The organism is Pseudomonas sp. KU43P (genome assembly GCF_033095865.1).
Classification (GTDB): domain Bacteria; phylum Pseudomonadota; class Gammaproteobacteria; order Pseudomonadales; family Pseudomonadaceae; genus Aquipseudomonas.
The window spans coordinates 3,833,486-3,948,444 of the sequence record NZ_AP019365.1; the positions used below are offsets into that span (position 1 = coordinate 3,833,486).

Genomic DNA, 114,959 nt, shown 5'->3' on the forward strand with positions numbered 1-114,959 from the left:
CGACATCAGTACCAAGGTCGCGCCACGGTAGATCGTCAGCAGCAGGCAGCCGATCAGGCCCATGTCGTGGTAGAGCGGCAGCCAACTGACAAAGGTGTCACCAGGGTGCAGATCGAAGCCGCGCACCATCATGCCTTCGTTGGCCACCAGATTGGCGTGGCTGACCTCCACGCCTTTTGGGGTGGCGGTGGAGCCGGAGGTGTACTGCAGGAAGGCAATGGCTTCCCCCGCCGGCAGGGCTGGCGGGGGAAGCTCAGCCTCGGTCAGCGCCAGCGCATCGACGGCCAGCACCGTGGGCAACGCCTCGGCGAATGCTTGTTGCAGCGAGTCGCACAGGTGCGCTTCGGTCAGCACCAGGCGTGGCTGGGCATCATCGAGGATGGCGCGCACCCGGCTCAGTTCGTACTGGCGCAGCGATTCAGGCGGCAGCGCCGGTACCGCGATGATGCCGGCGTACAGGCAGGCGTAGAACGACACCACATAGCCCGGCCCGCTTTGCATCAGCAACAGCGCGCGCTCGCCAGCGCCTGCGTGGCGTGCCAACTCCGCGGCCAAGGTTCGGGCACGGCGGTCCAGTTCGGCGTAGCTCAGCGTCAGGCGCTGGTTCTGGCCATCGAGAAGAAAATGCACCGCCGGCTTGTCGCCTTGCTGGCCGGCATGGGCGACCAGCGCCTCGACCAAGGAACCATGGAGAGCAGTCATTTCACACCTTTGCAAAGAAGTGGGAGTCAGGGCGTGCGGCCGGCGCATGGGGCGCCAGGCAGGCAGCCAGATGCGCGAGCACGGCGCGCTCCTGGGTCTGGATGAAAAAGTGGCCGGCGTCGAACAGCTTGAGGCTGAAGTCGGTCGCCGCCAGCTCACGCCAGGCCAGCAGTTGCGCTTCGCTGGCCGTGTCCTGGCTGCCGGCCAATACGTGCAGTGGACACTGCAGCGGCGCGGTGGGCTGGTAGCGGTAACGCCCGCACAACAGGAAGTCGGCACGCAGCACCGGCAGGGCCAGGCGCATCAGTTCCGGGTCCTGCAGGGCTTCGTCGGGAGTCCCTTGCAAACGCGCCAGCTCGCCCAGCAGCTGTTCGTCGCTCATCGGCGTGCGAAACCGCAGGTAGTCGCGCTGGGCCGGCGCCGCACCACCCGACACCAGCAACGCCTGCGGCGGCGACAGGCCCAGGGCGCGCAGTGCGCAGGCAAGTTCGAAGGCCAACAATGAACCCATGCTGTGGCCGAACAGCGCATAGGGGCGCCGGGTCTCGCCGCGCATCTCGAGCGCCAGCTGCGCGGCCAGGTCGACCAGATCGGTGGCCAGCGGCTCGCTGAGGCGGCTGCCGCGCCCTGGCAGCTCCAGCGGACGGATATCCAGCCAGGCCGGGACGCTGCGCCGCCAACGCGCATAACCCATGGCGCTGGCGCCGGCGTGGGGCAGGCAGAACAGAGTCAGCAAGGTACTCACCGGCCGGCCTGTCCGTCCATGTGCTGGCGCAGGCTCAGGGGGCGCATGTCGGTCCATACCGTTTCGATGTAGTCCAGGCAGTCCTGCTTTGGGCCGCGCTTCCCGGCTTCGCGCCAGCCGGCCGGCACCGCCTTGTACTCAGGCCACAGGGAGTACTGCTCCTCGGCGTTGACCAGTACCTTGAACGTTGCGTCTTCGCGGTCGAAAGCCATCTGAAATTTCTCCGTTTCTGTCGGTTGAAAGCGGCTGGCACGGATGCCTGCGGCGCGATTTCCTAGAACGACGAATGACCGCGGAATAACTTCAGAAGACAATTTCCTACGTGATGATCAGATTTGAGCTGCAATTGAATCGGAGACTTGTTGCAAATAATTCTTAGTAATACTAGATTCTCCAACCTCGCTTGCTGACCTCGGAATGGATCAGGTGCCTCATGCAGAAACACGGTGCAGCCCACGGTGGGTCCCCTTTGCTTGACGTGTTCTTTGCCCAGCGTTCGCGCCTGATCGGGCTGGCGGCGAAGATCATCGGGTGCCGTAGCCACGCCGAAGACATCGTTCACGAAGCGTTCATGAAAGTGGACGATGCTGCCGAATCGGAGCAGATCCACTCCCAGGCGTCATACCTGACGCGGGTAGTGCGCAATCTGTCGATCGACCATTACCGCCGGCGCCAGTTCGAGGAACGACTGATGTGCCACGACGCAGACAGCAGCGAGTCGCCGGCCATCTGTGGTGAAACCCCGGAGGCACTGGTATCGGACCAGCAGGTGCTGGAGCGCGTTTCCGGGGCTTTGGCCGACCTGCCCGAGCGCACCCGCTACGCCTTCGAGATGTGCCGGATCCATGGCATGAAACAGCGCGAGATCGCCAAGATCCTGGGTGTCTCCCCCCCGCTGGTGAACGCCATGATTCGCGACGCGCTGCAGCATTGCCGGGAAAAGGCGTTGTAATCCTCAGCGCGGCAGGCCAACGAGCGCGATAGCGCCCTTTTTTCAGTGATGTATGCCGGCGGATGCTACAAGGGGACGCGATCGACGTCGGGCGCTCGGCGGCCAGCGTGTTTTCGACGCCACAGCCACACGCCGCCGACGATCATCAGCGGCAACCCCAAGGCTAGCCACGACACCACGTCGTACACACCATCGCCCAGCAGCGCCGACAGCAGCCCCAGCGCCGCCAGCAGGCCGATCAGCAGCGGCCAGCGAAAGATCCGCCACAGCCCGCGCCTCATGCCCCTGCCCTCTGCTCTGTCGCCATTGGCACATCGGGCACCTGGCGACGGCGCCCCCACCACAGGTACACGCCGCTGCCCAGGACCACGATGGCGATCACATCGAGCACCGCCCACACGATCTTCAAGGGCAAGCGTCCGTAGTCGCCGAAATGCAGCGGCTGCGAGATGAGCAGCGCACGGACGTACAGCGGCATGTCACGCATGTCGGTCAATTGCCCGGTCTGGGCATCGATCAGCGCCGGTTTGAGCAGTTTCGAGGTCACCGGGGTCTTGCCCCGCATGAACACCGCATAGTGGTGCTGGCTGCTGAACAGGGTGCCAGGGAAAGCGACGAATACCGGCTCCAGTTCGGGTGCCGCTGCCCGCGCCGTCTCCAGCGCCGCGTGCAGCGAGCCGAGGGACTCCAGCGGCGGCGCATTCTTGTACGGTGCAGTCATTTCGGCCAACTGGCCGTTCTGCCATATCCCGACGATGGGCAGCGCCAGGGTGTTGATTACCCCGGTGACGCCTACCACCATCACCCACACCAGGGTCACCATGCCCAGCACATTGTGCAGATCGAGCCATTGCAACCGACGGCTGCGGCCGGTGCGCACGGTGGCGAACTCCAGCTTGCGCATGAACGGGGTATAGACCACCACCCCAGACACCAGCGAGGCCACCAGCAGCAGCCCCATCGCACCCAGCAGCAAGTAGCCGGGCAGGCCGAGGAACAGATCGGTGTGCAGACGCAGTACCACATCCATGAAGCCGGTGTCGGGTGGCTCGGGGGCAAACAGCTCACCGCTGCGCTTGTCGAACAGGTGCACGTGGCCGTCCAGTGGCGGCGGTACCAAGGTCTTGCCAGTGAACACCGCGCCATAGGGGTCTTCCGGTTCCAGACCGACAAAGCGCACCACTTCGTCCGGACGTGCGGCGAGTGCCCCGGCGATGACATTGTCGTAATCGATTGCCGGGGCATCGGCAGGCAGTGCCTTGGGCACCGGATGCGGATCGAAGACCGCTTCGATTTCCTCGTGGAAGATCAGCGGCAGGCCGGTCAGGCATAACAGCAGCAGGAACACGGTACAGACCAGGCTGGTCCACTTGTGCACCAGATACCAGTATTTGAGGGCTTGACGGGTCATGCGCTGTGATTCCTTCGGCAGTCCATGTGCGACAACGGCGTGCACAGGGTACCTGCCGGCCCGCGCAGTGCGCCAGATGGAGTGCGGGGAACGAATGCCGCGATTCAGGTTGAACGACTTCCTCAGGGCGTGAAGTCGGTGTGGGGGTGCTTCACGGCCCATCGCCGGCAAGCGCGGCTGCCACAGGTACAGGGCAGGTCGGGAGGCTTATGGAATGGCTGTGTGAGCTGGCTTGCCAGCGATGAGGCCTGCTCGCGCGGTTGGTTTTTCTGTGCCCCAGAAACGCAAAAAGCCCTGAATAATCAGGGCTTTGAAGATGGCGGAAGCGTAGAGATTCGAACTCTAGGATAGTTGCCCATCGACGGTTTTCAAGACCGTTGCCTTAAACCACTCGGCCACGCTTCCAGCTCGTTTTGCGGCGGCCATAATACCGTAATGAAACACGCTGTCAAACTCTCTATGACGCCGGTTGCGGAACCTCTGGTAGACTCCTTTGCATCTGAACGTTTCAAAACCACAGGTTCATCAAGGAGTGTCGCCATGCGCGAACAGGATTATGCCGTACACAACGGCCAGCAGGTCGAGCAGCGCGAGGTCAGCAAGGTCCTGCGCAACACGTACAGCCTGCTGGCACTCACCCTCGCCTTCAGCGGTGTCATGGCCTACATCTCGCAACAGATGGGCGTGCGCTACCCGAACGTGTTCGTGGTGCTGATCGGCTTCTATGGCTTGTTCTTCCTCACTGCCAAACTGCGTGATTCGGTCTGGGGCCTGGTGTCGACCTTCGCCCTCACCGGTTTCATGGGCTTCATTCTCGGCCCGATCCTCAACCGTTACCTGGGCATGAGTGGCGGCGCCGAAGTGGTCAGCTCGGCCTTTGCCATGACTGCGTTGGTGTTCGGTGGCCTGTCGGCCTATGTGCTGATCACCCGCAAGGACATGAGCTTCCTCAGCGGCTTCATCACCGCAGGCTTCTTCGTGCTGCTGGGTGCCGTGGTGGCGAGCTTCTTCTTCCAGATCAGCGGGCTGCAACTGGCAATCAGCGCGGGCTTCGTGCTGTTCTCGTCGGTCTGCATCCTGTTCCAGACCAGCGCGATCATCCATGGGGGTGAGCGCAACTACATCATGGCGACCATCAGCCTGTATGTGTCGATCTACAACCTGTTCATCAGCTTGTTGCAGCTGTTCGGCATCATGGGCCGTGACGACTGATTGGTTGAGTTTTGAGAGAAAGCCCGCTTCGGCGGGCTTTTTTGTGGGCGGGATTTGGAAATGTGTTTGGGTTGAGGAGTGTTCGTTGTGAGGAGTGCGGCGCTCGATTTTTGCACCACCTCAAATCCAAAGGCGGCCCCAAAAAATCCACCGCATAAATTGACCTAAAAGTCAGCTTAAAAGGCAAATGGTCGCCGATCTTGCCGCCAACGTGCTTTCCCCTACCCCAATCCCTCTTCATTCCGTAGAATGCGCTCCTTTTTCCTCCGGGGCAGCAACCTGCAATGAGCTCACACGAAAACAGCCCAGGCGCGGCGGCGCCTGCCAATGAACTGGTGCTTGGCCTCGAGGACAAGCCACGGCTGTTGATCGGCCTGCTGGCGGCGCTGCAACACCTGCTGGCAATCATCGTCCCCATCGTCACCCCGGGCTTGCTGATCTGCCAGGCGCTGGGCGTTTCGGCGCGTGACACCAACCTGATCGTGTCGATGTCCCTGGTAATTTCCGGTATCGCCACCTTCGTCCAGTGCAAGCGCTTCGGCCCATTCGGTGCAGGATTGCTAATCGTCCAGGGCACCAGCTTCAACTTCGTCGGCCCGCTGATTGCCGGCGGCGCGTTGATGGTCAAGCAGGGTACGCCGGTGGAAAGCGTGATGGCAGCGATCTTCGGCGTGGTCATCGCTGGCTCGTTCGTCGAGATGGGTGTGTCGCGCGTCCTGCCGTTCGTCAAACGCCTGATCACCCCGCTGGTCACCGGCATCGTGGTACTGATGATCGGCCTGACCTTGATCAAGGTCGGCCTGATCAGCATGGGCGGCGGCTTTGGCGCGATGGCCGATGGCACCTTCGCCAACGGCGAGAACCTGCTGCTGTCGGGTGTGGTGCTGGCAATCATCGTGATCCTCAACCGTATCCCGGTGGTGTGGATGCGCAGCTGCGCCATCGTCATCGCCCTGGCCGTGGGCTATGCCCTGGCGGGCTACCTGGGCCGCCTGGACTTCACCGGCATGCACCAGGCTGCACTGTTCCAGGTGCCGACGCCGCTGCACTTCGGCCTGGGCTTTTCCTGGGCGCTGTTCATCCCGATGCTGGTGATCTACCTGGTGACCTCGCTGGAAGCCATTGGTGATGTGACAGCCACCAGCAAGGTCTCGCGCCAGCCGGTCGAAGGCCCGGTGTGGATGCAGCGAATCAAGGGTGGCGTGCTGGTCAACGGTGCCAACTCGCTGCTGGCCGGCCTGTTCAACACCTTCCCCAGCTCGATCTTCGCGCAGAACAACGGTGTGATTCAGCTGACCGGCATCGCCAGCCGCCATATCGGTATCTGGATTGCCGTGATGCTGGTGCTGCTGGGCCTGTTCCCGAGCGTTGCCGGTGTGATCCAGGCGGTGCCGGAGCCGGTGCTGGGGGGTGCGGCCATGGTCATGTTCGGTGCGGTAGCGGCGTCGGGCATCAACATCCTGGCCAGCACCCGCCTTGACCGCCGCGCCCTGCTGATCATTTCGGTATCGCTGGCGCTGGGCCTGGGCGTGGCCCAGGTGCCGGAGTTCCTTGCGCACATGCCTGCGGCGATCCGCCATGTGCTGGAATCGGGTGTGGCCACCGGCGGCATCTGCGCCCTGCTGCTGAACTGGTTCCTGCCGGAGAGCAAGGCTCACGCCTGACCTGGCGAGCTTCAGCCGACAAAGCCCGCGCCCACCCGCGCGGGCTTTTTGCTTTATCATGGCCGCATTCCTTTATTCGAGTTTTCCATGAAATTCGCCATCGCGGTTTTTTCCCCGGCCCATGCGCCCTCCTCGCGTCGCGCCCTGCGTTTCGCCGAGGCGGCGCTGGCCGACGGGCATGAGATTGCCCGGCTGTTCTTCTATCAGGACGGGGTGCACAGCGCCTCGGCCAACATCGTCGCGCCCCAGGACGAGCTGGATGTCGCTGCCCAGTGGCGGGCCTTCATCGAAGCCTGGAAACTGGACGCCGTGGTGTGTATTGCCGCCGCTTTGCGCCGGGGCGTGCTCGATCAGGCCGAAGCCACGCGTTACCAGCGCCCGGCAGTGAACCTGCCCCAGCCCTGGGAGCTTTCAGGCCTCGGCCAACTGCATGAAGCGGCGCAGTTGGCGGACCGTCTGGTCTGTTTCGGAGGCGATTGATATGGCCAAATCCTTGTTGATCATCAGCCGCCAGGCGCCGTGGCACGGCCCTAGCGCACGCGAGGCGCTGGACATCGCCCTGGCAGGCGGCGCGTTCGACCTGCCGTTGGGCATGCTGTTTCTAGATGACGGCGTATTCCAGCTGGCCCCCGGCCAGCAACCCTCTGCCGTGCAGCAGAAGAACCTCGGCGCCAATCTGCAAGCGCTGCCGATGTTCGGCGTCGAAGACCTGTATGCCTGCCAGCGCAGCCTAGCCCGCCGAGGGCTGGCCGGCGACACCCTGGAACTGCCCGTGGAAGTGCTGGACGACGCAGCACTGAAGGCCCTGATTGCCCGATACGACCAAGTGGTGACGCTCTGATGGCGACCTTGCACGTGATCTCCCATTCCCCCTTCGGCGATGACCGCCTGGACAGTTGCCTGCGCCTGCTCGGCAGCGACGATGCCTTGCTGCTGTGCGGCGATGCGGTATACGCCCTGCGCGACGGCAGCGACACCCAGCGCCTTTTGCAGGTTGCCGGCCTGGACCAGCGCCTGTTCGCCCTCGACGAGGACCTGCAAGCGCGCGCCATCAGCAGCGAGCTGGCCAAGGCAGTGGATTACCAAGCCTTCGTCGGCCTGTCGCTGCACTACGACAAGGTCAACAGCTGGCTATGAACACACTGACCATTGGCGATCAGGCGATTGCCCTGGACAAGGACGGCTTCCTGGTCGACCTGCAAGATTGGTCCCACGACGTTGCCCAGGCACTGGCTGAGCGCGAAAACATTGCGCTGACCACCGATCACTGGGAGATTCTCGAACTGCTGCGCCAGTTCTACGACCAATACCAGCTCTCGCCGGCCACCCGCCCGCTGATCAAGTACACCGCGCTCAAGCTGGGCGCGGAAAAGGGCAACAGCCCGCACCTCAACCGCCTGTTCAATGGCACCCCCGCCAAACTCGCTGCCAAGCTGGCGGGCCTGCCCAAGCCGACCAATTGCATATGACCGACGCTCGCCCGCTGATCCTGGAAACCCCGGCCGAACACCCTTTCGCTGCCTTCGTGCGCATCCTTGGCAAGGGCAAGCGCGGTGCGCGCGGCCTTACCCGCGAAGAAGCCCACGCCGCCATGACCCTGCTGCTCGAAGGCAAGGTCGAAGACACCCAGCTCGGTGCCTTTCTCATGCTGCTGCGGCACAAGGAAGAGAGCGCCGAGGAACTGGCCGGCTTCACCGAAGCCGTACGCGCGCACCTGCGAGCACCTCGCATCGCGGTTGATCTCGACTGGCCCACCTATGCCGGCAAGAAGCGCCACCTGCCTTGGTACCTGCTGGCGGCCAAGTGCCTGGCCAGCAACGGCGTGCGCATCCTCCTGCACGGAGGCGGCGCTCATACCGCCGGGCGCCTGTACACCGAGCAGTTGCTGGCCCTGTTGGAGATTCCGCTGTGCCGCGACTGGCCGGCGGTCGGCCAGGCCCTGGACCAGCAGCGCCTGGCCTTCGCGCCCCTACAGGACTGGTCGCCGCAGTTGCAGCGCATGATCGACCTGCGCAACACCCTCGGCCTGCGCTCGCCCATTCACTCCCTGGCGCGCGTACTGAACCCGCTTGGCGCACGTTGCGGCCTGCAGAGCATCTTCCACCCCGGCTACCAGGCCGTGCACCGCGAAGCCAGCCGCCTGCTCGGCGACCATGCCGTGGTGATCAAGGGCGACGGCGGGGAGATCGAGGTCAACCCCGATGTGATCAGCCACCTGTATGGCACCACGGCGGGCGAAAACTGGGATGAAGAATGGCCAGCGCTGAGCGAGCGCCGCCATGTGAAGCCAGCAAGCCTGCAGCCGGAACAGCTGCTGGCGGTCTGGCGCGGCGAGGCCGAGGACAGCTACGGTGAAATGGCCGTGGTCGCCACCATGGCCTTGGGCTTGCGCGGCCTGGGTCAGGGTCGAGAGCAGGCATTCGCGACCGCTCGCGGCTACTGGAACACACGCAACCAATCGAATAACTAGATATAAACCCCGCAGTCTTTGCGCTAGTTGTTCGAACGATATCCCCTAGACTGGGCTCCAACGACAAACGACTTTGTTCCGAGGAGCTCACCATGGGCCTTTTGATCGACGGCCGCTGGCATGACCAGTGGTATGAAAACGGCAAGGACGGCGCCTTCAAGCGCGAAAATGCCCAGCGCCGCAATCAATTGCCTGCCCCCGAGGCCGGCCGCTATCACTTGTATGTGTCGCTGGCGTGCCCGTGGGCTCACCGCACCCTGATCGTGCGTGCGCTCAAAGGCCTGGAGCCCTTGATCGATGTGTCAGTGGTGAGCTGGCTGATGCAGGAGAACGGTTGGACCTTCGACCAGCAGCAAGGCTCCAGCGGCGACCACCTCGACGGCCTTACCTACCTGCACCAGCGCTACACCCAGGATGACCCGCACTATACCGGCCGGGTTACCGTGCCCGTGCTCTGGGACAAGCAGGAAAAGCGCATCGTGAACAACGAGTCGTCGGAGATCATCCGCATCTTCAACAGCGCCTTCAACGAGCTGACCGGCAACCATCTGGACCTGTATCCCGAGCCGCTGCGGCCGGCCATCGAAGCGCTCAATGCACGCATCTATCCGGCGGTGAACAACGGCGTGTATCGCGCAGGCTTTGCCACTACGCAGGAGGCCTATGAGGCGGCGTTCGATGAGGTGTTCAATGAGCTGGATTACCTGGAAGGGGTGCTGGACAAGCAGCGTTACCTGTCAGGCGAGTACCTGACCGAGGCTGATGTGCGGCTGTTCACCACGCTGGTGCGCTTCGATGCGGTGTACCACGGGCACTTCAAGTGCAATTTGCGCCGCTTGAGTGATTATCCGAATTTGTCGAACTGGCTGCGGGAGCTGTATCAGTGGCCGGGGGTGGCGCAGACGGTGGATATGGAGCACATCCAGAAGCACTATTACATGAGCCACAAGACCATCAATCCGAATGGGATCGTGCCCAAAGGGCCGTTGCAGGATTTCAACGTGTCGCATGATCGGGAGCGGTTGGTGGGTAAGGGGATCTGGCAGGCTTGAGGTAGCTGGGGCCGCCTTGCGGCCCATCGCCGGCAAGCCGGCTCCCACAGGGTTGATGCATAGCTCATGGGCTGTGCAATACCTGTGGGAGCCGGCTTGCCGGCGATGGGCTGCAAAGCAGCCCCAAATACCTCAGTCCTGCTGCGAGCCTTCAAACCAGGCCAGCTTCTCACGCAACTGCACCACTTCCCCCACTATCACCAGGGTCGGCGCATGCACCTCATGCTCGGCCACCAGCGCCGGCAAGTCCGCCAAGGTGCCCGTGAACACTCGCTGATTGCGCGTAGTCCCCTGCTGCACCAACGCCGCCGGGGTACTGGCCGCACGGCCATGACGAATCAGCTCGGCACAGATGGTCGGCAACCCCACCAGCCCCATGTAGAACACCAGTGTCTGCGCCGGCGCCACCAGGTCATCCCAAGGCAAGTTACTGGTTCCGTCCTTGAGGTGCCCGGTCACGAACCGCACCGACTGGGCATAGTCACGGTGAGTCAGCGGAATTCCGCCATAGGCGGAACAGCCACTGGCCGCGGTAATGCCCGGCACCACCTGGAACGGGATGCCCTGCTCGGCCAGTTCTTCGATCTCCTCGCCACCGCGGCCGAAAATGAACGGGTCACCCCCTTTCAGCCGCAATACGCGCTTGCCCTGCTTGGCCAGGTCGACCAGCAGGCGGTTGATCTGGTCCTGCGGCACGGCATGGTCGGCGCGGCGCTTGCCCACGTAGATGCGCTCGGCATCACGCCGGCACATCTCGATGATCGCAGGCGCCACCAGGCGGTCGTACAGCACTACGTCGGCTTGCTGCATCAGGCGCAAGGCACGGAAGGTCAGCAAGTCCGGATCACCCGGCCCTGCGCCCACCAGGTAGACCTCGCCACCCTGCTGCACCGGCGCACCGTCGACCATGGCCTGCAACAGCTTTTCGGCCTCGGCTCCCTGCCCAGCCAACTGGCGCTCGGCAATCGGGCCCTGGAACACGGTTTCCCAGAAGCCGCGCCGCTGGTTGACGTCGGGATACAACGCCTTGACCTTGACGCGAAAACGCGCCGCCAGCCCGGCCAGCTCGCCATAGGCAGACGGAATCCAGGCCTCCAGCTTGGCGCGGATCAAGCGCGCCAGCACCGGGGCGTCACCGCCACTGGATACCGCCACCACCAGGGGTGAACGGTCGACGATCGCCGGGAAGATCACCGTGCACAAGGCCGGCGCATCCACCACGTTGACCGGCAGGCTCAGCGCCTGCGCATCGGCCGACACCTGGGCATTGAGCCCTGGGTCGTCGGTGGCCGCGATCACCAGCCGGCAACCGACCAGGTCGGCCGCCTGGTAGCCACGCACCAGGACTTCGCCGCCACCCTCACGGGCCAGCGCGGCCAGCTGGCCATCGACGTCGGGCGCCACCACACGCAACGCGGCGCCGGCATCGGCCAGCAGGCGCGCCTTGCGCAAGGCGATTTCACCGCCGCCGACGACCAGCACGCGGCCGCCTTGCAGCTTGTGGAACAGCGGCAGGTAATCCATTTAGCGGATGACCTCGACACCACCCATGTACGGCTTGAGCACTTCCGGCACGCGGATCGAACCGTCGGCCTGCTGGTAGTTCTCCAGCACCGCCACCAGGGTACGGCCCACTGCCAGGCCGGAGCCGTTCAGGGTGTGCACCAGCTCAGGCTTGCCGGTTTCCGGGTTGCGCCAGCGGGCCTGCATGCGGCGGGCCTGGAAGTCGCCGCAGTTGGAGCAGGAGCTGATCTCGCGGTACTTGTCCTGGCTTGGCACCCACACTTCCAGGTCGTAGGTCTTCACGGCGCCGAAGCCCATGTCGCCGGTGCACAGGGCCAGTACGCGGTATGGCAGCTCCAGCAACTGCAGCACACGCTCGGCGTTGGCGGTCAGGCCTTCCAGTGCTTCCATCGACTTGGACGGCTCGACTACCTGGACCATCTCGACCTTGTCGAACTGATGCTGACGGATCATGCCACGGGTATCGCGACCCGACGCACCCGCTTCACTGCGGAAGCACGGGGTGTGGGCAACCAGCTTGAGCGGCAGCTGCTTGGCGTCGAGAATCTCGCCCGCCACCAGGTTGGTCAGCGACACTTCGGCGGTCGGGATCAGGTAAAAGTCGGCTTCGCCTTCGCGGCTGATCTTGAACAGGTCTTCCTCGAACTTCGGCAGCTGGCCAGTGCCCTGCAGGGCCGGGGCCTGTACCAGGTACGGGGTGTAGTGCTCTTCGTAGCCGTGCTCGCCGGTGTGCAGGTTGATCATGAACTGTGCCAGGGCACGGTGCAGGCGGGCGACCGGCCCACGCAGCACGGCGAAACGGGCGCCGGACAGCTTGGCGGCGGCTTCGAAGTCCAGGCCACCGCTGATCTCGCCCAGGGCGACGTGGTCCTTGATTTCGAAATCGAAGGCTTTCGGCGTGCCCCAGCGGCGCACTTCGACGTTGTCGTCTTCACTCGCACCGACCGGTACGCTGGCGTCCGGCAGGTTGGGGATGGTCAGCAGGATGCCGTCCAGGTCGGCCTGGATGCCGTCCAGCTCGGCCTTGCCTGCAGCCAGTTCGTTAGCCATGCGCTCGACGTCGGCCATCAGCGGCGCGATGTCTTCGCCTTTGGCCTTGGCCTGGCCGATCGACTTGGAACGGGCGTTACGCTCGGCCTGCAACTGCTCGGTGCGGGTCTGCACCGCCTTGCGGCGTTCTTCCAGTGATTCGATGCGCGCGACATCCAGGCTGAAGCCACGGGAGGCGAGGCGGTCAGCCACTTCCTGGAGTTGGCCGCGTAACAGTTTGGAATCGAGCATGTCGTTCTCTCGTTATGTGTAGAGGTTGGTTCAGAGTCGGGTCAGGGACAGGCCGGCCCAGGTGGCCAGAAGCCCGCCCATCACGCTAATACCGGTATAGCCCACGGCCAGAGGCACCTGCCCACTTTCCATGAGGCGCACGGTATCGAGCGAAAAGGAGGAAAAGGTCGTCAGGCCACCGAGGAAACCGACGATCAGGCCTGCGCGCAGCTCCACGGGTGCCAGCGGCTTATGCAGGAACAGGCCATAAAGCAGGCCGATCAGCAGGCAACCTACCAGGTTGACCGCCAGGGTACCGAGGTAGAAGTGGCGTGGCCAGTTGGCCGCCACCCAGTTGGCGGTGGCGAAACGTAGCAAGGTACCGGCGATGCCGCCCGCGCTGACGGCGGCTATGAGTGCGATCACGGTTTTCTCCGCTGTCGGGGGCTATTGCGGTCGAGCTCGGCCAGGTGGCGCAGCTTCTCGCCGATCTTCAGTTCCAGGCCACGGGGTACCGGCTGGTAATACGGGCGCGGCTCAAGCTGGTCGGGGAAGTAGTCTTCGCCGGCGGCATAGGCATCGGGCTCGTCGTGGGCGTAGCGGTATTCATCACCGTAGCCCAGTTGCTTCATCAGCTTGGTCGGCGCATTGCGCAGGTGCAGTGGCACCTCCAGCGAGCCGTGCTCGGCGGCCTCGCGCAGGGCTGTCTTGAAGCCCACATACACGGCATTGCTCTTGGGGGCGCAAGCGATGTAAGTGATGGCCTGGGCCACTGCCAGCTCGCCTTCAGGGCTGCCCAGGCGCTCCTGCACGTCCCAGGCGGCTAGGCACAGGCTCAGCGCGCGCGGGTCGGCGTTGCCGATGTCTTCGCTGGCCATGCGCACCACGCGGCGGGCGATGTACAGTGGGTCGCAGCCGCCGTCGAGCATGCGTGCGAACCAGTACAGTGCGGCATCCGGGTTGGAACCGCGCACGGATTTGTGCAGCGCGGAAATCTGGTCGTAGAACGCCTCGCCACCCTTGTCGAAGCGCCGGCGGCTGTCGCCGAGCAGGCTTTGCAGCAGCTCCACGGCAATCTCACCACCGTCTTCGGCCAGGTCCGAGGCGTTTTCGAGGAAGTTGAGCATGCGCCGGCCATCGCCATCGGCTGCGGCCATGAGCATCTTGAAGGCGTCGTCACCGACACGCAGGTTGCGCTTGCCCAAGCCGCGCTCCTCGCTGAGGGCTCGGTCGACCAGCTTGCGCAAGGCGGGCTCGTCGAGGCTCTTGAGCACGTACACCCGCGCCCGCGAGAGCAAGGCGTTGTTCAGCTCGAAGGATGGATTTTCGGTGGTGGCGCCGATGAAAATCAGCGTGCCGTCTTCCACGTAGGGCAGAAAGGCATCCTGCTGCGACTTGTTGAAGCGGTGCACCTCATCGACGAACAGGATGGTGCGCCGGCCATACTGTGCAGCCTGCTGCTTGGCCACCTCGACGGCCTGGCGGATCTCCTTGACCCCGGCCAGCACCGCCGACACGGTTTCGAAGTGCGCATCGCAGAACTGCGCCAGCAGCCGTGCCAGGGTGGTCTTGCCCACCCCTGGCGGCCCCCAGAAGATCATCGAGTGCAGCGCACCCTGCTCCAGCGCCTCGCGCAGCGGTTTGCCGCGCGCCAGCAGGTGCTCCTGGCCGACGTACTCGTCCAGGTTGGACGGGCGCAGGCGAGCAGCGAGGGGCTGGGCAACGGGTTCGCTTCGAAACAGGTCCATGGTGCGCTCTGCTTACTCCTTGATGACGTCCGCGCCTTTGGGGATGTCGAACTTGAACTGGCTGTCCGGCACCGCCTGGTTGGCCTTCACGCCATTGAACAGGATGTTGGTGCGCTGGCCAACGCTGTCGACCAACTGCATGTCGTTGATCAAGCCCTTGCGGAACGACACGCGCAGCGAGTCGAAAAAGGTGTCCTTGGTCTTCGGCTTGAGGGTGAAGTCCATCACTTCGCCCTGCTCCTTGGAGGTGATGTCGAAGCTCTGGCTGATCTTCGACACATCACCGGAGAGCAGCAGCGCCGGGGTCTGGTTCAGGCGCACGTCGAGCTTCTTGATGGTGGCCTGTTCCAGGTCCGGGTCCCAAAGGGTGACGTTCTTGCCGTCGGACACCACTACCTGCTCCTGCGGGGCATTGGTGTGCCAGTAGAACAAGCCCGGGCGCTTGACGGTCATCTTGCCGGAGGTCTCCTGCAGGCTGGTGCCACCGGCATCCAGGGTCAGCTGGGAGAAATTGGCTTCGATGGTCTGGGACTTTTCCAGCAACTGGGTCAGGCGCTGCACGTCCTGCTCAGCGGCATAGGCCGAGACAGACGCCAGGGTCAGGGCAGAAACCAACAGCATGCGAATCGCGCGCATGTTAATCCTCATTGAGCATTGAAGAAGCCGGGCGCCACCGTTGGCGCCCAGCAAGGTGTTCATCAGTCGCGTGGGCCGCCCGGGGCGATCACTTCCCGCGAGCCGTTGCTGTTCATTGGGGTGACCACGCCGGCCATTTCCATCGCCTCGATCATGCGAGCGGCGCGGTTGTAGCCGATCTTCAGCTTGCGCTGCACGGCCGAAATCGATGCGCGGCGGCTTTCGAGCACGAATTGAACCGCCTCATCATACAGCGCGTCGCTCTCCGAATCTTCGCCATCACCCCCACCGCCGCCGCCTTCGAAGCCGCTGCCGGCCTCTTCCACGCCATTGAGAATGTCGTCGTTGTAGTCCGGGGCGCCACGCAGCTTCCAGGCTTCCACCACCCGGTGCACTTCGTCATCGGAGACGAACGCGCCGTGAACGCGGATCGGCAGGCTTGTGCCTGGCGGCATGTAGAGCATGTCACCGTGGCCCAGCAACTGCTCGGCGCCACCCTGGTCGATGATGGTCCGCGAGTCGATCTTGCTCGACACCTGGAACGCCATGCGGGTCGGGATGTTGGCCTTGATCAGGCCAGTGATCACGTCCACCGACGGGCGCTGGGTGGCGAGGATCAGGTGGATACCCGCCGCCCGCGCCTTCTGAGCGATACGGGCGATCAGCTCTTCGACCTTCTTGCCGACGATCATCATCATGTCGGCAAATTCGTCGACCACCACCACGATGGTCGGCAGGGTCTTCAGGGCTGGCGGCTCGTCGTCCATGCTTTCGCGGCGGTACAGCGGGTCGTGGATGATCTCGCCCGCTTCCTGGGCGTCCTTGATCTTGCGGTTGAAGCCGGCCAGGTTGCGCACGCCCATGGCCGCCATCAGCTTGTAACGGCGCTCCATCTCGGCCACGCTCCAGCGCAGGGCGTTGGCGGCGTCCTTCATGTCGGTGACCACCGGGCACAGCAGGTGCGGGATGCCTTCGTAGATCGACAGCTCGAGCATCTTCGGGTCGATCATGATCAGCCGCGCATCTTCCGGGCTGGATTTGAACAGGATCGACAAGATCATCGCGTTCACACCCACCGATTTACCGGAACCCGTGGTACCGGCCACCAGCAGGTGTGGCATCTTGGCCAGGTCGGTGATCACCGGCTTGCCGCCGATGTCGTGGCCCAGGGCCAGGGTGACCGGCGACTTCTGCTCGTCGTACTGCGGCGTTGCCAGCACTTCCGAGAAGCGCACCATCTGGCGGTTCTCGTTGGGGATCTCGATACCCACGGTGGTCTTGCCGGGGATGACCTCAACCACCCGCACGCTGGTCACCGCTAGGGACCGCGCAAGGTCCTTGGCCAGGTTGGCGATACGGCTGACCTTGACCCCTGCCGCCGGCTGGATTTCGTAACGGGTAATGACCGGGCCCGGGTGGATCGAATCCACCGTAACTTCGACGCCGAATTCCTTGAGCTTGATTTCCAGCAGCTGGCCGACACCGGCCAGGGATTCGGGCGAGTACTCGATCTTCTTCTCTTCGGCAGGGTCGAGGATCGAAATCGATGGCAAAGTGCCTTCAACGGCGCTGTCGATGAACAGCGGCGCCTGCTTCTCTTTCATCACCCGCTTGCTCGGCTCCGGCGCCTTCACCGCAGGCGGCATGATCACCGGGGCAGCCACGGGCTGCTCACGCGGGATCACGGTCTCGCGGGGCACCACGGGCTCACGCTGCACGACCGGGCGGGCCGGCGGTTCTTCGCGCTCGACAATGCGCTCACGCGGTTGCGGCTTGATCGGTTCACGCTTCTCGGCCGCCATCGGCGCGGTGTCGAAGGCCGGCTCGTCGACCTCACGCAACTGCGCCACCAGGCGCTTGCGCTCGTTGCGTGCTTCCCACCAGCGGTTGGCTGCGCCCTGCACCAGCTCGAACAGGTCGAGGGTGATCTTGCCGGTCATGTCCATCACCTTGAACCACGACAAGTCGGTGAACACGGTGAGGCCGAACAGGAACAGGGCAATGAACATCAGCGTGCTGCCCTGCACATTGAGCAGGTTGCGCGCCAGGTCGCCCAGGCTCTCGCCCAGGGCGCCGCCGGCCGAGAATGGCAAGCTGGCCGCCGGGTGGAAATGGATGTGCGCCAACGCCGCGCCCGACAGCACCAGGAACACCAGGCCGATCAGCCGCCAGGAGAACAGCCAGCCGCTCCATTGCCAGGGCTGGTGACGCTCACGGAAGATCTGCCAGGTCTTGATCGCCAGCAGCAACGGGAAGATATAGGCGAAATAGCCGAGCACCATGAACAGGATGTCGGCGAAGTACGCACCGGCACGCCCGGCGGCATTCTGCACTTGGTCGACATTGCTGGTGTGGCTGAAGCCCGGGTCGGAAGTGTCGTAGGTCAGCAGCGCCATCCACAAGTACAGGCACAGGGCGCCGACAGCGATCAACGCACCTTCCTTGAGGCGGTAATGCAGCTGCTGCCGCCACTGGGGCACAGGCAAAGGAGCTGGAGTTGCGGTGGATTTCTTCAAAACGCGTCTATTCCTGCGCGGTGCTGCGCGTCCAGTAGTGATCGGCCGGTGTCTGGCCAATGAACCCCTACTTTTAACATTACTGCCCGCCGGCCGCCATGGCGGCACGCCGTATGGAGCTTGGCTGGGGGCGACTTTCGTATAGGTGCAATTTGAGCATGCATTTTCTTTCGTGACAAAGGCTTATGCTGTGTTTTTGCACAGGTGTGACAGCAATTGTGCCAGATGGTGCCTGCGTCTTCATGAATGTGCAGGAAATTGCCTGTTCACGGCCCGCCGTGGGGCCAAAGAGATTGACCCTGCCTGGCGCCCGCGCCATGCTGCCTTCTCCCCTCCCCCACCGCACGATAGACCATGCTCACCTGGCTGACCCGCGACTCGCTGACCTTCCCGCCCCTGGAAAAGGCCCTGCATGACCCCAACGGCCTGCTCGCCGCCGGTGGCGACCTGAGCCCCGATCGCCTGGTGCGCGCCTATCGTCACGGTTGCTTCCCGTGGTATCAGGACGGCCAACCGATTCTCTGGTGGTCGCCCGACCCGCGTACGGTGCTGTTCCCAGGCGAGCTGCACATTTCGCGCTCACTGGCCAAGCTGATGCGCCAGGGCCGCTACCAGGTCAGCTTCGACAGCGACTTCGCCGCCGTGATCGCTGCCTGCGCCGCGCCCCGTGACTATGCCGACGGCACTTGGATCACCGATACCATGCGCGATGCTTACTGCGAGCTGCACCGGCGCGGGGTCGCCCATTCGGTGGAAGTGCGCCAGGACGGCGAACTGGTTGGCGGCCTGTACGGCCTGGCCATGGGCCAGCTGTTCTTCGGCGAGTCGATGTTCAGCCGCGCCGACAACGCCTCCAAGGTGGGTTTCGTGACGCTCGTCGAACACTTGCGTCAGGCCGGTTTCGTGCTGATCGACTGCCAGATGCCGACCAACCACCTGCACAGCCTTGGCGCCCGCGCCATCAGCCGCGAACACTTCGCCGAGTACCTCGCACGGCACCTCGACCAGCCCAACAGCGCCACCTGGCGAACCTAGGCGAGTTTTGCTGGCTGGCTTACACTTAAAGCAAAGTCTCACCGAAGGGGTCGATCATGACAGAGTTGGCGCGGTTGAAGTTCTATGCCACTCAGCCCCACTCCTGCAGCTACCTGCCGGACGAGCAGGCTACCACCCTGTTCCTCGACCCCAGCCAGCCGATGGACGTGCACGTGTATGCCGACCTCTCCGAAATGGGGTTTCGGCGCAGTGGCGACCACCTGTATCGCCCCCATTGCCAGAACTGCAATGCCTGCGTGCCGGCGCGCATCCCTGCGGCGCGCTTCATCCCTAACCGCCAGCAGCGGCGCATCCTCAAGCGCAATGCCGACCTCACCGTGACCGCCGCGCGGCCGGCCTTCAAGGAAGAATACTTCGACCTGTACCGGCGCTACATCGAGACGCGCCATGCCGATGGCGACATGTACCCGCCCAGCCGCGATCAGTTCTCCACTTTTCTGGTGCGCGACCTGCCGTTCTGCTGGTTCTACGAATTCCGCCTGGCTGGGCGCCTGCTGGCGGTGGCGGTCTGTGACCTGCTGCCCAACGGCCTGTCGGCGGTGTACACCTTCTACGAGCCCGACGAAGAGCGGCGCAGCCTAGGGCGTTTTGCCATCCTCTGGCAGATAACCGAAGCGCTGCGTCAGGATCTGGAGGCGGTGTACCTCGGCTACTGGATCAAGAACTGCAAGAAGATGAACTACAAGACCCAGTACCGCCCCATCGAATTGCTGATCAACCAGCGCTGGGTCACCCTCAACTGAAAGCATTGGCTTGACACACCTTTTTCCGGCATAATCCACGCCACTTTTTTGCCCGGTGCGGTTATGCGTCGGGCCAACACTGGATACCGAGGGCTCTACTGCATGTCGAAAGAAGACAGCTTCGAAATGGAAGGTACTGTCGTCGACACCCTGCCCAACACCATGTTCCGCGTGGAGTTGGAAAACGGGCACGTCGTAACCGCGCACATCTCCGGAAAGATGCGCAAGAACTACATCCGCATTCTCACTGGCGACAAGGTCCGCGTCGAGCTGACGCCTTATGACCTGAGCAAGGGCCGCATCACCTACCGTGCGCGCTAAGCTCCAGCCATGAAAAAGCCCGGCCAAGTGCCGGGCTTTTTCATGGCTGCTGCATTATCAGGGGCTGCCTTGCAGCCCAATCGCCGGCAAGCCGGCTCCCACAGGGTTCACAACACGCCTGTGGGAGCCGGCTTGCCGGCGATTGGGCCGCAAAGCGGCCCCTCGTATCACGCCACCTCAGCCGTGGTCTCGAAGTCGAACACCAGTTCGCCATCGCGCAGGTCGATGTGCACCACACCGCCATGCTCGGCCAGCTCGCCAAACAGGATCTCCTCGGCCAACGGCCGCTTGATCTTGTCCTGGATAAGCCGCGCCATCGGCCGCGCACCCATCTGCACGTCGTAGCCCGAAGCTGCCAGCCAGCCGCGAGCGGCATCGCTGACTTCCAGCAGTACCCGCTTGTCTTCCAACTGGGCCTGCAGTTCGATGAGGAACTTGTCGACGATGCTCTTGATCGTCTCGTGGCTCAGGCGGCCGAACTGGATGATGGTATCCAGGCGGTTGCGGAACTCCGGCGTGAAGCTCTTGCGGATGACTTCCATGGCATCGGACGCGTGGTCCTGATGGGTGAAGCCGATCGACGCCCGTGCCGCGGTTTCTGCCCCGGCGTTGGTGGTCATGATCAGGATCACGTTACGGAAGTCGGCCTTGCGCCCGTTGTTGTCGGTCAGGGTACCGTGGTCCATCACCTGCAGCAGCAGGTTGAAGACTTCCGGGTGGGCCTTCTCGATTTCATCGAGCAGCAACACGCAATGCGGCTGTTTGGTGATGGCTTCGGTCAGCAGGCCGCCCTGGTCGAACCCGACATAGCCTGGAGGCGCACCGATCAGGCGCGACACAGTGTGCCGCTCCATGTACTCGGACATGTCGAAGCGTACCAGTTCGACCCCCAGGGCCTTGGCCAGCTGCCGCGCCGCTTCGGTCTTACCCACGCCGGTAGGGCCGGCGAAGAGGAACGAACCAACCGGCTTGTCAGGCGATTTGAGACCGGCACGGGACAGCTTGATGGCGGTGGCCAGCGAGTCGATGGCTGCATCTTGGCCGAACACCGTGAGCTTCAGGTCGCGCTCCAGGTTACGCAGCAGCTCCTTGTCGGAACTGGTAACGTGCTTTGGCGGAATCCGCGCAATCTTGGCGACGATGTCTTCAACCTGCGGCACTTCGATCCGCTTGACCCGGTTCGCCTCAGGCTGCAGGCGCTGGTAGGCACCCGCCTCGTCGATCACGTCGATGGCCTTGTCCGGCATGTGGCGATCGTTGATGTAGCGCGAGGCCAGCTCGGCAGCTGCACGCAACGCCTCATCGCTGTACTCGATGTTGTGGTGGCTTTCGAACCGCCCCTTCAGGCCACGCAGGATGCCGACAGTGTCTTCCACCGAAGGCTCGCTGACATCGACCTTCTGGAAACGCCGCGCCAGGGCCCGGTCTTTCTCGAAGATGCCGCGAAACTCCTGGAAGGTCGTCGAGCCGATGCAACGGATTTCACCGGACGACAGCAGTGGCTTGAGCAGGTTGGACGCATCCATCACCCCGCCAGACGCTGCACCGGCACCGATGATGGTGTGGATCTCGTCGATGAACAGGATCGCCTGCGGACGCTTGCGCAGCTCACCGAGCAGCGCCTTGAAGCGCTTTTCGAAGTCGCCGCGGTATTTGGTACCGGCCAGCAGCGCGCCCAGGTCAAGGGAGTACACCACGCTTTGCGACAGCAGGTCGGGCACCTGGCCGTCGACGATGCGCTTGGCCAGGCCTTCGGCGATGGCGGTCTTGCCCACACCGGCCTCACCGACCAGCAGTGGGTTGTTCTTGCGCCGACGGGCGAGGATCTGGGCAACGCGCTCCACTTCCTGCTCGCGGCCAACCAGCGGGTCGATGCGGCCGGCACGGGCCAGCTCGTTGAGGTTGCTGGCATAGGCGTCCAGGGGGTTGCTGGACGACGAGGTTTCACCACCGTCCTCATCCTGCATTTCCTGGTCACTTTCACTGTGCGAACCATGGCCCGGCACCTTGGAGATGCCGTGGGCGATGTAGTTGACCACGTCGATACGGGCCACGCTCTGCTGCTTGAGCAGGAACACGGCCTGGCTTTCCTGTTCGCTGAAGATCGCCACCAGCACATTGGCGCCGGTCACTTCGCGCTTGCCGGAGCTCTGCACGTGGAACACGGCACGCTGCAGCACACGCTGGAACCCCAGGGTCGGCTGGGTTTCACGGTCTTCGTCGTTGACGGGAATAAGGGGTGTGGTGGAATCGATGAACTCTTGCAGGTCGTGCTTGAGTTTGTCGAGATTGGCGCCACAGGCGCGCAGAACGGTCGCGGCAGCCTCATTGTCAAGGAGTGCCAGCAGCAGATGTTCGACGGTCATGAACTCATGACGCTTCGAACGAGCCTCCTTGAAGGCAAGATTGAGGGTGACTTCGAGCTCGCGGTTTAACATAGCTTCACCTCATACCCAAGTGGTCGGCGATTAACCGTCCTTCTCGATTTCACAGAGTAGCGGATGCTGGCTTTCCCTGGCGTATTGGTTGACCTGCATGGCCTTCGTTTCGGCGATGTCACGGGTAAACAATCCGCACACTGCCCGCCCTTCGGTATGGACGGTCAGCATGATCTTGGTCGCCAGCTCGCGGTTCAGACTGAAGAACGTCTCGAGCACTTCGACGACGAAATCCATCGGCGTGTAGTCATCGTTGAACAAAACCACCTTGTACATCGGTGGCGCCTGCAGGATCGGCTTGGCTTCCTGTACCGCAAGACCTGAGCCGTCGTCCTCATTCGTTTGCGGGCGATCCTGATTGAATGTTAGTCGAATCTCGCTTGGTGCATGCATGGAAAGAATTTCATCATGATCGACAGGTTAAGGTTGTGGGTTGACCGCACAGGCCACGGCCAGCGCAGGCGCTGGGCGACCTTGACTATCGGCAAAACGGTGTTACAACCAATAAGAACCCACCGTGGTCGATAAAGATCCGCGCAGTCAACCAGATTTTTCGCATGGTTCGTATGCGGATGAAGTGGATGATACTCCAGTGATGGAGTCCTTTGCAGAGGGACATAGGGATGGCAAGCGGTAAAGTCAAGTGGTTCAACAATGCCAAGGGCTACGGATTCATCAACGAGGAAGGTAAATCCGATGACCTGTTCGCTCATTATTCGGCCATCAAGATGGATGGGTACAAGACCCTGAAGGCCGGCCAGGCGGTGGTGTTCGACATCGTACAGGGCCCCAAAGGCCTGCACGCTGTCGAGATCAAGGATGCAGCATTGGCCGCGACAGACGCAGCCAGAGCCCCCGGCCAGCCCCAGAGCGAAACCGTCAAAGCCTGACCCCTGCTCTGTGACGGTATACGAATGAACCGGCCGCCTCTTCAAGAGGCGGCCGGTTTTCTGTTGCCTTACATGTGCTTGATCATCTCGTCCCCGAAGCCTGAACTGCTCACCAGCTTCGCCCCGTCCATCAGCCGCTCGAAGTCATAGGTCACGGTCTTGGCCGCAATGGCGCCATTCGTGCCCTTGATGATCAGGTCGGCCGCCTCGGTCCAGCCCATGTGGCGCAGCATCATTTCCGCAGACAGGATCACCGAGCCCGGGTTCACCTTGTCCTGGCCGGCGTACTTGGGCGCCGTGCCGTGGGTCGCCTCGAACATGGCCACGGTATCCGAAAGGTTGGCGCCCGGCGCGATGCCGATACCGCCCACTTCCGCTGCCAGGGCGTCCGACAGGTAGTCACCGTTGAGGTTGAGCGTGGCGATCACGTCGTACTCGGCTGGGCGCAGCAGAATCTGCTGGAGCATGGCGTCGGCGATGGCGTCCTTGACGATGACGTCGCGCCCGGTCTTGGGGTTCTTGAACTTCATCCACGGGCCGCCATCGAGCAGCTCGGCACCGAACTCGTCACGGGCGACCTCGTAGCCCCAGTCCTTGAAAGCACCTTCGGTGAACTTCATGATGTTGCCCTTGTGCACCAGGGTCAGCGATTCACGGTCGTTATCCACCACATACTGCAGGGCCTTGCGCACCAGGCGTTTGGTGCCCTCGCGAGAGACCGGCTTGACGCCGATGCCGCAGTCCTGGTCGAAGCGGATCTTGGTGACGCCCATTTCCTCCTTGAGGAACTTGATCACCTTGTTCGCCTCGGGCGAACCGGCCTTCCATTCGATGCCGGCATAGATGTCCTCGGAGTTCTCGCGGAAGATCACCATGTCCACATCGCCAGGCTTCTTGACCGGGCTCGGCACACCCTCGAACCACAGCACCGGCCGCAGGCACACGTACAGGTCGAGCTGCTGGCGCAGCGCCACGTTGAGCGAACGGATGCCGCCACCAACCGGCGTGGTCAGCGGCCCCTTGATCGACACCACGTAGTCTTTCACCGCATCCAGGGTTTCCTGGGGCAGCCAGGTGTCCTGGTCATACACCTGGGTGGCCTTCTCCCCGGCATAGACCTCCATCCAGGCGATCTTGCGCTTGCCGCCGTAGGCTTTTTGCACCGCCGCATCGACCACCTTGATCATCACCGGCGACACATCGACGCCAATCCCATCGCCTTCGATATAAGGAATGATGGGTTTGTCGGGCACATTGAGCGAATGGTCTGCATTGACGGTGATCTTTTCGCCGTCGGTCGGAACCTTGATTTTCTGGTATCCCATGCTTGCACTACTCCGCTTTCGGGTGTGATTGGACATCATGCGATCCCACTGAGCCTAAACCACATCCGCCGACCTGCAAGGCCAGAACGCCCAGGCACCCGCAAACCCTGTGGGAGCCGGCTTGCCGGCGATGGCTCTACCACCGCCACACCTGCGGCAACACACCGCATTGCCCCTACGTCTTTGGTCTTATAATGGCGCCAATGTCACTTCGCCTTGCTGAATAGCCTGATTGGTTTGATATACTGCGCCGCGACCGAAGGGTCATCGGGGCGAATCCCAGGAAAATGCGGCTCGCCCTCGGCCAGCAATGGCCACGAAGCCTGGGTTGTTACCGCAGCTCAGCACTTGACGCTCGACTGATGCATCCACCATCACCGCTCGCAGCCTCTCGACTATCCGCCTATGGCATCGCCTGGGCGAAGCGCCTACCCTGCGCACCACGAGACTCGAGTACGCTCAGCACATAGAGAGTTAACCCGCATGCCCACCCGTTCCAAGATCATCTATACCTTCACCGACGAAGCCCCCGCCCTCGCCACCTACTCGCTGCTGCCGATCATCGAAGCTTTCACCGCTTCGGCTGACATCGCCGTAGAAACCCGCGACATCTCCCTGGCTGGCCGCATCCTCGCGGCATTCCCGGAGCAACTGGGCGCCGAGAAGCAGGTAGGCGATCACCTGGCGGAACTGGGCCAACTGGCTACCACCCCTGAAGCCAACATCATCAAGCTGCCGAACATCTCGGCCTCGGTCCCGCAACTGAAGGCGGCGATCAAGGAGCTGCAGGGCAAGGGCTACAACATCCCTGACTACGCCGACGAGCCGGCCACCGCCGAAGAAAAAGAATCCCGCGCGCGCTACGACCGCATCAAGGGCAGCGCCGTGAACCCGGTACTGCGCGAAGGCAACTCCGACCGCCGCGCACCGCTGTCGGTCAAGAACTACGCACGCAAGCACCCGCACAAGATGGGCGCCTGGGCCGCCGACTCCAAGTCGCACGTCGCCCACATGAACAACGGCGACTTCTACGGCAGCGAAAAGGCCGCCCTGATCGAGGCTGACGACAGCCTGCGCATCGAGCTGGTCGCCAAAGACGGCTCCACCACCGTCCTGAAAGAAAAGACCGCCGTCAAGGCCGCCGAAATCATCGACTGCGCCACCATGAGCCGCAAGGCCCTGAAAGCCTTCATCGCCGAGCAGATCGCCGATGCCAAGGCCTCCGGCGTACTGCTGTCGGTGCACCTGAAAGCCACCATGATGAAGGTTTCCGACCCGATCATGTTCGGCGTCATCGTCGAAGCCTTCTACGGCGAAGTACTGGCCAAGCACGCCGCAGCACTGACCGAAGTCGGCTTCAACGCCAACAACGGCATCGGCGACCTGTACGCCCGCATCAAGGACCTGCCAGCCGACAAGCAGGCCGAGATCGAAGCCGACATCCAGGCCCTGTACGCCGAGCGTCCGGCCCTGGCCATGGTCAACTCCGACAAGGGCATCACCAACCTGCACGTGCCGAGCGACGTCATCGTCGACGCCTCGATGCCTGCGATGATCCGTGACTCGGGCAAGATGTGGAACACCGCCGGTGAACTGCAGGACGCCAAGGCGATCATCCCGGACCGCTGCTACGCCGGCATCTACCAGGCCACCATCGAAGACTGCAAGGTCAACGGCGCCTTCGACCCGACCACCATGGGCAGCGTGCCGAACGTTGGCCTGATGGCGCAGAAAGCCGAAGAGTACGGTTCCCACGACAAGACCTTCCAGGTCAAGGCCGATGGCGTCGTGCGCGTGGTCGATGGCAAGGGCAAGGTCGTTCTGGAGCAGAACGTCGAAGCCGGTGACATCTTCCGCATGTGCCAGACCAAAGACGCGCCGATCCAGGACTGGGTCAAGCTGGCCGTCAACCGCGCCCGCCTGAGCAACACCCCGGCGGTGTTCTGGCTGGACCCGGCCCGCGCCCACGACGGCGTGATGATCGAGAAGGTACAGAAATACCTGAAGGATCACGACACCGCCGGCCTGGACATCCGTGTCCTGGCTCCGGTCGATGCCATCAAGTTCTCCCTGGCCCGCATCCGCGAAGGCAAGGACACCATCTCGGTGACCGGCAACGTGCTGCGCGACTACCTGACCGACCTGTTCCCGATCATGGAGCTGGGCACCAGCGCCAAGATGCTGTCGATCGTGCCGCTGATGAACGGCGGTGGCCTGTTCGAAACCGGCGCCGGTGGTTCGGCTCCGAAGCACGTGCAGCAGCTGGTCGAAGAGAACTTCCTGCGTTGGGATTCGCTGGGTGAATTCCTGGCCCTGGCCGCTTCTCTGGAGCACCTGGGCAACACCTACGACAACCCGCGCGCCAAAGTTTTGGCCAACACCCTGGACCAGGCTACCGGCAAGTTCCTCGACACCAACAAGTCGCCTTCGCGTAAAGTCGGTGGTATCGACAACCGCGGCAGCCACTTCTACCTGACCCTGTACTGGGCCGAAGCCCTGGCCGCCCAGAGCGACGACGCCGCCCTGCAGGCGCGCTTTGCACCGCTGGCCAAGACCCTGGCCGAGAACGAGGCGACCATCGTCGCCGAGCTCAACGCCGTTCAGGGCAAGCCGGCCGACATCGGTGGCTACTACGCCCCGGATGCCGAGCTGACCGCCAAGGTGATGCGCCCAAGCCAGACCCTGAACAGCGCGATTGCCGCCCTGTAAGGTTCGCTTGAAGTAACAGCACAAACCCCGGCCACGCACCGGGGTTTGTGCTTTCTGGGAACTGGGGGCTGCTTTGCAGCCCATCGCTGGCAAGCCAGCTTCCACAGGTACAGCACATGCCTCGAACCTGTGAGGGCTGGCTTGCCAGCGATTGGGCCGCAAAGCGGCCCCAACGATCCAAGGACACACAAATGACCTGGCAACCCCACATCACCGTCGCCACCATCGTCGAGCACGAAGGCAAATTCCTCTTCGTCGAAGAATTCAAAGCCGGCCAGCACGTGTTCAACCAACCCGCCGGCCACCTCGAACCCTTCGAAACCCTGCCCCAGGCCGCCCTGCGCGAAACCCTCGAGGAAACCGCCTGGGAAGTCGAGCTCACCGGCGTGGTCGGCATCTACCTCTACACCGCCCCGAGCAACGGCGTGACCTACCAGCGCATCTGCTTCGCCGCCCGCCCGGTGCGCCACCACACCGACCTGGCCCTGGACAGCGACATCGTCCGCGCTGTCTGGCTGACCCGCGAAGAACTGCTGGCCGACCCCAGCCGCTGGCGCAGCGAGCTGGTGCCACGCTGCCTGGACGACTACCTCAAAGGCCCCTTGCACAGCCTCGACCTGCTGCGCGACTGACGCGCCGCCCCGGGTTTGATAGAATCGGCGTTTTTCCCCCTTGATACACATCGGTAACCATGACCAGCCCAGCACTCAAAGACCCCGCCAAGACCCGCGTCATCGTCGGCATGTCCGGCGGCGTGGACTCTTCCGTCTCCGCCCTTCTGCTCATGGAGCAGGGCTACCAGGTGGAAGGGCTGTTCATGAAGAACTGGGAAGAGGACGACGGCACCGAATACTGCACCGCCCGTGAAGACCTGGCCGACGCCCAGGCCGTGTGCGATCGCATTGGCATCAAACTGCACACCGCCAACTTCGCCGCCGAGTACTGGGACAACGTGTTCGAGCACTTCCTCGAGGAGTACAAGGCCGGCCGCACGCCGAACCCGGACATCCTCTGCAACCGCGAAATCAAGTTCAAGGCGTTCCTCGACTACGCCCTGTCGCTGGGTGCCGACCTGATCGCCACCGGCCACTACGTGCGCCGCCGCGACACGGGCGACCTCACCGAGCTGCTCAAGGGCCTGGACCCGAACAAGGATCAGAGCTACTTCCTGCATGCCGTCGGCGGCAAGGAAATCGCCCGCACGCTGTTCCCGGTCGGCGAGCTGGAAAAGCCCGAAGTACGTGCCATTGCCGAGAAACACGGCCTGGCCACCGCCAAGAAGAAAGATTCCACCGGCATCTGCTTCATCGGCGAGCGCCGCTTCAGCGACTTCCTCAAGCAGTACCTGCCGGCCCAGCCGGGCAACATCGAAACCACCGAAGGTGAAGTGATCGGCCGCCACCACGGCCTGATGTACCACACCATCGGCCAGCGCCAGGGCCTTGGCATCGGCGGCTTGAAGGACGCCGGCGACGAGCCGTGGTACGTGCTGCACAAGGACCTGACGCGCAATGTGCTGGTGGTCGGCCAGGGTAACGAACACCCGTGGCTGTTCTCCCGCGCCCTGCTCGCCTCGGATATCTTCTGGGTCAACCCGATCGACCTGAGCAGCCCGCGCCAGCTCACCGCCAAGGTGCGCTACCGCCAGAGCGACCAGCAGTGCACCCTGGAGCGCACCGCAAGCGGCTATCGCGCCGTGTTCGACGAGCCGCAGCGCGCCGTGACGCCAGGCCAGTCGGTGGTGTTCTACGACGGCGAGGTGTGCCTGGGCGGCGGCGTGATCGAAACCGCCGAGCCGTGGAGCCCGCGCGCATGAGCAACCTGCAGGAGCAATTGATTGCCCTGGGCGGTGTGTTCCAGGCCGCCGTGCTGGTCGACCGCATCGCCCGCACCGGCCAGGCCAGCGAGGCCAATATCGGCTGCATGCTGGGCAGCCTGCTGGTGCGCGACCCCAAGGACACCCTGGAAGTGTTCGGTGGCGACGACCTCAACCTGCGCGACGGCTACCGTGCGCTGGTCGGCGCCCTGGAGCGCGACCCCAGCAGCCTGCAGCGCGAACCCCTGCGTTATGCCCTGTCGATGCTCGGCCTGGAGCGCCAGCTGAACAAGCGCGGCGACCTGCTCGACACCATCGGCAACCGCCTACCGCAGATCCAGTCGCAGGCCGAACATTTCGGCCTGGTTCATGAAAACGTCATCGCTTCCAGTGGAGCCTTGTACCAGGACACCCTGAGCACCCTGCGCCAGCGCATCCAGGTGCATGGCGACATGCGCTTCCTGCAGCAGGCCAGCAACGCCTCGAAGATCCGCGCCCTGCTGCTCTCCGGCATCCGCGCTGCGCGCCTGTGGCGCCAACTCGGCGGCCATCGCTGGCAGCTGGTATTCAGCCGGCGCAAGTTGCTCAACGAGCTGTACGACATGATGCGCAACGCCTCCTGAGGAGGGGTTGACCGTTCCGGCCTCATCGCCGGCAAGCCGGCTCCCACAGGTACTGCACAAGCCTTGAGTGCAGTGCGGTCCCTGTGGGAGCCGGCTTGCCGGCGATAGGGCCGGAACAGGCGAAGCACCTATTTGAATGGCCCGACCTTTGGTCAGCCACCCGACTCTGGCGCATTTTTCATGTATGATATGCGCCCTTCCAAAAGCCTGACTGTCCGAGAACACCCCATGCAGCTTTCTTCGCTCACTGCGGTTTCCCCTGTAGACGGCCGTTACGCCGGCAAAACCCAGGCCTTGCGCCCCATCTTCAGCGAATTCGGCCTGATCCGTTTCCGCGCCCTGGTCGAAGTGCGCTGGCTGCAGCGCCTGGCCGCTCACCCGCAGATCGGCGAAGTGCCGGCGTTCTCCGCCGAAGCCAACGCCCTGCTGGACAGCCTGGCCACTGACTTCAAGCTCGAGCACGCCGAACGCGTGAAAGAAATCGAGCGCACCACCAACCACGACGTCAAGGCGATCGAATACCTCCTCAAGGAGCAGGCCGCCCAACTGCCCGAGCTGGCCAAGGTCAGCGAATTCATCCACTTCGCCTGCACCAGCGAGGACATCAACAACCTGTCCCACGCCCTGATGCTGCGCGCTGGCCGTGACGACGTGCTGCTGCCGCTGATGCGCCAGATCGCCGAGGCCATTCGCGCCCTGGCCCACGCTCACGCCGACGTGCCGATGCTGTCGCGCACCCACGGTCAACCGGCTTCGCCGACCACCCTGGGCAAGGAACTGGCCAACGTCGTGTACCGCCTGGAGCGCCAGATCGCCCAGGTCGCTGCCGTGCCGCTGCTGGGCAAGATCAATGGCGCCGTGGGCAACTACAACGCCCACCTGTCGGCCTACTCGCAGATCGACTGGGAAGCCAACGCCCGCGCCTTCATCGAAGACGAGCTGGGCCTGGTGTTCAACCCCTACACCACCCAGATCGAGCCGCACGACTACATCGCCGAGCTGTTCGACGCGATCGCCCGCTTCAACACCATCCTCATCGACTTCGACCGCGACGTCTGGGGCTACATCTCGCTGGGCTACTTCAAGCAGAAGACCGTCGCTGGCGAAATCGGCTCCTCGACCATGCCGCACAAGGTCAACCCGATCGACTTCGAAAACTCCGAAGGCAACCTGGGTATCGCCAACGCGCTGTTCCAGCACCTGGCCAGCAAGCTGCCGATCTCGCGCTGGCAGCGTGACCTGACCGACTCCACCGTGCTGCGCAACCTGGGCGTGGGCTTCGCTCACAGCGTCATCGCCTACGAAGCCAGCCTCAAAGGCATCGGCAAGCTGGAAGTCAACGCCGCACGCATCGCCGCCGACCTGGACGCCTGCTGGGAAGTCCTCGCCGAGCCGATCCAGACCGTGATGCGCCGCTTCAACATCGAGAACCCCTACGAGAAGCTCAAGGAGCTGACCCGTGGCAAGGGCATCACCCCTGAAGCGCTGCTGACCTTCATCGACGGCCTGGACATGCCAGCCGAAGCCAAGGCTGAGCTCAAGCAACTGACCCCGGCCAGCTACATCGGTAACGCGGCCGCACAGGCCAAACGCATCTAAGCTGACCGTCGCGTTCAACGCCCGGCCTGGCCGGGCGTTTTTATTCCCGGACGAAAATTACGTTTTTTCAATAGGTTGAACATGAATCCTGATACTCCACTGCAGCTGCTCGGCGGCATCTCGGCCCGCGAATTCATGCGCGACTACTGGCAGAAGAAGCCGCTGCTGGTGCGCCAGGCCTTCCCGGACTTCGAAAGCCCGATCGACCCCGACGAGCTGGCCGGCCTGGCCCTGGAAGAGGAAGTCGAGTCGCGCATCGTGCTCGAGCACGGCGCCCACCCGTGGGAACTGCGCCGCGGCCCGTTCAACGAAGACACCTTCGCCGAGCTGCCGGAAAAAGACTGGACCCTGCTGGTTCAGGCCGTCGACCAGTTCGTGCCGGAAGTGGCCGAACTGCTCGAGCAGTTCCGCTTCCTGCCGAGCTGGCGTATCGACGACGTGATGATCAGCTTCGCCACCCCCGGTGGCAGCGTCGGGCCGCACTTCGACAACTACGACGTGTTCCTGCTGCAAGGCCACGGCAAGCGCAACTGGAAGGTCGGCCAGATGTGCAACAGCGACAGCCCGCTGCTGCCCCACGCCGACCTGCGCATCCTCGCCGAATTCGAACAGAGCGGCGAATGGACCCTTGAGCCCGGCGACATGCTCTACCTGCCGCCGCGCCTGGCCCATTACGGCGTAGCCGTCGACGACTGCCTGACCTACTCGGTCGGCTTCCGTGCGCCGAGCGCTGCCGAAGTGCTGACCCACTTCACCGACTTCCTCAGCCAGTTCCTGCCGGACGAAGAGCGCTACAGCGACGCCGACGCCCAGCCGGTCAGCGACCCGCACCAGATCCAACACGACGCCCTCGACCGCCTCAAGGCGCTGCTCGACAAGCACATGGGCGACAAGGACCTGCTGCTGACCTGGTTCGGCCAGTTCATGACCGAGCCGCGTTACCCGGAGCAGGTGGTCGGCGAAGAGCTGAGCGAGGACGAGCTGGTCGAAGCCCTGGAAGATGGCGCGATCCTGATCCGCAACCCGAGCGCACGCATGGCCTGGTCCGAGCTCAACGACGACCTGATGCTGTTCGCCAGCGGCCGCAGCTGCCCGCTGCCCGCCAAGCTGCGCGAGCTATTGAAGCTGGTATGCGCCGCCGACGCCCTGCACATCGACAACTTGGGCGAATGGTTGCAGGATGAAGATGGCCTTATGCTGGTACAGCAGCTGATCAAACAAGGAAGCCTGGGATTCGCCAATGAATAAGATTCGTGTGCGCCTCGCCGACTGGCAGAAAGACAACGCCGACATCCGCCGCATTCGCGAAGCCGTGTTCGTGGCCGAACAGCACATTCCGCCGGAGCTCGAATTCGACTCGGAAGACCAGGACGCCCTGCACTTCCTGGCCCTGGAAGGTGACTACCCGATTGGCACCGCCCGCCTGCTCTCGGACGGCACCATCGGTCGCATCTCGGTGCTCAAGGACTGGCGCGGGCTGAAAGTCGGCGATGCCCTGGTCAACGCCGTGATCGTCGAAGCGCAGAACCGCGACCTCAAGCAGCAGATGCTCAGCGCTCAGGTGCACGCCACGCCATTCTATGAGCGCCTCGGGTTTCGCGTAGTCAGCGAAGAGTTCCTCGAAGCCGGCATCCCGCATGTGGACATGGTGCGCGATTCCCGCGAGATCGCCTGATCCATCCGCGTTGACCCCATCGCCAGCAAGCCGGCTCCCACAGGGCCCCTGTAGGAGCCGGCTTGCCGGCGATGAGGCCAGTGCAGACAAAACATCCAGAACAGCAAAAACCTGTACATCCATCCAGATAAAACTTGCCTCCGCGCCCCCGCTTGCGCATCCTAGTGCCCGTCATTCCCGATGAAGCATTTGCGGCCATGCGCCTGTTCCTCTGCGAAAAACCCTCCCAGGCCAAAGATATCGCCAAGGTCCTCGGCGCTCAGCGCAAGGGCGACGGCTGCTGGCAAGGCACCGACGTCTGCGTGACCTGGTGCATCGGCCACCTGCTCGAAACCGCTCCACCCGACAGCTACGACGCACGCTACAAGCGCTGGAACCTGGCCGACCTGCCGATCATCCCGGAACAATGGAAGATGCTGGTCAAACCCAAGACCGCCAGCCAATTCAAGGCCGTCAAGCGCTTGCTCGGCGAGGCCCGCGAGCTGGTGATCGCCACCGACGCCGATCGTGAGGGCGAGATGATCGCCCGCGAGCTGGTCGAGCACTGCCGCTACCGCGGGCCAATCCAGCGCCTGTGGCTGTCGGCACTGGACGACGCGTCCATCCGCAAGGCCTTGGCGCGCCTGCTGCCCGGCCAGGAAACCTTCAACCTCTATCACTCGGCATTGGGCCGCTCGCGTGCTGACTGGCTGATCGGCATGAACATGAGCCGGCTGTTCACCTTGCTGGGCCGCCAGTCGGGCTACCAGGGCGTGCTGCCGGTAGGCCGTGTGCAAACCCCTACCCTGCGCCTGGTGGTGGACCGTGACCGCAGCATCGCCGACTTCGTGCCCGTACCGTTCTGGGCCATCGAGGTGCAGCTCGAGCACGCCGGCCAAGGTTTCAACGCCCAATGGCGTGCACCGGAAGATGCCTGCGACGACCAGGGCCGCTGCCTCAACCAGGCGCTGGCACAACAGGCCGCCCGCGACATCGGCAATGCCGGCGCGGCGCGGGTGCTCAAGGTCGCCACCGAACGCGTGCGCGAGGCCGCGCCGCTGCCCTTCGACCTCGGTACCCTGCAGGAGCTGTGTTCGAAGAAGTTCGGCCTCGGCGCCCAGGAAACCCTCGACATCGCCCAGGCCCTGTACGAAACCCACAAGCTGATCACCTACCCGCGCAGCGACTGTGGCTACCTGCCACTCAGCCAGCATAGCGAAGCGCCGGCGATCCTCGCGGCGCTGCAGCGTGCCGACGCCAGCCTCGCGCCGCTGCAGGCACACCTCGAACCTCAGCGCCGCTCGCGGGCCTGGAACGACGCCAAGGTCAGCGCCCACCACGGCATCATCCCCACGGCGGCGGCCAGCGACCCCTCGCGCCTGCCGGCCAAACACAAGGCCGTGTACACGCTGATCCGCGCCCGCTACCTGGCGCAGTTCCTGCCCAATCACGAATACGACCGCACCCAGGCCGAATTCGATTGCGCCGGCCACGCCCTGCGCGCCGTGGGCAAGCAGATCGTCGAACCAGGCTGGCGCCGCGCCCTGCCCGAGGCACTGACGCCGGCCAAAGGCCGCGAGGCTACGCCGGCCCAGGTGCTGCCGGCCTTGCGCGAGGGCCAGGATTGCACCGTGCAGGGCCTGCAACTGAAAGACCTGTGGACCCAACCGCCCAAGCCGTTCACCGAAGGTGACCTGATCAAGGCCATGAAGAACGTCGCCAAGCTGGTGGACGACCCGCGTCTCAAGCAAAAGCTCAAGGAAACCACCGGCATCGGCACCGAGGCGACCCGCGCCAGCATCATCCAGGGCCTGCTTGACCGGGGCTACCTGGTCAAGAACGGCAAAGCCCTGGCCGCCACCCCCGCCGCGTTCAGCCTGATCGACGCGGTGCCGCGGGCCATCGCCGACCCCGGCACCACCGCTATCTGGGAGCAGGCACTGGACATGGTGCAAAGCGGTGAAATGAGCCTGGAAGAATTCGTTGCCCGGCAGTCGGCTTGGATGGGCAAGCTGGTGGAGCGCTGCCGGGGGATGCGCATGAGCATCAGTGGGCCGGCGGTGGGCAAGGCGGCGCCGTGGAAGAAGAAGCGCCGCGCCGCTGGCAAGGCTGCAGGTACCGGGACCAAAGCGGGCGGCAGCAAACCCAAGCAGACCCGGCGCAAGACTTCCAGTTGAGGGTTGCCAGTACTGGCCTCATCACTGGCAAGCCAGCTCCCACCTGTAGGAGCCGGCTTGCCGGCGATGAGGCCCTGACAGCCTGCAAATCACTCGCTATGTGCCACTCTTCAACCGACTGAACGCCCGAGTCAATTCGCGGTTGAAGGCCTTGCCATTGTCATTCTTGCCATACAACCGCGCCCTCACCTCGGCCGGCGGATAGGTCCCCGGCGCATTGCGAATGCTCGCCTCCACCAACCCGTCCGCCGCCGTAATCGCATTGGCGTAGTGAATGGTGTCGGTAATCGGCGCAATCACCTCGGGCCGCATCAGGTAATCCATCAGCTTCCAGGCCGCCTCTGGGTGCGGCGCATCCTTGGGCACCACCAGGGCATCGAGCCAGATCAGCGTGCCCTCCTTCGGAATGCTGTAGTCCAGCGTAAACGCCTTGCCCGCCTGCTGTGCCTGGCCCTGGGCAATGGCCACGTTGCCGTTCCACGACATGGCCACACAGGTCTCGCCATTGGCAAGATCGTTGATGTTGCGGTCATTGTCGAAGTAGCGGATGTACGGGCGGATCTTGCGCAGCTGCACTTCGGCAGCCTTGAGGTCTTCGAGGCGCTGCTGGTTGATGTCCAGCCCCATGTAGCGCATCACAGCGGCAAATACCTCATTGGGGTCGTTGAGCAGGCTCACCCCGCAGTCGGCAAATTTCGCTACCACCTGCGGGTCGAACAGCATGGCCCAACTGTCCAGCGGCGCATCGGCCATTCGTGCGCTCACCGCCTGCTGCTGATAACCCACCCCGGTGGTGCCCCATGCATAGGTACCCGCATAACGGTTGCCGGGGTCGAACATGGCCATGTGCTGGCGAAACTCCTCGCCCACCCCGGCCAAGTGCGGCACCTGGGCCTTGTCCAGCGGCTGCAATGCGCCGCTGGCGATCGCCCGGCTCAGGTGCTGGCCGGCGCTCAGCACCACGTCATAACCACTGCCACCGGTCAGCAGCTTGGTCTCGGCGGTTTCCAGGGAGTCGAAGTGGTCGGCGACTACCCGAATACCGGTTTCCTTCTCGAAGTTGCTCAAGGTATCCGGAGCAAGGTATTCGCCCCAGATGTACAGGTTCACGGTCGGCGGTTGTGCGTCGGCTGCCTGAGCCGCCGCCGCAGCGCAACCCAGGCCGACTGCGGCGGCCAGTGCGCAGAGTTTCATCAACGACGACCTCCGGCGTATTGCGGCATGGTGATGCAGGCAACATTGCCGCCACCTAGCAGAATCTCGCGGGAGTTCTCGATGCCGATGATGCGGTGTTCGGGGAACAGCTCGGCCAGGGTTGCTTGGGCGACGCTGTCGTTGCGGTCACCGAACAGCGGCACGACGATGGCCGAGTTGCCGGCGTAATAGTTGATATAGGAAGCGCAGATGCGGGTACCCGCCTCGCGCAGGTGCGTGCCCTCCACCTGGTCCAGCCCGGCTGCTTCCTCGGCAGTCCATTGCAACACGTCGGGCTGAGGCAGCTTGTGCACCTTCAGCTCACGGCCGCGCGCGTCGCGGGTGCTGCGCAGGATGTCGTAGGCTTCCTGGTAGATTTCCCACTGCGGATCGTCGCGGTTGTCGGTCCATTGCAGCACCACTTCACCGGGGCGCACGAAACACGCCAGGTCATCGACGTGGCCATCGGTTTCATCGAACTTGCAGCCACGTGGTAGCCAGATCACCTGGTCGGCGCCCAGGTAGTCCTCCAGCCTGCGTGTCACCTCCTCCTTGCCCAGGTGGGCATTGCGGTTGCGGTTGAGCAGGCACTGCTCGGTGGTCAGCAGGCTGCCCTGGCCATCGCTCTGGATGCCGCCGAGTTCGGCGATCAACGGTGCACGGTAGCGGTCCAGACCCTCGATTTCGAGGATCTTCTGCGCGATCTGATCGTCCTTGTCCCACGGGTAGTAGAGGCCACCGTCCAGGCCACCGTAAGCGTTGAACTCGAAGTCAACCCCGCGCACTTCGCCGCTACCGTCGTTGACCACGAAGCAGGCACCGCTGTCACGAAACCAGGTGTCGTTGCAGGTCATTTCCACCACCCGCACCTGCGGCGGCAGCAAGCGCCGGGCGTTGGCGTACTGGGCGGCCGAGGCGCATACGGTGACCGGTTCGCTGGAGGCGATGGCGGTGACGATTTCCACCCAGACCTTTTGCGCAGGCTTGGCACCATTGCGCCATACGTCCGGCCGCTCGGGCCAGCCGAGCCAGCAGCCTGCCTTGCGCTCGAATTCGCCAGGCAGGCGGAAACCATCGGCCTTTGGTGTAGTGGTAAGCGAACGTGCCATGGGTCAACCTCGTGTCGGTGAGTGATGACTGCACGCTACGCCGGCGCGTTTGCTGCTTCCAACGATGAAAACTCAGCGATAGGTGAATTGAATTCAGCTATCGCCCAGCTGTTCGATGAACCATTCGATGAATTGCGCCACGGCGGCGCGCTCCAGGCGCAGCCGTTCGCAGACCAGCGCGTATTGGCCCTGGGCAGTCACGCTGGCTGCAAACGGGCGGATCAGCCGCCCGCTCTGCAAGTCGGCCTGGCAGGTCAGGTTGTCGCCCATGGCCACGCCCTGCCCCAGCAGGGCCGCCTCGAGGGCCAGGGCGGCGTGGGGGAAGTACAGCTGGCGCGAGGGCAAGGCGTCTTCGGCATGGGTCGCCAGCCAGGTGGTCCAGGTGCGGCCATCCTGGTCGTCATGCAGCAGGCAATGGCGCACCAGGTCGCGGGGGCGCTTGAGGCTGCCCTGGTTGAACAGGCTCGGGCTGCACACCGGGAAGAACTGCAACAGCGGCAGCGGCCGCACGAAATGCGTGCTGGCATCCAGGGCGCTGGTGCCATAGGTGACGGCTAGGTCGACGTCCAGCGCCGGGGCGCCGGCATCGATGGGTTGCTCGTGCAGGTGCAGGGTGATGTGGGGGTAGCGGCTGCTGAAATCGGCCAGCCTGGCCACCAGCCACTTCTGCGCCAGTTCTGCTGTGACGGCCACGCGCAGCACCGCCTGGGAAGACGGATCGCGCAGCTCATCGCAGGCCTTGCCGATCAGTTCGAAGGCCTGCTGCAGGTGGTGCAGCAGGCGCTCGGCCTCCACGCTTGGGCGCACCTGGCGGCCGACACGCTCGAACAGGGCCACCCCGAGTTGCTCCTCGAGCTGGCGGATCTGGTGGCTCACCGCGCTGTCGGTGACACAAAGTTCGGCGGCAGCACGGCCAAAGTGGCCGTGGCGGGCAGCGCATTCGAAGGTGCGCAGGGCAGTCAGGGAAGGCAGGCGGCGCATAGTGAGTCCTGTCAGGTGCATGGGGCCGCACAGCGGCCTCAGGATCATACCGCCAACGAGAACGGGCTGGCACCGTGAAAAATTCATGCTAAGTTTTCATGAAAATAACCAGAACAAATTTCACGAGGCCCCTGCATGTTCAAGCAATCCGCCCAGCATATCGCCAGCTACTACGCCCAGACCTACCCCGCCAGCATCCCCCTTCGTCCCACCTTGCAAGGCCCGCATGACACCGAGGTGGTGATCGTCGGCGCCGGGTTCAGCGGCCTGCACACCGCCCTGCGCCTGGCCCTGGCCGGCAAGCGCGTCACGCTGCTGGAAGCCAGCCGGGTGGCCTGGGCAGCGTCTGGGCGCAACGGTGGCCAGGCCCTGCTAGGCTGGTCGTGCGACATGCCGCCGCTGGAAAAGGCACTGGGTGTGGAGCGTGCCCGGCAACTGTGGCAAAGCATGTGCTGGGCAGCGGATGAGTTGCGAGAATTACCGCTGCGCCACGGTTTCGATATCGACTACCGCCTGGGGAGCCTGTGGACTGCCGTGCTGCCACGCCGGGTGAAGCTGCTGGAAGAAGCGCTGCACGAGGCCGAGCACAAATGGGGTTACCACGACCTGCGACTGATCGGCCGCGACGAAATCAGGCAGTGGATCGACAGCCCGCGCTACCAGGCGGCGCTTTACGACGCCAGGGGCGCGCACCTGAACCCGCTGAAACTGGCCCAGGGCCTGGCCGCCACGATCGAAGCCCATGGCGGGCGCATTTTCGAACAAAGCCAGGTGCTCGAACTGCAACGAACGGCCAACGGCCATGTCGCCCGCACCGCTCAGGGTGAGGTGCGTTGCGAGGTGCTGGTACTGGCCTGCAATGCCTACATCGACCGCCTCGACCGCAGCCTCTCGCGTCGCCTGCTGCCGGTCGGCTCGTACCAGGTCGCCACCGCGCCGCTGGAGCCGGAGCTCGCTCAATCGTTGCTACCGCGTAACAGTTGCGTGATCGACAACCAGTTCGTGCCCGACTACTTCCGTCTTACCCCGGACCATCGCCTGCTGTTCGGCGGCGGCTGCACCTACCTGGGCGGTATTCCCAAGGATGTCGCCAGTGCCACCCGCCCCTACCTGGAGCGGGTGTTTCCGCAACTGGCTGGCGTGGCCATCGATTACGCCTGGGGCGGCCACATCGACTGCAGTATCCAGCGCACCCCAGACGTTGGCCGCGACGGGCAGCGCTACTGGTTGCAGGGTTTTTCCGGGCATGGGGTGCTGCCGACTTTGGCAGCGGCGCGGGCGGTCAGTGATGCGATCCTGGGCGACGATGCGCTGCTGAGCTTGTACCAGGGCATCCACAATGGGCGGTTCCCTGGGGGGGATTTGCTGGCGGCGCCGCTGGAGGCTGCGGCCAAGGCGTGGTACCGGATGCGCGATCGCGTCTGAAGACCTGTTCTGGCCTCATCGCCGGCAAGCCGGCTCGCACAGGCATTGCACTGCCCGGCCAGTACTGACAACACAGGAATCTCTCCTATTCTCAATAGCTCACTTGGCAATCCCCCTGCACAGAGGAGACACGACCATGAGCTACGTGACCACGAAGGATGGCGTTCAGATCTTCTACAAGGACTGGGGCCCGCGCGATGCGCCGGTCATCCACTTCCACCACGGCTGGCCACTGAGTGCCGACGACTGGGACGCGCAGATGCTGTTCTTCCTCGCCCAGGGGTTCCGGGTCGTCGCCCATGATCGCCGTGGCCACGGGCGCTCCAGCCAGGTGTGGGATGGCCACGACATGGACCATTACGCCGACGACGTGGCCGCCGTGGTCGAACACCTGGGGACCCAGGGAGCGGTGCATGTCGGCCACTCCACCGGTGGTGGCGAAGTGGTGCGCTACATGACCCGCTACCCGAACGACAAGGTCGCCAAGGGGGTATTGATTGCCGCCGTGCCACCGCTGATGGTGCAAACCCCAGGCAACCCGGGCGGCCTGCCCAAGTCGGTGTTCGACGGTTTCCAGGCACAGGTGGCGAGCAATCGCGCGCAGTTCTACCGCGACGTGCCTGCGGGGCCGTTCTATGGCTACAACCGGCCCGGCGTCGAAGCGTCGGAGGGCGTCATTGCCAATTGGTGGCGGCAGGGCATGGTCGGCAGCGCCAAAGCCCATTACGACGGGATCGTGGCGTTTTCCCAGACGGATTTCACCGAAGACCTGAAGAAGATCCAGCAGCCGGTGCTGGTGATGCACGGGGATGATGATCAGATCGTACCGTATGAAAATTCCGGGCCGCTGTCGGCCAAGTTGCTGCCCAATGGCACGCTGAAGACTTACAAGGGATACCCACACGGCATGCCGACTACCCATGCCGATGTGATCAATGCGGATCTGTTGGCGTTCATTCGTAGCTGAAAGGTTGTCTGTACTGGCCCTATCGCCGGCAAGCCGGCTCCCACAGAAATGGCGCTGCTCTCACCGTAGGAGCCGGCTTGCCGGCGATAGGGCCAGTACTGACAACACCTGCCATACCGCATTACCATGCCCTCCTCCTGGCGCGGCCTTTTGCCGCACCCCTGCCTGCCAAACTCACATGCCCTTCGAACTCACCGTAGAACCCCTCACCCTGTTGATCCTCGCCCTGGTCGCCTTCGTCGCCGGTTTCATCGATGCCATCGCCGGCGGTGGCGGCCTGCTCACCACCCCTGCCCTGCTCACCGCGGGCATGCCGCCGCATCTGGTACTGGGCACTAACAAGCTCAGCTCGACCTTCGGCTCGGCCACCGCCGGCTTCACCTACTACAAGCGCAAGCTGTTCCACCCGGCCCAGTGGCGCCGGGCGCTGCTGGGCACCCTGGTCGGAGCGCTGATCGGCGCCACCATCGCCCACTACCTGCCCGCCGAATGGCTGAACAAGATGCTGCCGGTGATCGTCTTCCTCTGCGGCGTCTACCTGCTGTTCGGCGGCACACCCAAGGCGCCGCTGGATGCCGATGTGCCGATCAAGAAGAAATGGCAGTTCCCGCAGGGCTTCACCCTGGGCTTCTACGACGGCGTGGCCGGCCCCGGCACGGGTGCGTTCTGGACCGTCAGCACGCTGCTGCTCTACCCCATCGACCTGGTCCGCGCCAGCGGCGTGGCGCGCAGCATGAACTTCGTCAGCAACATCGCGGCGCTGACGGTGTTCATCATTTCCGGCCAGGTGGATTACATCGTCGGCCTGTGCATGGGCCTGTCGGTGATGGTCGGCGCCTTCTTCGGCGCACGCACGGCGATCAGCGGCGGCAGCAAGTTCATCCGCCCGGTGTTCATCACCGTGGTGCTGGCATTGACCGTGCGGCTAGCGTGGCAGCACTGGTTCGGGCAGGCCTAGGCGCCGGGCGACGTACAGATCGATCAGGTATCGGGCGATGGACCGCCCGGCCGGCAGCGGCGGCAGGTCGTGGACGCTGAACCACTTGGCATCCTCGATCTCGTCGGGCTGCATGACGATTTCGCCGCCGGCGTACTCGGCATGGAAACCCAGCATCATCGAATGCGGGAACGGCCAGCACTGGCTGCCGACGTACTGAATGTTCTGCACCTCCACCGCCACTTCTTCGCGCACTTCGCGCACCAGGCAATCCTCGGCCGACTCGCCCGGTTCGGCGAAACCTGCCAGGGTGCTGTAGACGCCGGTGACGAAGCGTGGCGAACGGGCCAGAAGGATTTCGTCGCCGCGGGTCACCAGCACGATCATGCTCGGCGAGATCCGCGGGTAGCTGCGCAGGTCGCAAGGCTGGCAATACATCGCCCGTTCCCAGCGGATCTGCGTCATCGGTTGGCCGCAGCTGCCGCAGAAACGATGCTCGCGTGCCCAGGTGCCGATCTGCGCGGCGTAGCCGAGCACCTTGTAGGTATCGAAGTCGCCTTCAAGCATGAAGGTGCGCAAGCCGCGCCAGCTACAGCCCGGTAGCTCGCTGGCGCTGCGCAGCTCAAGCAGGAACACCGGCTCGCCGTCGAAGTGGCCGATGCCGTGCTCGCACAACAGGTCCAGGTCCTGGCGCTTGAGCCAGTCACGGGAGAACAGCGCGCCGTTGGCGTCCACCAGAAACCCTTCCGGGCTGCGGGCGACGGCCAAGCCCCCGGTGATCTGCGGGTCGAGTACTGCGGTAGTCCAGCGTGCTGACATGTCGGGGTTCCTTGACTGCGCGTCCCCCGGCCCGGTCAGTCGGCGAACGTCGGTTTCTGTTTGCTCATGTGCGCCGCCACGGCCACGCGCAGGTCTTCGGACTGCAGCATCGCGGCGTTCCAGGTGGCGATGTAGTCCAGGCCGTCATCGATGCTGTGGTCACGCATGTAGCTGAGCATCTGCTTGGTGCCGGCCACGGCGATCGGCGATTTTGCGGCAATCTCGCGGGCGATGGCAAAGACTGCGTCGAGCAAGGCGGCCTGATCATCATAGACCCGGTTGACCAAGCCGATGCGCAGCGCCTCATCGGCCTCGACATGCCGCCCGGTGTAGGCCAGCTCGCGCATGATGCCGTCGCCGATGATACGTGGCAAACGTTGCAGGGTGCCGACATCGGCGGCCATGCCCATGTCCACTTCCTTGATCGAGAACTGGGCGTCGGCACTGCAGTAGCGCATATCGCAGGCCGAGACCAGGTCGATGGCGCCGCCGATGCAGTAGCCCTGGATTGCGGCCAGCACTGGCTTACGGCAGTTGTCCACGGCGTTGAACGAGGCCTGCATACGCAGGATGGTGCGCCGCAGCAGGCGAGCGTTGCGGCCGACGTCCTTGCCCATCTGGCCGGCCAGCGAGGCCAGCATCATCAGGTCGATGCCCGAGGAGAAGTGCTTGCCCGCGCCGCTGATGACCACGGCGCGCACGGCGTCGGTGTCGTCGATCCACTGGAAGATGGCGATGATTTCTTCCCAGAACGCGGCGTTCATCGCGTTGATCTTTTCCGGGCGGTTGATCTGAACATGGGCGATGTTGTCGGTCAGTTCGACCTTGAATGCGCTGTACTCGGTCACGGGCGGCACTCCTGTGGCAAATGGGGTAGCGCAGGATGGTAACCCAGCCGGGTGGCCGCACTTGTGCCAAAAACGGGACTGTATGCCTTGCCTCCAGCGCGCTGATGGGGCACCTTGCCCCATCGCCGAATCATAAGGATACAAATTACATGTCGCGCTCCCTAACCGGCGCCCTGGCCCACGGTTTTCTTGGCCAATCGCCGCTTTGGTACAAGGCGGTCATCTGCCTGTTCCTGGTCCTCAACCCTCTGTTGTTATTCACCGTCGGCCCGGTAGCCGCAGGCTGGGCCCTGGTGATCGAGTTCATCTTCACCTTAGGGATGGCCCTGAAGTGCTATCCGCTGATGCCGGGTGGCTTGCTGCTGGTCGAGGCACTGCTGCTGAAGATGACCACGCCCCAGGCCCTGTATGACGAACTGCTGCACAATTTCCCGGTGATCCTGCTGCTGATGTTCATGGTGGCGGGCATCCACTTCATGAAGGAGCTGCTGCTGTTCCTGTTCTCGCGGATCTTGCTGGGGGTGCGCTCGAAGGCATTGCTGGCCCTGCTGTTCTGCGTACTGTCGGCGTTTCTCTCGGCGTTCCTGGATGCCTTGACCGTCACCGCAGTCATCATCAGCGCCGCCGTGGGCTTCTACGCGGTGTACCACCGCGTCGCCTCCAACACCAACCCGCGCGAGGACAGCGCGCTGGACAGCGACCAGCAGATCGAAAACCTGCACCGCGAAGACCTCGACCAGTTCCGTGCCTTCCTGCGCAGCCTGCTGATGCACGGCGCGGTCGGCACCGCCCTGGGCGGCGTGTGCACCCTGGTGGGCGAGCCGCAGAACCTGCTGATCGGCCATGAAATGGGTTGGCACTTCGCCGACTTCTTCCACAAGGTCGCACCGGTATCGCTGCCGGTGCTGGTGGCAGGCCTGGTGACCTGCGTGCTGCTGGAGAAGTTGCGCCTGTTCGGCTACGGCACGCTGATGCCGGAGCGGGTACGTCAGGTGCTGGCGGCCTACGCCGCCGAAGACGATGCCGCACGCACGCAGGCGCAGCGGGTGGCGTTGTGGGTGCAAGGCATCGCTGCGCTGATTTTGATCGTTTGCCTGGGCCTGCACATTGCCGAAGTCGGCCTGATCGGCCTGATGGTGATCGTGCTGATCACCGCGTTCACCGGCATCACCGACGAGCATCGCCTGGGCCGGGCGTTCCAGGACGCCATGCCGTTCACCGCTCTGCTGGTGGTCTTTTTCGCGGTAGTCGCGGTCATCCACCAGCAGCAGCTGTTCAGCCCGCTGATCGCCTGGGTGCTGGCCCTGCCTACCGAGCAGCAGCCGGGCATGCTGTACCTGGCCAACGGCCTGTTGTCGGCCATCAGCGACAACGTGTTCGTCGCCACCATCTACATCACCGAGGTGAAGCAGGCGTTCGTCAATGGCGCCATGAGCCGCGAGCACCTCGAGACGCTGGCGGTGGCGATCAATACCGGTACCAATCTGCCCAGCGTGGCCACACCCAATGGCCAGGCGGCGTTCCTGTTCCTGCTGACCTCGGCGATCGCGCCGCTGATCCGCCTGTCGTACGGGCGCATGGTGTGGATGGCCCTGCCCTACACCGTGGTCATGGGTGGGCTGGGCTGGTGGGCGGTGACCTACTGGCTGTAAATTCGCCGGCGTTGTCGAAACGACGCCGCGCCGTTCGACCAGGGACAAGGCCTGTGTACCGACAGGCCATCCCTGGAGATCCCTCATGCGCAAACTCATCGTTGCCGCCTTCGTCAGCCTCGACGGCGTCATGCAAGCTCCCGGCGGCCCGCAGGAAGACACCCGCGGCGGCTTCACCTACGGCGGCTGGATCGTGCCCTTTGCCGAAGAGGTATTCGGCCAGGCCATGCAGGCGCTGTTCAGCCAACCCTTCGAACTGCTGCTGGGCCGGCGCACCTACGACATCTTCGCCGGCTACTGGCCGAAGGTGAAAGACGATACCGAAGACTTCTCCATCGCCAACCTGTTCAACAGTGTGCCCAAGCACGTCGCCACCCACTCGCCCGGCACGCTCGACTGGCACAACAGCCACGCCTTGGGCCACGATGTGACCGCCGCCGTGCGCGTGCTCAAGCAGCAGGCCGGTGCCGACTTGCTGACCCAGGGCAGCGCCGACCTGGTCCAGCAACTGCTGGCAGCCGACCTGGTGGATGAACTGCAGCTGCTGATCCATCCGCTGCTGCTCGGCCCCGGCAAGCGCCTGTTCGGCAGTGATGCCACCGCCGCGGCGTTCACCCTGAAGCATTCGCAGGTGTCCCCCAAAGGCGTGATCATTGCCCGTTACGTGCGCGCAGGCGAGGTGCAGACCGGCTCGTTCGAGCTGCCACCCGAGGCGGCCTGATCCGATACAACTTTTGCAGCGTGCGCGCATCGAAACACAGTAAGCCCACATCCGCTTCCAGGAGGTTTGCCATGGTGCTTCGCACAGCCCTGATCGTTTCCTGCCTGACCCTGGCCGTTGCCGGCTGCGCCGGGTCGAGCGACGAGCACCGCTCGCCCCCCACCACCCAGCAGGTCGACCTGCAACGGTACCAGGGCACCTGGTACGAACTGGCACGCCTGCCGATGTTCTTCCAGCGCAACTGCGTGCAGTCCGAAGCGCACTATGGTTTGCGCGAGGACGGGCGCATCGACGTGACCAACCGCTGCAAGGAAAAGGACGGTCAGTGGAACGAGGCCAAGGGGATCGCCGAAGCCCAGCAGCCAGGCAAGACCGACAAGCTCTGGGTGCGCTTCGACAACTGGTTCAGCCGCCTGGCGCCCGGCTTGACCAAAGGCGAGTACTGGGTGCTGTACCACGACAAGGACTACCGCGTGGCGCTGGTCGGCCACCCGAACCGCGAGTACCTGTGGCTGCTGTCGCGCACGCCGGCGATCACCGACCAGGCCCGCGAAGAACTGCTGGCCATCGCCCACAAGCAGGGCTACGACACCAGCAAGCTGATCTGGCGCCAGGATGACCTCGCCAAGCCCTGACAACCGGGCTACTGTGTAGCCCCCCGCAACTTCTGGAGCCCGGCTTTGGACCTGCAATTTCTGGGCACCTCGGCCGGGGTGCCGACCAAGGCGCGCAACGTCAGCGCCACCGCCGTCATCGAAGCCAGTGGCAGCCACTGGTACCTGGTGGATTGCGGCGAAGGCACCCAGCACCGGCTGCTGCACACCTCGCTGTCGGTGCGCGACTTGCGCGCCATCTTCATCACCCATGTGCACGGCGACCACTGCTTCGGCCTGCCCGGCCTGCTGGCCAGTGCCGGCATGAACGGGCGCACCCATGCGCTGGACCTGATCCTCCCCGCCGCACTGCATGATTGGCTACGCCTGGGCCTGGCGGCGAGCGACACCTACCTGCCCTTCGAGCTGCGCCTGTTCGCCGTCGAGACATTCGATGGGTGGTGCAGTGACACGGTCAGGGTCGACCGCGTGTCCCTGTCCCACCGGGTGCCAAGCGTGGGTTTCGTGTTCAGCGAGATCAACCCGCAGCCGCGCCTGGATGTGGAGCGCCTGGACGCTGCAGGCATCCCGCGCGGGCCGCTGTGGGGCGCCCTGGCCAAGGGCGAAGTCGTGGAGCATGCCGGCCAGGTGCTGCGGGGCCAGGATTACCTGCGTGCGTCTCGGCCGGCGCGGCGGGTGATCGTCTGTGGCGACAACGACAACCCCGAGCTGTTGGCCGAGGTGGCAAGCGATGTGGACGTGCTGGTGCATGAAGCGACCTTCACCCAGGCGATCATCGAGCGCACCGGCACCACCTTTGGCCACAGCAGCGCCGCGGCCGTGGCGCGCTTCGCCGAAGCGGCCGGCGTGCGCAACCTGGTGCTGACCCACTTCAGCGCCCGCTACCAACCCGACCCACGGCGCAGCCCATGCATCGAGGAGGTGCGCGTGGAAGCCCAGGCCCACTACCACGGCCACTTGACCCTGGCCCAGGACCTGCAGCGCTATCACATCGGCCGGGACGGGTGCCTGCAACCGGCCTGACCAGGCACCCTGATCGCCTTTCGCGCTACGCCGCCAGGCGCCCGCTGGCGATCGCCTCCGAGGCCGCCAGCATCGCCCGCAGCAACACCGCGCAACCTGCTGCCAGGTCCTGCGGCGTGGCGTTCTCGATCTCGTTGTGGCTGATGCCGTTCTCGCACGGCACGAAGATCATCCCCGCCGGGCCCAGCTCGGCCAGGAAAATCGCGTCATGCCCTGCCCCGCTGACGATGTCCATGTGCGGCAAGCCCAGGGTGCGCGCCGAATCGCGCACGGCGTCGACACAACTATGGTCGAAGTACAGCGCCGGGAAGTCGGCCGTGGGAACCAGTTCATGGGTGAGGCCGTGCTTGGCACAGGTGGCCTCGATCACCGCGCGCACGTCGGCGATCATCGAATCCAGCCGTTCGCCTTCCAGGTGACGGAAATCCAGGGTCATGCGCACCTCGCCCGGGATCACGTTGCGCGAACCGGGGTAGGCCTGCAGGCAACCGACGGTGCCGCAGGCATGCGGCTGGTGGCCGAGTGCGGCCTTGTTGACGGCCTCGACCACCGCGGCGGCGCCGACCAGGGCGTCCTTGCGCAGGTGCATCGGCGTCGGGCCGGCGTGGGCTTCGACGCCACGCAGGGTCAGGTCGAACCACTTCTGGCCCAGGGCGCCCAGCACCACGCCGATGGTCTTGGCCTGGTCCTCGAGAATCGGGCCTTGCTCGATATGTGCTTCGAAATACGCCCCGACCGGGTGGCCGAGCACTGCGCGCTGGCCGGCGTAGCCGATCGCGTTCAGCGCTTCGCCCACGCTCACGCCCTGGGCGTCACGCTTGGCCAGGGTGTCTTCCAGGGTGAACTTGCCGGCGAACACGCCCGAACCCATCATGCACGGCGGGAAGCGCGAGCCTTCTTCGTTGGTCCACACCACCACTTCCAGCGGCGCTTCGGTCTCGATGCCGAGGTCGTTGAGGGTGCGGATGACTTCAAGGCCTGCCATCACGCCGAAGCAGCCGTCGAACTTGCCGCCGGTGGGTTGGGTGTCGATGTGGCTGCCGGTCATCACCGGTGGCAGCTTGGGGTTGCGCCCCGGGCGACGGGCGAAGATGTTGCCGACACCGTCAATGCTGACGGTGCAGCCCGCGGCCTCGCACCAGTCGACGAACAGGTCGCGGGCCTGGCGGTCGAGGTCGGTCAGGGCCAGGCGGCATACACCCCCCTTGACGGTGGCGCCGAGGCGCGCCAGGTCCATCAGCGACTGCCACAGACGGGCGCTGTCGACGTGGTGGTCGGTGGATTGCAGGACACTCTGGGCTGGGGTCATCGGGGTTTCTCCTCAGGCGTTTTTGTTATCTGCATTCGAGTTGAGTGTTGCGCTATCAGGCCCTATCGCCGGCAAGCCGGCCCCCACAGGTACTGCGCATGAAGATCCCTGTGGGAGCCTGCTTGCCGGCGATGAGGCCAGCGCGGTATCAGGGCAGCGGCTTGGCCAACCGCGCCGGCCCACGCACCGCCACCCCGCCCAGCGCGTAATACAACGCACCACCGAGCAACGATCCGGTAAACCAGCCGTAGTCGTAGAACCAGCTGAAACTGCTGTTGCCGATGGCCATCACGGTCAACCCCACCGGCACGGCGAAGGCGGCAAACCCTGCCCAGTTCCAGGCCGGGTACACGTCGTCACGGTACAGCCCGGCCAAGTCCAGCTTCTGCCGACGAATCAGGAAGTAGTCCACCACCATGATCCCGGCAATCGGCCCCAGCAGGCTGGAATAACCCAGCAGCCAGTTGGAATAGACACTTTCAAGGCTCAGGTCGGAAACGATCCAGCCAAGCTTCTTGAGCAGCTCGTGGCTCATCAGGGCCAGGCCGATGAAGCCGGTCAGCCACACCGCACGGCTACGCCCGATCAGGCGCGGGGCGATGTTCTGGAAGTCGTTGGTCGGCGACACGATGTTGGCCGCGGTGTTGGTCGACAGCGTGGCGATCACGATCAGCGCCATGGCCAGTGCCACCCAGCCTGGGCTCTGGATCTTGCCGATCAGGCTCACCGGATCCGACACCGTTTCACCCACCAGCGAGGCCGAAGCGGCGGTCATCACCACCCCCAGCGAGGCGAACAGGAACATGGTCAGCGGCAGGCCGAAGACCTGCCCGAGAATCTGGTCCTTCTGGCTTTTGGCGTACCGGCTGAAGTCGGGGATGTTCAGCGACAACGTGGCCCAGAAGCCGACCATCGCCGTGAGCCCCGCGCAGAAGTAGCTCACCACGCTCGCCCCTTCCGGGCGTTTGGGCGGCTGGGCCAGCAGCTCGGTCATCGACATGTGCGGCAAGGCCCAGAACAGCAGGCCGAAGCCCACCGCCACCAGCAGCGGCGCCGACAGCGTTTCGAGCCATTTGATCGACTCCGCGCCCCGCAGCACTACCCACAGGTTCAGGGCCCAGAACATCATGAAACCGATCACCTCGCCGGTGCCGCCCAGGGCTTTCCAGTCCGGGAAGATCGAGCCCAGGAACAGGTGAATGGCCAGCCCGCCGAACATGGTCTGGATGCCGAACCAGCCACAGGCGACCACGGCACGGATCAGGCACGGCACGTTCGAGCCGAGGATGCCGAACGAGGAGCGCAGCAGCACCGGGAAGGGAATGCCGTATTTGGTGCCAGGGAAGGCATTGAGCGTCAGCGGGATCAGCACGATGAGGTTGGCCAGCAGGATCGCCAGTAGCGCCTCGCCCACGCTCAGGCCGAAGTACGCCGTGAGCACACCGCCCAGGGTGTAGGTGGGCACGCAGATGGACATGCCCACCCATAGGGCGGTGATGTGCCATTTGTTCCAGGTGCGCTGGTGCACCTTGGTCGGTGCGATGTCGTGGTTGTAGCGCGGGCTGTCGAGCACGTCACTGCCCGCCGACAGCTCGAACAGGCCTGCCTGCTCGATCACTTCCGATCTGCTCTGTTGCATGGGGCCTTCTCCAGATTTTTCTAATTGTTCGCTCATCGGGCTAATGCGATGGCCGGAGTGTCTACACCACCAGTACTGCACCTCCGGCCCGGCCTGGCGGTTGGGCCCTACTCAAATTGCGTGCCGGGTTGGCCTGGGCCTGCCCCGCTGGCCGCCGCCGACCGGAGGTAATCAACTGATCTGCAAGGCTTTCAACTGCGCCCGGCGAAGGCACACAGAGACCTTCGCCGGGTACTCATGCCGCTCTGGGCCGGCCCTGGCCCCCACACCACGTTTCAACTTGGTGCAGCCTGGTTTTTCAGCGGCGCCGCCAGCGCCTCGAGGCCAGGATTCAAGCAGCTGATTTTGCATGGAAAATCTTGACCAATTTGGCTTCTTGTCAAGTGCGTCAAAATGGTGAAAGGCCTCACCATTTTGGTGATTTTCATAAAATATCGTTAATTATCAATTGCTTAATCTAGTTATAAGCTCATGAAAATATTTCTTGAAGAATTCAAAATCAGCAACTAGATTCCAATCTTGTCAGCACTGACAGGATTAAAGTTCATTCTCCGGTCACTGGCACATAACAATTTCAAGAACCGGCAAAAAGACCGGTCAGCCTGCGAGGAAGACGGCATGTCCCTGTTGATCCGTGGCGCCACCGTGGTCACCCACGAAGAGAGCTATCCCGCTGATGTCTTGTGTGTCGATGGCCAGATCCGCGCCATTGGCAAAGACCTCGACCCCCCTACCGATTGCGAAATCCTCGACGGCAGCGGCCAGTACCTGATGCCCGGCGGCATCGACCCGCATACCCACATGCAACTGCCCTTCATGGGCACCGTGGCCAGCGAGGACTTCTTCAGCGGCACCGCCGCAGGGCTGGCGGGCGGCACCACCTCGATCATCGACTTCGTCATCCCCAACCCGCAGCAGTCGCTGCTCGAGGCCTTCCACACCTGGCGCGGCTGGGCACAGAAGAGCGCATCCGACTACGGCTTCCACGTGGCCATCACCTGGTGGAGCGAGCAGGTGGCTGAAGAGATGGGCGAGCTGGTCAACCAGCACGGGGTCAACAGCTTCAAGCACTTCATGGCCTACAAGAACGCCATCATGGCCGCCGACGACACGCTGGTGGCCAGCTTCGAGCGCTGCCTGCAACTGGGCGCGGTGCCCACCGTGCATGCCGAGAACGGCGAACTGGTCTATCACCTGCAACAGAAACTGCTGGCACAGGGCATGACCGGCCCGGAGGCGCACCCGCTGTCGCGCCCCTCGCAGGTCGAAGGCGAAGCCGCCAGCCGTGCCATCCGCATCGCCGAAACCATTGGCACACCGCTGTACGTGGTGCACATCTCCAGCCGCGAAGCGCTGGACGAAATCAGCTACGCCCGGGCCAAGGGCCAGCCGGTGTACGGTGAAGTGCTGCCCGGCCACCTACTGATCGACGACAGTGTCTACCGCCACCCGGACTGGTCCACTGCCGCCGGTTACGTGATGAGCCCACCGTTCCGCCCACGCGAACACCAAGAGGCGCTGTGGCGCGGCCTGCAGTCGGGCAACCTGCACACCACCGCCACCGACCACTGCTGCTTCTGCGCCGAACAGAAAGCCATGGGCCGCAACGATTTCAGCCGCATCCCCAACGGCACGGCCGGTATCGAAGACCGCATGGCGGTGCTGTGGGATGCCGGAGTCAACAGCGGGCGCCTGTCGATGCATGAATTCGTCGCGCTGACCTCCACCAACACTGCGAAGATCTTCAACCTGTTCCCGCGCAAGGGCGCCATCCGCGTCGGTGCCGACGCCGACCTGGTGCTGTGGGATCCACAGGGCACGCGCACGATCTCGGCGCAGACCCACCACCAGCGCGTCGACTTCAACATATTCGAAGGCCGCACCGTGCGCGGCATCCCCAGCCACACCATCAGCCAGGGCCGTGTGGTCTGGGCCGATGGCGACCTGCGCGCGGAGCCGGGCGCAGGGCGTTACGTGGAGCGCCCCGCCTACCCCTCGGTGTACGAGGTATTGGGCCGGCGCGCCGAGCAGCAGCGCCCGACGCCCGTTCAGCGCTGAGGCCATCGCCGGCAAGCCAGCTCCCACAGGGATAGCACTGCGCTCAAGGACATCGCTGTCCCTGTGTGGGAGCCGGCTTGCCGGCGATTGGGGCGCACAGCGCCCCACCCCAAGCCCCATATAAAAAAAGAGAGGCTACAACCGTGATCGACGCCCTGAACCACTTGCCGCGCCCCCGCGCCGGCAACGACGCGCTGGCCGAGCAATTCAGCGACCTCGCCCCGCCCCTCACCGCCCGCCAGGCCGCGGTGGAAAGCGCCCGTTGCCTGTACTGCTACGACGCCCCCTGCGTGAACGCTTGCCCGAGCGAAATCGACATCCCCTCGTTCATCCACCGCATCAGCGACGAAAACCTGCAAGGCGCCGCCGAGCGCATTCTCTCGGCCAACATCCTCGGTGGTAGTTGTGCCCGCGTGTGCCCCACCGAGATCCTTTGCCAGCAGGCCTGCGTGCGCAACAACGCCCAGGAATGCGCCCCGGTGCTGATCGGCCAGTTGCAGCGCTATGCCCTGGACAACGCCGGTTTCACCGAACACCCGTTCCAGCGCTCGCCCGCCACCGGCAAGCGCATCGCGGTGGTCGGTGCCGGCCCGGCCGGGTTGTCCTGCGCCCATCGCCTGGCCATGCACGGCCATGACGTGGTGGTGTTCGAGGCCAGTGAAAAAGCCGGCGGCCTCAACGAATACGGCATCGCCCGCTACAAGCTGGTGGATGACTTCGCCCAGCGCGAGGTGGACTTCCTGCTGGGCATCGGCGGCATCGAAATCCGTCACGGCCAGCGCCTGGGCGACAACCTCGGCCTTGCCGAGTTGCGCGACCAGTACGACGCGGTGTTCCTCGGCCTGGGCCTGAATGCCGTGCGCCAGCTCGGCCTTGCCGACGAACAAGCGCCGGGCCTGCTCGCCGCCACCGACTACATTCGCGAGCTGCGCCAGGCCGACGACCTCACGCAATTGCCCCTGGCCGACCGCTGCCTGGTCATCGGCGCGGGTAACACCGCCATCGACATGGCCGTGCAGATGAGCCGCCTGGGCGCGCGTGACGTCAACCTGGTGTACCGCCGCGGCCACGCCGACATGGGCGCCACCGGCCACGAGCAGGACATCGCCAAGGCCAACCAGGTACGCCTGCACACCTGGGCCCGCCCCGACGCAGTGCTGCTGGACGAAGGCGGCAAGGTGCGCGGCATGCGCTTCGCCCGCACGGCACTTGCCGACGGCCGCCTGCGCGACACCGGGGAAACCTTCGAACTGGCCGCCGACGCGATCTTCAAGGCCATCGGCCAACGCTTCGACGAGCAGAGCTTGAGCGACCCCACGGCCGCGCAACTGGCCCGCGACGGCGAGCGCATCCGCGTCGACGCCAGCCTGCGTACCAGCCTGGCGGGCGTGTACGCCGGGGGTGACTGCACCAGCCTGGGCCAGGATCTCACCGTTCAAGCCGTGCAACATGGCAAGCTGGCCGCCGAAGCCATCCATGCCCAACTCATGCTCAATGTGGAGGCAGCGTAATGGCCGACTTGTCTATCGTATTCGCCGGCATCAAGGCGCCCAACCCATTCTGGCTGGCCTCCGCGCCGCCGACCGACAAAGCCTACAACGTGGTCCGCGCCTTCGAGGCGGGCTGGGGTGGCGTGGTCTGGAAAACCCTCGGCGAAGACCCGGCCGCGGTCAACGTGTCGTCGCGCTACTCGGCGCACTACGGCGCCAATCGGCAGGTGCAGGGCATCAATAACATCGAGCTGATCACCGACCGCTCGCTGGAGATCAACCTGCGTGAAATCACTCAGGTGAAGAAGGACTGGCCCGACCGGGCGCTGATCGTGTCGCTGATGGTGCCGTGCGTCGAGGAATCGTGGAAGTTCATCCTGCCACTGGTGGAGACCACCGGTGCCGATGGCATCGAACTGAACTTCGGCTGCCCCCATGGCATGCCCGAGCGCGGCATGGGCGCGGCGGTGGGCCAGGTGCCGGAGTACGTGGAAATGGTCACCCGCTGGTGCAAGCTGCATTGCAGCCTGCCGGTGATCGTCAAGCTCACGCCCAACATCACCGACATCCGCCAGTCGGCCCGTGCGGCGCATCGTGGCGGAGCGGATGCGGTGTCGCTGATCAACACCATCAACTCGATCACCAGCGTCGACCTCGACCGCATGGTCGCCCACCCGATCGTCGGCGATCAGAGTACCCACGGTGGCTACTGCGGCTCGGCGGTAAAACCCATCGCCCTGAACATGGTCGCCGAGATCGCTCGTGACCCGGAAACCCGTGGCCTGCCCATCTGCGGCATCGGCGGGATCGGCAACTGGCGCGATGCTGCCGAGTTCATCGCGCTGGGCAGTGGCGCGGTGCAGGTGTGCACGGCGGCGATGCTGCATGGCTTTCGCATCGTCGAAGACATGAAGGATGGCCTGGCGCGCTGGATGGACCAGCACGGGCACCGCAACCTGGAGGCCTTCCAGGGGCAGGCGGTGGCGCATACCACCGACTGGAAGTACCTGGACATCAACTACAAGTCGGTGGCGCAGATCGACCAGGCGGCGTGCATTGGTTGCGGGCGTTGCCATATTGCCTGCGAGGACACGTCGCACCAGGCCATTGCCAGCACGCTGAAGGCGGACGGGACCCATGCCTATAGCGTGATCGAGGACGAGTGTGTGGGCTGCAACCTGTGCCAGATCACCTGCCCGGTGGAGAACTGCATCGAGATGGTGGCCCAGGATACCGGGAAGCCTTATCTGAACTGGACGCAGGATCCGCGTAATCCCTACCGCGAAGCGAGCTGAGGCAGTACCGGCCTCATCGCCGGCAAGCCGGCTCCCACAAGGTTCAGCGCAGCCCTGTAGGAGCCGGCTTGCCGGCGATTGGGCTGCAACGCAGCCCTGTAGGAGCCGGCTTGCCGGCGATTGGGCTGCAACGCAGCCCTGTGGGAGCCGGCTTGCCGGCGATTGGGCTGCAGCGCAGCCCTGTGGGAGCCGGCTTGCCGGCGATTGGGCTGCAACGCAGCCCTAAGGCTCCAACCCGATCCCCCGCAGGATCACGCTGGTCACCGTCTGCACCGCCCGCTCGAACGCAGGATCCGATAGCGCGTCACCGCCGTTGAGCACTGCGACCTGATAGCCAAAGTCGGCATAGTGCTGGGTCGATGCCCAGATCATGTATAACAACGCCGAAGGCTCCACCGGCAGAATCCGCCCCTCCTCCACCCAGCGCCGAATCTTGTCTTCCTTGAGCTTGGCCCAGGGCACCAGGCTTTCATCCAGGCTCACGCCCAGCACCGGCGCGCCATGCAGCATCTCTTCGGCCCAGATCTTCGAGCCCAGCGGGCGTGACCGGGAGTGGCCCATCTTGGCGCGGATGTAACTGGTCAGCACCACCCGCGGGTCATCGAAGTTCTCGAAGCACAGGGCGTCCTGCTTCCACACATCCAGCAGGTCCTGCAGCACCGCGCGGAACAGGTCGTCCTTGGTGCTGAAGTAGTAATGCAGATTGGAACGCGGCAGCTCGGCCTGCTCGGCGATATCGCCCATGGAGGTGGCACCGAAACCCTTTTCGGCAAACACCTTTTCGGCGGCCTGCAGAATCTTCTCTACATTGCGCCGACGAATCTCGATCTTGTGGTTGGCCATGGCCTGTCCAAAACGCCTGAAACCTGTCAAGGCTAACAGCTTTGCAACGCCGCGGACCTGATATTTTTGCCAGTTGCGCACGCTCCGGCCCAGCCCCGACACTCAGTGCACCGCGCCAGCCTGCACGCAGGCCGACGAGGCTTCGCCCCCCACTGTAAGGATGATCTGATGAACAAAAAGCAACTGATCAATGACATCGCCAAGCGGGCCGAGATGACCCGTGTCGAAGCGGGATTTGTGCTCAACGAGTTTCTTGATGCCGTTGCCAGCGCGCTAATCGCTGGCGAAAGGATCTCCCTGGTAGGCTTCGGCCAGTTCACCGTGAACCACGTGCCCAAACGGCAGGGGCGCAACCCTCAGACCGGCAAGAAGATCACGATTGCCGCGCGCAACAAACCGGTGTTCAAACCCGGCAAAAAGTTGAAAGAAGCGGTCCGGTAAGCCCTTACCCGCTGCTCGCCCGATCCCGCGCCGGGCACTGCGCCCGGTGCAGGTTCAACGCCGTGTTGATGATGCCGATGTGGCTGAACGCCTGCGGATAATTACCCAGCATGCGCTGCCCGGCCGGGTCGTACTGCTCGGCCAGCAGGCCCAGGTCATTGCACAGCCCGGTCAGCATCTCGTACAGCGCCTGCGCCTGCTGCTGGCGCCCCAGCAACACGTAGACATCGGCCAACCAGAACGAACACACCAGGAACGTGCCCTCCCCCGGCGTGAGCCCGTCACTGCAACTGTCGCTGTCGTAGCGCAACAGCAAGCCGTTCTTCAGCAAGCGTTGCTCGATCTGCTCCAAAGTGCGCAAAAAGCGCGGGTCCTGCGCCGGCAGGAAGCCGGTCAGGGCAATTTGCAGCAGGCTCGCATCCAGCTCGCTCGAACCGTAAGCCTGGACGAAAAAGGCCCCGCTGGCGTCCAGCCCCTGAGCGCAGACCTCACGGTGGATCTCGTCGGCCACCTGGCGGTAATGGCGGCCGCGCTCGCGGTCTTCCTCGGTGGTGTCGGCCAGCCCCGCCGCACGGTCGAAGGCGACCCAGGCCATGACTTTGGAGTGCACGAAATGCTGGCGACCACCGCGCACTTCCCACAGACCTTCGTCCGGCTCGCGCCAGATGCTTTCCACATAGGGCAGGATCAGCCGGGCGATCGCGGCGCTGCGCGGCAGGCGTGGCAGGCCGCCTTTGATTGCCTGGGTCATGGCGTCGGCCAATTCACCGTAGATGTCCAGCTGCCGCTGCTGCGAAGCGGCGTTGCCGACCCGCACCGGTTGCGAGTGTTCGTAGCCCGCCAGCCACGGCAAGGTGTATTCCTGCAGGTCGCGCTCCCCTGCCAGGCCGTACATGATCTGCATCTGCTCGGGGTTGCCCGCCACCGAACGCAGCAGCCACTCGCGCCAGGCCTGGGCTTCGTCGAAGTAGCCCAGGTTCATGAACGCCAGCAGGGTCATGGTGGCGTCGCGCAGCCAGCAAAAGCGGTAGTCCCAGTTGCGCTCGCCGCCTACGCGCTCGGGCAGCGAGGTGGTGACCGCCGCGACGATACCGCCGGTGGGGGCGTAGGTCATGGCTTTCAGGGTCAGCAACGAACGCCGCACCAGGTCGGTGTATGGACCGACGTCCGGGCAGCGGGCAGCGAACGCCTGCCAGTGGTCAATGGTATGCGCCAGGGCCTGGTCGATGTCGCAATCCGGTTGCACTGGCAGGTGCGAGGGCTGGTGGCGCAGGCTGAACACGTGGCGCTCGCCCACACCAACGCGAAAGCGCGCGACCGTGTGGTGGTCGCGGGCGTGGGACGGCACGCTGCTGCACAGGATCAGCCGGTCGGGCCCGGCCACGGCGCTGAGGGTCAAGGGGTCGAGTTTTTCTACCCAGGGGACGCTGCGGCCGTAATCGAAGCGCATCACCAGGTCCATTTCGAAACAGGTTTCGCCGGACAGGCCCTCGACGATACGCACCACCGAGTTGACGTCATCCAACGGCATGAAATCGAGCACACGGGCGCGGCCGCTGGCGGTGACCCAGAGGGTCTCCAGTACCAGGGTGTCATCGAGGTAGCTGCGGCTGCTGTGCTCGACCGGGTCGCTGGGGGCCAGGCGCCAGCGGCCGTTTTCCTCGTTGCCCAGCAGCGCGGCGAACACCGCGGGGGCGTCGAAGCGCGGCAGGCACAGCCAGTCCAGGGAGCCGTCGCGGCTGATCAGGGCGGCGCTGCGGCAGTTACCGAGCAGGGCGTAATCTTCGATATGGGCGGGCATCGGGTCTCCTGTTTGTTGTGTGCCTGCAATGGCCCTATCGCCGGCAAGCCGGCGCCCATAAGGGCCGCAGAGGACCCTGTGGGAGCCGGCTTGCCGGCGATGAGGCCGGTACAGTCACCCCAGTTTGTGCCATTCACGCTTGTCCCGGGTCAGCAGTTCATCCCCGGCTTCTGGCCCATCCTCACCCGCCGGGTACTCGTGTACCTCGCCATCCTGGGCCCAGGCATCGAGAAACGGCTGCACCGCACGCCAGCCGTTCTCGATGTTGTCGGCGCGCTGGAACAAGGTCTGGTCGCCGGTCAGGCAGTCGTAGATCAAGGTCTCGTAGCCGGTCGCCGGGGTCATCTTGAAGAAGTCCTTGTAGGCAAAGCCGAGCTCGACGTTCTCCATCACCAGCTCAGGCCCCGGCCGCTTGGCCTGCAGGTCGAACCACATGCCCTCGTTGGGCTGGATCTGGATCTTCAGGTAATTGGGCTTGGGCCGTTCCAGCTCCGACTCGCGGAACTGCGCATAGGGCGCGGGCTTGAAGCAGATGGCGATTTCGGTGTCGCGCACGCTCATGCGCTTGCCGGTGCGCAGGTAGAACGGCACCCCGGCCCAGCGCCAGTTGTCGATCATCACCTTGAGGGCAACGTAGGTTTCGGTGCGGCTGTCAGGCGCGACCTTGTCCTCTTCACGGTAACCCGGCAGGCGCTTGCGGCCCTGCTTACCCGCCGTGTACTGGCCACGCACGGAATTTCTCAGGGCCATCTTCGCCGACCAGGGGCGGATGGCACCGATGACCTTGGCCTTCTCCCCGCGCACGGCATCGGCGCCGAAGGCGGCCGGCGGCTCCATGGCGACCATCGCCAGCAATTGGAACAGGTGGTTGGGCACCATGTCGCGCAGGGCACCAGTGTTGTCGTAGAACGCGCCGCGGGTCTCGACGCCAACCGTTTCGGCCGCGGTGATCTGTACATGGTCGATGTAATGGTTGTTCCAGAACGATTCGAACAGCCCGTTGGAGAACCGGCTGACCAGGATGTTCTGCACCGTTTCCTTGCCCAGGTAATGGTCGATGCGGTAGATCTGCCGCTCGCTCATCACCTTCAGCAGGCAGGCGTTGAGGGCCTCGGCGCTGGCCAGGTCGGTGCCGAAGGGTTTCTCCACCACCACCCGGCGAAAACCGCCGCCGGACTCATCCAGCAAGCCCGCCTCACCCAGGCGTTGGGCCACTTCGGGGAAAAACCGTGGCGAGGTGGCCAGGTAGAAAATCGCATTGCCATGGCTGGTCTTGTCGATGCGTTTGGCCAGGGCGGCGTAGGTGGCCGGGTCGAGGAAGTCGCCGGTTTGGTAGTCCAGGCTCTTGGCCAGGCGCGCCCACAGCTTCTCATCCAGGCATTTGCTGGCCCCCTCGCCGCCTTTGTCGCGTTCGAGCATGAACCCATGCAGGCGCTCGGCAAATGCCTCGGCCGTGGCGGCGTTGTGGTCGACTCCGACGATGCGCAGGTTGCGGTCGAGCAAGCCGTCACGGCTGAGGTTGTACAGCGCCGGCATCAGCAGGCGCTTGACCAGGTCGCCATTGGCGCCAAAGAGGAACAGAGTGCAGGGCGGAGCCGTTGGAATGGTCTGTTTAGTCATGCGTCTTTCTTCTCGACATGGCCACCGAAGCCCAGGCGCATGGCCGAGAGGATCTTGTCGCCATAGGTGCCCTGCTGCTGGCGCGAGCGGAAGCGTGCAAACAATGCACTGGACAGCACCGGTACCGGCACGGCCTGTTCGACGGCGGCGTCGATGGTCCAGCGGCCTTCGCCACTGTCGGACACCGAGCCACTGAACTTGGCCAGCTGCGGGTCGGCCACCAGGGCATCGGCGGTAAGGTCGAGCAACCAGGAGGTGACCACGCTGCCGCGGCGCCACACCTCGGCGATCTCTGCCACGTTGAGGTCGAAGCGCTGGTCTTCGGGCAGCTCCGTACCGCCTTTGCTGCGCAACAGGTCGAAGCCCTCGGCATAGGCCTGCATCAGGCCGTACTCGATACCGTTGTGCACCATCTTCACATAGTGCCCGGCGCCGGGCGGGCCGGCATGAATATAACCATGCTCGGCGCGCTGGTGCTCACCGGTGAGGCCTTGGGTGCGGGGGATATCGCCAACGCCCGGTGCCAGCGACTTGAACAGCGGTTCCAGGCGCTCGAACACGTCCTTCTCGCCGCCGATCATCATGCAGTAGCCGCGCTCCAGGCCCCAGACGCCGCCGGAAGTGCCGACATCCAGGTAATGCAGCCCGCGCCCGGCCAGTTCGCTCGCCCGGCGCATGTCGTCCTTGTAGAAGGTGTTGCCGCCGTCGATGATCGCATCGCCCGGCTCCAGCAGCTCGGCCAGTTGCGCGATGGTCTGCTCGGTGGGCTCGCCCGCCGGCAGCATCACCCACACCGCACGCGGCGCCTTCAGCTTCTGTACCAGCGCACCCAGGTCGTGGGCACCCTGGGCGCCCTCGCCCTCCAATGCCACGATGGCCTCACGGTTGCGGTCGTTGACCACCGTGCGGTGGCCGGCGCGCATCAGGCGCCTTGCGATATTGCCGCCCATGCGGCCCAGCCCGACGATTCCCAGTTGCATGAGCCGATGCTCCCCTTTCTAGAATGGATGACAACGCAGTTCAGCTTCACAGATTAGTCCAGCGTGCGGCCCAGGGGTTCAGCGACGAACGGCGAGACAACGTCAAACAAAAAAGTTCCCAAGGGCAGCGAAAGAATTCAGAATGCGCGCCGCATGAAGCGACTACGCTTTAACTGTCACCAGCCAAAACTGCGAGGTGTATTCATGGGTACCTTGATGCCTGCCACCCCAACCCAGACACTTTACGTCTCCGTGCGCCGTGATGAGCTGCGTAAGTTGAAGGACGAACGCGACCAGTTGCGCCAACAGGTCGCTCAGTTGCACATGCTGCTGGAACAGGCGCGTTCCGGCGACAAATCCGTCAGCTTCTGACGCCTTTCTGGCGTGGGGGCGTCATCGCTCCCACCCTGCACGTTATACAAACACCGCTCTGCCCAAGGGATCTCCGATAGTTCCGTGCCGGGGCGCTTTATACAGTAGCCACCGTCAAGGGCCCGCACAGGTGCCCGCACCACGGAGCTACCATGAACCTCGCGAAACACTGCCTGCCCTTGGCCTTGCTCGGCCTCGCCATGCTACCCCTGCACGCTGCCGCCCAAAGTTGCCAGACCGTTACCGAACAGCAAGCCCTGGCCCTGTTCGAAACGTGGAATGACAGCCTCAGGAGTGGCGACCCAAAGCAGGTTGCCCAGCTCTACCAGCACGACGCTTTGCTGTTGCCCACGGTGTCGAAGCAGCCACGCCTGACCCAGCAGGAACGTATCGACTATTTCGAGCACTTCCTGGCTGATGAACCCAGCGGCACGCTCGACAGCCACCACTTTCAAGCCGCCTGCAACACGGCTACTTTGGCGGGTCTATATACCTTCGAATTCGCAGGGAGTGGCAAGCGGGTTGCGGCGCGTTACAGCTTTACCTATGGCTGGGATGGCCAGCAATGGCTGATCAGGCACCACCACTCTTCGCTATTGCCTTCGAGTTGAACGAGGGGAATTCGGGGGTGCATGCCGGGAGTTTTTTGTCGGTTTGGAGATCGAGCGCCGCCCGCGCGGCGCATCGCGGATGAATCCGCTCCTACATTTATTGCAACGTACCTATTTCTGATAGGCCATGGTCGCCGGCCTTGTCTGTACGGCGCGATATCGTAGCGCCCCGTATCGGAGCAACACCTGGACCTAACTGCTGCAAAATGATGCACAACTGCGCGGCTCATTTACTCCATTTTCACCCCCACTCACATCCCGTCACACACGCCAACGTTTGCGTCTAGCCCGCGTCATAACGAAAGTGACCAGTGGGTCACCTTTTTATCTCCAGCTCTCCTACACTGGGTTTTCGGCCCGCCATTTGCTCAGGGAAGATGCGACAGAAAAAAGTCGAACTTTTGCAAACAGTGGCGGGTCAGCAACATAAGTAGGCCATGGCAAAGGGACTCCCCTCGCCAAAGCTGACCCACCCCAATGAGATCACTCGCCTTCGGCCGGAATGCCGATCGCGCCGTGCCTGTGCGCACGACCCTGGGGCAAGGACCGCACTACGAAGATACGAACCAGAGACCACCAACACGAAATAAGAGCAACGGGTGCCAGCACCCGGCCACAACATAGGGACGGAGAGAAGTATGATCAGTGCCGCTGTCGAACCTCACGTAGATTCATTCAACCCGGAAAACCGCGAACCCCTCACCCCGGACTTCGCCACGACAGCTAAGGCACCCGGCGCCCAGCGCCAGAACAACCCCAACAAACGCAAGATTCTGTTCGTCACCTCGGAAATCGCCGATCTGGTGAAAACCGGCGGCCTCGGCGACGTCTCCGCCGCGCTGCCACGGGCACTGGCGCACCTGCATGATGTACGGGTACTGATTCCCGGCTACCGCCAGGTGATGGAAAGCGACAACCCCATTCATATCGTCGGCGAACTCGGTGGCCACGCTGCCCTGCCGCCGTGCAAGATCGGCCGCATGGACATGGCCGACGGCCTGGTCATCTATGTACTCATCTGCCCCGAGCTGTACCAGCGCGACGGCACACCCTATGGTGCCAACAACGGTCGCGACTGGCCCGACAACCACATCCGTTTCGCCCGCCTGGGCCTGGCGGCCGCCGAGATTGCCGCCGGCGAAGGCAGGATCCACTGGAAGCCCGAAGTGGTGCACGCCCATGACTGGCCTGCTGGCCTGGCCCCGGCCTACATGCACTGGCGCGGGCTGAACACACCGACCCTGTTCACCATCCACAACCTGGCCTACCAGGGCGTGTACAGCCGTGCCTGCAGCCCGGAGTTGGCAATCCCCGATCATGCCATGCAGCAGGAAGGCATGGAGTTCTACGGCAAGTTGTCGTTCCTCAAGGCCGGCCTTGCCTACTCCAGCCATATCACCACGGTCAGCGCCACCTACGCCCGTGAGATCACCACCCCGGAATTCGGCTGCGGCCTGCACGGCTTCCTCGCCAGCAAGGCCCAGCAAGGGCTGCTCGGCGGCATTCCCAACGGCATCGACGAAAGCTGGGACTCGGCCACCGACACCCACCTGCAGCACAACTTCAGCATCAATGACTGGGATGGCAAGGCGCGCAACGCCGAAGCCGTACGCCAGCTATTCGAGCTCGAACCGTCCACCGGGCCGCTGTTCGCTGTGGTTTCGCGCCTGGTCTACCAGAAGGGCCTGGACCTGACGCTGGGGGTTGCCGACTACATCGTCGAACAAGGCGGCCAGATCGCGATCATCGGCCGCGGCGAGCCGGAAGAAGAACAGGCCATGCGCGAACTGGCGCTGCGCCACCCGGGCCGCATCGGCGTGCGCATCGGTTTCAACGAGACCGACGCACGGCGCATGTTCGCCGGCAGCGACTTCCTGCTCATGCCGTCACGCTACGAGCCGTGCGGCCTGAGCCAGATGTACGCACAACGTTTCGGTTCGTTGCCGGTGGCGCGCAACACCGGCGGCCTGGCCGACACCATCGAGAATGGCGTCACGGGCTTTCTGTTCGACGAATCGACGGTGGAAAGCTACCGCGAGGCGTTGAGCCGGGCCTTCTATGTCTACGGCAAGAAGAACCTGCTCAACGCCATGCGCTGCCTGTCCATGACCCAGCCGTTCAACTGGTGCCAGGCGGTCGAACCCTATGCCCGCCTCTACGAGGACCTGGTCAAGCAGGCACAGTTCAGCCACTACTGAGCAGGAGTCGAAGATGCACAGGCATGGCGCACACCTGCTGGACGCCACGTCGGCGCGCTTCGCCCTCTGGGCACCTGACGCGCGCAGCGTGAGCTTGGAACTGGAGCAGCAGCCGGCGATTGCGCTGCTGCCCGACGACAATGGCTGGTTCACCGGTGTGGCGGCGTGCCAGGCCGGTGACCGCTACCACTACCGCATCGACGGCCAGCTGCAGGTGGCCGACCCCGCGTCGCGCTACCAGCCCGAAGGGGTACAGGGGCCGAGCCAGGTGGTCGACACTCAGGCCTACGCCTGGCAACACCCCTGGCAGGGCCGGCCCTGGCACGAAGCGGTGATCCAGGAATTGCACGTCGGCGTGCTGCAAGGCTACGACGGCGTAGCCCGGCAACTGCCACGCCTGGCCGAGCTGGGCATCAGCGCCATCGAGCTGATGCCCATCGGGCAGTTCCCTGGCGAACGCAATTGGGGCTACGACGGCGTGCTGCCGTATGCACCGCAGCACAACTACGGCAGCCCCGAGCAGTTGTGCGCGCTGATCGACAAGGCCCATGGCCAGGGCCTGATGGTGTTGGTGGATGTGGTCTACAACCATTTCGGCCCGGACGGCAACTACCTGCACCAGTACGCCAGCCCGTTCTTTCGCGAGGACCGGCAGACGCCCTGGGGCGCGGCCATCGATTTTCGCCGCCCCGAAGTGCGCGAGTTCTTCATCCAGAACGCTCTGATGTGGCTGTGCGAATACCGCTGCGACGGCCTGCGCCTGGATGCCGTGCACGCCATCGACGCGCCCGATTTTCTTGTCGAACTGGCGCAACGGGTACGCGCCGCCGTGGAGCCTGGGCGGCACGTCTGGCTGGTGCTGGAGAACGAGCACAACCAGGCCTCGTTGCTGGAACAAGGCTTCGACGCGCAATGGAACGACGACGGCCACAACGCCTTGCACGTGCTGCTGACCGGTGAAACCGAAGGCTATTACGCCGACTACCAGCAGCGGCCGATCGACAAGCTGGCCCGCTGCCTGGCCGAAGGCTTCGTGTTCCAGGGCCAGGCCAACCGCCACGGCACGCCACGCGGCGAACCCAGCGGCCACCTTGAACCCAGCTCATTCGTGCTGTTCCTGCAGAACCACGACCAGATCGGCAACCGTGCCCTGGGCGAGCGCCTTACCCGCCTGTGCCCGCCCCCGGCCCTGCGTGCCGCGACCAGCCTGTTGCTGCTGGCGCCGATGATCCCGCTGCTGTTCATGGGTGACGACGACGGCAGTTGCCGGCCGTTCCTGTTCTTCACCGACTTCCACGACGAACTGGCCGATGCCGTGCGCGAAGGCCGCCGCGGCGAGTTCGCCCACTTCAACGCATTCGCCGACCCCGCCCAGCGCGAGCGCATCCCCGACCCCAACGCCGAGCAGACCTTCGAGGCCTCGCGGCCACAACGCCAGGAAGTGATCGCCGGCTGGCATGGCCTCTACCAGCAGCTACTCGCGCTGCGCCGCATCCATGTGATCCCGCACTTGCCCGGCAGCCGTGCATTGGGTGCCGACGTGCTGGGCGACAAGGCCCTGACCGCACGCTGGCGCCTGGGCGACGGCAACACCCTGCGCATCGACCTGAACCTGGCGGCCACGCCCCAGGCCGTCGAATTGCCCGCCGCCGAACAGCGCTTGTTCGACAGCAGCGACACCTCGCACCCGGACACCGCACTGTCGGCCTACAGCTGCGTGGTCAGCCTGCTTGCACCTGGCCAGGAGAGCCCATGAGCGAAACCGCCCTGCACCGCCTGGCCGCCCGCGTAGGCCTTGCCCGCGACTGGATCGATGCCAACAACCGGCCGCAACAGGTCACCGACGACGTGATGCGCAAGGTCCTCGAAGGCCTGGGCCACCCGGCCGCCGACGACCGCGACGTGCACGGCAGTCTGCAAGCGGTGGAAGCCGCCGAGGACAGCCAGCACCTGCCGCCCATGCTGACCGCCGACGCTGGCCAGCCGCTGCCTCTGGCGCACTACTTCCTGCCCGCCAGTAGCGCGCGTTGCACGCTGGAAGATGGCAGCCAGCGCAGCATCGCCCTCGACACCGAGGCGCGTCTGCCCGGCGAGCTGCCGGTCGGCTATCACCAGGTGGAGATCGAAGACCGCACCTTCACCCTGGCCGTTGCCCCTGCACGCTGCCACAGCCTGGAGGACGCCGTGCAAGAGCCGCCGCCACGCTGCTGGGGCATCGCCGTGCAGCTCTACAGCCTGCGCCGCAACGGCGACGGCGGCTTTGGCGACTGCCTGGCGCTGGAACAACTGGCACGCAGCGCCGCCGAGCGCGGTGCCGATGCACTGGCCATCAGCCCGATCCATGCCTTGTCGGCAGTCGATCAACTGCACTACAGCCCCTATTCACCCTCCAGTCGCCTGCTGCTCAACACCCTGTATGCCAGCCCCGCCGCCCTGCTCGGCGAGCGCGCCGTGCGCATGGCCATCGAAGCCTGCGGCCTGGAACAGACCCTCGAAGACCTGGAGCAGCGCCCGCTGGTCGACTGGCCGCGCGCCGCCAATGCCCGGCTGAACCTGCTCGAAGCGCTGTACCAGGACTTCAGCCAAGGCGACCATCCGTTGCGCAAAGATTTCGACAGCTACCGCGCCGCCGCAGGCGAAGCCCTGGAGCACCATTGCCGCTTCGAGGTGCTGCAGGCGCAAGCCGTCGACCATGGCCTGGGCGGCGACTGGCGCAACTGGCCCAGCGCCTGGCACGACCCCTACCACCCCGAAGTCGAAGCCTTCGCCAATGCCTACCCGGCCAAGGTCGAGTTCCACGCCTTCTGCCAGTGGCTCACCGAACGCAGCCTGCAACGCGCCCAGGAGGCTGCACGCAGCAATGGCATGGCGGTCGGCCTGATCGCCGACCTGGCGGTGGGCGCCGACGGTGCCGGTAGCCAGGCCTGGAGCCGCCAGGACGAACTGCTGGCCAACCTCAAGGTCGGCGCACCACCCGACATTCTCAACCGTTCTGGGCAGGATTGGGGCATCTGCGCCTTCTCCCCGGAAGGGCTCAAGCGCAATGGCTACCGCGCCTTCATCGAAATGCTGCGGGCCAACCTGGCGCACGCGGGCGGCCTGCGCATCGACCATGTGATGGGCCTGCGCCGGCTGTGGCTGATCCCGCAGGGCTGCAAGCCCAGCGAGGGCGCCTACCTGCACTACCCGCTGCAGGATCTGCTGCGCCTGCTGGCCCTGGAGTCCCAGCGGCATCAGGCGATCATCCTCGGCGAAGACCTGGGCACGGTGCCCGAAGGCCTGCGCGAGGCACTGGCCGACAAGGCCGTGCTGGGCATGCGCGTGCTGCCCTTCGAGCAGACCCAGCCTGGGCATTTCAAGCCGATTCTCGACTGGCCTGACAACGCCCTGGCCACCACCGGCACCCACGACCTGGCGCCCCTGGCCGGCTGGTTGCAAAGCCGCGACATCGACTGGAGCCAGCGCCTGAAGCTGATCGACGCCACCACCGAACTGCACTGGCGCCACGAACGGCAAAAGGAGCGCGAAGGCCTGCGCCGCACCCTGGAGGCCAACTACGGCCCGCAAGCGGACAACGACGCTCTGATCGATACCGCCATCCGTTACGTCGGCCACACCCGCGCCCCGCTGGTACTGATCCCACTGGAAGACCTGCTGGGCAGCGATGAACAGCCCAACCTGCCCGGCACCACCGAAGGCCACCCCAACTGGCGCCGACGCTTCGCGGCCCCCGTGAACGAGCTGCTCGACGATCAAGATGCCGCACGCCGCCTGGAACTGCTGGCCCAGGCCCGCGAACAAGCCTGGGAGCGTGACCGATGAAGCCGTTGACCGCGACTCTGCGCCTGCAATTTCACAGTGACTTCACCCTCGACCATGCCGTGCCGCTGGTGCCTTACTTCGCCCAGCTCGGCATCAGCCACCTGTATGCCTCGCCTATCCTCAAAGCCCGCGCCGGCTCACGCCACGGCTACGACGTGGTCGACCCGACCCGGGTCAACCCGGAGCTGGGCGGCGAGGCCGCGCTGGAGCGCCTGGTGGCCGCGTTGCGCCAGCACGGCATGGGGCTGATCCTCGACACGGTTTCCAACCACATGGCCGTGGGCGGCGCCGACAACCCCTGGTGGCAAAGCCTGCTGGCCTGGGGCCGGCGCAGCCCCTATGCCGAGTTCTTCGACATCCAGTGGCATTCCAGCGACCCGCTGCTGGCGGGCCAGTTGCTGCTGCCGTTTCTCGCCAACGACTATGGTCTGGTGCTGAAGAACGGCGAGATGCCGCTGCAGTTCGATGCCCAGCACGGCGTGCTGCAGGTCGCCCACCACGACCACCGCTTCCCGATCTGCCCGGTCGATTACGGCTGGATACTGTCCCTGAGCCCGGAGCCTGCCCTGCAAGCATTGGCCGAACACTTCACCGCCCTGAGCGACAATGCCGCGCCCTTGGCCGCCGCCCAGCCGCTGCACGCCGAGCTGGCGCGCCTGGTCGCCGAAGGCGCCGACCTCGAATCGGCCCTGGTGGCCTTCGACAGCCGCTGCGAAAACGGCTTCAAGCGCCTGCACCTGCTGCTGGAACGCCAGACCTACCGCCTGGCCAGCTGGCGTACCGCCGCCGACGACATCAATTGGCGACGCTTCTTCGACATCAATGAACTGGGCGGCCTGCGGGTGGAGCGTGCGGTGGTGTTCGAGGCTACCCACGCCAAGCTGTTCGAGCTGGTCGAGCGCGGCCTGGTGGACGGCCTGCGCATCGACCATATCGACGGCCTGGCCGACCCGCGTGGCTACTGCCGCAAGCTGCGGCGCCGGGTCAACGGGCTGCTCGCCCGGAGGCCGGTGTCGGCAGCCGTGGAACACTTCCCCATCTATGTGGAAAAGATCCTGGGCAGCGGCGAACACTTGCACCGCGACTGGCTCACCGACGGCACCACCGGCTACGAGTTCATGAACCAGGTGTCACTGTTGCAGCACGACCCGGCCGGCGAAGCACCGCTGACCGAGCTCTGGGGAACGTTCAGCGAGCGCCCGGAATTTGCCGAGGAAGTGCGCCAGGCCCGCCACCTGGTGCTCAATGCCAGCCTGGCCGGCGACTGCGAATCGGTGGCCCTGGCGCTGCTGCAGGTGGCTCGCGACGACCTGATGACCCGCGACCTGACCCTGGGCGCGATTCGCCGGGCGCTGCAAGCACTGGTCGCGCATTACCCGGTGTACCGCACCTACTTCAACGCCTGCGGCCGCCCGGCCGAGGACGAGAAGTTCTTCCAGCAGGCCTTGGCCAATGCCCGCCAGGACCTCGCCGAAGCCGACTGGCCGCTGCTCGACCAACTGGCGCACTGGCTAGGTGGCCAGCCCTGGCGCCAGCTACCGCCCGGCCGCCCGCGCAAGCACCTGCGCCATGCCTGCGTGCGCTTCCAGCAGCTCACTGCCCCCAGCGCCGCCAAGGCGGTCGAAGATACCGCCTTCTACCGTTCGGCACGGCTGCTGTCGCGCAACGATGTCGGCTTCGAGGCCGAACGGTTCAGTGCCGGCCCCGATTACTTCCACAACGAAGCCCAGCGCCGCCTGCGCGACTTCCCCGACAACCTGCTGGCCACCGCCACCCACGACCACAAGCGCGGCGAAGACACCCGCGCGCGCCTGGCGGTGCTGAGTGAACGCGGGCCCTGGCTGGCCAGCCGGATGGAGCACTGGCGCGAACTGTCGGCGCCCCTTCGCGAGCAACTGGACGATGGCCCGGCGCCGAGCCCCGGCGACGAGATGCTGTTGCTGCAGACCCTGCTCGGCAGCTGGCCGCTGGACTTGGATTTGAACGACTCCGGCGCCCTGCAGCGCTACGCCGAGCGCATCCGCCAGTGGCAGCAGAAGGCCCTGCGCGAGGCCAAGCTGCGCAGTAGCTGGAATGCGCCGAACGAGGCCTACGAAGCGGCCTGCGCCGCTTACGTCGATGGCCTGCTGCAAGGCCGCGAGAACCAGCAGCTACGCCAGTCGCTGGCCGATGCCGCGCACCTCATTGCCTGCCCCGGTGCGCTCAACGGGTTGGTGCAGGCGCTGCTGCGCATGACCGTGCCGGGCGTGCCCGACCTCTACCAAGGCAACGAATACTGGGATTTCAGCCTGGTCGACCCGGACAACCGCCTGCCTGTGGACTACGCTTGCAGGCGTCGCACCCTGGACGACGCCTGCGCGCCCGCCGAGCTGCTCGCGCACTGGCGTGACGGCCGTATCAAGCAGGCCCTGGTGGCCCGGGTGCTGGACTGCCGCCTGGCCCACGCCGAGCTGTTCCGACGCGGGGCCTACCTGCCGCTGACGGTGCAAGGGCGGCATGCCGACAAGGTGCTGGCGTTCGCCCGCCTGGGTGAAGGCCAGCGCGCCATCGTCATCGCCCCACGCCTGGCCAGTGGCCTGTTGGGGGGTGCTGCAACACCGTTGATCCCGGCGCAGAACTGGGACGACACCCGGGTGATCTTGCCGTTTGCCTTGTCGCCTGCCAACTCGACGGGACTTTTCTCCACTGCTGCGGTCAGCCCTTCAAAGGAACTGATGTTGCGCGCGGTACTGGCGGAGTTTCCGGTCAATCTGTTGATACAACAATCTTGAGCATCAGGAGCGTCATGATGAGTGTCGATGAAAAACGTATTCGCGAATTCGCCTACCAGATCTGGGAGTCGGAGGGTAAGCCTGCCGGCCAGGAAGACCGCCATTGGGACATGGCGCGCAAGCTGGCCGAAGCCGAGGCGCTAGCGCCGAAGGCGGCGCCGCGCAAGAAAGCGGCTGCCAAGCCGAAAGCGCCTGCCGAGCCCAAGACGGCAGCGTTGCCGGGGGGCAAGCCGGCCGTTGCCAAGAAGCCACGGGCGGTGAAGAAGCCTACTGCCGGCTGAGCATGGCCCGGCCCTATCGCCGGCAAGCCGGCTCCCACAAGGATGCAGCGCTGTTCCTGGGGAAGCTGGCTTGTCGGCGATAGGCCCCACTGACACCCCACTCCCCCCGGCCAATCGAGGACTGCCATGAGCCCCCGCACCCCGAAGAAAACCCGCTCCGTCGCCCCGTCGCGCATCCGTGAAGGCATGCCCTTCCCACTCGGCGCCACCTGGGACGGCCTGGGTGTCAACTTCGCCCTCTTCTCGGCCAACGCCACCAAAGTCGAGCTGTGCCTGTTCGACGATACCGGCGAGCATGAAATCGAGCGCATCGAGCTGCCCGAATACACCGACGAGATCTACCACGGCTACCTACCCGACGCGCACCCGGGGCAAATCTACGGCTACCGCGTGCACGGCCCCTACGAGCCGCAGAACGGCCACCGCTTCAACCCCAACAAGTTGCTGATCGATCCCTACGCCAAGCAGCTGGTCGGCAGCCTGAAATGGTCCGAAGCGCTGTTCGGCTACACCATCGGCCACCCCGACGGCGACCTGTCGTTCGATGAGCGCGACAGCGCGCCCTTCGTGCCCAAATGCAAGGTGATCGACCCAGCCTTCACCTGGGGCCGCGACCAGCGCGTACAGATCCCCTGGGAACGCACCATTCTCTACGAGGCCCATGCCCGCGGCATCAGCATGCGCCACCCTGCGGTGCCCGAAGAACTGCGTGGCACCTTCGCGGGGCTGGCCAACGACGAGCTGCTCAAGCACATCAAAGACCTGGGCGTGTCGAGCATCGAGCTGCTGCCGATCCATGCTTTCGTCAACGACCAGCACCTGCTCGACAAGGGTCTGAACAATTACTGGGGCTACAACAGCATCGCCTTCTTCGCCCCGCACCCACGCTACCTGGCCAGCGGCAAGATCGCCGAGTTCAAGGAGATGGTCGCCCACCTGCACGATGCCGGCCTGGAGGTGATACTCGACGTGGTCTACAACCACACCGCCGAAGGCAACGAACGTGGCCCGACCCTGTCGATGCGCGGCATCGACAACGCCTCTTACTACCGCCTGATGCCCGACGACAAGCGCTTCTACATCAACGATTCGGGCACCGGCAACACCCTCGACCTCAGCCACCCGTGCGTGCTGCAACTGGTTACCGATTCGCTGCGCTACTGGGCCGGCGAAATGCACGTGGACGGTTTCCGCTTCGACCTGGCGACCATCCTCGGCCGCTATCACGATGGCTACAGCGAACGCCATGGTTTCCTCGTCGCCTGCCGCCAGGACCCGATGCTCAGCCAGGTCAAACTCATCGCAGAGCCCTGGGACTGCGGCCCGGGCGGCTACCAGGTGGGCAACTTCGCCCCAGGCTGGGCGGAGTGGAACGACCGGTTCCGCGACACCGTGCGCGCCTTCTGGAAAGGCGACGAGGGCCAGCTGGCCGACTTCGCCTCGCGCATGACCGCCTCGGGCGACATGTTCAACAACCGGGGCCGCCGCCCCTATGCCTCGGTCAACTTCGTCACTGCCCACGATGGCTTCACCCTGCGCGACCTGGTGTCGTACAACAGCAAGCACAACGAAGACAACGACGAGAACAACCAGGACGGCACCGACAACAACCTCTCGTGGAACTGCGGCGTCGAAGGCCCCACCGACGACCCCGAGATCAACGCCTTGCGCATGCGCCAGATGCGCAACTACTTCGCCACCCTGCTGCTGGCCCAGGGCACGCCGATGATCGTCGCAGGTGACGAGTTCAGCCGCACCCAGCATGGCAACAACAATGCCTATTGCCAGGACAGCGAGATCGGCTGGATCAACTGGGACCTGGACCAGAACGGCAAGGAGCTGCTGGCCTTCGTCAAGCGCCTGACCCGCCTGCGCCTGGCCTACCCGGTGCTGCGCCGCTCGCGCTTTCTGGTCGGCGACTACAACGAGGCGATCGGGGTCAAGGACGTGACCTGGCTGGCGCCGGACGGCAGCGAGATGACAGTGGAACAGTGGGAGGATCCACACGGCCGGTGCCTGGGCATGCTGATCGACGGGCGCGCACAGGTCAGCGGCATTGCCCGACCGGGGTCGGAGGCGACCATGCTGCTGATCGTCAACGCGCACCATGATGTGGTGCCGTTCCAGTTGCCGACCGTGCCGGAGGGTGACTACTGGAGCTGCCTGGTCGACACAGACCGGCCGGAGATGCGCAAACCGCAGCATCTGCAGTTTGACAGCACCTTCGAGGTCAAGGGGCGGTCGTTCCTGCTGATGGTGTTGCAGCGTGAGGAAGACTGAACCCCGGGTGCCTTCGCCTGTCCGAACGTTATCTGTGGCCTGTACCGGCCCTATCGCCGGCAAGCCGGCTCCCGCAGGTCCAGCATAGGTCTTGAGCACTGTGGGGTAGCTGTGGGAGCCGGCTTGCCGGCGATAGGGCCGCTAAGGACCAACCGCGACCAAGGAGCCACCGTGAACCCCGAAGCCGGACGTCCAGGTTTCGCCAGCGTCAACCAGACCGCAGCCGTGAATCGGCTGCGGGTACTGACGGTCAACACGCACAAGGGTTTCACGGCTTTCAACCGGCGCTTCATCCTGCCTGAACTGCGCGAGGCGGTGCGCAGTACCCAGGCCGATCTCGTGTTCCTCCAGGAAGTGCTCGGCAGCCACGACCGGCATGCCGCGCGCTACCCCGGATGGCCGCAGACCTCGCAGTACGAATTTCTCGCCGACAGCATGTGGAGCGACTTTGCCTACGGCCGCAACGCCGTCTACCCCGACGGCCACCACGGCAACGCGCTGCTGTCGAAATACCCGATCATCGAGCACCGCAACCTCGACGTGTCGATCACCGGCCCCGAGCGGCGCGGCCTGCTGCACTGCGTGCTTGATGTGCCTGGGCGTCACCAGGTGCACGCCATCTGCGTGCACCTGTCGTTGCTCGAGAGCCACCGGCAACAGCAACTGCAACTGTTGCGCAAGCTGCTCGACGGGTTGCCCAAGGATGACCCGGTGATCATCGCCGGCGACTTCAACGACTGGAAGCTGCGGGGCAACCGTACCCTGCGCCTGCAACGCGATCTGCACGAAGCATTCGAGCGGCACCATGGATTGCTCGCGCGCACGTATCCGGCGCGCCTGCCATTGCTGGCCCTGGACCGCATCTACCTGCGCAACGCCCAGAGCCATGCGCCCAGAATTCTCGGCCACAAACCCTGGACCCATCTCTCCGACCATCTGCCTCTGGCCGTGGAAGTCAGGTTGTAGCAATCATTCGGCATAGCCGCGCAGCGGCAAATAACGAACCCCACTATCCAGTAGCTGTTTTTCAGCCAAATCAAAGGGTTGATGCCTTTCACACAACCTGTACGCTGGCTTAACACATTCTTGACGCAACCCCTCGCCTCACCTTAGCTGAACTATTACCTAGTCGTAGAAAACTCGCGCCGGGCCTCTAGCTCGCGCCTTCGTGCGCGTCCGCGAAAGCTGGCGTGATGGTTTGGGTCGCCCTCTGTTTTTGCCGTACAGCTCGTGACAACCGGCCAGGTCCTTGGGCTGTACAACAAAAAAACCAGAGGAGATCCGCCATGAAAAGAACCTCGAACCCTTTGCGTTTCGATCGTATTTTCTACGCGGTTTCCACGTCGATGCTTCTGGCAACCCCGGTGGAAACCTTCGCCTTCGACCTGCAGGACGACCCGACGTCCCCGGGTTTTCTGCAACAACCGGCGATGCCACAACTGTCGCTCGACCCTGTCACGGCCAGCGGCCTGAGCCTGGGCACGCTGACAGCATTCACTGACACGATGACCCAGCGCCATGGCCAAGCGTCGCCCGACCCGATGGCCAGCCAATGGACCCAGTTCTTCCCGTCCACCACACGCCCAGGCGCGCAGCCACCCGAGCAGCTGGAAGCCCCCAGCCAGCAACTGATGATCGGCCCGGACCTGTTCGTGCGTGAAACCGCCGGTGGCAATGTGCACCGTGCGGGGATCTTCGTTGGCCATAACAACCTGCAAAGCAGCCTCAACGGCACCCGTCCGTTGCTCGGCGACAAGCAACGCAACGCGGTCAACCTCAGCGGCGAGAGCCTGGGCGTGTACTGGAGCATGACCCACGAGCAGGGTTGGCACCTCGATGCCGTGGCCATGGGCTCGCGCATCGATGTGATGGGCCGCGGCGACAGTGGCCAGCGCCTGGACGACAGCGGTCATGCCATGACCTTTTCGGTGGAAGGCGGCATCCCGATTCGCCTGGGCGGCAGCTGGGTGATCGAGCCGCAGGCGCAGTTGATCAACCAGCAGTTCTTCCCCGGAAACCAGGTGCAGGAAGAAACCCTGCGAGCTTTCGACAGCCAACCTACCTGGAGCGGCCGGGTCGGCGCCAAGTTGTCCGGGCGCTACGAAGTGCGTGGCATGCCGATCGAACCCTATGTGCGGACCAACGTGTGGCATGACTTCAGCAACGCTGAAGAAGTCAAGCTGGACCAGGTCGACAAGATCTCCAGCTCGCGCTATTCGACCACGGTGGAATTGGGGTTGGGCCTGGTGGCGCGGGTGACGCCTACGGTGGCGTTGTTCGTGAGTGCCGATTACAGCAGTGATGTGGATGACAATGACCTGAACGGGTTGATCGGCAGCCTGGGGGTGCGGATGCGCTGGTAGGCTGCGGCCCTATCGCCGGCAAGCCGGCTCCCACAGGTACCCCACCGAACCTGAGCACTGTGGGGTACTTGTGGGAGCCGGTTCGCCGGCGATAGGGCCAGCACACTCATGCGGTACTTGTGGGAGCCGGCTCGCCGGCGATAGGGCCAGCAGACTCACCCCATCAGGCCGGCTTCATCACCAGCACCCCAAGCGGCGGCAGGTTCAAGGCCAACGACAACGGCTGCCCATGGCTGGCGACATCTTCGCTCTCCACCGCCCCCAGGTTGCCCACGTTCGACCCTGCATACAGCTCGGCATCACTGTTAAGCAACTCCTGCCAACGCTCGCCGAACGGCACCCCGATCCGATACCCCTCACGTGGCACCGGCGTGAAGTTGGCCACCACCAGCAACGGCTCGCCCTGGCTGCTCCAGCGCAACCAGGCATACACGCTGTTGCGTGCGTCATCGCCGATCAGCCACTGGAAGCCCTGGGGCTGGCAGTCCTGCTCGTGCAGCGCCGGCAGGTCGCGATACAGCCGGTTGAGGTCACCGACCAGGCGCTGCACACCCTGGTGCTCGGGGTACTGCAGCAGGTACCAGTCCAACTGGTGGTCATGGTTCCACTCGCGCCACTGGCCGAACTCGCAGCCCATGAACAGCAGCTTCTTGCCCGGGTGGGTCCACATGAAGGCCAGGTAGGCACGCAGGTTGGCGAATTTCTGCCAGCGGTCACCGGGCATCTTGTCGATCAGCGAGTGCTTGCCGTGCACCACTTCGTCGTGGGAGATCGGCAGGATGAAGTGTTCGGAATAGGCATAGATCAGGCCGAAACTCATCTCGTTGTGGTGATGAGCACGGTGCACCGGGTCGTTCTGGATGTAGTGCAGGGTGTCATGCATCCAGCCCATGTTCCACTTGTAGGCAAAGCCCAGACCGCCCTGCTGGGTCGGCTGGCTGACGCCCGGCCAGGCGGTGGATTCCTCGGCGATGATCAGCGCACCCGGCGCCTCGACGGCGGCCACGCCGTTGAGGTGGCGGATGAAGTCGATGGCTTCGAGGTTTTCGCGCCCGCCATGGCGGTTGGGCACCCACTCACCGGCCTTGCGCGAATAGTCGCGGTACAGCATCGAAGCCACCGCATCGACGCGCAAACCGTCGATGTGGAAGTGCTTGAGCCAGTGCAACGCCGAGGCCAGCATGAAGCCGCGCACCTCGTTGCGGCCCAGGTTGTAGATCAGCGTGTTCCAGTCCTGGTGAAAGCCTTCGAGGGGGTTGTCGTACTCGTACAGCGCGGTGCCATCGAAGCGTGCCAGGCCATGTTCGTCGGTGGGGAAATGCGCTGGCACCCAGTCGAGGATCACGCCGATACCGCCCTGGTGGCAGGCGTCGATGAAGGCTGCGAAGTCTTCCGGGGTGCCGTAGCGCGAGGTCGGTGCGAACATCGACAACGGCTGGTAACCCCACGAGCCACCGAACGGATGCTCCATGATCGGCATCAGCTCGATATGGGTGAAGTTGAGCTGTTGCACATAGGGCACCAGGCGCTCGGCCAATTCACGCCAGTTGTAGAAGCGCGACACTTCGCCCAAGTCGTCCAGCTCGCACTGCCAGGAGCCGGGATGCAGCTCGTAGATCGACAGCGGCGCGCTGTAGGCATGACGCTGTGCACGGTGCTCCATCCAATGGTGGTCGTGCCATTCGTGGCTCAAGGCGCCCGCCACCTTCGACGCGGTACTCGGTGGCAACTCGGTGGCGCGAGCCAGAGGGTCGGCCTTCAGTGGCAGGATGCCCTCCTTGCCCAGCACCTCGTACTTGTAGGTTTCGCCCACATTCAGGCGCGGCACGAACAGCTCCCACACCCCGGCACTGTGGCGCAGGCGCATGGGGTGGCGGCGGCCGTCCCAGTTGTTGAAGTCGCCCACCACCGATACCCGCCGGGCGTTCGGTGCCCACACCGAGAAGCACACGCCCTGGATGCCATCGACCTCGATCGGCTGAGCACCAAAGCGCCCGGACAGGTCGCGGTGGTTCCCTTCTGCGAACAGGTACAGGTCCATGTCGCCCAGTTGCGGGCCGAAGCTGTAAGGGTCTTCGGTGACCTGCTCGCCACCGGCCCAGCCGATCTGCAACAGGTACGCCTGCGCCTCATCAAGGTGCGCGGTGAACAATCCGGGCAGGCTGCCCTGCGCCATTTCGGCCAACACCCGACCGTCATGCCGGGCCACTACTCGCGCATTCAAGGCACCGGGCAGGAAGGCACGGACCCAACTGCCACCCGCACCATCGCCATGGGGGCCCAGTACTGCGAACGGATCGGCGTGCTCGGCGCGGGCAAGGGCATCGAGCTCCCGCTGCCGAAGGCCACCGTTGTCACGCGTGCTTGCATTCATCTACGACTCTCCCCAGGTACTGATCAATCCATGCAGGCCATGCAAAGGCACGGCCAGCCAACTAGGCCGGTTCTCGGCTTCATAGGTAATCTCGTAGGCGGCTTTTTCCAGGCAGAACAGTTCCAGTGCGGCGCGCTCGCCCTCGGCCTGTTGCCAGGCATGGGGCATGGCGGCGGTGGCCAGGCCGTAGGCTTCGACGAAGGCGTGGCGCGACTGATGCAGGTACTGCCGGGCGACCCGCTGACGAGCCTGGCGCGCCGCGTCGGAGAGGTCTACCGCCGAGGCGCTGCGCAGGATCATCGCAGCAGCATAGTCGAAGGATCGCAGGACGCCGCTGACATCCTTGTACGGGCTGTGCTTGGCCCGGCGTTCCGGCAGCGGGCGTGAAGGCTCGCCCTCGAAATCGATCAGGTAGGCATCGCCTTGCACCACCAGCACCTGGCCCAGGTGCAGGTCGCCGTGCACCCGCATCAGCAGGCCACCCTGGGCCTGGTGGGCGAGCGCGTCGATGTGCTGGGCAAGGCCCTCGCGCTGTTGCTGCAGGTCGTCGACCAGGGCCTGGCTGTCATTGTCGAGGTGGTCGCGGTGCTGGGCCAGCAGGTCCAGCGCATGGCCCAGCTCTGCGTTGATCTGCGTGCTCCAGCGGGCGCTGTCGTCGCCATCGCTGGCGCGGGGCTGGAAGGCCGGGTCTTCGCTTGGCGCGGCCAGCAACAGATGCATCTCGCCCAGGCGTTGGCCGAGCAGGGCCGCGAAACCGGTGAGCTCGGCCAGCGCATCGGTGTGCGCCTCGGCGTCGCTGCTGGTGGGCTCCATTTCGTCGCGGATCGCCCGCTCCAGGGTGTTCTGGGTCCAGGCCCAGGCGTCGCCCTGGTTGCTCAGGTAGCCCTGGGCGATCATCAGTAGATGGGGCGCGTCGCTGTCGTCCACGCGGCTGACCCAGGCCAGCAGCGGCGAGATGTTGGCAAAGCCGGCGGCCGTGAGGTAAGCGCTCATTTCAAGTTCCGGGTGGATGCCTGGGTTGACCCGACGGATCAGCTTGAGCACCAGGCGATCGGCAACCACCACAGAGCTGTTGGACTGTTCGGCGCTCAGGTAGCGCACCGGGCTGTCGTCATCGAGCGCCAGCGTGGCCAGTTGCTCGGTACAGGCGAAGCGCAGTTCACCCTGGCCGTTGCCGCAAGGCAGGCGCATGCCGTCCTGACAGGCGCGCAGCACGGCGCGGATGAAGGGTTCGAGGACGAAGGCATCGGTGATCAGGCCGACCTGGCGGCCGCGACGCACACGCGACAGCGCCAGTTGTTGCGGCAGCGCCGTGCTGATCTGCTCTTCGGGCAGGAAGCCGAATGGCAGTTGGTACTGGTTGGCCACGCCATCGCCAAGCACTTCGATCTCGCTCAGCAGCACCGGCGTGCTGGCCGTGCCAAAGCGCACGCCGTAGCGCAGGCGCACCTGGTCGATCGGCCCTTCCTTGCCAGCGAACCAGCGCCGCTTGGGCAGGTATTGCGGCAGCACCGCGCTTTCGAGGGTATCGCGCGACGGCGCTTCAAGCAGTTCTTCCATGCGTTTGCGCAGCACCAGTGTGGTCAATTCGGGCATCCCCTCGGTGGCTTGGACGTGCCAACTGGGCATGCGGTCGTGTGCGGCCAGCAAGAACCAGTAGAAGGCGTAGGGCGGCAAGGTGAGCAGGAACGGCAACTGGCCGATCGGCGGGAAAGCGCTGCCACCGAGCATCTCCACCGGCACCTTGTCAGCGTACTGTGACAGTTCCAGCTCCGCTGCCTGCGCCGCACGCGAGACGTTGGCGACACACAGGATGGTTTCGCTGTTGCCCTCGGCATCGGTGTATTCGCGGATGTACGCCAGGATGCGCCGGTTGCTCGGGGTGAGCGTGCGCAGGCTGCCGCGGCCGAAGGCCTTCTGCTGGTTGCGCACGGCCAGCAGGCGGCGGTTCCAGTTCAACAGCGAATGCGGGTCGTGGGATTGGGCCTCGACGTTGACGGTCTGGTAGCCATACAGCGGGTCCATGATCGGCGGCAGCACAAGGCGTTGCGGGTCGGCCTTGGAGTAACCGCCATTGCGGTCCGGGGACCACTGCATGGGCGTACGCACGCCATCGCGATCGCCCAGGTAGATGTTATCGCCCATGCCCAGCTCGTCGCCGTAGTACAGGGTCGGCGTGCCGGGCATCGACAGCAGCAGGCTGGTGAGCAGCTCGATACGCCGGCGATCGCGTTGCAGCAAAGGCGCCAGGCGGCGGCGTATGCCCAGGTTGATGCGGGCGCGGCGGTCTTCGGCGTAGTAGTTCCAGAGGTAGTCGCGCTCGCGGTCGGTGACCATCTCCAAGGTCAGCTCATCGTGGTTGCGCAGGAAGATCGCCCATTGGCAGTTGGCCGGGATTTCCGGAGTCTGGCGCAGGATGTCGGTGATCGGAAAACGGTCTTCCATGGCCAGCGCCATGTACATGCGCGGCATCAGCGGGAAGTGGAAGGCCATGTGGCACTCGTCGCCATCGCCTTCGCCGAAATACGGGCGGGTGTCTTCGGGCCACTGGTTGGCCTCGGCCAGCAGCATGCGGTCGGGGTAGTTGGCGTCGATCTCGGCGCGGATCGCCTTGAGCACCTGGTGGGTTTCGGGCAGGTTCTCGTTGTTGGTGCCGTCGCGCTCGATCAGGTACGGGATGGCGTCCAGGCGCAGGCCATCGACCCCCAGGTCGAGCCAGAAACGCATGACGTCGATGACGGCCTTGAGCACCTGCGGGTTGTCGAAGTTCAGGTCCGGCTGGTGGGAATAGAAGCGGTGCCAGAAGTACTGGCCGGCTACCGGGTCCCAGGTCCAGTTGGACTTTTCAGTGTCGAGGAAGATGATCCGCGTGCCGTCGTATTTCTGATCGTCGTCCGACCACACGTAGAAGTCGCGCGCCTTGCTGCCGCGCTTGGCGTGGCGGGCGCGCTGGAACCAAGGGTGCTGGTCGGAGGTGTGGTTGATGACCAGCTCGGTGATCACTCGCAGGCCGCGCTTGTGCGCCTCGCCGATGAAGCGCCTGGCGTCGGCCATGCTGCCGTAGTCGGGGTGCACGGCCTTGTATTCGGCAATGTCGTAGCCATCGTCGCGCCGGGGCGAGGGGTAGAACGGCAGCAGCCAGAGGGTGTTGACGCCCAGGTCGGCGATGTAGTCGAGCTTGCTGATAAGGCCGGCAAAATCGCCGATGCCGTCGTTGTTGGCATCGAAGAACGATTTGACGTGCAGCTGGTAGATCACGGCGTCCTTGTACCACAGCGGGTCGTCGATGAAGGCTGCCGGGCGGGAACGCTTGGCCATGTGCGACTCCTTTCAATTCTGCGGGGCTGCTTTGCAGCCCATCGCCGGCAAGCCGGCTCCCACAGGTTCAGTGCAGATTTCACGAATAGCGCCTGGCCCCCTCAGTGGGTGTGGGAGCCGGCTTGCCGGCGATGGGCTGCGCAGCGAGCCCCTACCTCGCCTTCTCGATACGCCAGATACCGAAGGGCTGGTGCCACGGCTCGATGCGCATCCACTGGGTCTTGCCATGCCAGGTCCAGCGGTGACCGTTCATCAGGTCTTCACCCAAGGTGTCGGCATCGTCACCCAGGCCCAGCTCCCACAATGGCAGCTCGAAGCTCGCCTCCTGCGCGTTGTGCGGGTCGAGGCTGATCGCCACGAGGATGTAGTTGTCGCGCTCGGGGGTGCGTTTGCCGAAGTACAGGATGTTGTCGTTCCAGCAGTTGAAGAACGCCACGCCCAGGTGGGTCTGCAGGGCGCGGTTCTGCCGGCGGATGCGGTTGAGCTGGGCGATCTCGGCGATGATGTTGCCGGGCTCGGTGAAGTCGCGCGGACGGATCTCGTATTTTTCCGAGTCCATGTACTCTTCCTTGCCCGGCAGCGGCGTGGCTTCGCACAGCTCGAAGCCCGAATACATGCCCCACAGGCCCGAGCCCATGGTCGCGAGGGCTGCGCGGATGAGAAAGCCAGCGCGGCCCGAGGTGTGCAGGAAGAACGGGTTGATATCGGGCGTGTTGACGAAGAAGTTCGGCCGGTAGCACTGACTCCACGGTGGCTGATTGAGTTCTTCGAAATACTCGCGCAGCTCCTGCTTGGTGTTACGCCAGGTGAAGTAGGTGTAGCTCTGGGCGTAACCCACCTTGCCCAGGCGCGCCATCATGGCCGGCTTGGTGAAGGCTTCGGCGAGAAAGAGCACCTCGGGGTACTGGCTACGTACATTGGCGATCAGCCATTGCCAGAACGGCAGCGGCTTGGTGTGCGGGTTGTCGACGCGGAAGGTCTTCACACCCTCCTCCACCCAGCCGATTACCACATCGCGCAGCGCCAGCCACAGTGAGGGCACGGCATCGGCGGCGTAGAAATCGACGTTGACGATGTCCTGGTACTTTTTCGGCGGGTTCTCGGCGTAGCGGATGGTGCCGTCGGGGCGCCAGCTGAACCAGCCGGGGTGCTCCTTGAGCCAGGGGTGATCCTGAGAGCACTGGATGGCGAAGTCCAGGGCGATTTCCAGGCCATGCTCGGCGGCGGCGGCTACCAGGCTGCGGAAGTCCTCGCGCGTGCCCAATTGCGGGTGGATGGCATCGTGGCCACCTTCGGGGCTGCCGATGGCGTAGGGGCTGCCAGGGTCGCCGGGCTCAGCGCGCAGGGCGTTGTTGCGGCCCTTGCGAAACTGCGTGCCGATCGGGTGGATCGGCGGGAAGTACAGCACGTCGAAACCCATGTCGCGGATCATCGGCAGGCGTTCGTGCACGTCGTTGAAGGTGCCGTGGCGCTCGGGGCTGTCGGTGATCGAACGAGGGAACAGCTCGTACCAGCTGGCGAACTGCGCCGCCGGGCGGTCGACATCCAGCGGAAACTCGACACTGCGGGTGAGGTAGCTGCGGTGCTCGGCCTCGACCATCAGGCGCGTGGCCTCCCCACCCAGCAACAGCGCCACCTGCTCGTCGACCGGCAAGCCGAGCAGGCGCGCCTGCAGGGCCTCGATCTCTTCGCGCAGCACCCCTTCGCTGCGCGCTGCGCCCTGGCCCAGCAGCAGCCTGCCCTCCTCCAATTCGAGCTTGACCTCGACCCCGGCGTGGTACTTCTTCTCCAGGTCGTGGCAATAGGTGGCGAACGGGTCGATCCAGGCTTCGATGCTGAACAGGTGCGGGCCCAGTTCGAGGGGGGTGAATTCGGCCAGCCACAGGTCGTTGCCCGGCGAATGCATTGGCACGCAGTGCCAGCGGCGGCTGTTGGCTTGGCGCCAGTTGAGCATCACCGCAAGGCGGTCGTGGCCGTCGCTGTAGACCTTGCTGCTGACCGCCACCGGCTGGCCGCTGATGGCCTTGGCGGCGAACATGCCGCCATCGAGCGCGGGCTGGGTGTCCTCGACCACGATGCGCGGCGCGAGCAGCGCCTGGGACAGGCTCACGGCCTGATCCGGGTGGTCGTTCGCCATGGGCACGCTTTCGAAGGGCTCGTTTCGTGACATCGGACCTTGCTCCCTTAGGCTGGTGGCGGTAAGGGTTCAGAGCCGAGCGCGGGCGTGGGGGTTCAAAAAAATTGAGCGAATGGCAGCAGCCCGAAGTCGAAGCCTGCACTACCTCTTCACATCCACCACACGCAAGGTCAGGCCATGAACATTCCCATTCCACCGGAAACACCAGATCCCAACATCGACGACCCCAGCCTGCCGCCGCCCGTGCCGGAAGAAGACCCGGACGAGCTGCCGATCAAGCCGACCGTACCGCCGACGGTGGGGGACCCACCGAGTGATGAGCCACCGGTGAAGGTCTAAGAGTAGACAAGGATTTTGTGTAGGTTTTACTGGCCCTATCGCCGGCAAGCCGGCTCCCACAGATATTCCACTGAGGCTGTGGGGGTCGGCTTGCCGGCGATGGGGCCTTGAGGTCATTGCGCAGACAGTTCCTCCACACTGATCTCACGCATGCGAAATTTCTGCACCTTGCCGGTCACCGTCATCGGGAATTCATCAACAAAGCGGTAATGCCGCGGCACCTTGAAGTGCGCGATGCGTGCCTTGCACCAGGCCTGCAGCTCTTCAGCGCTGGCAACATGCCCGGGATGCAGCTTGATCCACGCCACCACTTCTTCGCCGTACTTGCTGCACGGTATGCCGATCACCTGCGCATCGGCCACGGCCGGGTGGGTGTAGAAGAATTCCTCCAATTCACGCGGGTAGATGTTCTCACCCCCGCGAATGATCATGTCCTTGTTGCGCCCAACGATACGCACATAGCCGTGCTCATCCATCACCGCCAGGTCACCCGAATGCATCCAGCCAGCAGGGTCGATGGCGTCTGCCGTGGCCTGGGGGTTGTTCCAGTACCCGAGCATCACGCTGTAGCCGCGGGTACACAGCTCGCCGATCTCGCCGCGGGCGACGATGCAGCCGTCGGCGTCCACCAGCTTGGTTTCCAGCTGCGGGTGGGTGCGCCCGACCGTGGTCACGCGCAGTTCCAGGTCGTCGTCCGGGCCGGTCTGCAGCGATACCGGGCTGGTTTCGGTCATGCCATAGGCGATCTGTACTTCGGCCATGTGCATCTGGTCGATCACCCGGCGCATCACCTCGATCGGGCAGGTGGCGCCGGCCATGATGCCGCTGCGCAGGGTGGAAAGGTCGAGCTGGGTGCGCGAGGGGTGGTCGAGCATGGCGATGAACATGGTCGGCACGCCATAGAGGATGCTGGCGCGCTCTTCAGCCACGGCCTTGAGGGTCAGCTCGGCATCGAAGGCGTCGTTGGGGTAGACCATGGTGCTGCCGTGGGTGATGCAACCGAGGTTGGCCATGACCATGCCGAAGCAGTGGTACAGCGGCACCGGGATCACCATGCGGTCGGCGTGGGTCAGCCCCAGGCTTTCACCGACCATGAAACCGTTGTTGAGAATGTTGTAGTGACTGAGCGTGGCCCCTTTGGGTGCGCCAGTGGTGCCTGAGGTGTACTGGATATTCACCGGCTGGTCGAACTGCAGGCTGGCTTGGCGGGCCTGATACGCCTCGTCGCTGGTCTGCCCTGCCCGTTCGGCCAGCGCCTGCCAGGGCAGGAAACCACTTGGCGGGGTGGCCGCCAGGCTCACCACGCCACGCAGGTCAGGCAGGCATTCGCAGGCCAGCTCACCCGGCGCGGCGCTGGCCAGTTCCGCTACCAGCTGCTGAACCATGGCGTGGTAATCGGAGGTCTTGAAGGCATCGGCGCAGACCAGCCAGCGGCAACCGGACTGGCGCAGCACGTACTCCAGCTCACCGACGCGATAGGCCGGGTTGATGTTGACCAGGATCGCACCGACTTTGGCGCTGGCCAGTTGCAGGATGCACCACTGGGCGCAGTTGGGCGCCCAGATGCCGACGCGGTCACCGGTAGCCACGCCCAGCGCCATCAGCGCGCGGGCATGGAGGTCGACCTGTTCGGCCAGTTCTAGCCAGGTGTAACGAACGCCCTGGTGGCGCACCACCAGTGCTTCGCCATCGGTGCAGCGGGCCACGGTGGCATCGAAGGCCTGACCGATGGTCAGGGTCAGCAAAGGGTGGTCTTGGCGACCGCGGGTGTAGCTGGGTTGACTCATGGGTGTCCCTTCTTGTGGTTGTTCTGGGCACGGCTGAAGCAAGCGCCAATTACTCTGGCGCAGATTTACGTTTACGTAAAGGTGATGATCCGATTGACACTGACCAAAGGCAGGTTTACGTTAACGTAAAGGTGATCAACCACACCTGCTCCCTCGGGGTTCGGCGGCGAATCCATGAGCTACGGTGTTTCCTTATTTCAAGAACAAGAAGGTGCCCCCGCATGCATTACCCAACCCTGAACTTCGCCCTGGGCGAAACCATCGACATGCTCCGCGACCAGGTGCGCACCTTCGTTGCCGCCGAACTGGCGCCACGTGCCGCGCAGATCGACCACGACAACCTGTTCCCCGCCGACATGTGGCGCAAGTTCGGCGACATGGGCCTGCTCGGCATCACCGTGTCGGAAGAGTACGGCGGTGCCGGCCTGGGCTACCTGGCCCACGTGGTGTCGATGGAAGAAATCAGCCGCGGCTCGGCCTCCGTGGCCCTGTCCTACGGCGCCCACTCCAACCTGTGCGTCAACCAGATCAACCGCAACGGCACCCACGAGCAGAAGCTCAAGTACCTGCCCAAGCTGATCAGCGGCGAGCACATCGGCGCCCTGGCCATGAGCGAGCCCAACGCCGGCTCCGACGTGGTGTCGATGAAGCTGCGCGCCGAGAAACGCGGCGATCACTATGTGCTCAACGGCAGCAAGACCTGGATCACCAACGGCCCCGACGCCAACACCTACGTGATCTACGCCAAGACCGACCTGGACAAGGGCGCCCACGGCATCACCGCCTTCATCGTCGAGCGCGACTGGAAAGGCTTCAGCCGCAGCAACAAGTTCGACAAGCTGGGCATGCGTGGCTCCAACACCTGCGAGCTGTTCTTCGACGGTGTCGAAGTGCCTGAAGAAAACATCCTCGGCCAGCTCAACGGTGGCGTGCGGGTGCTGATGAGCGGCCTGGACTACGAGCGCGTGGTGCTCTCCGGCGGCCCGACCGGCATCATGCAAAGCTGCATGGACCTGGTGGTGCCCTACATCCATGACCGCAAGCAGTTCGGCCAGAGCATCGGCGAGTTCCAGCTGATCCAGGGCAAGATCGCCGACATGTACACCCAGCTCAACGCCAGCCGCGCCTACCTGTATGCCGTGGCCCAGGCCTGCGACCGTGGCGAGACCACCCGCAAAGACGCCGCCGGGGTGATCCTCTACACCGCCGAACGCGCCACCCAGATGGCCCTGGAAGCCATCCAGATTCTCGGCGGCAACGGTTACATCAACGAATTCCCGGCCGGCCGCCTGCTGCGCGATGCCAAGCTGTACGAAATCGGCGCCGGCACCAGCGAAATTCGCCGGATGCTGATCGGCCGCGAACTGTTCAACGAAACCCGCTGAGCACAGGGGACGGGCGCATATGGCTACCTTGCACACCCAGATCAACCCGCGTTCGGCGGAGTTCGCCGGCAACAGCGCGGCCATGCTCGACCAGGTCCAGGCCCTGCGCGGCCTGCTCGCCCAGGTGGCTCAGGGCGGCGGGCCCAAGGCCCAGGAGCGGCACACCTCGCGTGGCAAACTGCTGCCGCGCGAACGCATCGACCGCCTGCTCGACGCGGGCTCGCCGTTCCTCGAGATCGGCCAACTGGCCGCCCATGAGGTGTACGGCGAAGACGTGCCCGCTGCCGGCGTGATCGCCGGCATCGGCCGGGTCGAAGGCGTGGAATGCATGATCGTGGCCAACGACGCCACGGTAAAAGGCGGCTCCTATTACCCGCTGACGGTAAAGAAGCACCTGCGGGCGCAGACCATCGCCCTGCAGAACCGCCTGCCTTGCATCTACTTGGTAGATTCCGGCGGCGCCAACCTGCCACGCCAGGACGAAGTGTTCCCCGACCGCGAGCACTTCGGGCGGATCTTCTTCAACCAGGCCAACATGAGCGCCCTCGGCATCCCGCAGATCGCCGTGGTGATGGGCTCGTGCACCGCCGGTGGCGCCTATGTGCCGGCCATGGCCGACGAGGCGATCATGGTGCGCCAGCAGGCGACCATCTTCCTCGCAGGCCCGCCACTGGTGAAGGCGGCCACCGGCGAAGTGGTGAGCGCCGAAGACCTCGGCGGCGCCGACGTGCACTGCCGCACCAGCGGTGTGGCCGATCACTATGCCGACAACGACGAACACGCCCTGGCCCTGGCCCGGCGCAGTGTCGCCAACCTCAACTGGCACAAGCTCGGCAAGCTGCAACGCCTGGCACCGGTGGCACCGCTGTATGACGCCGATGAGCTGTACGGCGTGGTGCCAGCCGATGCCAAGCAGCCGTTCGATGTGCGCGAAGTGATCGCGCGCCTGGTCGACGGCTCGGTGTTCGATGAGTTCAAGGCGCTGTTCGGCACCACCCTGGTGTGCGGCTTCGCCCACCTGCACGGCTACCCGGTGGCGATCCTGGCCAACAACGGCATCCTCTTCGCCGAAGCCGCGCAAAAAGGCGCGCACTTCATCGAACTGGCCTGCCAGCGCGGCATCCCGCTGCTGTTCCTGCAGAACATCACCGGCTTCATGGTCGGCAAGAAGTACGAAGAAGGCGGCATCGCCAAGCACGGCGCCAAGCTGGTCACCGCCGTGGCCTGCGCCCAGGTGCCGAAGTTCACGGTGATCATCGGTGGCAGCTTCGGCGCCGGCAACTATGGCATGTGCGGCCGCGCCTACGACCCGCGTTTCCTGTGGATGTGGCCCAACGCACGCATTGGCGTGATGGGCGCCGAACAGGCCGCCGGGGTGCTGGCCCAAGTCAAGCGCGAGCAGAGCGAACGCAGCGGCCAGGCCTTCAGCGCCGAAGACGAGGCGAAGCTCAAGCAGCCGATCCTCGACCAGTACGAGCACCAGGGCCACCCCTACTACTCCAGTGCAAGGCTGTGGGACGACGGCGTCATCGACCCGGCGCAAACCCGCGACGTGCTTGGCCTGGCGTTGTCCGCCGCGTTGAACGCGCCGATCGAACAGAGCCGCTTCGGCATTTTCCGGATGTGACCCATGAGCGATTTCAGCACTATTGAAGTGACTCGCGACCCGCGCGGCTTCGCCACCTTGTGGCTGAGCCGCGAGGACAAGAACAACGCCTTCAACGCGCAGATGATCCACGAGCTGATCAAAGCCCTCGACCAGCTGGCCGAAGACACCAGTCTGCGTTTTCTGCTGCTGCGCGGCCGTGGCCGGCACTTCAGCGCCGGGGCAGACCTGGCATGGATGCAGCAGTCGGCGCAACTGGACTTCAACAGCAACCTGGACGACGCCCATGAACTGGGCGAGCTGATGTATGCCCTGCACCGCCTCAAGGCACCGACCCTGGCCGTGGTGCAAGGCGCAGCCTTTGGCGGTGCACTGGGGCTGATCAGCTGCTGCGACATGGCCATCGGCGCCGACGATGCACAACTGTGCCTGTCGGAAGTGCGCATCGGCCTGGCGCCAGCGGTGATCAGCCCGTTCGTGGTCAAGGCCATCGGCGAGCGCGCCGCCCGCCGCTACGCCCTCACCGCCGAACGATTTAGCGGCGTGCGTGCCCGTGAACTGGGCCTTCTGGCCGAGGTGTACCCAGCGAGCGAACTGCAGGCACAGGTCGAAGCCTGGGTCGACAACCTGTTGCTGAACAGCCCGCAAGCGCTGCGCGCCACCAAAGACCTGCTGCGCGAAGTGGACGACGGCGAGCTCAGCCCGGCCCTGCGCCGCTACTGCGAAAACACCATCGCCCGCATCCGCGTCAGCGCCGAAGGCCAGGAAGGCTTGAACGCCTTCCTGGAAAAACGCCGCCCCGCCTGGCAAACCGAGCACAAGAAGGAGCCGCGCCCATGAGCCGCCCCACCCTCACCACCCTGCTGGTCGCCAACCGCGGCGAAATCGCCTGCCGGGTCATGCGCACCGCCAAGGCCATGGGCCTGACCACCGTGGCCGTGCACAGTGCCACCGACCGTGACGCACGGCACAGCCGCGAAGCGGATATTCGCGTCGACCTGGGCGGCAGCAAGGCCGCCGAGAGCTACCTGGTAGTCGAAAAACTGCTGGCCGCAGCCAAAGCCAGCGGTGCCCAGGCGATCCACCCCGGTTATGGCTTTCTTTCGGAGAACGCGGGTTTTGCCCGCGCCATCGAAGAAGCCGGGCTGATCTTCCTCGGCCCGCCGGCCAGCGCCATCGACGCGATGGGCAGCAAATCGGCGGCCAAGGCGCTGATGGAAGCTGCCGGTGTACCGCTGGTGCCGGGCTACCACGGCGAAGCCCAGGACCTGGAAACCTTCCGCGCCGCAGCCGAGCGCATCGGCTACCCGGTGCTGCTCAAGGCCAGTGCAGGCGGGGGCGGCAAGGGCATGAAGGTGGTCGAGGAGGAAAGCCAGTTGGCCGACGCCCTGGCCTCGGCCCAGCGCGAGGCAAAGGCCTCGTTCGGCGATGCGCGCATGCTGGTGGAAAAGTATGTGCTCAAGCCCCGCCACGTGGAAATCCAGGTGTTCGCCGACCAGCACGGCAACTGCCTGTACCTCAACGAACGTGACTGCTCGATCCAGCGGCGTCACCAGAAGGTGGTCGAGGAAGCCCCGGCCCCAGGCCTGTCTCCGGAGCTGCGCCAGGCCATGGGTGAAGCCGCGGTACGGGCTGCCCAGGCCATCGGCTACGTCGGCGCCGGCACCGTGGAATTCCTGCTCGATGCCCGTGGCGAGTTCTTCTTCATGGAGATGAATACCCGCCTGCAGGTGGAGCATCCGGTCACCGAGGCCATCACCGGCCTCGACCTGGTGGCCTGGCAGATCCGCGTGGCCTGCGGCGAACCGCTGCCGATCACCCAGGCGCAGGTGCCCTTGATCGGCCATGCCATCGAAGTGCGGCTGTATGCCGAAGACCCGGCCAACGAATTCCTGCCGGCCACCGGCACCCTGGCGCTGTACCGCGAATCGGCGCCGGGCGAAGGGCGCCGGGTGGACAGTGGCGTCAGCGAGGGCGACGTGGTGTCGCCGTTCTACGACCCGATGCTGGGCAAGCTGATCGCCTGGGGCGAGAACCGCGAGCAGGCCCGCCTGCGCTTGCTGGCGATGCTCGACGAGTTCGCCATTGGCGGGCTGAAGACCAACATCGCCTTCCTGCGCCGCATTCTCGCGCACCCCGCATTTGCTGCGGCCGAACTGGATACCGGGTTCATACCGCGTCATCAGGAGGTGTTGCTGCCGGCGCCGAAGGCTTTGCCAGCGAGCTTCTGGGAAGCGGCCGCCGAGGCCTGGTTGCAAGGCCAGGCCGCCCATGAGCGTGCCGATGACCGGCATTCACCGTGGGCGCCACGCACCGGCCTGCGTCTGGGCATGCCTACACGCAGCACCCTGCACCTGCAAAGCGGCGGCGAATGCCAGGCCGTGGCATTGGAGCGCAGCGCCGCCTCGACCTGGCACCTGGATGGCGAGCAGCTTGGGCATGATGAAGGTGGCGTACGCCGCCGGCATCTGGCGGTACGCCGGGGCGGCACGCTGTACTTGCGCTGGGACGGCGAGGTGCATGCCGTCGAGGCCTTCGACCCGATCGCCGAGGCCGAAGCCAGCCACAGCCATCAAGGCGGTTTGGGCGCCCCCATGAATGGCAGCATCGTGCGCGTGCTGGTGGAGCCCGGGCAGGAGGTGGAAGTGGGTACGGCGCTGGTGGTGCTGGAGGCCATGAAGATGGAGCACAGCATCCGTGCGCCGCACAGCGGGACGGTGAAGGCGTTGTTCTGCCAGGAAGGGGATATGGTCAGCGAAGGGACGGTGCTGGTCGAGTTGGTGGAGTGATCTAGGGTGCTCGCCTGAGCGTTTTTGGCGTCTTTGAGATCGCGCGCCGCCCGCGCGGCGCATCGCGGATAAATCCGCTCCTACATTTGTTGCAACGTGCCTATGTCTGATAGGCCATGGTTGCCTGCTTTGTGAGTCCGACGCGATATCTCGGTGAGCGCTGAAAAGCGGACAACCATGGCCTGACAGGCCGAGGCACGTTGCAACAAATGTAGGAGCGGATTTATCCGCGATGCGCCGCGCGGGCGGCGCTCGATCTCACGGCCACCCACACTTCCTCGCCGTACCCCTTCCAGCCATTACGCAATCGCTACCGCAAACAGCCGCGATATCAAAAGGCCCCGTGCACCCGCACAACCACCCCTAGAAACTCGCAACCCTCCTCACACACCAGCGCCGGATAGGTGCTGTTCAGCGCTTTCAGATATCGCTGCCCACCCTCTTCGGCCAGCTCGCGCAAAATCGCCGTCTTGCCAGGCTGGCACGCTATCACCAGGCGCCCCGGCTCAGCCTCCAGCCCCGGATCGACCAGAATGCGCATGCCCTGGGGCACGCTGCGGCCACTGGCCGAACTCATCGCATCGTTCTCCACCGTCAGCCAGAACGCCTTGCCCTGGGCCAGGTATTCGGTCTGCTCGTACACGGTGCCCTCTTCCGGCGCCGCGTCGGCCAGAGCATCCCAGTCACGCAACGGGTAACGAAAACACACGATGTATTGCATCAGGTCGATATCGTCCTCGTCTTCATCGAGCACGTAGCGCCCCTTGTCCTCACCCACCTGGCCAAGGACGCGAAGCTGCAGGCTGACGTGATAATGGGGCATGCCCAACTCGACGAACACACGGTTCATCGAATCGACCTTGGGCTGACGCCGCTTGTTCACCCAATGCCCCACGCTGCCCTGGGACACCCCGACACGTTCGGCGAGCTGTTCCTGGGAGATATCGAGCTCCTCCATCCGGTCTCGGACGAGGGCAATCCATTTATCCATATTCATCGCTGGCACGATACGGACTGCCTTCTGGCGCTCAATAAACATTCAGTATTATTTAACGAAATGCTTTCAAATACCTTAAGTATTAGACTCACGCAGGAGCTTTTCCCTATTGGCATGCGCAGGTATCAGGATGAAACCAACGAAAAACGACGTAACAGATCTCGACAGCGAAGCCGCCCGCCGCGCCCTCGACTATTACCTCAATCCAAGCCCCACCCGCCCCAGCGAGCACAACCAGATCTGGACCCTGCATGAAGGGGTCAGCAGCGAACAGGCGCAGGCACACGCCATCTCCCTGCTGCGCTGCGCGGCCGCCACAGCCCACGAAACTGCCATTCACCAGGAAGGCAGCACCCGCGAGCTGATCTTCGCGCTCATGCACATGATGGACATGGCCAGGGCCCTGTTGGAGCACCCGCGCCCCGTAAACAGCGGCTTGTAGGGGAGGAAGGAAGGGAGAAACGTGATAGTTGGGCGAAAGCAGGGGCGCCGATTGCCAGGAAAAGGAAGCGCTCCGGTAAAACTTTTTACCGGATAAGTGAAAATTCATTTGACTGGCAAATGATAACGATTATTATTGCACTCAGCTGATCGCGAGATCTGCTGGATAACCTGGAGCTTAGGTCGCTCTCAGATTATCTCCTCATCAGGCTAATCACGGTTTTTGACCCGGCTTTTTGCCGGGTCATTTTTTTTGGCTCTTCAGGCTAATGAAGATCGTTGATGGCCGCCATGATAGCAAAAGTGTGTCAGAGCGTGAACGCTCATTACAAAACTTTGCGGAATCAGCACTTGAGAATCAATCTCGTTTCACCTACTCTGGTTCCGCATCAAGGACGATGCCCCCACCCCTACCCTCTTGAGCAAGGAGCTGTCCATGAGCCGCCTGCTGCTGCCCCTTGAGCACCCTACGCCCACTGCCGAGCACGATGCCGAACGCGCACTGCTGCATGGCCTCAAGCGCTTGCCACGGCGTGTACAGCAAGTGTTCCTGCTCAATCGACTCGATAACCTCGACTTCGCCAACATCGCCGCACGCCTCGAGCTGCCCTTGCTGAGCATCGAGCGGCACATGAATCAGGCCCTGCAAACCACCCGCCCTCGCGCAGATGCGCTGGCCGACGTTGCCGCGCAATGGTATGTGCGCCTGCAAAGCCCGGAGGCTACTTCCTGCGAGCGCATCGATTTCCGCCGTTGGCTGGATGCCAACCCGGCGCACCTGCAGGCATTCCATGACACTGAACTGCGCTGGCGCAGCCTGCTCGCACCGGCGCGTGAGCTGGGACAGGATGGCTGGTACCGGCAAGGGCGTGCGGCGATTTCGTTGGGTGGGTGTTCGGTTGCTGTCGGGCTGGGTGTGGCTGCGTTTTTACTGTTTGGTTACTGGGTTTGACATTGATGGTCGGCTGCTGTGAAAGATTTCAGTACGGCTGCAAAGCCCCGAGGTGACCTCCTGCGAACGCATCGATTTTCGCCGCTGGCTGGATGCTGACCCTGCACACCTGCAGGCACTCCATGACACCGAGTTGCGCTGGCGCAGCCTGCTTGCACCGGCCCGTGAACTGGGGCGCGATAGCTGGTATCGGCAAGGGCGTGCGGCGATTTCGTTGGGTGGGTGTTCGGTTGCGGGTGGGTTTGACTATAGTTTCGCTGATTGCGCTTTATGTTAGTGCTTGAGCGCTATTGCTCTATAGCCTTACTCCACGTCACTGATCATTGCTCAATCACCGACGCTTAGTTAATAGCATCCGGTGCATTTACAGCGCAACGAACCGTTTTATCCAGAAGATATGCCTTGGCCTTGCCCAACATTCCGCTATGCCTCATAGCACTAGGGCTAGCATATCTGCGCTGAACGTTAACACCGCCGCCCCACAAAGGTTGTGCCTGACTATTCCCACGCAACACCTTCGCATATTCATAATTCGTTTTTTCATCTTTGTACATCGGAATTTCTGGACCTTGAGGATCTAGATACACAGACCGTCGATAATATTCCGGATCATACCAATCTTTAACCCATTCATAGCCATCATCCGACATTGAGTACAAGCCAAGTGGATTGGGGGGATAACAATTAACTGGCATGGGAGTTATATCTGTTGTCGTTAACCCCATGCTGATTGAAAATTCTTCCCTATCGTCCAAACTTGAAATATTAACCCCCCTCACTCTAAGCCCTCCATTTTCATCCGCCTCCCTAGTAAATCTGTAAGTCCCATCATCCGTCGCCACCATAAAAAATTTGCCCCTACTTCGGGCAGCATATTCCCACTGAGCCTCTGTCGGGAGCGCAAATTGAGTAATTGCATGGACTTGACCACCCATTTGCATTCGACTTGACCAGCCATTTGCATCGGATGTGACCAGCGCACGGGTACGTCTTGACCGGCAGAAATCGACCCAAAGCTGCCTTACGCGGCAGCTAGTGCCCATGCTTATGTTTATGTTTATGATTGTGTTTGTGGCTATGGCCATCATCGTTGGCCAAACTGTTGCCAACTGCACCTCCCGCCGCCCCTCCGAGTCCTGCGCCGATCAAGCCACCAGTAGAACCGCCAACGCTGCTTCCAATCACTTGACCGCCCACAGCCCCAAGCCCTCCTCCAATAGCTGACTCTGTCTTGTTGCCGTGTTTGGCTGTCATTGCGCCACCGGCTGCACCACCGATACCTGCGCCGATTGCGGCACCTGTGCTGCCACCTACGGCCTGGCCTGCAACACTTCCGAGGGCTCCGCCAAGCCCTCCGCCAATAGCCGTATTCGTTGTTTCATCGGCGAAAGCGTAAAGAGATGCAAAAAGACTAAACGCAACGACACACAATGACTTACGCATCGGACAGACCTCCGAAAATTCATGAGAGAAGTAAAGTCTGTGGCGCCGATATGATCGGGTCAAGGTGTAGCCGGTCGCGCCTTAATCTCGATCAATCAATTGACGAAAAAGTCTCCGTCTGTCCAGCAATTATCTGCCTAGTTAAGCGTTCTGTTCACCTTCAAGGCAGCTGTGGGAGAGGGCTCGCCCGCTGATGGGGGCGCTGCTCATCGCGATTTGGACTAATTCAAATTCCTAGCTAGCCTGTCTAAGCAGCACGAATCTTTCGCTGGCAGTTGCCGAACCGGTACAGCGCGTCCATTCAAAAGGAGCTTGTAATGACATTATTCGCGAAACCGTTCAGCACCTACGGCCGCTCTGTGTCGGCGGGCAGACTCTGGAAACTCAGTTCGACTTTCTTCCTGGCGAGCGCTATTGCCATGGCATCGCAGGCCTGGGCGGAAGAAAAGGCCAAACCAGCCACAGATGCAACGAAGGCGGCTAACGACGCGCTTCTAAAGGAGCTGCCATTCAACGACAAGACTTCTTTCGAGCTGGCCCACAAGGGCTTTATCGCCCCTTTGCCTGCGGAGCCGATCAAGGGCCCCTCCGGCAACATGATCTGGGACCCGGCTAAATATGGTTTCATCAAGGAAGGTACAACAGCACCGGCCTCCACCAACCCGAGCTTGTGGCGGCAGTCGCAGCTGATCAATATTTCCGGCCTGTTCGAGGTCACCGACGGTCTTTACCAGGTGCGCAACTACGACCTGTCAAACATGACCATCGTCGAGGGCAAGGAAGGCATCACCATCATGGACCCGTTGATCTCCTCGGAGACCGCCAAGGCGGCCCTGGAGCTGTATTTCAAACACCGGCCGAAGAAGCCGGTGGTCGCGGTGATCTACACCCACAGCCACGTCGACCATTATGGCGGGGTGCGCGGCGTGGTAAACGAGGACGACGTCAAAGCCGGCAAGGTCAAAATCTACGCGCCCAAAGGCTTCCTCGAACATGCTGTGGCCGAGAACGTCATGGCCGGTACCGCGATGAGCCGTCGTGCTAGCTATATGTACGGCAACCTGCTACCGCCAAGTGAAACCGGTCAGCTGGGTGCAGGCTTGGGGACCACCACCTCCGCCGGTACCGTGACCCTGATCCCGCCGACCGACATCATCGAAAAGACCGGTGAGAAGCACGTGATCGACGGCCTGACATACGAGTTCCTCTACGCTCCGGGCAGCGAAGCGCCGGCGGAGATGCTCTTTTACATCAAGGAGAAAAAAGCCCTCAACACCGCCGAAGACTCTACCCATACCCTGCACAACACTTACTCGCTGCGTGGCGCGAAGATTCGCGAACCGCTGCCGTGGTCCAAGTACCTCAACGAAACCTTGAAGCTGTGGGGTGATGACGTACAGGTGATGTACGCCATGCACCATTGGCCGGTCTGGGGCAACAAGGAAGTAAAAGAACAGCTGTCGTCGCAACGCGACATGTACCGCTACATCAACGACGAAACCCTGCGCTTGGCCAACAAGGGTTACACCATGACCGAGATCGCCGAGCAGGTAAAACTGCCGCCTTCGATTGCCAACCGCTTCTCCAACCGAGGCTACTACGGTTCGTTAAACCACAACGTCAAGGCCACCTACGTGCTGCACCTGGGCTGGTTCATCGGTAACCCCGCCACCTTGTGGGAGCTGCCCCCGGATGAACAAGCCAAGCGCTACGTCGACATGATGGGCGGTGCCGACGCTGTGCTGAAAAAGGCCAAGGAATACTACGACAAGGGTGACTATCGCTGGGTGGCTGAAGTGGTCAACCATGTGGTCTTCGCCGACCCGAGCAATCAGGCGGCCAAGAACCTGCAAGCCGACACGCTGGAGCAGCTGGGCTACCAGGCCGAGAGTGGCCCATGGCGCAACTTCTACCTCACCGGTGCGCAAGAACTGCGTAATGGAGTGCAGAAACTGCCGACACCGGACACCGCCAGCCCCGACACCGTCAAGGCGATGGACCTGGACCTGTTCTTCGACTTCCTGGCCATGCGTCTGAAAGGGCCTGAGGTGGGCGACAAGCACATCACCTTGAACCTGGACTTCACTGACCTGAAACAGAAGTACACACTGGAAATGGTCAACGGTGTACTCAACCACACCGAAGGCATGCAAGCCAAAGACGCCGACGCGACCATCACCCTGACCCGCGACACTTTGAACAACATCATGCTCAAGCAGACCACGCTCAAGGACGCAGTCAGTAAAGGCGACGTGAAGGTCAACGGCAACGAGGGCAAGCTTGAGGAGTTGATGAGCTACATGGACAACTTCGACTTCTGGTTCCCGATCGTCACACCTTAAATGCTCCCTTGACGCAGCTGTGCGTCAGGCAGGGCACCGAATAATCGGTGTCCTGCTCTTTTTTAAAGTGTGGAGTAAGGGACTATGACCACGACATTTCCAGTCAAGCTTGCTAAAAGGTTGGTGCCCGCAACACTGCTTTATTTGTCGCTTCACAGCAGCAATGTGCTGGCCGGCGGCATCTTCATCTATGAAGCCGGACAGGAAAGCAACGGTTTGGCCAACGCCGGCTCGGCGGCGCTAGCTATGGATCCCAGTGTGCTGATGAGTAACCCCGCCGGCATCGCTCTGCTACCCGGCACGCAGATCAGCGCCAATGCACAGGTGATCTTCGGAGACATTGGCTTCTCCCGCAGCAGTAACAACCAGTTTGATGGCAACGAAGGCGGCAACGCCTTGCAGTATTTGCCGGGGGCTAGCCTTTTCATCAGCCATCAAATCGATGAGCGCTCGGCCATCGGTTTCGGTATGTACGGCAACTTCGGTCTGGCCCTGGACTATGACGATGACTGGACTGGGCGCTATTTCACCCAAGAGGCAGCAGTAATCGGGGTGTCATTTCAGCCGACATTTGCCTACAGGTTTAGCGACGATCTCTCTCTAGGCATCGGCCCGCGCATGATGCTCGGTTATTACCGAACCGAGATGGCCATCGACAACAGCCTGTTGGGGCTGGTTGACCGCCCGGACGGCCAGCTTGAGTACAAGGACACCGACTTCGGCATGGGTGTGAACTTGGGCCTGATGTACCAGCTTAATCCGCGCACGCGCTTGGGCTTTGCCTACACCAGCAAGGTGAAGTTGGAGTTCGAGGACAGCCCGCACGTCAGCGACATAAACAACCCGATCATCAACGCTGCACTGAACCGCTTGGCCGTGGATACCCTGGAACTGGACATGAACGTTCCGCAGACTGCGACCTTCAGCGTGGCCTACCAACTCGATGATCAGTGGACCCTGCTGAGCAGTCTGGACTGGCAGGATTGGAGCGAATTCGGCGATATAGGCGTGGAGGTGGACGCCAACGCCGCAGACGTCAGCCGCACGGTCGACCGCCAATACAAGGACACCTGGCATGCCTCGGTCGGCGCTCAGTACCAGATGAGCAAACAACTGCGTTGGAGCTTCGGCGTGGGCTACGACAGTTCGGCTGTCGATGACAAGGATCGCACTGTCGACAACCCGATGGGGGAAGCCTGGCGCTTCGCGACCGGGGTGAACTATCAGGTTGAGGAAGGCTTCGACTTGCACATGGCCTACACCTTGGTCTGGCTTGGCGACATGGACGTAGAGCAGACCAAAGCGCGCTCCGGCAACTCCCTGTCGGGCAGTTATGACAATGCCGCCCTACACATCGTTGGCGGAGGCGCGACATGGCGCTTCTAAATGATTGTGTGCTGAATACCATATAAAGCAAAAGGAGAAGCGGTATGAAGAGCAAATCGTTGGTTGCAACAGTGTGCCTCGCATCACTGCTGCTGCATGGCTGCGCAAGCAAGTACGTCGAGCCGGACCAGTATTCGGGCTTTCTGAAAGACTACAGCAAACTCAAGGAGGACAAATCGTCATCGGGCGCGGCGGTCATGCGATGGATCAAACCAGGAATTGATACCAACCAGTTCAGCAGTGTGTATGTCGAGCCCAGCCAGTTCTATCCCAAGCCACAGCCAACTGAAAAGATCCCGCAACAGACGCTGACAGGGATCACCCAGTACTACGATCAGGCGTTGAAAACCCAGTTCTCCAAAGCCCTGCCTTTGGCCACCAGCCCAGGACCGGGGGTGCTGGTGGTGCGCCCGGCAATCACTGGGGTAAGCGCCAAGACCAAGGGCCTACGTCCTTATGAAGTGATTCCGATTGCGCTGGTTGCTGCGGGCATCAGCACGGCCACCGGTATCCGCGACCAGGACACCAGCGTTGCGACCGAGGCTGCATTCATTGATGGTCGCTCCAATGAAGTCGTCGCCGAGGTGGTACGCAAAGGCGCCGGTACCGACCTTGAAAACTCCTCGCAAGTGATGCAGGCGAAGGATGCTCGCGTGGTGCTTGATGGTTGGGCGAGAGACATGGTTAATGCATTCCAGGCGCTGAAGAAATAACTCTTATGTCCTCCTGGTGTGCTGGCCGCGGCAGGAGGACTTAGAGGCTTTGAGTAGATTTCAAGTGAGAGGCTTCACTTACTGGAGGGGCGACAATGAATACCGTGTTGCTAAAGCTCAAACATGAATTCATGAAGGTGCTTCCCCCGACCCTATTCTTTTTTGTGATCCTGCACATCGTGGCGCTGATTCGTGCACTGATGATCAAGGGCTCAGGGGTCGAGTTGCCTGTTTCAGCTTCCGTGCTGATCGCGTCCATGGTCCTTGGCAAGTCAGTACTCGTTGCTGACATGCTGCCGTTCATCAATCGATTTCCCGACAAGCCGCTGATCTGGAACGTCGCCTGGAAAACCGCAATGTATGCCTTGGTAGCCCTGATCGTTCACTATCTGGAGCGACTGTACGATTACTGGAAAGAGTCGCCCGGGTTTGTGGATGCCAATGCTTTGTTATGGTCGTCGATGAACTGGCCGCGCTTCTGGGCGATTCAGATCCTGTTGATCACCCTGATCTTCATGTACTGCGTCATCGCAGAGTTGGCACGAGTAATTGGTCGTGATCGACTGAAAGTGATGTTCATCGGCCCACTGCCGCCAAAAACTGCGGAACCCACGGAAGGTGCCTGAGGGGCAGACACTGGTTCAGGTGGATTCTTTGGGTCATGCTCGAACGTCCGCAAGGGTCGAAGGCGGTCATTCGCGACTGGCCGCTGTCGACCCATAGCAGGCACTCACGAGGTTGGCCTGATGGCTCAATCTGATGGCGGCTCGCCTGGGATTGGCCGTTGCGCTCCACTTTGGCGGGTAGCAAGACATAGCGCAATTCTCAAGTTATTAATCTTTGACGGAGCAGTCCACCCGTAAGAAGGGGAAAAGCTCGTTTGGATCACTGCATTCACCGTTCAACTGCTCACAGGCGGCTTCTGCGAGCGACCTCATGAAATAACTCGGCTTCAATCGTAATTTTTCCTGATTGTCGTAAATATCGAAGCCACCGGACACGGTAGTTGCATAGTACCGAGAACCAGACTGGAAGCATTCTTTGTCGACCGGCACAGCCGGAACGATAACGAATCTCTTTTGCATGGCTCGTACCTCCCCAGGCAGATCACTTAGTAATAGCCTCTGATTGAAAGGCGCCAGATGACTCATCGAGACGAATCAGTGACGTTTGGTGTCCGCGAGGTTTCACTATCACAATAGGTGGCGCCGGATAAGGTGCGGGTTTGTCTATGATCGTGCGGGAGCCGGGGCCGTCAAGGCTTTGATATCATTGACGATCTGCGCCGGTTCCCTTGGCAACAGACACTTCAAAATGATCTCCAGCGGTCTATCTAACCGCTCTACCTTGAGGGCGGCACATTGGTATGGTTGGCCTACAGGGCTACGGCTATCAGTTCCCGCGCGCGAAGCGGAGCGCGCTCAGGTCGAGTTCGTCGACGAAGACGTCGACCACGCGCACTGGGTTTTCATCGGTAACGTATTCGTCCAGGCACTCAGGCAGCAGTGTAACTTGCGTCCGAGCCTAGCCCTCGATGAATCGCTTCATGATTGCCCCCACCACGATCTCTACGATCAGAAGGTTAGACAATCGCAGGCGTTCTCACACAGCCTGGACCGAGAGCTGCCGGCCCCTCATTCTTGGGCTTAGGATATCCCCAATGCCCCAATAGTCGAGGAGAGTGGCTGCTTGAGCTATCGTATTCAGACCGTCTCAGCTTTAAGGCCATCTGATGAGGATCGACAAGACAACGCAACTGATCAGCACCCGCAGTGAAGAAAACGCAAACCTGCTACTCCGGGCCGGATCGACGCTGTTACTCGTAGCTGACCGCCAGGAAGATGCTCATCAGTGGCTGCATTACCAATTCGGGTGGCAGCGCACGGGTGAACCTCCTGAGATCACGTTTACCGGCGTCGAGGGTGGCCCCGATCCATTCTGACAGCGTCGCGTCAGTGGCGTTGGCAACCCAAAATGCTTGAGCCCTCATGGAAAGCGGAAAAAGTGCTCTGAATTCAAACGATTGCATTGCACTTGACCACCTGTTTGCATTCGACGTGACCAATTGCATTCGTGGTGACCATCCTTGGCGCGAGGCAGATCCTTCAAGCGCGGCGGCGGCTTTTTACCCTACGCATTGATTCACCCTTCAACTCGATGACGTGGGATTTGTGAACGATCCTGTCGAGAATCGCGTCCGCGATTGTGGGGTCGGAAAACAAGTCATACCATTTTTCCTTCGGATACTGGCTAGTGATCAGCAATGAACCGTTTTGTGACTGCTGATCGATGACGTCTAGTAGAAAAGGGCCGAGCTGGGCATCGATACCGCCAATGCCCAAGTCATCAATGATCAGCAGCTCGGCGCGAATCAATTGCCGGCGTAGCTTCGGCATGGTGTGGTCAGCGTAAGACAGGGAGATTTCTTCGAAGAGCTTGGTCGCGGTGCGATAAAGCGTGGGTCGCCCAAGTCGGCAGGCTTGGTTCGCCAAGGCACAAGCCAGCCAGGTTTTTCCGGTGCCGGTCGCCCCTGTGATGATCACGTTTTGGTGGCGTGTCAGCCAGTCGCACTCTCCGAGAGACATCACGGTATTTCGGTCTAGACCACGGGATGCTTTGAATTCAATCGTGTCCATTGTGGCCTCGCTTTCACGAAGCCTTGCAGCTTTCAACAAACGCGCAATCTTCCTGCTTTCTCGTTCGCTGTTTTCGGCGTCAACCATCAATCCGAGCCTTGTGTCGAACGCCTCTTTCAACAATGCCGGGGTTTCCAGCTGACGCTCGTAAGCCACTGCCATGCCGTGCAGCCCAAGGCTCAGCAAATTCTGAACAGTGTTGAATACTGGTTTCATAGCGGCTCATCTCCTTGTGTGGCGTAATATTCCGCGCCACGAATGTTGGCGTGTTCGACCAAGGGGGCGGATCGTTGGAAGCTGGGCCGCAGATCGGACTCGTTACGAATGATTGCCCGCAGGCGCTCTGAACTTAGGATTTTCAGGCTATTGGCATACGCGCAGGCTGATTCCAGCCGGGAGGGTGAGATGTCCCCCTTGCGGACATCTCGCTTCAAGCCTATGACTGCCTTCATGCCAGTCGCAAAGTCTCGGCGCAGAGTGAGATTGTCTTTCACGTACCGCAACGTCTCCTGGCCTATAGTTTCAGCCCAAGCCATCAGTGCGTCTGGTTGCGAGTCTTGGAACTGGCTGTGGTTAGGGGCCAGGTGTTCATTCAGGGTGCTAGTTCCACGATTCCGGCTGAGCTTGTGAGTGCTGATGACGCGGCGTTGGTAGACAATATCGAGCCAATCGTCACGCATACGAAGATCGACGAGCAGGTTCGCAAAGTGGTAAGGGACTGAGTAGCTGTGCTGTTCAAACTCGACGTGGTAGTCAGCGCCCACGCGAACCTGATAGACCCACTGACTGTAGCTGTACCGCTGGTCGGGAAGAGGGCCAAGCGCGGGGTAGTCCAGTTCAAGATAACGGCTGGCCCTACTCTTGGGGTACGTCCTAGTGACGCGGTTGTTGAGCTGATCGACCCAGAATTCGATCTGCTCATTCAGCTCTTGCAACGAGAAAAATGTCCTCGCCCTCAGCCTTGCGAGCACAAACCGCTGCACGATCTGGACAGCAATTTCACCTAGCGATTTGTCCTTGGGTTTGCGAGGCCTAGCAGGAAATATCTGAAATCCGTAGTGCTCGGAGAGCTCGGAGTAAGCACGGTTCAGAACGACCTGATCCCGAGTGTTTTTCGTGATCGCCGATTTCAAATTGTCGGGGACAATGAAGCGTGGAACCCCGTCAAAATACTCAAGCGCCAGCACGTTACACCTGAGCCAGTTGGGTGTCGTCTGATTGTCCACTGCCGTGGCGAATATGTAGCCGGAAGCTCCTAGCGTGGCTACGAATACCTGAGCCTGGGCAATTTCTCCTGTGTCCGGGTTTGTCACAGGCATAGTCCGTCCGCAGAAGTCCACGAAGCACTTGTCACCGGGAAGGTGGATCTGCCTCATGCTTAGCTTTTGTTTATTCAGCCACTCACGATAAACCCTCGTAAATTGGGCGTATGAGGGGCCATCTGGCTCCGTTTCCCGAAACTCTTGCCAAAGCAATTCAAGGGTGATGTCAGGCAGTTTCAGCTGTTCGTGAATGGCGACCCAAGGGGGGTACACTTTTCTCTGCGCTGTGGGCCTGGGCTGAGTATGTAGGCATTCCGCAAGCGCTTTATCGTCGAGATGTCGCAGCTGTTCCCAAGTTTGTCCGCACAGCGTCAACTGATCGCGAATCGTGCGAACGGTATTATGGGAAACCTTAGCCAGGCGACCGATTGATCTGTTCGACAAACTGGCGTCGCAAGCGAGACGCAGTACCTCGCGCTGCGTTTGTACTGGCAGCCTCATGTGTCCTCCTCGCGACAGGCGTGCCAAAGCCTCACCGGTCGCACCGTGTGAATATTGCAGACAAACGGAAGGTGGCCGACTTGACGTCGAACGCGAGGGAACACAGAATGGTGGTGCGTAGGGCTCAAAACCTAACACCATCAAAAAAGCCTAGGGCTCCACCCCTGGGCTTTTTTGTGTCCCAACTCTACCGGCTAACTCTTAGCCTGGGCTCATTGTGAAACTCCTATCTGTTTGATTTACACGGCTTGCTGTCTAGCGCAGCGTTGCGTGGCTATCCAGCAGGCGACTTCTTTGGACAGGGCGAAAAAGCCTCGACGATTGGGCACTTCAAAAAGCGGAACTTCGATAGTTCCACGCTGCTTGGCTTTTCGGAACGCGTCATACGAGGCGTATCCCAACTCTCTCCACAGCGCACTGCCACCCACCATCAGGCCATATCGATCTTTGAGATCAAGCTCTAGTTCGGATGCCAGGTTGTGGATTTCAAGAGGCTCGCGCATCGCACTTAATGTCCGGTTTGGTCACAGCTAATAGTAATAAACCACGTTCTTGCACTCCAGCCGTAAGGCGCCTACATTTTTTACGGTACAAACATCAGCTGGAAATTTGTAAGTGTCTGACTTCAAACGAATTGCGAAAATTTACTCGGATTTCGCAGATAACGTGCGCGAACAAATACCGGAAAATACAAACCCCCGCAGTAACACTGTGGAAATGCTCGCCGTGGGCTATTGGTTCGAGGGGCTGAGGCAGCGGACAGGTCTCAAAACGGCCTACGCGCTTGAACAGTATTTCGAAGAGGATTCGTTTCGAAGGAACAGCAATGGGACTATTCGGCATTACCGAAGCAAGTGGTCAAGGTACGAACAAAAAATGGTATCGCCCAAGGCCAATACCTTGGCTAAGGTCGAGCTTCAGGCACCGGGATCTTCTCGCGATCTGAATCATCCGCTATGGACACTGCTCAAGCTGAGGATCAAGCGAGAGGACGTCGACTTCGACCAGTTTTTTGGAACGTTGAATGCCGAAGTACAGGGTGTGTTGTTCCGAACCGCCAGCGACATGGCGTGGGGCATTTTACAGCGCGAATCGGTCACTCAAAACCTGCTCGAAAAGCTTGAGCGCAGGGCGAGCTTAGATAGCCTCGCGGCGGTGGTAGCCATAGTGATGGAAGCAGATCAGATGGGCCGTCGTGCCCTTGCTATCAAAGCAGCAGATTCGTTGCACAAAGTGCTCTTAATGCTCGCCATGGAGCTACAAGCACGTGGGGTCGCAGTGGGCTTGATTGACTGGCTAGTCCTCAATGTGCTCCCCCTTGGTGTGCCTGCACACTTAGAGGTTTGGATGACTAGCACTGACTACATTCACGCGTCAGCCCATCTGAACACCATGGTCTTCCAGCATCCGGAACGACGCGGAAAGAGCCTTCCCTGGAAGCTACGCACCAGACTGATGTGCAAGCTTCTGGCCGGCGATATGGGAGTGGACGTAATGCACGCTATGCGTCCGCAGTTCGCTCTGCGAGCCGACATCGGCGAAATCGCAAGCGATTTAGTGAACGAGTTCAACAAGACGTCAGCACTCAGAGTCTGGGGCTGGATGTGCATCATTGATGGCACGCCTCAGGTGGTGCCGCCCACATCGCTTTTATAGCTCTCCGTTACTGCGTACCTTGAGTGGTCACATCCAATGCAAATGGCTGGTCAAGTCGAATGCAAATGGGTGGTCAAGTGCGATGCAAACGCTTGGTCAATTCAGGTGCAATTTCCCACAAATGGCAAATCGGTAATAGCTGCAAGCCAGGCGCAGTACTTTTCAGCCTCATACCAATCCAAATGAGCCGGCGTGATAGGAAGGCGATTGAAATCATCCCAATACTTTGTGGCGCCAACATATGGTCTAAGCGTTAGTCCGTTGTATTTCAAATACAACCCAAACGACTCATTATCAACCTTGTATTTTTGAATTGAAAAATTTGACAATTCAACTTCATGCAAAGGCTTGCTATCACTATTGGCATCATAGGGTAAACGCTCCGGACCAAACCTCACGCCGTAGTCCCCCATCCAAAATTTTCCTCCCGTCACGAAAACCAAGTCCCCCTTGACCTTTGAAACAAAGGTGTCCAGTTCATCGACATTCGCCGTCGCTTGCTCTGCCTCAGGTGCCCTATCCGCTGGCTTGCATGCACTCAGAAGATTAAACCCCAGAGATATCACAAACACTCTTACGCTTATAATTACAGACGCTCTCATACCACCCTCCAAGCGAGATGATCACGACCATTTAGAACATAATAATAAGTATTATTCATCGCCATCGCGTACCCCCGCGCCGGCCTCAACTTGAGTCGACTCTTTATCGCAATCAATTCACGTCTCGCCCTATAAAGATCTTCATCTCGATTGAAGCCAATGCGTAGAAAGCCCACCAAAAACCGTTGCTGGCGTTCAGATACAGACCGTTCATTGTCATCGCCTGCCATGCTTTCGCAATTGACTTTTGGCTTGTGCCCGCGAAAGAGACAGCCTACTGATGTCAGATTATTTTGTCTGTCGGACACGTCTAAAAATTCTCAACCAGCGCATCCAGGCACAAGTAGAGGATCGTCATGCGATAAATTTCAATCACACAAAGTGTTTACAAAAGCTTGTAGGAAACAGACTACAGAATCATACCTCAGACTTTAACTTACACAAACAAAACAGGTGTACTATTCACGAGGTGATATTGAGGGCTCATGCGTCTGAAAGCATCCGCATGCTGAGGATCAACCACAAGCCACCCACTGGGTGTACAACACCCCCACAACAAAATGAACTTGCTCGCGATCGCTATTCAACCCTAACAAAGGTTCTATATCCTTTTCACAGAGTGCACCTGTCAACCAAGTACCCAACCCAAAAGAAGCACTCATAATCTGAAACGTCTGCGCAATATGCCCAACCTCCAACAAGGCATTACGATAAGCGCGTGAATGCTCATGTTTCCACCACAGCTTATCAACCCTGGACGTAAAGAAAACACCCACCGGAACAGCATCGGCAAAGTGCTGCCCTGACAGCAGTCGCCCTACCGGAGGTGTCTTTGAAGAGGTTAGAATCAACTGATGATTAAAAGGATTGTAGTAATACAACCCTACCTCTAACCCTTCAACATTTCTGACCAGAACATAACCTTCAGTTGAATTCAGGCCGCCACCAGACGGGCTGCAGCGTCGTTTTCTAAGCGCATCCGGCAAACCACCTGATTCAGGAATCTGACGTTCCTCCACAAACCCGAGCGTGTATTCTAGAATCTGGGCGAGCATTTCCAGACCCAGTGGAATATTAAGAAATTCTCTGGCAGTCGAGCGAGCCAGCAACACTTGTTCAACTGGGCCCCTCCGATGCTGGCGGGGCAAAGTAATGCCTTCTTTACAGAAGCTCACTGCAGTTTCTATTGGCACCTCCTTACTCCACACTTCTTCGCAGTGCGCCAAGTAAGATTTCGCCCACTCCCCCTCATTTTCAGGACTGTCGTCAAAGGGGATATTTTTCGTACCAAAGTGGTAAATCCTAGACAGGATGTCACGCCCCCAGACTGCTGACTCTTCGCCTCCGACCCCCACTATTCCGGCTCGCACCAAGTCCTTATCAAGCGGATTTTCTAGATCCAAACAACACTCATTAGCCGCCAGGGAAACCAAGCGGTGTGCGTGAGCCAGAGACAACTCATACTGCTTATGCCTTTGAAAGGCCTCACACACCAGAGATGAACCAACAACAATAAAAAAAACAATTTTCACTGATCACAGACACCTCCAGCATAGCCAAGCATAGGCCGGCACTGTGCTTGGCACTAACTACCGAACGTTTACTTGGCCTTCACAACCAGATGAGCCAAATTGGCCAGTTTTTTCGACTCCATTTTCACTTCTTTCATTTTTGCTTCTCCATTGAATGCCGCATCATTGCGAAACTTCTGATGGTAGCCATTAAAACAAGGTGCACAAGCTTAGAAGTTGAATGAAAACTCCCCGGGATTTGTAGGAATTTTTGACTTACCTCACTTAATTAGTCACAACCTATCTTTCCGCTAAGCATCCGCAACCTCAAGACTGCGCTCTGTATCCATTATTTAGCGGAGCCGGCAGTAATCAGGCACTGTCTCTGATAACAGGAATGTTTTTCTAGCCGAGCAAGCACGGCTTTCGTACTCCAACACACCCGCAATCCCTCAAGCGGTGTACAGTACCTCCACAACAAATCCCAAGGAGCCCGCCAATGACCGTGACGCTGTCCCCCCTGCAGATCGACTGTGATTTCGACTCCGGCAACATCCAGGTCCTGGACGCCAGCAACCCTTCCCAGGTTCACCTGGCGATTCGCCCGGACACCCACAGCGGCCACTTCCAGTGGTTTCACTTCAAGGTCAGCGGCCTCACCCCCGGCAAGGTCCACCGCTTCAGCCTGGACAATGCCAGCGAGTCTTCCTACAAGAACGCCTGGAGCGGCTACAACGCCGTGGCCTCCTACGACCAGAACACCTGGTTCCGCGTCCCCAGCCAGTTCGATGGCAAAGCCCTGTCGTTTGAAATCAAAGCCGAGCAGGAGCAGGTCTGGTTCGCCTATTTCGAACCCTACCCGCGCGCGCGCCACAATCAGCTGATCGAGCGTGCGAAGCAGATTCCGGGTGTCGAACTGCTGGCCATCGGGCGCAGCGTGCAAGGACGGGATATTCCGCTGCTGCGCGCCGGCGACGGTGCGGTGGGCAAGCGCAAGCTGTGGCTGATTGCTCAGCAACACCCGGGCGAACACATGGCCGAGTGGTTCATGGAAGGTGTAATCAACCGGCTGCAGGGCAATGATGCGACGGTGCAGGCGCTGCTGGCGAAAGCCGATCTGTATCTGATCCCCAACATGAACCCGGATGGCGCCTTCCTCGGGCACCTACGCACCAACTTCAAGGGCAAGGACCTCAACCGGGCCTGGCAGGATGCCAGTATCGAGGCGAGCCCCGAGGTGTTCTTTGCCCAGGCGCAGATGAAGCAGTACGGCGTGGATGCGTTCATCGATGTGCATGGGGATGAGGAAATCCCCCATGTGTTCACGGCGGCTTGCGAGGGTAACCCAGGGTATACGCCGCGGCTGGCCAAACTGGAGGAGCAGTTCCGCAGCACGTTGTGCAGCGTGACGGCGGACTTCCAGACGAAGTATGGCTATACCCGCGATCTGCCGGGGCAGGCCAACACGACGCTGGCATGCAATGCGGTGGGGATGGCGTATGACTGCCTGTCGCTGACCCTGGAGATGCCGTTCAAGGACCATGACGATGCGCCCAACCCGGTTACCGGGTGGTCGGGCGAGCGGTCGAGGATGTTGGCAGGGGCGGTGCTGGAAACGCTTTTGAAGGTGGTTGACGATTTGCGTTGAAGCTACTGGCCTCATCGCCGGCAAGCCGGCTCCCACAGGTACAGCGCAGGTCTTGAAGGTTGCGCTTTTTCTGTGGAGCCGGCTTGCCGGCGATGAGGCCAGCACTGGATACGGCCTCAGAACTGCACATCCAGTATCACGGTATCGGTATAGGTCGCCGCCGGTGGCGTGGCCTGGTCTGTATAGACTTTGGCGTTGTAATTGAACACCTGGCTGCCAGTCCCCGTCCCCGCCCCGGGGTTCACATCGGCATCGCTGCTGGCGCGGCGTGTCGTGCTGACAGAGCCCCAGCGAGTAGCACCGGCGCTCTTGAAGATGTCGTAAGCCAGGTAATTGCCGGCGCTGGATTTCATCCTGCGTCGCCCGCCCGAAACATTCAGCCCGTCATCCAAACCCACCGTGTAGGCGCTGCCCTTGGTGCACGACAGGCTCACGCTCTGGTTCACCGTTCCGAACCCGGCCACCACCGGCGCGCTGCCGAAACTGATGTTGGGCGTGGTGATCTGGCAGTCGTTGCTTACCGTCAGGCTGACGTTGATGGTCTGATTGCCGGAGCCGATATCACGCCCCAGGCAGATGCTGCCAATGCCAATCCCTGAACAGTAGTTCCAGCTCCAGGCGACTGTCAGGGTTTCATTGTACAAGCCCGCGGCCACATTGCTGCCGATCTGTGTGCGCAGGTATAGCGGCACGGTCTTGGGCGTGGAGCTGCCCAGCAGGCCGAGCAGGTCGATAATGCCATTGCGTGCCAAGTCGAACTGAACGTTGCGGGTGATCGGGTAGTTGGTGCTGTTGTCGGCGTACAGGGTGTAACTGATGACATCGCCCGTTGGCCCTACCAGGCCGCCGGTGCTGGAACTGATGGTGAGGTAGACATGGTCGGTGGACGTAAGCAGGCTCAGCAGCGAGCCGGTGCATTGCAGCCCGGCATTAGTGGTGGAAGCGTTTTGTACGGTGGTGCGTATCGCAGTGGAATTGACGGTACCCAACGCGATCGGGCTGGTCACTACCACGGAACATAACGCCCAGGCAGAACCTGCCGGCAGCAGCAGAAGGCCGGGCAATAGCGCACGCACAAACCTGTTCATCGGCACTCCAGCGGGCCGATCAAGGGAATCGAGCCCTCCTGTTGCGGCAAATCGAACTCGACCTGGCACTGCCCGCCCCCTTCGATCGCCACCTGCAGACGGTTATGCGGCGCCAGGTTTTCCAGGTACACCAGGCCGTCCCAACCCACCACAGCCTGGCCGCCGCTTTCCTGGTGGGTCACCTTGCTGCCCAGCTTCAGCGGCTGCCGGCTGCCATCCACCAATTCGATGCTCGCCGCCAGCACGCGCTTGAGCGGGAATTCCAGCAGGTAGCCACTGCCGCGGCGCACGGCCACGCGCTGCTCCACCTCGGGGGCCAGTACATCGGGCGGCAGGTCCATCGGGTCAATCTCGTATTTGCCGCGGTAGTAGCCGCTGCTGTATGGCACCAGCAGGTGGCCGCTCTTGTCAGTGCGGCCGATCTCTTGGTTCTCGTAACGCACCGGCACGTCGGCATAGCCATCGGTGCTGACCACCACGAAGGCATCGTCGATGCGGTTGGCGGCAAACATGCCGGCGTCCATCCAGACCAGCGAGCCGCTGGCATCGGCCCAACGGGTCATATCGTCGCTGCTGCCGTACACACCGGCCTGCAGTTGCACCGACTGCAGGCGCCAGGTGACGTCGGCCTGGCGATAGGCATCGCGGTCGCTGCCGGTGGCATAGCCGAGGTTGTAGCCAACGCCGGTGCCCACCGGCACCGCGCGGCTGTAGTTGACTCGCTGCAGGTCTTCGCCGTCCTTGCTACGTTCCACGCCCACGGCCAGCGTGCCGTTGAAGTCGAACGGGATCACCAGTTGCGCCTGCACCGCCCACTGGCTGTCACCGACCTCGCGGTTGGCCGACAGGTATACGCTGCTGTTGCCCCACAGCGGCTTGCTCCAGCTCAGGTTGATCAGCCGGGTGCGCGTGCCGTCACCGGCGCGTACGTCGAAGTAACCTGCACCGAGGCTGCCGTACTGGTCGAGGTTGAGGCTGACGGTGACTTGCTCGCTGCGCTGGCTCAGCTGCATGTCGGGGATATCGACGCGGCTGAGGTCGGCGTAGTCGCCGTGGCGCTGCAGGCGCTGGTAGCTGAAGCCGATGCGCTGGCTGTTGTACTGGTAGCCCAGGGCGACTTGATGGCCCTTTTCGCCGTCGAACTGGCTCTGCGCCAGCGCCGCATTGAGCACGCCGAAGTTGCCCAGACGCATGTTGCCGCCCAGGCCGCCGAGCAGCAGCGATTCGGCCGTTTCGACATGGCTTTCCAGGGTAAAGAAGTCGCTGATGCCGTGGCGCAGATTGGCCGAGGCGACACCAGGGCCATAGCTGAAGTCCTCGATGGCGTAGTCACGGCGCAAGCTGCCGGCGGCCACCGAGAAGTCCGACAGGCCTTTTTGCAGCAGGCTGCTGGTGACGTAGAACGGCAACGTGGTGGACACCTGGCGGCCAAGAGCATCGGTAGTCACCACCACCGCTTCGCCGGCGCCGTTGATGAACGGCACGTTGGTCAGGGTGTAGGGGCCAGGTTGCAGTTCGGTGGTGCTGGACTTGTAGCCATTGATGAACAGGTCCAGCGACGTCGGCACCGCCGCCTCGCCAGCGAACGCGGGCAGCGGATAGGTGACCAGGTCCGGGCGGGCGGCGAAATCGCGGGACAGCTGCAGGCCACCCACTCGCACCGAGCTGGTCCAGGGCAAGGCACCGGTGACGAAATCACCGGCCTCGTAGGTCAGCAGGCGCTGTTCGTCGGTGAAGCGCCAGGTGGTGTCGTAGCGCAGGAAGCCCTGGCGGCTGTCGTCGCTTTGCGCACCATTGAACGACTGACGCCACTGGCCGGTGCTGGCAAAGGTGCCCCAGCTGTCGAACAGGCGCAGTTCGTTCCAGGCAGCCAGGTAGGTGCCGCCGTCATCGGTGTCATTGAGGTACAGGTCGTAGTTGAACAAGGCGCCGAAGCTGCTGCGCGCCTCGCTGGGCGGGTACAGGTTGCGGTCGCCGACTTGTTGGTCCGGCAGCCAGGCCGGGGGCACCTGCAGCAGCAGCCGTTGATTCGCGCTGTCGTAGTCGGTGTGCAGGCCGTCGACTTCATCCAGGGCGACTTCGCCCTGCGGGTCGCCGGGCAATTTGACACCGGCAGCACGCAATACCTCGCTGCCCAGGTACAGGCGCCCAGCCCGTTGCTGCACCGGCACCAACTCAGCCCTGGGCATCTGGTTCACCAGCAGGTCGAGGTAGAGCGTGGCATCGGCGATAGCGGCAGCTTCCGTGGGCGGTGGCGGCAGGTCGTCGGCCAGCGCCAGGCACGGGCCTAGCAAGGCCAGCCCGAGGCAGCTGCGGGTCGCCCGCGACAACCATTTCACGCACGGATTCCGACCATTTACGGGTCCTCCCTGGGCCCTTGTTCACGAACGGCGTCATTGCCCCTGTCGGATCGCTTCGGCTACCTCCTGGCCGTTGACCCTCCCCTTGAGCACACCCGACGCCATGGGAGCCGGCCAGCGCATGCTGGCGCCGGGCAGCACATAGCCGAGCAAACCCTCGGCCAGGGGCTTGGCCTGGCCGCCCTGCTGCACCACCACATCGGTCAGCCGGGCATGGACCGGGCCGGTGTTGCGCAGTTCGACATAGGGCTTGCCTTGCACCGTCACCGGGCGCCAGCTCAGCTGCGGCTTGCCCACGCCATCGGCGTTGCGCTTGCCCTCTGGGTCCGGCTTGCCCCATAAGCCTTCGCCATACACGAACAGCGGCACCGAGTAGCGCATCTGCAGGCGGATGGCGGCGGTGGTGCCCTGGTTGCCGGTATCGGCCGGCAGAGGTGAGGGGATTTCGTCGATGATGATCCGGTAGGCCTGTTCCTGGCCGGCGGGTGAACTGCCGGTGCGGGTGAGGCGAATGAGCTGCTTCTGCCCTGGGGCGATGGTGGCCACCGGCGGGCTGCCGATGATCTCGCGCTGGGCCTGGAACTGCTCCTGGTAATCGCCTTGGCGCCATGCGAACACCCGCACTTGCAGGCTTGCAGGCGCCGTACCACGGTTTTCCAGCCACAGAGCGCCGGCCTTCTGATCAGCCTCCAGCACCGGGTCGATGGGCCAGATCAATACCGAGGTAGCCGCACCCGCCGGCAGGCTTGCCAGCAGCAACAATCCCATTACTCCCTGCGCCCACTTCGCGCCTGCCCGCATGCCGCTCTCCTTGATTGCTTGTCAGGGGTGGCGGTGCCATCACCAGGTCACCGTCACTTGCACTACGTCGGTATAAGTCCCGGCCGGCAGAGTGCCGGTCAGTTGGGTGCGGCCATAGACCGGTAGCTTGATCGCCGTCGGGTCGCTGTAGCTCACCACCACGCTCTGGCCGATCCCCAGAACCTGGCTGTAGGCCGCATCGCGGTAAAGCTGATAGGCCAGCACCTGTGTGCCACCGCTGCGCTTGAGGTAACGCGTGCCGCTGGCGCTGTTCTGGCCGCCGTCCAGGCTCATGCTCAGGCTCACCCCCGGCGTGCATTGAAAGGTCACCGTGCTGCCGCCCAGGGAGGTGCTGAGAATCCCGGTCGAAAGCGCCGACTGGGAGCCGTAGTTGAGCACGCCATAGTTGGTCACCCCACCGACCACCAGGCAGCCGGCGACGATCTGCGCGGTCACCTGGAAGGTGCTGGTGGTCGCGGCATCCAGCGGCGTGGCCAACAGCAGGCCGAGGCCCGTCAGGCACCCACCCAGCCAGGCATTCATGAGCGCGCCTCAGAACGACAGCTCGACTGCCACCGTGTCGGTGTACACCCCTGCCGGCAGGCCGGCCTTGCCGCGGGCCTGGCCATACAGGTTGACGGTCTGTGCCACGCCGGTACTGGTCGGCAGGGTGATGGTGCCGTCGATGGCCAGCAGCTGAGTGTGGCCGGCGTCGGTGTAGAAGTCGTAGGGCACGAAGTTGCCGCTGCCATCGGCAAGCGCCCGGGTGCCGCCGGCCGACTGGCCATCGTGACTGCCGGCTCGCACGCGGATCGCCGGCACCGTGCCGGCCGAGCAGAGGATGCTCATGGCCCCCCCGCCGCCGCCGAGCACCTGGCCATTGGCGGTGGTGAACAAGGCGTCCTGGGTGCCGAAGTTGAGGGCGCCGAAGTTCAGCCCCGAGGTGCCGCCGCTGCCATTGACCTGGCAGGCGGCCGTCAGCGTCAGGGTCGAACTGATGGTGCCGGTTACCGTGGCTGCGTGGCTGTGGGCTGCCATGGCCAGGCCAAGGCCGGCGAGGATGCAATGGGTCAGGTTCGTTCGCATCGGAGTCTCCTTGCGGTTGTTACCAGTCCAGGGTCACTCTCAAGGTGTCGCGGTACAGCCCGGCAGGCAGCGCGCGCGGTTGCGCCACCACT

General features: G+C 63.0%; 101 protein-coding genes, 1 tRNA gene and 2 pseudogenes (2 of these 104 running past the window's edge). 56 read left to right on the forward strand and 48 right to left on the reverse strand.

All coding sequences use genetic code 11. The annotated features are described in order from the left end of the window. The 3 genes in view from KU43P_RS17540 to KU43P_RS17550 are tightly spaced (at most 1 nt apart) and all read right to left on the reverse strand, a layout consistent with a single transcriptional unit that may run on beyond the window. On the reverse strand, window positions 1-702 hold the start of the coding sequence (locus tag KU43P_RS17540) for a condensation domain-containing protein (RefSeq protein WP_317658695.1). 2,703 nt of this gene lie to the left of the window's left edge; only the first 702 of its 3,405 coding nucleotides appear in the window; the start codon lies at window positions 700-702; its stop codon lies off the left edge, out of view. A 1-nt stretch (window position 703) separates the two neighbouring features. Continuing rightward, entirely contained in the window at window positions 704-1,447 is a 744-nt protein-coding gene (locus KU43P_RS17545) for a thioesterase II family protein (RefSeq protein ID WP_317658696.1), read from the reverse strand. Beyond that, complete coding sequence (locus tag KU43P_RS17550; RefSeq protein ID WP_317658697.1) at window positions 1,444-1,659, reverse strand: MbtH family protein; 216 nt, start codon at window positions 1,657-1,659, stop codon at window positions 1,444-1,446. The genes KU43P_RS17545 and KU43P_RS17550 overlap by 4 nt, the downstream gene beginning before the upstream one ends. Before the next feature lie 221 nt (window positions 1,660-1,880). Between KU43P_RS17550 and KU43P_RS17555 the strand changes: the two genes are divergently transcribed. After that, entirely contained in the window at window positions 1,881-2,399 is a 519-nt protein-coding gene (locus KU43P_RS17555) for an RNA polymerase factor sigma-70 (protein WP_317658698.1), read from the forward strand. A 65-nt stretch (window positions 2,400-2,464) separates the two neighbouring features. On the opposite strand, the gene KU43P_RS17560 is transcribed toward KU43P_RS17555, so the two are convergent. The 3 genes from KU43P_RS17560 to KU43P_RS17570 all read right to left on the reverse strand — a co-directional run bounded on the left by KU43P_RS17560 (window position 2,465) and on the right by KU43P_RS17570 (window position 4,215). Continuing rightward, window positions 2,465-2,680 carry a hypothetical protein gene (locus KU43P_RS17560; protein WP_317658699.1) on the reverse strand — a complete coding sequence of 72 codons (216 nt, stop codon included), beginning with the start codon at window positions 2,678-2,680 and terminating at the stop codon, window positions 2,465-2,467. Beyond that, on the reverse strand, window positions 2,677-3,810 hold the full coding sequence (locus KU43P_RS17565; protein ID WP_317658700.1) for a PepSY-associated TM helix domain-containing protein: 1,134 nt from the start codon (window positions 3,808-3,810) through the stop codon (window positions 2,677-2,679). Before KU43P_RS17565 ends, KU43P_RS17560 begins: the two co-directional genes overlap by 4 nt. 317 nt (window positions 3,811-4,127) lie before the next feature. Beyond that, window positions 4,128-4,215 (reverse strand) — tRNA-Ser (locus tag KU43P_RS17570). 135 nt (window positions 4,216-4,350) lie between these two features. On the opposite strand from KU43P_RS17570, the gene KU43P_RS17575 reads away from it, so the two are divergent. The 8 genes from KU43P_RS17575 (at window position 4,351) to KU43P_RS17610 (ending at window position 10,208) form a co-directional block, all read left to right on the forward strand. After that, window positions 4,351-5,022, forward strand: coding sequence for a Bax inhibitor-1/YccA family protein (locus tag KU43P_RS17575; RefSeq protein WP_008094725.1), 672 nt, complete (start codon window positions 4,351-4,353; stop codon window positions 5,020-5,022). A gap of 284 nt (window positions 5,023-5,306) precedes the next feature. Beyond that, window positions 5,307-6,686: a nucleobase:cation symporter-2 family protein gene (locus KU43P_RS17580; RefSeq protein WP_317658702.1), complete on the forward strand. Its 1,380-nt coding sequence runs from the start codon at window positions 5,307-5,309 to the stop codon at window positions 6,684-6,686. 87 nt (window positions 6,687-6,773) lie between these two features. Further along, window positions 6,774-7,166 (forward strand): sulfurtransferase complex subunit TusD, encoded by a 393-nt coding sequence (gene tusD, locus KU43P_RS17585; RefSeq protein ID WP_317658703.1) that lies wholly within the window; start codon window positions 6,774-6,776, stop codon window positions 7,164-7,166. A gap of 1 nt (window position 7,167) precedes the next feature. Beyond that, the gene (gene tusC / locus KU43P_RS17590; RefSeq protein ID WP_317658704.1) at window positions 7,168-7,527 is read left to right on the forward strand and encodes a sulfurtransferase complex subunit TusC; all 360 of its coding nucleotides are present in this window, start codon (window positions 7,168-7,170) and stop codon (window positions 7,525-7,527) included. Next, entirely contained in the window at window positions 7,527-7,823 is a 297-nt protein-coding gene (gene tusB, locus KU43P_RS17595) for a sulfurtransferase complex subunit TusB (RefSeq protein ID WP_317658705.1), read from the forward strand. The genes tusC and tusB overlap by 1 nt, the downstream gene beginning before the upstream one ends. Continuing rightward, window positions 7,820-8,155: a TusE/DsrC/DsvC family sulfur relay protein gene (locus tag KU43P_RS17600; RefSeq protein WP_317658706.1), complete on the forward strand. Its 336-nt coding sequence runs from the start codon at window positions 7,820-7,822 to the stop codon at window positions 8,153-8,155. The genes tusB and KU43P_RS17600 overlap by 4 nt, the downstream gene beginning before the upstream one ends. After that, a complete protein-coding gene (locus tag KU43P_RS17605) occupies window positions 8,152-9,156 on the forward strand; it encodes a glycosyl transferase family protein (protein WP_317658707.1) in 1,005 nt (334 codons plus the stop codon). The genes KU43P_RS17600 and KU43P_RS17605 overlap by 4 nt, the downstream gene beginning before the upstream one ends. A 92-nt stretch (window positions 9,157-9,248) precedes the next feature. Beyond that, window positions 9,249-10,208 (forward strand): glutathione S-transferase family protein, encoded by a 960-nt coding sequence (locus tag KU43P_RS17610; protein WP_317658708.1) that lies wholly within the window; start codon window positions 9,249-9,251, stop codon window positions 10,206-10,208. A gap of 132 nt (window positions 10,209-10,340) precedes the next feature. Here the strand turns inward: KU43P_RS17610 and cysG are convergent, their stop codons facing one another. The 6 genes from cysG to KU43P_RS17640 all read right to left on the reverse strand — a co-directional run bounded on the left by cysG (window position 10,341) and on the right by KU43P_RS17640 (window position 17,892). Beyond that, window positions 10,341-11,732, reverse strand: coding sequence for a siroheme synthase CysG (cysG, locus tag KU43P_RS17615; RefSeq protein ID WP_317658709.1), 1,392 nt, complete (start codon window positions 11,730-11,732; stop codon window positions 10,341-10,343). Beyond that, complete coding sequence (serS, locus tag KU43P_RS17620) at window positions 11,733-13,013, reverse strand: serine--tRNA ligase (protein ID WP_317658710.1); 1,281 nt, start codon at window positions 13,011-13,013, stop codon at window positions 11,733-11,735. A gap of 30 nt (window positions 13,014-13,043) precedes the next feature. Continuing rightward, entirely contained in the window at window positions 13,044-13,418 is a 375-nt protein-coding gene (gene crcB, locus KU43P_RS17625) for a fluoride efflux transporter CrcB (protein WP_016392716.1), read from the reverse strand. Further along, window positions 13,415-14,740 carry a replication-associated recombination protein A gene (locus tag KU43P_RS17630; protein ID WP_317658711.1) on the reverse strand — a complete coding sequence of 442 codons (1,326 nt, stop codon included), beginning with the start codon at window positions 14,738-14,740 and terminating at the stop codon, window positions 13,415-13,417. Before KU43P_RS17630 ends, crcB begins: the two co-directional genes overlap by 4 nt. Window positions 14,741-14,752: 12 nt before the next feature. Then, entirely contained in the window at window positions 14,753-15,376 is a 624-nt protein-coding gene (gene lolA / locus KU43P_RS17635; protein WP_317658712.1) for an outer membrane lipoprotein chaperone LolA, read from the reverse strand. Between the two features lie 62 nt (window positions 15,377-15,438). Beyond that, a complete protein-coding gene (locus KU43P_RS17640) occupies window positions 15,439-17,892 on the reverse strand; it encodes a DNA translocase FtsK 4TM domain-containing protein (protein ID WP_317658713.1) in 2,454 nt (817 codons plus the stop codon). 354 nt (window positions 17,893-18,246) lie between these two features. Here KU43P_RS17640 and aat point away from each other — a divergent pair, with 354 nt between their 5' ends. From aat to infA, 3 genes are all read left to right on the forward strand, one after another. Beyond that, window positions 18,247-18,927, forward strand: coding sequence for a leucyl/phenylalanyl-tRNA--protein transferase (gene aat, locus KU43P_RS17645; RefSeq protein ID WP_317658714.1), 681 nt, complete (start codon window positions 18,247-18,249; stop codon window positions 18,925-18,927). 56 nt (window positions 18,928-18,983) lie between these two features. After that, window positions 18,984-19,691 (forward strand): arginyltransferase, encoded by a 708-nt coding sequence (locus tag KU43P_RS17650; RefSeq protein WP_008097741.1) that lies wholly within the window; start codon window positions 18,984-18,986, stop codon window positions 19,689-19,691. A 102-nt stretch (window positions 19,692-19,793) separates the two neighbouring features. Next, window positions 19,794-20,012 (forward strand): translation initiation factor IF-1, encoded by a 219-nt coding sequence (gene infA / locus KU43P_RS17655; RefSeq protein WP_002553999.1) that lies wholly within the window; start codon window positions 19,794-19,796, stop codon window positions 20,010-20,012. 167 nt (window positions 20,013-20,179) lie between these two features. Here the strand turns inward: infA and clpA are convergent, their stop codons facing one another. Together clpA and clpS are read right to left on the reverse strand one after the other, a co-directional pair. After that, the gene (gene clpA, locus KU43P_RS17660; RefSeq protein ID WP_317658716.1) at window positions 20,180-22,450 is read right to left on the reverse strand and encodes an ATP-dependent Clp protease ATP-binding subunit ClpA; all 2,271 of its coding nucleotides are present in this window, start codon (window positions 22,448-22,450) and stop codon (window positions 20,180-20,182) included. A 30-nt stretch (window positions 22,451-22,480) separates the two neighbouring features. Further along, complete coding sequence (gene clpS / locus KU43P_RS17665) at window positions 22,481-22,843, reverse strand: ATP-dependent Clp protease adapter ClpS (protein ID WP_016488124.1); 363 nt, start codon at window positions 22,841-22,843, stop codon at window positions 22,481-22,483. A gap of 230 nt (window positions 22,844-23,073) precedes the next feature. On the opposite strand from clpS, the gene cspD reads away from it, so the two are divergent. Then, complete coding sequence (gene cspD / locus KU43P_RS17670) at window positions 23,074-23,340, forward strand: cold shock domain-containing protein CspD (RefSeq protein WP_317658718.1); 267 nt, start codon at window positions 23,074-23,076, stop codon at window positions 23,338-23,340. Between the two features lie 68 nt (window positions 23,341-23,408). Here the strand turns inward: cspD and icd are convergent, their stop codons facing one another. Beyond that, on the reverse strand, window positions 23,409-24,665 hold the full coding sequence (gene icd / locus KU43P_RS17675; protein WP_317658720.1) for an NADP-dependent isocitrate dehydrogenase: 1,257 nt from the start codon (window positions 24,663-24,665) through the stop codon (window positions 23,409-23,411). A gap of 483 nt (window positions 24,666-25,148) precedes the next feature. Between icd and KU43P_RS17680 the strand changes: the two genes are divergently transcribed. The 8 genes from KU43P_RS17680 to KU43P_RS17715 all read left to right on the forward strand — a co-directional run bounded on the left by KU43P_RS17680 (window position 25,149) and on the right by KU43P_RS17715 (window position 35,243). After that, the gene (locus KU43P_RS17680) at window positions 25,149-27,374 is read left to right on the forward strand and encodes an NADP-dependent isocitrate dehydrogenase (RefSeq protein ID WP_317658721.1); all 2,226 of its coding nucleotides are present in this window, start codon (window positions 25,149-25,151) and stop codon (window positions 27,372-27,374) included. A gap of 191 nt (window positions 27,375-27,565) precedes the next feature. Beyond that, window positions 27,566-28,006 (forward strand): NUDIX hydrolase, encoded by a 441-nt coding sequence (locus tag KU43P_RS17685; protein ID WP_317658722.1) that lies wholly within the window; start codon window positions 27,566-27,568, stop codon window positions 28,004-28,006. A 59-nt stretch (window positions 28,007-28,065) separates the two neighbouring features. Next, the gene (mnmA, locus tag KU43P_RS17690; RefSeq protein WP_317658724.1) at window positions 28,066-29,190 is read left to right on the forward strand and encodes a tRNA 2-thiouridine(34) synthase MnmA; all 1,125 of its coding nucleotides are present in this window, start codon (window positions 28,066-28,068) and stop codon (window positions 29,188-29,190) included. Then, entirely contained in the window at window positions 29,187-29,813 is a 627-nt protein-coding gene (gene hflD, locus KU43P_RS17695) for a high frequency lysogenization protein HflD (RefSeq protein WP_317658726.1), read from the forward strand. The genes mnmA and hflD overlap by 4 nt, the downstream gene beginning before the upstream one ends. Window positions 29,814-30,041: 228 nt before the next feature. Beyond that, on the forward strand, window positions 30,042-31,412 hold the full coding sequence (gene purB, locus KU43P_RS17700) for an adenylosuccinate lyase (protein ID WP_317658727.1): 1,371 nt from the start codon (window positions 30,042-30,044) through the stop codon (window positions 31,410-31,412). Window positions 31,413-31,493: 81 nt separating this feature from the next. Beyond that, window positions 31,494-32,660, forward strand: coding sequence for a cupin domain-containing protein (locus tag KU43P_RS17705; RefSeq protein WP_317658729.1), 1,167 nt, complete (start codon window positions 31,494-31,496; stop codon window positions 32,658-32,660). Beyond that, the gene (locus KU43P_RS17710; protein ID WP_317658731.1) at window positions 32,653-33,087 is read left to right on the forward strand and encodes a GNAT family N-acetyltransferase; all 435 of its coding nucleotides are present in this window, start codon (window positions 32,653-32,655) and stop codon (window positions 33,085-33,087) included. The genes KU43P_RS17705 and KU43P_RS17710 overlap by 8 nt, the downstream gene beginning before the upstream one ends. Before the next feature lie 197 nt (window positions 33,088-33,284). Further along, window positions 33,285-35,243 (forward strand): DNA topoisomerase III, encoded by a 1,959-nt coding sequence (locus tag KU43P_RS17715; RefSeq protein WP_317658732.1) that lies wholly within the window; start codon window positions 33,285-33,287, stop codon window positions 35,241-35,243. A gap of 96 nt (window positions 35,244-35,339) precedes the next feature. Here the strand turns inward: KU43P_RS17715 and KU43P_RS17720 are convergent, their stop codons facing one another. From KU43P_RS17720 to KU43P_RS17730, 3 genes are all read right to left on the reverse strand, one after another. Next, window positions 35,340-36,437 (reverse strand): extracellular solute-binding protein, encoded by a 1,098-nt coding sequence (locus KU43P_RS17720; protein ID WP_317658733.1) that lies wholly within the window; start codon window positions 36,435-36,437, stop codon window positions 35,340-35,342. After that, window positions 36,437-37,546: an agmatine deiminase gene (gene aguA / locus KU43P_RS17725; RefSeq protein WP_317658735.1), complete on the reverse strand. Its 1,110-nt coding sequence runs from the start codon at window positions 37,544-37,546 to the stop codon at window positions 36,437-36,439. Before aguA ends, KU43P_RS17720 begins: the two co-directional genes overlap by 1 nt. Before the next feature lie 93 nt (window positions 37,547-37,639). Next, window positions 37,640-38,527, reverse strand: coding sequence for a LysR substrate-binding domain-containing protein (locus tag KU43P_RS17730; RefSeq protein WP_317658736.1), 888 nt, complete (start codon window positions 38,525-38,527; stop codon window positions 37,640-37,642). Between the two features lie 135 nt (window positions 38,528-38,662). On the opposite strand from KU43P_RS17730, the gene KU43P_RS17735 reads away from it, so the two are divergent. From KU43P_RS17735 to KU43P_RS17745, 3 genes are all read left to right on the forward strand, one after another. Then, window positions 38,663-39,952, forward strand: a complete 1,290-nt coding sequence (locus KU43P_RS17735; RefSeq protein ID WP_317658737.1) for an NAD(P)/FAD-dependent oxidoreductase — start codon at window positions 38,663-38,665, stop codon at window positions 39,950-39,952. A gap of 136 nt (window positions 39,953-40,088) precedes the next feature. Next, on the forward strand, window positions 40,089-40,919 hold the full coding sequence (locus KU43P_RS17740; protein WP_317658738.1) for an alpha/beta fold hydrolase: 831 nt from the start codon (window positions 40,089-40,091) through the stop codon (window positions 40,917-40,919). 178 nt (window positions 40,920-41,097) lie between these two features. After that, entirely contained in the window at window positions 41,098-41,877 is a 780-nt protein-coding gene (locus KU43P_RS17745) for a TSUP family transporter (protein ID WP_317658739.1), read from the forward strand. Here the strand turns inward: KU43P_RS17745 and nudC are convergent. Both nudC and KU43P_RS17755 read right to left on the reverse strand, forming a co-directional pair. After that, a complete protein-coding gene (nudC, locus tag KU43P_RS17750) occupies window positions 41,845-42,675 on the reverse strand; it encodes an NAD(+) diphosphatase (protein WP_317658740.1) in 831 nt (276 codons plus the stop codon). The two genes, KU43P_RS17745 and nudC, sit on opposite strands and share 33 nt — an antisense overlap. 35 nt (window positions 42,676-42,710) lie before the next feature. Continuing rightward, window positions 42,711-43,523: a crotonase/enoyl-CoA hydratase family protein gene (locus KU43P_RS17755; protein WP_317658741.1), complete on the reverse strand. Its 813-nt coding sequence runs from the start codon at window positions 43,521-43,523 to the stop codon at window positions 42,711-42,713. A gap of 149 nt (window positions 43,524-43,672) precedes the next feature. Here KU43P_RS17755 and nhaB point away from each other — a divergent pair, with 149 nt between their 5' ends. From nhaB to KU43P_RS17775, 4 genes are all read left to right on the forward strand, one after another. Further along, entirely contained in the window at window positions 43,673-45,175 is a 1,503-nt protein-coding gene (gene nhaB, locus KU43P_RS17760) for a sodium/proton antiporter NhaB (protein WP_317658742.1), read from the forward strand. An 85-nt stretch (window positions 45,176-45,260) separates the two neighbouring features. Then, entirely contained in the window at window positions 45,261-45,896 is a 636-nt protein-coding gene (locus KU43P_RS17765; protein WP_317658743.1) for a dihydrofolate reductase family protein, read from the forward strand. A gap of 71 nt (window positions 45,897-45,967) precedes the next feature. Then, window positions 45,968-46,531, forward strand: a complete 564-nt coding sequence (locus KU43P_RS17770; protein ID WP_317658744.1) for a lipocalin family protein — start codon at window positions 45,968-45,970, stop codon at window positions 46,529-46,531. Between the two features lie 45 nt (window positions 46,532-46,576). Next, complete coding sequence (locus KU43P_RS17775) at window positions 46,577-47,533, forward strand: MBL fold metallo-hydrolase (RefSeq protein WP_317658745.1); 957 nt, start codon at window positions 46,577-46,579, stop codon at window positions 47,531-47,533. A 25-nt stretch (window positions 47,534-47,558) separates the two neighbouring features. Here KU43P_RS17775 and KU43P_RS17780 read toward each other — a convergent pair whose 3' ends face one another. The 3 genes from KU43P_RS17780 to KU43P_RS17790 form a co-directional block, all read right to left on the reverse strand. Further along, on the reverse strand, window positions 47,559-48,842 hold the full coding sequence (locus KU43P_RS17780) for a Zn-dependent hydrolase (protein WP_317658746.1): 1,284 nt from the start codon (window positions 48,840-48,842) through the stop codon (window positions 47,559-47,561). A gap of 148 nt (window positions 48,843-48,990) precedes the next feature. Next, window positions 48,991-50,481: an NCS1 family nucleobase:cation symporter-1 gene (locus KU43P_RS17785; protein ID WP_317658747.1), complete on the reverse strand. Its 1,491-nt coding sequence runs from the start codon at window positions 50,479-50,481 to the stop codon at window positions 48,991-48,993. A gap of 275 nt (window positions 50,482-50,756) precedes the next feature. Next, window positions 50,757-50,909, reverse strand: coding sequence for a hypothetical protein (locus KU43P_RS17790; RefSeq protein ID WP_317658748.1), 153 nt, complete (start codon window positions 50,907-50,909; stop codon window positions 50,757-50,759). A gap of 190 nt (window positions 50,910-51,099) precedes the next feature. On the opposite strand from KU43P_RS17790, the gene hydA reads away from it, so the two are divergent. The 3 genes from hydA to preA all read left to right on the forward strand — a co-directional run bounded on the left by hydA (window position 51,100) and on the right by preA (window position 55,324). Further along, complete coding sequence (hydA, locus tag KU43P_RS17795; protein ID WP_317658749.1) at window positions 51,100-52,539, forward strand: dihydropyrimidinase; 1,440 nt, start codon at window positions 51,100-51,102, stop codon at window positions 52,537-52,539. 143 nt (window positions 52,540-52,682) lie between these two features. After that, window positions 52,683-54,050, forward strand: coding sequence for an NAD(P)-dependent oxidoreductase (locus KU43P_RS17800; protein WP_317658750.1), 1,368 nt, complete (start codon window positions 52,683-52,685; stop codon window positions 54,048-54,050). Beyond that, on the forward strand, window positions 54,050-55,324 hold the full coding sequence (preA, locus tag KU43P_RS17805) for an NAD-dependent dihydropyrimidine dehydrogenase subunit PreA (protein ID WP_317658751.1): 1,275 nt from the start codon (window positions 54,050-54,052) through the stop codon (window positions 55,322-55,324). The genes KU43P_RS17800 and preA overlap by 1 nt, the downstream gene beginning before the upstream one ends. 222 nt (window positions 55,325-55,546) lie before the next feature. Here preA and KU43P_RS17810 read toward each other — a convergent pair whose 3' ends face one another. Further along, a complete protein-coding gene (locus KU43P_RS17810; RefSeq protein WP_317658752.1) occupies window positions 55,547-56,167 on the reverse strand; it encodes a TetR/AcrR family transcriptional regulator in 621 nt (206 codons plus the stop codon). A 168-nt stretch (window positions 56,168-56,335) separates the two neighbouring features. Here KU43P_RS17810 and KU43P_RS17815 point away from each other — a divergent pair, with 168 nt between their 5' ends. After that, window positions 56,336-56,608 carry an HU family DNA-binding protein gene (locus KU43P_RS17815; RefSeq protein WP_317658753.1) on the forward strand — a complete coding sequence of 91 codons (273 nt, stop codon included), beginning with the start codon at window positions 56,336-56,338 and terminating at the stop codon, window positions 56,606-56,608. Window positions 56,609-56,612: 4 nt separating this feature from the next. On the opposite strand, the gene KU43P_RS17820 is transcribed toward KU43P_RS17815, so the two are convergent. The 3 genes from KU43P_RS17820 to gnd form a co-directional block, all read right to left on the reverse strand. Continuing rightward, a complete protein-coding gene (locus KU43P_RS17820; protein WP_317658755.1) occupies window positions 56,613-58,409 on the reverse strand; it encodes a glycoside hydrolase family 15 protein in 1,797 nt (598 codons plus the stop codon). Between the two features lie 114 nt (window positions 58,410-58,523). After that, on the reverse strand, window positions 58,524-60,029 hold the full coding sequence (gene zwf, locus KU43P_RS17825) for a glucose-6-phosphate dehydrogenase (protein ID WP_317658756.1): 1,506 nt from the start codon (window positions 60,027-60,029) through the stop codon (window positions 58,524-58,526). Next, window positions 60,026-61,009 carry a phosphogluconate dehydrogenase (NAD(+)-dependent, decarboxylating) gene (gene gnd / locus KU43P_RS17830; RefSeq protein WP_317658757.1) on the reverse strand — a complete coding sequence of 328 codons (984 nt, stop codon included), beginning with the start codon at window positions 61,007-61,009 and terminating at the stop codon, window positions 60,026-60,028. Before gnd ends, zwf begins: the two co-directional genes overlap by 4 nt. Before the next feature lie 204 nt (window positions 61,010-61,213). Between gnd and KU43P_RS17835 the strand changes: the two genes are divergently transcribed. The 10 genes from KU43P_RS17835 (at window position 61,214) to KU43P_RS17880 (ending at window position 75,707) form a co-directional block, all read left to right on the forward strand. Then, the gene (locus KU43P_RS17835; protein WP_317658758.1) at window positions 61,214-61,381 is read left to right on the forward strand and encodes a DUF6026 family protein; all 168 of its coding nucleotides are present in this window, start codon (window positions 61,214-61,216) and stop codon (window positions 61,379-61,381) included. 152 nt (window positions 61,382-61,533) lie between these two features. Beyond that, entirely contained in the window at window positions 61,534-61,992 is a 459-nt protein-coding gene (locus tag KU43P_RS17840; RefSeq protein WP_317658759.1) for an SgcJ/EcaC family oxidoreductase, read from the forward strand. 638 nt (window positions 61,993-62,630) lie between these two features. After that, complete coding sequence (gene glgA / locus KU43P_RS17845; RefSeq protein ID WP_317658760.1) at window positions 62,631-64,190, forward strand: glycogen synthase GlgA; 1,560 nt, start codon at window positions 62,631-62,633, stop codon at window positions 64,188-64,190. A 13-nt stretch (window positions 64,191-64,203) separates the two neighbouring features. Beyond that, on the forward strand, window positions 64,204-65,946 hold the full coding sequence (gene treZ, locus KU43P_RS17850) for a malto-oligosyltrehalose trehalohydrolase (RefSeq protein ID WP_317658761.1): 1,743 nt from the start codon (window positions 64,204-64,206) through the stop codon (window positions 65,944-65,946). Further along, window positions 65,943-68,012, forward strand: coding sequence for a 4-alpha-glucanotransferase (malQ, locus tag KU43P_RS17855; RefSeq protein ID WP_317658762.1), 2,070 nt, complete (start codon window positions 65,943-65,945; stop codon window positions 68,010-68,012). Before treZ ends, malQ begins: the two co-directional genes overlap by 4 nt. After that, entirely contained in the window at window positions 68,009-70,783 is a 2,775-nt protein-coding gene (locus KU43P_RS17860) for a malto-oligosyltrehalose synthase (protein ID WP_317658764.1), read from the forward strand. Before malQ ends, KU43P_RS17860 begins: the two co-directional genes overlap by 4 nt. Before the next feature lie 14 nt (window positions 70,784-70,797). After that, window positions 70,798-71,064, forward strand: a complete 267-nt coding sequence (locus KU43P_RS17865; RefSeq protein ID WP_317658765.1) for a DUF2934 domain-containing protein — start codon at window positions 70,798-70,800, stop codon at window positions 71,062-71,064. A gap of 126 nt (window positions 71,065-71,190) precedes the next feature. Further along, window positions 71,191-73,344, forward strand: coding sequence for a glycogen debranching protein GlgX (gene glgX / locus KU43P_RS17870; protein ID WP_317658766.1), 2,154 nt, complete (start codon window positions 71,191-71,193; stop codon window positions 73,342-73,344). A 171-nt stretch (window positions 73,345-73,515) separates the two neighbouring features. Next, complete coding sequence (locus KU43P_RS17875) at window positions 73,516-74,310, forward strand: endonuclease/exonuclease/phosphatase family protein (protein WP_317658767.1); 795 nt, start codon at window positions 73,516-73,518, stop codon at window positions 74,308-74,310. Window positions 74,311-74,630: 320 nt separating this feature from the next. After that, complete coding sequence (locus KU43P_RS17880) at window positions 74,631-75,707, forward strand: autotransporter outer membrane beta-barrel domain-containing protein (protein ID WP_317658769.1); 1,077 nt, start codon at window positions 74,631-74,633, stop codon at window positions 75,705-75,707. A gap of 163 nt (window positions 75,708-75,870) precedes the next feature. Here KU43P_RS17880 and glgB read toward each other — a convergent pair whose 3' ends face one another. From glgB to KU43P_RS17895, 3 genes are all read right to left on the reverse strand, one after another. Beyond that, window positions 75,871-78,081: a 1,4-alpha-glucan branching protein GlgB gene (gene glgB / locus KU43P_RS17885; protein ID WP_317658771.1), complete on the reverse strand. Its 2,211-nt coding sequence runs from the start codon at window positions 78,079-78,081 to the stop codon at window positions 75,871-75,873. Further along, complete coding sequence (gene treS, locus KU43P_RS17890; protein ID WP_317658773.1) at window positions 78,082-81,399, reverse strand: maltose alpha-D-glucosyltransferase; 3,318 nt, start codon at window positions 81,397-81,399, stop codon at window positions 78,082-78,084. A gap of 151 nt (window positions 81,400-81,550) precedes the next feature. Continuing rightward, entirely contained in the window at window positions 81,551-83,569 is a 2,019-nt protein-coding gene (locus tag KU43P_RS17895) for an alpha-1,4-glucan--maltose-1-phosphate maltosyltransferase (protein ID WP_317658774.1), read from the reverse strand. A 144-nt stretch (window positions 83,570-83,713) separates the two neighbouring features. Here KU43P_RS17895 and KU43P_RS17900 point away from each other — a divergent pair, with 144 nt between their 5' ends. Next, window positions 83,714-83,875: a hypothetical protein gene (locus tag KU43P_RS17900; protein ID WP_008089933.1), complete on the forward strand. Its 162-nt coding sequence runs from the start codon at window positions 83,714-83,716 to the stop codon at window positions 83,873-83,875. Between the two features lie 113 nt (window positions 83,876-83,988). Here the strand turns inward: KU43P_RS17900 and KU43P_RS17905 are convergent, their stop codons facing one another. Beyond that, window positions 83,989-85,662 carry an AMP-binding protein gene (locus tag KU43P_RS17905; protein ID WP_317658775.1) on the reverse strand — a complete coding sequence of 558 codons (1,674 nt, stop codon included), beginning with the start codon at window positions 85,660-85,662 and terminating at the stop codon, window positions 83,989-83,991. 221 nt (window positions 85,663-85,883) lie between these two features. On the opposite strand from KU43P_RS17905, the gene KU43P_RS17910 reads away from it, so the two are divergent. From KU43P_RS17910 to KU43P_RS17925, 4 genes are read left to right on the forward strand one after another with little or no spacing between them, the layout of a single operon-like run. Further along, complete coding sequence (locus KU43P_RS17910) at window positions 85,884-87,047, forward strand: isovaleryl-CoA dehydrogenase (protein ID WP_110631769.1); 1,164 nt, start codon at window positions 85,884-85,886, stop codon at window positions 87,045-87,047. A 19-nt stretch (window positions 87,048-87,066) separates the two neighbouring features. Continuing rightward, the gene (locus tag KU43P_RS17915; RefSeq protein ID WP_317658776.1) at window positions 87,067-88,674 is read left to right on the forward strand and encodes a carboxyl transferase domain-containing protein; all 1,608 of its coding nucleotides are present in this window, start codon (window positions 87,067-87,069) and stop codon (window positions 88,672-88,674) included. Between the two features lie 3 nt (window positions 88,675-88,677). Next, a complete protein-coding gene (locus KU43P_RS17920) occupies window positions 88,678-89,493 on the forward strand; it encodes a gamma-carboxygeranoyl-CoA hydratase (RefSeq protein WP_317658778.1) in 816 nt (271 codons plus the stop codon). Next, a complete protein-coding gene (locus KU43P_RS17925) occupies window positions 89,490-91,442 on the forward strand; it encodes an acetyl/propionyl/methylcrotonyl-CoA carboxylase subunit alpha (protein WP_317658779.1) in 1,953 nt (650 codons plus the stop codon). Before KU43P_RS17920 ends, KU43P_RS17925 begins: the two co-directional genes overlap by 4 nt. A 331-nt stretch (window positions 91,443-91,773) precedes the next feature. On the opposite strand, the gene KU43P_RS17930 is transcribed toward KU43P_RS17925, so the two are convergent. Then, window positions 91,774-92,481 (reverse strand): LexA family transcriptional regulator, encoded by a 708-nt coding sequence (locus KU43P_RS17930; RefSeq protein ID WP_317658781.1) that lies wholly within the window; start codon window positions 92,479-92,481, stop codon window positions 91,774-91,776. Window positions 92,482-92,569: 88 nt separating this feature from the next. On the opposite strand from KU43P_RS17930, the gene KU43P_RS17935 reads away from it, so the two are divergent. The 3 genes and pseudogenes from KU43P_RS17935 to KU43P_RS17945 all read left to right on the forward strand — a co-directional run. After that, window positions 92,570-92,881 (forward strand): DUF6124 family protein, encoded by a 312-nt coding sequence (locus tag KU43P_RS17935; RefSeq protein WP_317658782.1) that lies wholly within the window; start codon window positions 92,570-92,572, stop codon window positions 92,879-92,881. Window positions 92,882-93,316: 435 nt separating this feature from the next. Further along, complete coding sequence (locus KU43P_RS17940; protein WP_317658784.1) at window positions 93,317-93,832, forward strand: DUF4880 domain-containing protein; 516 nt, start codon at window positions 93,317-93,319, stop codon at window positions 93,830-93,832. 31 nt (window positions 93,833-93,863) lie between these two features. Beyond that, window positions 93,864-94,109, forward strand: a pseudogene (locus KU43P_RS17945) (FecR/PupR family sigma factor regulator); the annotation flags it as partial. Window positions 94,110-94,173: 64 nt separating this feature from the next. Here the strand turns inward: KU43P_RS17945 and KU43P_RS17950 are convergent. Together KU43P_RS17950 and KU43P_RS17955 are read right to left on the reverse strand one after the other, a co-directional pair. After that, the gene (locus tag KU43P_RS17950; protein WP_317658785.1) at window positions 94,174-94,767 is read right to left on the reverse strand and encodes a formylglycine-generating enzyme family protein; all 594 of its coding nucleotides are present in this window, start codon (window positions 94,765-94,767) and stop codon (window positions 94,174-94,176) included. A gap of 97 nt (window positions 94,768-94,864) precedes the next feature. Next, window positions 94,865-95,275 (reverse strand): glycine zipper domain-containing protein, encoded by a 411-nt coding sequence (locus KU43P_RS17955; protein ID WP_317658786.1) that lies wholly within the window; start codon window positions 95,273-95,275, stop codon window positions 94,865-94,867. A 317-nt stretch (window positions 95,276-95,592) separates the two neighbouring features. On the opposite strand from KU43P_RS17955, the gene KU43P_RS17960 reads away from it, so the two are divergent. The 4 genes from KU43P_RS17960 to KU43P_RS17975 all read left to right on the forward strand — a co-directional run bounded on the left by KU43P_RS17960 (window position 95,593) and on the right by KU43P_RS17975 (window position 100,342). Beyond that, window positions 95,593-97,617, forward strand: coding sequence for an alkyl/aryl-sulfatase (locus KU43P_RS17960; RefSeq protein WP_317658787.1), 2,025 nt, complete (start codon window positions 95,593-95,595; stop codon window positions 97,615-97,617). 84 nt (window positions 97,618-97,701) lie between these two features. Next, window positions 97,702-99,003 (forward strand): OmpP1/FadL family transporter, encoded by a 1,302-nt coding sequence (locus KU43P_RS17965; RefSeq protein ID WP_317658788.1) that lies wholly within the window; start codon window positions 97,702-97,704, stop codon window positions 99,001-99,003. Between the two features lie 44 nt (window positions 99,004-99,047). After that, window positions 99,048-99,716, forward strand: a complete 669-nt coding sequence (locus KU43P_RS17970) for a DUF3313 domain-containing protein (protein WP_317658789.1) — start codon at window positions 99,048-99,050, stop codon at window positions 99,714-99,716. 95 nt (window positions 99,717-99,811) lie between these two features. Then, window positions 99,812-100,342 carry a hypothetical protein gene (locus tag KU43P_RS17975; protein WP_317658790.1) on the forward strand — a complete coding sequence of 177 codons (531 nt, stop codon included), beginning with the start codon at window positions 99,812-99,814 and terminating at the stop codon, window positions 100,340-100,342. Window positions 100,343-100,549: 207 nt separating this feature from the next. Here the strand turns inward: KU43P_RS17975 and KU43P_RS17980 are convergent, their stop codons facing one another. The 6 genes and pseudogenes from KU43P_RS17980 to KU43P_RS18000 form a co-directional block, all read right to left on the reverse strand. Beyond that, complete coding sequence (locus tag KU43P_RS17980) at window positions 100,550-100,801, reverse strand: hypothetical protein (RefSeq protein ID WP_317658791.1); 252 nt, start codon at window positions 100,799-100,801, stop codon at window positions 100,550-100,552. A gap of 322 nt (window positions 100,802-101,123) precedes the next feature. After that, window positions 101,124-101,222: pseudogene (locus KU43P_RS27095) on the reverse strand (hypothetical protein); the annotation flags it as partial. A gap of 310 nt (window positions 101,223-101,532) precedes the next feature. Further along, window positions 101,533-101,745, reverse strand: a complete 213-nt coding sequence (locus KU43P_RS17985) for a hypothetical protein (RefSeq protein WP_317658792.1) — start codon at window positions 101,743-101,745, stop codon at window positions 101,533-101,535. Between the two features lie 76 nt (window positions 101,746-101,821). Further along, on the reverse strand, window positions 101,822-102,568 hold the full coding sequence (istB, locus tag KU43P_RS17990; RefSeq protein ID WP_317658794.1) for an IS21-like element helper ATPase IstB: 747 nt from the start codon (window positions 102,566-102,568) through the stop codon (window positions 101,822-101,824). Beyond that, on the reverse strand, window positions 102,565-104,115 hold the full coding sequence (gene istA, locus KU43P_RS17995) for an IS21 family transposase (protein WP_317658796.1): 1,551 nt from the start codon (window positions 104,113-104,115) through the stop codon (window positions 102,565-102,567). Before istA ends, istB begins: the two co-directional genes overlap by 4 nt. Before the next feature lie 239 nt (window positions 104,116-104,354). Further along, the gene (locus tag KU43P_RS18000; RefSeq protein WP_317658797.1) at window positions 104,355-104,618 is read right to left on the reverse strand and encodes a hypothetical protein; all 264 of its coding nucleotides are present in this window, start codon (window positions 104,616-104,618) and stop codon (window positions 104,355-104,357) included. A 112-nt stretch (window positions 104,619-104,730) separates the two neighbouring features. Here KU43P_RS18000 and KU43P_RS18005 point away from each other — a divergent pair, with 112 nt between their 5' ends. Continuing rightward, entirely contained in the window at window positions 104,731-105,771 is a 1,041-nt protein-coding gene (locus KU43P_RS18005; protein WP_317658798.1) for a hypothetical protein, read from the forward strand. Window positions 105,772-105,872: 101 nt separating this feature from the next. Here KU43P_RS18005 and KU43P_RS18010 read toward each other — a convergent pair whose 3' ends face one another. Together KU43P_RS18010 and KU43P_RS18015 are read right to left on the reverse strand one after the other, a co-directional pair. Continuing rightward, complete coding sequence (locus KU43P_RS18010) at window positions 105,873-106,373, reverse strand: formylglycine-generating enzyme family protein (protein WP_317658799.1); 501 nt, start codon at window positions 106,371-106,373, stop codon at window positions 105,873-105,875. Between the two features lie 515 nt (window positions 106,374-106,888). Beyond that, window positions 106,889-107,905, reverse strand: coding sequence for a SagB/ThcOx family dehydrogenase (locus KU43P_RS18015; RefSeq protein WP_317658800.1), 1,017 nt, complete (start codon window positions 107,903-107,905; stop codon window positions 106,889-106,891). Between the two features lie 478 nt (window positions 107,906-108,383). On the opposite strand from KU43P_RS18015, the gene KU43P_RS18020 reads away from it, so the two are divergent. Beyond that, window positions 108,384-109,532 carry a M14-type cytosolic carboxypeptidase gene (locus KU43P_RS18020; protein WP_317658801.1) on the forward strand — a complete coding sequence of 383 codons (1,149 nt, stop codon included), beginning with the start codon at window positions 108,384-108,386 and terminating at the stop codon, window positions 109,530-109,532. 116 nt (window positions 109,533-109,648) lie between these two features. Here KU43P_RS18020 and KU43P_RS18025 read toward each other — a convergent pair whose 3' ends face one another. The 6 genes in view from KU43P_RS18025 to KU43P_RS18050 are tightly spaced (at most 54 nt apart) and all read right to left on the reverse strand, a layout consistent with a single transcriptional unit that may run on beyond the window. Beyond that, complete coding sequence (locus KU43P_RS18025) at window positions 109,649-110,620, reverse strand: spore coat protein U domain-containing protein (protein ID WP_317658802.1); 972 nt, start codon at window positions 110,618-110,620, stop codon at window positions 109,649-109,651. After that, window positions 110,617-112,959, reverse strand: coding sequence for a fimbria/pilus outer membrane usher protein (locus KU43P_RS18030; RefSeq protein ID WP_411567223.1), 2,343 nt, complete (start codon window positions 112,957-112,959; stop codon window positions 110,617-110,619). The genes KU43P_RS18025 and KU43P_RS18030 overlap by 4 nt, the downstream gene beginning before the upstream one ends. 54 nt (window positions 112,960-113,013) lie before the next feature. Further along, the gene (locus tag KU43P_RS18035) at window positions 113,014-113,781 is read right to left on the reverse strand and encodes a molecular chaperone (protein ID WP_317658803.1); all 768 of its coding nucleotides are present in this window, start codon (window positions 113,779-113,781) and stop codon (window positions 113,014-113,016) included. A gap of 39 nt (window positions 113,782-113,820) precedes the next feature. Next, window positions 113,821-114,324: a spore coat U domain-containing protein gene (locus KU43P_RS18040; RefSeq protein ID WP_317658804.1), complete on the reverse strand. Its 504-nt coding sequence runs from the start codon at window positions 114,322-114,324 to the stop codon at window positions 113,821-113,823. Between the two features lie 9 nt (window positions 114,325-114,333). Further along, the gene (locus KU43P_RS18045) at window positions 114,334-114,867 is read right to left on the reverse strand and encodes a spore coat U domain-containing protein (protein WP_317658805.1); all 534 of its coding nucleotides are present in this window, start codon (window positions 114,865-114,867) and stop codon (window positions 114,334-114,336) included. Window positions 114,868-114,886: 19 nt separating this feature from the next. Continuing rightward, on the reverse strand, window positions 114,887-114,959 hold the final stretch of the coding sequence (locus tag KU43P_RS18050; protein WP_317658806.1) for a spore coat U domain-containing protein. 464 nt of this gene lie beyond the right edge of the window; 73 of the gene's 537 nt are visible here — the last part of the coding sequence; the start codon falls outside the window, past its right edge; its stop codon occupies window positions 114,887-114,889.

Bases quoted from the DNA above. Each gene is read 5' to 3' on its own strand.
- KU43P_RS17965 (WP_317658788.1), top strand. From the start codon at position 97,702: ATGACCACGACATTTCCAGTCAAGCTTGCTAAAAGGTTGGTGCCCGCA.
- KU43P_RS17920 (WP_317658778.1), top strand. From the start codon at position 88,678: ATGAGCGATTTCAGCACTATTGAAGTGACTCGCGACCCGCGCGGCTTC.
- KU43P_RS17735 (WP_317658737.1), top strand. From the start codon at position 38,663: ATGTTCAAGCAATCCGCCCAGCATATCGCCAGCTACTACGCCCAGACC.
- KU43P_RS17560 (WP_317658699.1), bottom strand. From the start codon at position 2,680: ATGAGGCGCGGGCTGTGGCGGATCTTTCGCTGGCCGCTGCTGATCGGC.
- KU43P_RS17835 (WP_317658758.1), top strand. From the start codon at position 61,214: ATGGGTACCTTGATGCCTGCCACCCCAACCCAGACACTTTACGTCTCC.
- KU43P_RS17815 (WP_317658753.1), top strand. From the start codon at position 56,336: ATGAACAAAAAGCAACTGATCAATGACATCGCCAAGCGGGCCGAGATG.
- serS (WP_317658710.1), bottom strand. From the start codon at position 13,013: ATGCTCGATTCCAAACTGTTACGCGGCCAACTCCAGGAAGTGGCTGAC.
- KU43P_RS17985 (WP_317658792.1), bottom strand. From the start codon at position 101,745: ATGCAATCGTTTGAATTCAGAGCACTTTTTCCGCTTTCCATGAGGGCT.
- KU43P_RS17840 (WP_317658759.1), top strand. From the start codon at position 61,534: ATGAACCTCGCGAAACACTGCCTGCCCTTGGCCTTGCTCGGCCTCGCC.
- clpS (WP_016488124.1), bottom strand. From the start codon at position 22,843: ATGCATGCACCAAGCGAGATTCGACTAACATTCAATCAGGATCGCCCG.
- KU43P_RS17955 (WP_317658786.1), bottom strand. From the start codon at position 95,275: ATGCGTAAGTCATTGTGTGTCGTTGCGTTTAGTCTTTTTGCATCTCTT.
- nudC (WP_317658740.1), bottom strand. From the start codon at position 42,675: ATGTCAGCACGCTGGACTACCGCAGTACTCGACCCGCAGATCACCGGG.
- KU43P_RS17940 (WP_317658784.1), top strand. From the start codon at position 93,317: ATGAGCCGCCTGCTGCTGCCCCTTGAGCACCCTACGCCCACTGCCGAG.
- KU43P_RS18020 (WP_317658801.1), top strand. From the start codon at position 108,384: ATGACCGTGACGCTGTCCCCCCTGCAGATCGACTGTGATTTCGACTCC.
- KU43P_RS17785 (WP_317658747.1), bottom strand. From the start codon at position 50,481: ATGCAACAGAGCAGATCGGAAGTGATCGAGCAGGCAGGCCTGTTCGAG.
- clpA (WP_317658716.1), bottom strand. From the start codon at position 22,450: ATGTTAAACCGCGAGCTCGAAGTCACCCTCAATCTTGCCTTCAAGGAG.
- KU43P_RS17745 (WP_317658739.1), top strand. From the start codon at position 41,098: ATGCCCTTCGAACTCACCGTAGAACCCCTCACCCTGTTGATCCTCGCC.
- lolA (WP_317658712.1), bottom strand. From the start codon at position 15,376: ATGCGCGCGATTCGCATGCTGTTGGTTTCTGCCCTGACCCTGGCGTCT.
- aguA (WP_317658735.1), bottom strand. From the start codon at position 37,546: ATGGCACGTTCGCTTACCACTACACCAAAGGCCGATGGTTTCCGCCTG.
- KU43P_RS17715 (WP_317658732.1), top strand. From the start codon at position 33,285: ATGCGCCTGTTCCTCTGCGAAAAACCCTCCCAGGCCAAAGATATCGCC.
- tusD (WP_317658703.1), top strand. From the start codon at position 6,774: ATGAAATTCGCCATCGCGGTTTTTTCCCCGGCCCATGCGCCCTCCTCG.
- KU43P_RS17550 (WP_317658697.1), bottom strand. From the start codon at position 1,659: ATGGCTTTCGACCGCGAAGACGCAACGTTCAAGGTACTGGTCAACGCC.
- KU43P_RS18010 (WP_317658799.1), bottom strand. From the start codon at position 106,373: ATGAGAGCGTCTGTAATTATAAGCGTAAGAGTGTTTGTGATATCTCTG.
- KU43P_RS17730 (WP_317658736.1), bottom strand. From the start codon at position 38,527: ATGCGCCGCCTGCCTTCCCTGACTGCCCTGCGCACCTTCGAATGCGCT.
- glgA (WP_317658760.1), top strand. From the start codon at position 62,631: ATGATCAGTGCCGCTGTCGAACCTCACGTAGATTCATTCAACCCGGAA.
- cspD (WP_317658718.1), top strand. From the start codon at position 23,074: ATGGCAAGCGGTAAAGTCAAGTGGTTCAACAATGCCAAGGGCTACGGA.
- KU43P_RS17980 (WP_317658791.1), bottom strand. From the start codon at position 100,801: ATGCAAAAGAGATTCGTTATCGTTCCGGCTGTGCCGGTCGACAAAGAA.
- KU43P_RS17680 (WP_317658721.1), top strand. From the start codon at position 25,149: ATGCCCACCCGTTCCAAGATCATCTATACCTTCACCGACGAAGCCCCC.
- purB (WP_317658727.1), top strand. From the start codon at position 30,042: ATGCAGCTTTCTTCGCTCACTGCGGTTTCCCCTGTAGACGGCCGTTAC.
- KU43P_RS17765 (WP_317658743.1), top strand. From the start codon at position 45,261: ATGCGCAAACTCATCGTTGCCGCCTTCGTCAGCCTCGACGGCGTCATG.
- KU43P_RS17880 (WP_317658769.1), top strand. From the start codon at position 74,631: ATGAAAAGAACCTCGAACCCTTTGCGTTTCGATCGTATTTTCTACGCG.
- KU43P_RS17900 (WP_008089933.1), top strand. From the start codon at position 83,714: ATGAACATTCCCATTCCACCGGAAACACCAGATCCCAACATCGACGAC.
- KU43P_RS17650 (WP_008097741.1), top strand. From the start codon at position 18,984: ATGACAGAGTTGGCGCGGTTGAAGTTCTATGCCACTCAGCCCCACTCC.
- KU43P_RS17605 (WP_317658707.1), top strand. From the start codon at position 8,152: ATGACCGACGCTCGCCCGCTGATCCTGGAAACCCCGGCCGAACACCCT.
- preA (WP_317658751.1), top strand. From the start codon at position 54,050: ATGGCCGACTTGTCTATCGTATTCGCCGGCATCAAGGCGCCCAACCCA.
- istB (WP_317658794.1), bottom strand. From the start codon at position 102,568: ATGAAACCAGTATTCAACACTGTTCAGAATTTGCTGAGCCTTGGGCTG.
- KU43P_RS17930 (WP_317658781.1), bottom strand. From the start codon at position 92,481: ATGTTTATTGAGCGCCAGAAGGCAGTCCGTATCGTGCCAGCGATGAAT.
- tusB (WP_317658705.1), top strand. From the start codon at position 7,527: ATGGCGACCTTGCACGTGATCTCCCATTCCCCCTTCGGCGATGACCGC.
- glgX (WP_317658766.1), top strand. From the start codon at position 71,191: ATGAGCCCCCGCACCCCGAAGAAAACCCGCTCCGTCGCCCCGTCGCGC.
- KU43P_RS17960 (WP_317658787.1), top strand. From the start codon at position 95,593: ATGACATTATTCGCGAAACCGTTCAGCACCTACGGCCGCTCTGTGTCG.
- KU43P_RS17555 (WP_317658698.1), top strand. From the start codon at position 1,881: ATGCAGAAACACGGTGCAGCCCACGGTGGGTCCCCTTTGCTTGACGTG.
- KU43P_RS17865 (WP_317658765.1), top strand. From the start codon at position 70,798: ATGATGAGTGTCGATGAAAAACGTATTCGCGAATTCGCCTACCAGATC.
- gnd (WP_317658757.1), bottom strand. From the start codon at position 61,009: ATGCAACTGGGAATCGTCGGGCTGGGCCGCATGGGCGGCAATATCGCA.
- treZ (WP_317658761.1), top strand. From the start codon at position 64,204: ATGCACAGGCATGGCGCACACCTGCTGGACGCCACGTCGGCGCGCTTC.
- icd (WP_317658720.1), bottom strand. From the start codon at position 24,665: ATGGGATACCAGAAAATCAAGGTTCCGACCGACGGCGAAAAGATCACC.
- KU43P_RS17705 (WP_317658729.1), top strand. From the start codon at position 31,494: ATGAATCCTGATACTCCACTGCAGCTGCTCGGCGGCATCTCGGCCCGC.
- KU43P_RS17925 (WP_317658779.1), top strand. From the start codon at position 89,490: ATGAGCCGCCCCACCCTCACCACCCTGCTGGTCGCCAACCGCGGCGAA.
- cysG (WP_317658709.1), bottom strand. From the start codon at position 11,732: ATGGATTACCTGCCGCTGTTCCACAAGCTGCAAGGCGGCCGCGTGCTG.
- KU43P_RS17935 (WP_317658782.1), top strand. From the start codon at position 92,570: ATGAAACCAACGAAAAACGACGTAACAGATCTCGACAGCGAAGCCGCC.
- KU43P_RS17630 (WP_317658711.1), bottom strand. From the start codon at position 14,740: ATGGACCTGTTTCGAAGCGAACCCGTTGCCCAGCCCCTCGCTGCTCGC.
- KU43P_RS17970 (WP_317658789.1), top strand. From the start codon at position 99,048: ATGAAGAGCAAATCGTTGGTTGCAACAGTGTGCCTCGCATCACTGCTG.
- KU43P_RS18035 (WP_317658803.1), bottom strand. From the start codon at position 113,781: ATGCGGGCAGGCGCGAAGTGGGCGCAGGGAGTAATGGGATTGTTGCTG.
- hflD (WP_317658726.1), top strand. From the start codon at position 29,187: ATGAGCAACCTGCAGGAGCAATTGATTGCCCTGGGCGGTGTGTTCCAG.
- KU43P_RS17820 (WP_317658755.1), bottom strand. From the start codon at position 58,409: ATGCCCGCCCATATCGAAGATTACGCCCTGCTCGGTAACTGCCGCAGC.
- KU43P_RS17575 (WP_008094725.1), top strand. From the start codon at position 4,351: ATGCGCGAACAGGATTATGCCGTACACAACGGCCAGCAGGTCGAGCAG.
- KU43P_RS17610 (WP_317658708.1), top strand. From the start codon at position 9,249: ATGGGCCTTTTGATCGACGGCCGCTGGCATGACCAGTGGTATGAAAAC.
- KU43P_RS17740 (WP_317658738.1), top strand. From the start codon at position 40,089: ATGAGCTACGTGACCACGAAGGATGGCGTTCAGATCTTCTACAAGGAC.
- KU43P_RS17975 (WP_317658790.1), top strand. From the start codon at position 99,812: ATGAATACCGTGTTGCTAAAGCTCAAACATGAATTCATGAAGGTGCTT.
- KU43P_RS17860 (WP_317658764.1), top strand. From the start codon at position 68,009: ATGAAGCCGTTGACCGCGACTCTGCGCCTGCAATTTCACAGTGACTTC.
- KU43P_RS17895 (WP_317658774.1), bottom strand. From the start codon at position 83,569: ATGTCACGAAACGAGCCCTTCGAAAGCGTGCCCATGGCGAACGACCAC.
- KU43P_RS17600 (WP_317658706.1), top strand. From the start codon at position 7,820: ATGAACACACTGACCATTGGCGATCAGGCGATTGCCCTGGACAAGGAC.
- KU43P_RS18040 (WP_317658804.1), bottom strand. From the start codon at position 114,324: ATGAATGCCTGGCTGGGTGGGTGCCTGACGGGCCTCGGCCTGCTGTTG.
- KU43P_RS17905 (WP_317658775.1), bottom strand. From the start codon at position 85,662: ATGAGTCAACCCAGCTACACCCGCGGTCGCCAAGACCACCCTTTGCTG.
- treS (WP_317658773.1), bottom strand. From the start codon at position 81,399: ATGGCCAAGCGTTCCCGCCCGGCAGCCTTCATCGACGACCCGCTGTGG.
- KU43P_RS17810 (WP_317658752.1), bottom strand. From the start codon at position 56,167: ATGGCCAACCACAAGATCGAGATTCGTCGGCGCAATGTAGAGAAGATT.
- KU43P_RS17565 (WP_317658700.1), bottom strand. From the start codon at position 3,810: ATGACCCGTCAAGCCCTCAAATACTGGTATCTGGTGCACAAGTGGACC.
- nhaB (WP_317658742.1), top strand. From the start codon at position 43,673: ATGTCGCGCTCCCTAACCGGCGCCCTGGCCCACGGTTTTCTTGGCCAA.
- KU43P_RS17910 (WP_110631769.1), top strand. From the start codon at position 85,884: ATGCATTACCCAACCCTGAACTTCGCCCTGGGCGAAACCATCGACATG.
- aat (WP_317658714.1), top strand. From the start codon at position 18,247: ATGCTCACCTGGCTGACCCGCGACTCGCTGACCTTCCCGCCCCTGGAA.
- KU43P_RS17915 (WP_317658776.1), top strand. From the start codon at position 87,067: ATGGCTACCTTGCACACCCAGATCAACCCGCGTTCGGCGGAGTTCGCC.
- KU43P_RS17770 (WP_317658744.1), top strand. From the start codon at position 45,968: ATGGTGCTTCGCACAGCCCTGATCGTTTCCTGCCTGACCCTGGCCGTT.
- glgB (WP_317658771.1), bottom strand. From the start codon at position 78,081: ATGAATGCAAGCACGCGTGACAACGGTGGCCTTCGGCAGCGGGAGCTC.
- KU43P_RS18000 (WP_317658797.1), bottom strand. From the start codon at position 104,618: ATGCGCGAGCCTCTTGAAATCCACAACCTGGCATCCGAACTAGAGCTT.
- KU43P_RS17720 (WP_317658733.1), bottom strand. From the start codon at position 36,437: ATGAAACTCTGCGCACTGGCCGCCGCAGTCGGCCTGGGTTGCGCTGCG.
- KU43P_RS17790 (WP_317658748.1), bottom strand. From the start codon at position 50,909: ATGAAAATCACCAAAATGGTGAGGCCTTTCACCATTTTGACGCACTTG.
- hydA (WP_317658749.1), top strand. From the start codon at position 51,100: ATGTCCCTGTTGATCCGTGGCGCCACCGTGGTCACCCACGAAGAGAGC.
- mnmA (WP_317658724.1), top strand. From the start codon at position 28,066: ATGACCAGCCCAGCACTCAAAGACCCCGCCAAGACCCGCGTCATCGTC.
- infA (WP_002553999.1), top strand. From the start codon at position 19,794: ATGTCGAAAGAAGACAGCTTCGAAATGGAAGGTACTGTCGTCGACACC.
- KU43P_RS17780 (WP_317658746.1), bottom strand. From the start codon at position 48,842: ATGACCCCAGCCCAGAGTGTCCTGCAATCCACCGACCACCACGTCGAC.
- KU43P_RS17580 (WP_317658702.1), top strand. From the start codon at position 5,307: ATGAGCTCACACGAAAACAGCCCAGGCGCGGCGGCGCCTGCCAATGAA.
- KU43P_RS18045 (WP_317658805.1), bottom strand. From the start codon at position 114,867: ATGCGAACGAACCTGACCCATTGCATCCTCGCCGGCCTTGGCCTGGCC.
- zwf (WP_317658756.1), bottom strand. From the start codon at position 60,029: ATGACTAAACAGACCATTCCAACGGCTCCGCCCTGCACTCTGTTCCTC.
- KU43P_RS17685 (WP_317658722.1), top strand. From the start codon at position 27,566: ATGACCTGGCAACCCCACATCACCGTCGCCACCATCGTCGAGCACGAA.
- malQ (WP_317658762.1), top strand. From the start codon at position 65,943: ATGAGCGAAACCGCCCTGCACCGCCTGGCCGCCCGCGTAGGCCTTGCC.
- istA (WP_317658796.1), bottom strand. From the start codon at position 104,115: ATGAGGCTGCCAGTACAAACGCAGCGCGAGGTACTGCGTCTCGCTTGC.
- KU43P_RS17710 (WP_317658731.1), top strand. From the start codon at position 32,653: ATGAATAAGATTCGTGTGCGCCTCGCCGACTGGCAGAAAGACAACGCC.
- KU43P_RS18025 (WP_317658802.1), bottom strand. From the start codon at position 110,620: ATGAACAGGTTTGTGCGTGCGCTATTGCCCGGCCTTCTGCTGCTGCCG.
- tusC (WP_317658704.1), top strand. From the start codon at position 7,168: ATGGCCAAATCCTTGTTGATCATCAGCCGCCAGGCGCCGTGGCACGGC.
- KU43P_RS17950 (WP_317658785.1), bottom strand. From the start codon at position 94,767: ATGGGTGGTCAAGTCCATGCAATTACTCAATTTGCGCTCCCGACAGAG.